Source organism: Stenotrophomonas sp. LC732 (genome assembly GCF_052446685.1).
GTDB classification, from domain to species: domain Bacteria; phylum Pseudomonadota; class Gammaproteobacteria; order Xanthomonadales; family Xanthomonadaceae; genus Stenotrophomonas; species Stenotrophomonas muris.
Map to the genome: position 1 here is coordinate 3,529,190 of NZ_CP199214.1, position 115,343 is coordinate 3,644,532.

At 66.8% G+C, this 115,343-nt stretch carries 95 protein-coding genes, 1 tRNA gene, 1 other RNA gene and 2 pseudogenes (2 of these 99 running past the window's edge); 39 read left to right on the plus strand and 60 right to left on the minus strand.

The features are described 5' to 3' along the window. The 7 genes and pseudogenes from ACT6SE_RS16830 to ACT6SE_RS16860 all read right to left on the minus strand — a co-directional run. Positions 1-356, minus strand: the 5' end (the start) of a protein-coding gene (locus tag ACT6SE_RS16830) for an alanine/glycine:cation symporter family protein (RefSeq protein WP_046432261.1). Its footprint begins 1,153 nt before the window's first position; only the first 356 of its 1,509 coding nucleotides appear in the window; it begins with the start codon at positions 354-356; the stop codon falls past the left edge of the window. A gap of 179 nt (positions 357-535) precedes the next feature. Continuing rightward, positions 536-1,139 (minus strand): annotated as a pseudogene (locus ACT6SE_RS16835) (GNAT family N-acetyltransferase). Then, positions 1,132-4,257: an efflux RND transporter permease subunit gene (locus tag ACT6SE_RS16840; RefSeq protein ID WP_014648225.1), complete on the minus strand. Its 3,126-nt coding sequence runs from the start codon at positions 4,255-4,257 to the stop codon at positions 1,132-1,134. Before ACT6SE_RS16840 ends, ACT6SE_RS16835 begins: the two are co-directional and overlap by 8 nt. Further along, positions 4,254-5,360: an efflux RND transporter periplasmic adaptor subunit gene (locus ACT6SE_RS16845; protein WP_046432263.1), complete on the minus strand. Its 1,107-nt coding sequence runs from the start codon at positions 5,358-5,360 to the stop codon at positions 4,254-4,256. Before ACT6SE_RS16845 ends, ACT6SE_RS16840 begins: the two co-directional genes overlap by 4 nt. Before the next feature lie 273 nt (positions 5,361-5,633). Beyond that, entirely contained in the window at positions 5,634-7,697 is a 2,064-nt protein-coding gene (locus ACT6SE_RS16850; protein ID WP_046432265.1) for a TonB-dependent copper receptor, read from the minus strand. Positions 7,698-7,769: 72 nt separating this feature from the next. Next, positions 7,770-8,189 (minus strand): DUF2946 domain-containing protein, encoded by a 420-nt coding sequence (locus ACT6SE_RS16855; protein WP_014648228.1) that lies wholly within the window; start codon positions 8,187-8,189, stop codon positions 7,770-7,772. Between the two features lie 621 nt (positions 8,190-8,810). Next, positions 8,811-9,794: a LysR family transcriptional regulator gene (locus tag ACT6SE_RS16860; protein WP_010481448.1), complete on the minus strand. Its 984-nt coding sequence runs from the start codon at positions 9,792-9,794 to the stop codon at positions 8,811-8,813. A 208-nt stretch (positions 9,795-10,002) separates the two neighbouring features. On the opposite strand from ACT6SE_RS16860, the gene cysK reads away from it, so the two are divergent. Continuing rightward, on the plus strand, positions 10,003-10,962 hold the full coding sequence (cysK, locus tag ACT6SE_RS16865; protein WP_046432270.1) for a cysteine synthase A: 960 nt from the start codon (positions 10,003-10,005) through the stop codon (positions 10,960-10,962). Positions 10,963-11,235: 273 nt separating this feature from the next. Beyond that, positions 11,236-11,835, plus strand: coding sequence for an O-acetyl-ADP-ribose deacetylase (locus tag ACT6SE_RS16870; RefSeq protein ID WP_014648231.1), 600 nt, complete (start codon positions 11,236-11,238; stop codon positions 11,833-11,835). Positions 11,836-11,927: 92 nt separating this feature from the next. On the opposite strand, the gene ACT6SE_RS16875 is transcribed toward ACT6SE_RS16870, so the two are convergent. The 5 genes from ACT6SE_RS16875 to ACT6SE_RS16895 all read right to left on the minus strand — a co-directional run bounded on the left by ACT6SE_RS16875 (position 11,928) and on the right by ACT6SE_RS16895 (position 17,927). Continuing rightward, positions 11,928-13,067, minus strand: a complete 1,140-nt coding sequence (locus ACT6SE_RS16875; RefSeq protein ID WP_046432272.1) for a hypothetical protein — start codon at positions 13,065-13,067, stop codon at positions 11,928-11,930. Positions 13,068-13,196: 129 nt separating this feature from the next. Continuing rightward, the gene (locus tag ACT6SE_RS16880; protein WP_014648233.1) at positions 13,197-14,201 is read right to left on the minus strand and encodes a class I fructose-bisphosphate aldolase; all 1,005 of its coding nucleotides are present in this window, start codon (positions 14,199-14,201) and stop codon (positions 13,197-13,199) included. 223 nt (positions 14,202-14,424) lie between these two features. Next, complete coding sequence (gene pyk, locus ACT6SE_RS16885) at positions 14,425-15,891, minus strand: pyruvate kinase (protein ID WP_032959168.1); 1,467 nt, start codon at positions 15,889-15,891, stop codon at positions 14,425-14,427. A 210-nt stretch (positions 15,892-16,101) separates the two neighbouring features. Next, positions 16,102-16,755: an HAD hydrolase-like protein gene (locus ACT6SE_RS16890; RefSeq protein WP_014648235.1), complete on the minus strand. Its 654-nt coding sequence runs from the start codon at positions 16,753-16,755 to the stop codon at positions 16,102-16,104. Continuing rightward, the gene (locus ACT6SE_RS16895) at positions 16,752-17,927 is read right to left on the minus strand and encodes a phosphoglycerate kinase (protein WP_014648236.1); all 1,176 of its coding nucleotides are present in this window, start codon (positions 17,925-17,927) and stop codon (positions 16,752-16,754) included. The genes ACT6SE_RS16890 and ACT6SE_RS16895 overlap by 4 nt, the downstream gene beginning before the upstream one ends. Before the next feature lie 285 nt (positions 17,928-18,212). Between ACT6SE_RS16895 and ACT6SE_RS16900 the strand changes: the two genes are divergently transcribed. Together ACT6SE_RS16900 and ACT6SE_RS16905 are read left to right on the plus strand one after the other, a co-directional pair. Next, positions 18,213-18,506: a transposase gene (locus ACT6SE_RS16900; protein WP_006388655.1), complete on the plus strand. Its 294-nt coding sequence runs from the start codon at positions 18,213-18,215 to the stop codon at positions 18,504-18,506. After that, positions 18,503-19,363: an IS3 family transposase gene (locus ACT6SE_RS16905; RefSeq protein ID WP_046429951.1), complete on the plus strand. Its 861-nt coding sequence runs from the start codon at positions 18,503-18,505 to the stop codon at positions 19,361-19,363. The genes ACT6SE_RS16900 and ACT6SE_RS16905 overlap by 4 nt, the downstream gene beginning before the upstream one ends. Positions 19,364-19,714: 351 nt before the next feature. On the opposite strand, the gene ACT6SE_RS16910 is transcribed toward ACT6SE_RS16905, so the two are convergent. The 5 genes from ACT6SE_RS16910 to gap all read right to left on the minus strand — a co-directional run bounded on the left by ACT6SE_RS16910 (position 19,715) and on the right by gap (position 26,244). Then, on the minus strand, positions 19,715-20,575 hold the full coding sequence (locus tag ACT6SE_RS16910) for an IS3 family transposase (protein WP_046429951.1): 861 nt from the start codon (positions 20,573-20,575) through the stop codon (positions 19,715-19,717). Further along, positions 20,572-20,865 (minus strand): transposase, encoded by a 294-nt coding sequence (locus ACT6SE_RS16915; protein ID WP_006388655.1) that lies wholly within the window; start codon positions 20,863-20,865, stop codon positions 20,572-20,574. Before ACT6SE_RS16915 ends, ACT6SE_RS16910 begins: the two co-directional genes overlap by 4 nt. Positions 20,866-21,062: 197 nt before the next feature. Then, the gene (locus tag ACT6SE_RS16920) at positions 21,063-22,439 is read right to left on the minus strand and encodes a DUF3999 domain-containing protein (RefSeq protein ID WP_046432279.1); all 1,377 of its coding nucleotides are present in this window, start codon (positions 22,437-22,439) and stop codon (positions 21,063-21,065) included. Further along, a complete protein-coding gene (locus ACT6SE_RS16925) occupies positions 22,436-25,114 on the minus strand; it encodes a DUF2339 domain-containing protein (protein ID WP_046432281.1) in 2,679 nt (892 codons plus the stop codon). The genes ACT6SE_RS16920 and ACT6SE_RS16925 overlap by 4 nt, the downstream gene beginning before the upstream one ends. A gap of 125 nt (positions 25,115-25,239) precedes the next feature. Next, entirely contained in the window at positions 25,240-26,244 is a 1,005-nt protein-coding gene (gap, locus tag ACT6SE_RS16930; RefSeq protein WP_005414333.1) for a type I glyceraldehyde-3-phosphate dehydrogenase, read from the minus strand. A 192-nt stretch (positions 26,245-26,436) separates the two neighbouring features. Between gap and ACT6SE_RS16935 the strand changes: the two genes are divergently transcribed. From ACT6SE_RS16935 to ACT6SE_RS16945, 3 genes are all read left to right on the plus strand, one after another. Then, the gene (locus ACT6SE_RS16935; protein WP_014648239.1) at positions 26,437-27,066 is read left to right on the plus strand and encodes an OmpW/AlkL family protein; all 630 of its coding nucleotides are present in this window, start codon (positions 26,437-26,439) and stop codon (positions 27,064-27,066) included. Positions 27,067-27,625: 559 nt separating this feature from the next. Then, a complete protein-coding gene (locus ACT6SE_RS16940; RefSeq protein ID WP_014648240.1) occupies positions 27,626-28,444 on the plus strand; it encodes a S1/P1 nuclease in 819 nt (272 codons plus the stop codon). A gap of 11 nt (positions 28,445-28,455) precedes the next feature. After that, the gene (locus ACT6SE_RS16945) at positions 28,456-29,256 is read left to right on the plus strand and encodes an MBL fold metallo-hydrolase (RefSeq protein WP_014648241.1); all 801 of its coding nucleotides are present in this window, start codon (positions 28,456-28,458) and stop codon (positions 29,254-29,256) included. Between the two features lie 53 nt (positions 29,257-29,309). Here ACT6SE_RS16945 and ACT6SE_RS16950 read toward each other — a convergent pair whose 3' ends face one another. From ACT6SE_RS16950 to ACT6SE_RS16960, 3 genes are read right to left on the minus strand one after another with little or no spacing between them, the layout of a single operon-like run. After that, positions 29,310-29,873, minus strand: a complete 564-nt coding sequence (locus tag ACT6SE_RS16950; protein ID WP_014648242.1) for a hypothetical protein — start codon at positions 29,871-29,873, stop codon at positions 29,310-29,312. Then, positions 29,870-31,111, minus strand: a complete 1,242-nt coding sequence (locus tag ACT6SE_RS16955; RefSeq protein ID WP_046432283.1) for a M56 family metallopeptidase — start codon at positions 31,109-31,111, stop codon at positions 29,870-29,872. Before ACT6SE_RS16955 ends, ACT6SE_RS16950 begins: the two co-directional genes overlap by 4 nt. Beyond that, positions 31,104-31,469 carry a BlaI/MecI/CopY family transcriptional regulator gene (locus ACT6SE_RS16960; RefSeq protein WP_046432285.1) on the minus strand — a complete coding sequence of 122 codons (366 nt, stop codon included), beginning with the start codon at positions 31,467-31,469 and terminating at the stop codon, positions 31,104-31,106. Before ACT6SE_RS16960 ends, ACT6SE_RS16955 begins: the two co-directional genes overlap by 8 nt. Positions 31,470-31,587: 118 nt before the next feature. Here ACT6SE_RS16960 and ACT6SE_RS16965 point away from each other — a divergent pair, with 118 nt between their 5' ends. Both ACT6SE_RS16965 and ACT6SE_RS16970 read left to right on the plus strand, forming a co-directional pair. Then, positions 31,588-32,145: a flavin reductase family protein gene (locus tag ACT6SE_RS16965; RefSeq protein ID WP_014648245.1), complete on the plus strand. Its 558-nt coding sequence runs from the start codon at positions 31,588-31,590 to the stop codon at positions 32,143-32,145. Positions 32,146-32,178: 33 nt separating this feature from the next. Continuing rightward, positions 32,179-34,131 carry an acetyl-CoA hydrolase/transferase C-terminal domain-containing protein gene (locus ACT6SE_RS16970; RefSeq protein WP_014648246.1) on the plus strand — a complete coding sequence of 651 codons (1,953 nt, stop codon included), beginning with the start codon at positions 32,179-32,181 and terminating at the stop codon, positions 34,129-34,131. A 125-nt stretch (positions 34,132-34,256) separates the two neighbouring features. Here ACT6SE_RS16970 and tkt read toward each other — a convergent pair whose 3' ends face one another. The 13 genes from tkt to ACT6SE_RS17035 all read right to left on the minus strand — a co-directional run bounded on the left by tkt (position 34,257) and on the right by ACT6SE_RS17035 (position 50,101). Then, the gene (gene tkt, locus ACT6SE_RS16975) at positions 34,257-36,254 is read right to left on the minus strand and encodes a transketolase (protein WP_046432287.1); all 1,998 of its coding nucleotides are present in this window, start codon (positions 36,252-36,254) and stop codon (positions 34,257-34,259) included. A 214-nt stretch (positions 36,255-36,468) separates the two neighbouring features. Further along, positions 36,469-37,788 carry a dicarboxylate/amino acid:cation symporter gene (locus ACT6SE_RS16980; RefSeq protein ID WP_014648249.1) on the minus strand — a complete coding sequence of 440 codons (1,320 nt, stop codon included), beginning with the start codon at positions 37,786-37,788 and terminating at the stop codon, positions 36,469-36,471. Between the two features lie 57 nt (positions 37,789-37,845). Beyond that, complete coding sequence (locus ACT6SE_RS16985) at positions 37,846-39,555, minus strand: BatD family protein (RefSeq protein WP_046432290.1); 1,710 nt, start codon at positions 39,553-39,555, stop codon at positions 37,846-37,848. Continuing rightward, positions 39,552-41,390, minus strand: coding sequence for a VWA domain-containing protein (locus ACT6SE_RS16990; protein ID WP_046432292.1), 1,839 nt, complete (start codon positions 41,388-41,390; stop codon positions 39,552-39,554). The genes ACT6SE_RS16985 and ACT6SE_RS16990 overlap by 4 nt, the downstream gene beginning before the upstream one ends. Then, complete coding sequence (locus ACT6SE_RS16995; protein ID WP_014648252.1) at positions 41,387-42,391, minus strand: vWA domain-containing protein; 1,005 nt, start codon at positions 42,389-42,391, stop codon at positions 41,387-41,389. The genes ACT6SE_RS16990 and ACT6SE_RS16995 overlap by 4 nt, the downstream gene beginning before the upstream one ends. Beyond that, entirely contained in the window at positions 42,388-42,837 is a 450-nt protein-coding gene (locus tag ACT6SE_RS17000) for a DUF4381 family protein (RefSeq protein ID WP_014648253.1), read from the minus strand. Before ACT6SE_RS17000 ends, ACT6SE_RS16995 begins: the two co-directional genes overlap by 4 nt. Continuing rightward, positions 42,834-43,763, minus strand: a complete 930-nt coding sequence (locus tag ACT6SE_RS17005) for a DUF58 domain-containing protein (protein ID WP_046432294.1) — start codon at positions 43,761-43,763, stop codon at positions 42,834-42,836. The genes ACT6SE_RS17000 and ACT6SE_RS17005 overlap by 4 nt, the downstream gene beginning before the upstream one ends. 8 nt (positions 43,764-43,771) lie before the next feature. Further along, positions 43,772-44,797, minus strand: a complete 1,026-nt coding sequence (locus tag ACT6SE_RS17010) for an AAA family ATPase (RefSeq protein WP_014648255.1) — start codon at positions 44,795-44,797, stop codon at positions 43,772-43,774. Positions 44,798-44,983: 186 nt separating this feature from the next. Beyond that, positions 44,984-46,954 carry a type IV pilus secretin PilQ gene (locus tag ACT6SE_RS17015; protein ID WP_046432296.1) on the minus strand — a complete coding sequence of 657 codons (1,971 nt, stop codon included), beginning with the start codon at positions 46,952-46,954 and terminating at the stop codon, positions 44,984-44,986. Positions 46,955-46,975: 21 nt separating this feature from the next. Then, positions 46,976-47,509, minus strand: a complete 534-nt coding sequence (locus tag ACT6SE_RS17020) for a pilus assembly protein PilP (RefSeq protein WP_005418914.1) — start codon at positions 47,507-47,509, stop codon at positions 46,976-46,978. After that, on the minus strand, positions 47,509-48,165 hold the full coding sequence (locus ACT6SE_RS17025) for a type 4a pilus biogenesis protein PilO (protein ID WP_005418916.1): 657 nt from the start codon (positions 48,163-48,165) through the stop codon (positions 47,509-47,511). Before ACT6SE_RS17025 ends, ACT6SE_RS17020 begins: the two co-directional genes overlap by 1 nt. After that, positions 48,162-49,043, minus strand: coding sequence for a PilN domain-containing protein (locus ACT6SE_RS17030; protein WP_014648259.1), 882 nt, complete (start codon positions 49,041-49,043; stop codon positions 48,162-48,164). The genes ACT6SE_RS17025 and ACT6SE_RS17030 overlap by 4 nt, the downstream gene beginning before the upstream one ends. Further along, the gene (locus tag ACT6SE_RS17035) at positions 49,043-50,101 is read right to left on the minus strand and encodes a pilus assembly protein PilM (RefSeq protein ID WP_046432299.1); all 1,059 of its coding nucleotides are present in this window, start codon (positions 50,099-50,101) and stop codon (positions 49,043-49,045) included. The genes ACT6SE_RS17030 and ACT6SE_RS17035 overlap by 1 nt, the downstream gene beginning before the upstream one ends. A gap of 219 nt (positions 50,102-50,320) precedes the next feature. Here ACT6SE_RS17035 and ACT6SE_RS17040 point away from each other — a divergent pair, with 219 nt between their 5' ends. Together ACT6SE_RS17040 and ACT6SE_RS17045 are read left to right on the plus strand one after the other, a co-directional pair. Further along, positions 50,321-52,741 (plus strand): penicillin-binding protein 1A, encoded by a 2,421-nt coding sequence (locus ACT6SE_RS17040; protein WP_046432301.1) that lies wholly within the window; start codon positions 50,321-50,323, stop codon positions 52,739-52,741. A 212-nt stretch (positions 52,742-52,953) separates the two neighbouring features. Then, a complete protein-coding gene (locus ACT6SE_RS17045) occupies positions 52,954-53,598 on the plus strand; it encodes a hypothetical protein (protein ID WP_043034094.1) in 645 nt (214 codons plus the stop codon). Positions 53,599-53,713: 115 nt separating this feature from the next. On the opposite strand, the gene ACT6SE_RS17050 is transcribed toward ACT6SE_RS17045, so the two are convergent. From ACT6SE_RS17050 to gmk, 15 genes are all read right to left on the minus strand, one after another. Beyond that, positions 53,714-54,460 (minus strand): membrane protein, encoded by a 747-nt coding sequence (locus ACT6SE_RS17050; protein WP_032962173.1) that lies wholly within the window; start codon positions 54,458-54,460, stop codon positions 53,714-53,716. Between the two features lie 69 nt (positions 54,461-54,529). Then, the gene (locus tag ACT6SE_RS17055; RefSeq protein WP_046432305.1) at positions 54,530-59,269 is read right to left on the minus strand and encodes an ESPR-type extended signal peptide-containing protein; all 4,740 of its coding nucleotides are present in this window, start codon (positions 59,267-59,269) and stop codon (positions 54,530-54,532) included. Between the two features lie 62 nt (positions 59,270-59,331). Continuing rightward, positions 59,332-60,039 (minus strand): pilus assembly protein, encoded by a 708-nt coding sequence (locus tag ACT6SE_RS17060; RefSeq protein ID WP_046432306.1) that lies wholly within the window; start codon positions 60,037-60,039, stop codon positions 59,332-59,334. A 17-nt stretch (positions 60,040-60,056) separates the two neighbouring features. Continuing rightward, entirely contained in the window at positions 60,057-61,196 is a 1,140-nt protein-coding gene (locus ACT6SE_RS17065; RefSeq protein ID WP_046432308.1) for a CfaE/CblD family pilus tip adhesin, read from the minus strand. Then, entirely contained in the window at positions 61,193-63,922 is a 2,730-nt protein-coding gene (locus tag ACT6SE_RS17070) for a TcfC E-set like domain-containing protein (protein WP_046432310.1), read from the minus strand. The genes ACT6SE_RS17065 and ACT6SE_RS17070 overlap by 4 nt, the downstream gene beginning before the upstream one ends. Before the next feature lie 60 nt (positions 63,923-63,982). Then, entirely contained in the window at positions 63,983-64,480 is a 498-nt protein-coding gene (locus tag ACT6SE_RS17075; protein WP_046432313.1) for a CS1 type fimbrial major subunit, read from the minus strand. A gap of 460 nt (positions 64,481-64,940) precedes the next feature. Then, on the minus strand, positions 64,941-66,005 hold the full coding sequence (locus ACT6SE_RS17080) for a membrane protein (protein ID WP_046432315.1): 1,065 nt from the start codon (positions 66,003-66,005) through the stop codon (positions 64,941-64,943). A 413-nt stretch (positions 66,006-66,418) separates the two neighbouring features. Beyond that, positions 66,419-67,696: a citrate synthase gene (locus tag ACT6SE_RS17085; RefSeq protein WP_014648268.1), complete on the minus strand. Its 1,278-nt coding sequence runs from the start codon at positions 67,694-67,696 to the stop codon at positions 66,419-66,421. Positions 67,697-67,992: 296 nt separating this feature from the next. Continuing rightward, complete coding sequence (locus ACT6SE_RS17090; protein ID WP_010484049.1) at positions 67,993-68,235, minus strand: type B 50S ribosomal protein L31; 243 nt, start codon at positions 68,233-68,235, stop codon at positions 67,993-67,995. A gap of 88 nt (positions 68,236-68,323) precedes the next feature. Then, positions 68,324-69,262, minus strand: coding sequence for a nucleoside hydrolase (locus ACT6SE_RS17095; protein ID WP_032956077.1), 939 nt, complete (start codon positions 69,260-69,262; stop codon positions 68,324-68,326). A gap of 321 nt (positions 69,263-69,583) precedes the next feature. Further along, positions 69,584-71,695: an ATP-dependent DNA helicase RecG gene (recG, locus tag ACT6SE_RS17100; protein WP_046432316.1), complete on the minus strand. Its 2,112-nt coding sequence runs from the start codon at positions 71,693-71,695 to the stop codon at positions 69,584-69,586. A gap of 7 nt (positions 71,696-71,702) precedes the next feature. After that, positions 71,703-72,089 (minus strand): RidA family protein, encoded by a 387-nt coding sequence (locus tag ACT6SE_RS17105; protein ID WP_005418954.1) that lies wholly within the window; start codon positions 72,087-72,089, stop codon positions 71,703-71,705. A 149-nt stretch (positions 72,090-72,238) separates the two neighbouring features. Then, positions 72,239-74,401: a RelA/SpoT family protein gene (locus tag ACT6SE_RS17110; RefSeq protein WP_005418955.1), complete on the minus strand. Its 2,163-nt coding sequence runs from the start codon at positions 74,399-74,401 to the stop codon at positions 72,239-72,241. 106 nt (positions 74,402-74,507) lie between these two features. Continuing rightward, positions 74,508-74,807, minus strand: coding sequence for a DNA-directed RNA polymerase subunit omega (gene rpoZ / locus ACT6SE_RS17115; protein ID WP_005410877.1), 300 nt, complete (start codon positions 74,805-74,807; stop codon positions 74,508-74,510). Positions 74,808-74,917: 110 nt separating this feature from the next. Continuing rightward, complete coding sequence (gene gmk / locus ACT6SE_RS17120) at positions 74,918-75,583, minus strand: guanylate kinase (RefSeq protein WP_014648271.1); 666 nt, start codon at positions 75,581-75,583, stop codon at positions 74,918-74,920. Positions 75,584-75,873: 290 nt separating this feature from the next. Between gmk and fdnG the strand changes: the two genes are divergently transcribed. From fdnG to selD, 8 genes are all read left to right on the plus strand, one after another. Beyond that, the gene (fdnG, locus tag ACT6SE_RS17125) at positions 75,874-78,942 is read left to right on the plus strand and encodes a formate dehydrogenase-N subunit alpha (protein ID WP_141098652.1); all 3,069 of its coding nucleotides are present in this window, start codon (positions 75,874-75,876) and stop codon (positions 78,940-78,942) included. Positions 78,943-78,952: 10 nt separating this feature from the next. Further along, a complete protein-coding gene (gene fdxH / locus ACT6SE_RS17130) occupies positions 78,953-79,870 on the plus strand; it encodes a formate dehydrogenase subunit beta (protein WP_005410881.1) in 918 nt (305 codons plus the stop codon). Further along, positions 79,867-80,514, plus strand: coding sequence for a formate dehydrogenase subunit gamma (locus ACT6SE_RS17135; RefSeq protein WP_046432321.1), 648 nt, complete (start codon positions 79,867-79,869; stop codon positions 80,512-80,514). Before fdxH ends, ACT6SE_RS17135 begins: the two co-directional genes overlap by 4 nt. Before the next feature lie 231 nt (positions 80,515-80,745). Beyond that, entirely contained in the window at positions 80,746-81,729 is a 984-nt protein-coding gene (gene fdhE, locus ACT6SE_RS17140) for a formate dehydrogenase accessory protein FdhE (protein WP_046432324.1), read from the plus strand. 4 nt (positions 81,730-81,733) lie between these two features. Next, positions 81,734-83,158 (plus strand): L-seryl-tRNA(Sec) selenium transferase, encoded by a 1,425-nt coding sequence (selA, locus tag ACT6SE_RS17145; protein WP_046432326.1) that lies wholly within the window; start codon positions 81,734-81,736, stop codon positions 83,156-83,158. Continuing rightward, positions 83,155-85,086 carry a selenocysteine-specific translation elongation factor gene (selB, locus tag ACT6SE_RS17150; protein ID WP_153643419.1) on the plus strand — a complete coding sequence of 644 codons (1,932 nt, stop codon included), beginning with the start codon at positions 83,155-83,157 and terminating at the stop codon, positions 85,084-85,086. The genes selA and selB overlap by 4 nt, the downstream gene beginning before the upstream one ends. A 24-nt stretch (positions 85,087-85,110) precedes the next feature. Further along, a tRNA-Sec gene (locus ACT6SE_RS17155) sits at positions 85,111-85,206 on the plus strand. A 26-nt stretch (positions 85,207-85,232) separates the two neighbouring features. Then, positions 85,233-86,312 carry a selenide, water dikinase SelD gene (selD, locus tag ACT6SE_RS17160; protein ID WP_046432328.1) on the plus strand — a complete coding sequence of 360 codons (1,080 nt, stop codon included), beginning with the start codon at positions 85,233-85,235 and terminating at the stop codon, positions 86,310-86,312. Between the two features lie 57 nt (positions 86,313-86,369). Here the strand turns inward: selD and ACT6SE_RS17165 are convergent, their stop codons facing one another. Then, entirely contained in the window at positions 86,370-87,230 is an 861-nt protein-coding gene (locus ACT6SE_RS17165; protein WP_005410888.1) for a YicC/YloC family endoribonuclease, read from the minus strand. A gap of 124 nt (positions 87,231-87,354) precedes the next feature. Between ACT6SE_RS17165 and rph the strand changes: the two genes are divergently transcribed. From rph to pepQ, 7 genes are all read left to right on the plus strand, one after another. Continuing rightward, on the plus strand, positions 87,355-88,080 hold the full coding sequence (gene rph, locus ACT6SE_RS17170; RefSeq protein WP_046432330.1) for a ribonuclease PH: 726 nt from the start codon (positions 87,355-87,357) through the stop codon (positions 88,078-88,080). Then, the gene (locus tag ACT6SE_RS17175) at positions 88,077-88,466 is read left to right on the plus strand and encodes a VOC family protein (protein ID WP_032956062.1); all 390 of its coding nucleotides are present in this window, start codon (positions 88,077-88,079) and stop codon (positions 88,464-88,466) included. The genes rph and ACT6SE_RS17175 overlap by 4 nt, the downstream gene beginning before the upstream one ends. Next, positions 88,463-89,059 carry an RdgB/HAM1 family non-canonical purine NTP pyrophosphatase gene (rdgB, locus tag ACT6SE_RS17180; protein WP_032956061.1) on the plus strand — a complete coding sequence of 199 codons (597 nt, stop codon included), beginning with the start codon at positions 88,463-88,465 and terminating at the stop codon, positions 89,057-89,059. Before ACT6SE_RS17175 ends, rdgB begins: the two co-directional genes overlap by 4 nt. Before the next feature lie 58 nt (positions 89,060-89,117). Further along, complete coding sequence (hemW, locus tag ACT6SE_RS17185; RefSeq protein WP_046432384.1) at positions 89,118-90,344, plus strand: radical SAM family heme chaperone HemW; 1,227 nt, start codon at positions 89,118-89,120, stop codon at positions 90,342-90,344. 201 nt (positions 90,345-90,545) lie between these two features. After that, positions 90,546-92,825: a DUF1631 family protein gene (locus ACT6SE_RS17190; protein WP_046432332.1), complete on the plus strand. Its 2,280-nt coding sequence runs from the start codon at positions 90,546-90,548 to the stop codon at positions 92,823-92,825. Next, positions 92,822-93,196, plus strand: coding sequence for a PilZ domain-containing protein (locus ACT6SE_RS17195; RefSeq protein ID WP_014648285.1), 375 nt, complete (start codon positions 92,822-92,824; stop codon positions 93,194-93,196). The genes ACT6SE_RS17190 and ACT6SE_RS17195 overlap by 4 nt, the downstream gene beginning before the upstream one ends. A 75-nt stretch (positions 93,197-93,271) precedes the next feature. Continuing rightward, positions 93,272-94,603: a Xaa-Pro dipeptidase gene (gene pepQ, locus ACT6SE_RS17200; protein WP_046432334.1), complete on the plus strand. Its 1,332-nt coding sequence runs from the start codon at positions 93,272-93,274 to the stop codon at positions 94,601-94,603. A 503-nt stretch (positions 94,604-95,106) separates the two neighbouring features. Here the strand turns inward: pepQ and ACT6SE_RS17205 are convergent. Then, positions 95,107-96,429, minus strand: coding sequence for an aminopeptidase P N-terminal domain-containing protein (locus ACT6SE_RS17205; RefSeq protein ID WP_087786593.1), 1,323 nt, complete (start codon positions 96,427-96,429; stop codon positions 95,107-95,109). A gap of 5 nt (positions 96,430-96,434) precedes the next feature. Beyond that, a complete protein-coding gene (locus ACT6SE_RS17210; protein WP_014648288.1) occupies positions 96,435-96,983 on the minus strand; it encodes a YecA/YgfB family protein in 549 nt (182 codons plus the stop codon). Positions 96,984-97,137: 154 nt separating this feature from the next. On the opposite strand from ACT6SE_RS17210, the gene ACT6SE_RS17215 reads away from it, so the two are divergent. The 8 genes from ACT6SE_RS17215 to ACT6SE_RS17250 all read left to right on the plus strand — a co-directional run bounded on the left by ACT6SE_RS17215 (position 97,138) and on the right by ACT6SE_RS17250 (position 101,286). Next, positions 97,138-97,359 (plus strand): TIGR02449 family protein, encoded by a 222-nt coding sequence (locus ACT6SE_RS17215; protein ID WP_005410898.1) that lies wholly within the window; start codon positions 97,138-97,140, stop codon positions 97,357-97,359. Further along, positions 97,356-97,652, plus strand: a complete 297-nt coding sequence (locus ACT6SE_RS17220; RefSeq protein ID WP_005410899.1) for a cell division protein ZapA — start codon at positions 97,356-97,358, stop codon at positions 97,650-97,652. Before ACT6SE_RS17215 ends, ACT6SE_RS17220 begins: the two co-directional genes overlap by 4 nt. A gap of 153 nt (positions 97,653-97,805) precedes the next feature. Then, a non-coding RNA gene (ssrS, locus tag ACT6SE_RS17225) (6S RNA) lies at positions 97,806-97,991 on the plus strand. A gap of 83 nt (positions 97,992-98,074) precedes the next feature. After that, on the plus strand, positions 98,075-98,668 hold the full coding sequence (locus ACT6SE_RS17230; protein WP_032956052.1) for a 5-formyltetrahydrofolate cyclo-ligase: 594 nt from the start codon (positions 98,075-98,077) through the stop codon (positions 98,666-98,668). Further along, positions 98,665-99,144 (plus strand): EVE domain-containing protein, encoded by a 480-nt coding sequence (locus ACT6SE_RS17235; RefSeq protein ID WP_046432339.1) that lies wholly within the window; start codon positions 98,665-98,667, stop codon positions 99,142-99,144. The genes ACT6SE_RS17230 and ACT6SE_RS17235 overlap by 4 nt, the downstream gene beginning before the upstream one ends. A 22-nt stretch (positions 99,145-99,166) precedes the next feature. Then, entirely contained in the window at positions 99,167-99,814 is a 648-nt protein-coding gene (rpiA, locus tag ACT6SE_RS17240; RefSeq protein WP_014648291.1) for a ribose-5-phosphate isomerase RpiA, read from the plus strand. Between the two features lie 21 nt (positions 99,815-99,835). Next, positions 99,836-100,282, plus strand: coding sequence for a DUF192 domain-containing protein (locus ACT6SE_RS17245; protein WP_014648292.1), 447 nt, complete (start codon positions 99,836-99,838; stop codon positions 100,280-100,282). Between the two features lie 158 nt (positions 100,283-100,440). Beyond that, positions 100,441-101,286 carry a SirB1 family protein gene (locus ACT6SE_RS17250; RefSeq protein WP_024957828.1) on the plus strand — a complete coding sequence of 282 codons (846 nt, stop codon included), beginning with the start codon at positions 100,441-100,443 and terminating at the stop codon, positions 101,284-101,286. 40 nt (positions 101,287-101,326) lie between these two features. Here ACT6SE_RS17250 and ACT6SE_RS17255 read toward each other — a convergent pair whose 3' ends face one another. Next, entirely contained in the window at positions 101,327-101,551 is a 225-nt protein-coding gene (locus tag ACT6SE_RS17255; RefSeq protein WP_075076014.1) for a rubredoxin, read from the minus strand. A gap of 34 nt (positions 101,552-101,585) precedes the next feature. On the opposite strand from ACT6SE_RS17255, the gene thiE reads away from it, so the two are divergent. Beyond that, positions 101,586-102,212, plus strand: a complete 627-nt coding sequence (gene thiE / locus ACT6SE_RS17260) for a thiamine phosphate synthase (protein WP_046432341.1) — start codon at positions 101,586-101,588, stop codon at positions 102,210-102,212. A gap of 16 nt (positions 102,213-102,228) precedes the next feature. Continuing rightward, positions 102,229-103,518, plus strand: coding sequence for a glutamate-1-semialdehyde 2,1-aminomutase (gene hemL / locus ACT6SE_RS17265; RefSeq protein WP_046432344.1), 1,290 nt, complete (start codon positions 102,229-102,231; stop codon positions 103,516-103,518). Positions 103,519-103,591: 73 nt separating this feature from the next. On the opposite strand, the gene azu is transcribed toward hemL, so the two are convergent. Then, on the minus strand, positions 103,592-104,041 hold the full coding sequence (gene azu / locus ACT6SE_RS17270) for an azurin (RefSeq protein ID WP_046432386.1): 450 nt from the start codon (positions 104,039-104,041) through the stop codon (positions 103,592-103,594). Positions 104,042-104,164: 123 nt separating this feature from the next. Between azu and ACT6SE_RS17275 the strand changes: the two genes are divergently transcribed. Continuing rightward, the gene (locus ACT6SE_RS17275; RefSeq protein ID WP_014648298.1) at positions 104,165-104,767 is read left to right on the plus strand and encodes an HAD-IA family hydrolase; all 603 of its coding nucleotides are present in this window, start codon (positions 104,165-104,167) and stop codon (positions 104,765-104,767) included. A 143-nt stretch (positions 104,768-104,910) separates the two neighbouring features. Here the strand turns inward: ACT6SE_RS17275 and ACT6SE_RS17280 are convergent, their stop codons facing one another. Continuing rightward, positions 104,911-106,137, minus strand: a complete 1,227-nt coding sequence (locus ACT6SE_RS17280; RefSeq protein ID WP_014648299.1) for an acetylornithine transaminase — start codon at positions 106,135-106,137, stop codon at positions 104,911-104,913. 63 nt (positions 106,138-106,200) lie between these two features. Between ACT6SE_RS17280 and ACT6SE_RS17285 the strand changes: the two genes are divergently transcribed. Further along, positions 106,201-107,073, plus strand: a complete 873-nt coding sequence (locus ACT6SE_RS17285) for an ion transporter (RefSeq protein WP_014648300.1) — start codon at positions 106,201-106,203, stop codon at positions 107,071-107,073. A 102-nt stretch (positions 107,074-107,175) separates the two neighbouring features. On the opposite strand, the pseudogene ACT6SE_RS17290 reads toward ACT6SE_RS17285, so the two are convergent. The 3 genes and pseudogenes from ACT6SE_RS17290 to ACT6SE_RS17300 form a co-directional block, all read right to left on the minus strand. Then, positions 107,176-108,117: pseudogene (locus ACT6SE_RS17290) on the minus strand (YiiG family protein). A 155-nt stretch (positions 108,118-108,272) separates the two neighbouring features. Next, positions 108,273-109,265: a YiiG family protein gene (locus ACT6SE_RS17295; RefSeq protein ID WP_046432348.1), complete on the minus strand. Its 993-nt coding sequence runs from the start codon at positions 109,263-109,265 to the stop codon at positions 108,273-108,275. A gap of 93 nt (positions 109,266-109,358) precedes the next feature. Next, positions 109,359-110,177, minus strand: a complete 819-nt coding sequence (locus ACT6SE_RS17300) for an SDR family oxidoreductase (protein ID WP_088375448.1) — start codon at positions 110,175-110,177, stop codon at positions 109,359-109,361. 108 nt (positions 110,178-110,285) lie between these two features. Here ACT6SE_RS17300 and ACT6SE_RS17305 point away from each other — a divergent pair, with 108 nt between their 5' ends. Beyond that, positions 110,286-110,969 (plus strand): hypothetical protein, encoded by a 684-nt coding sequence (locus tag ACT6SE_RS17305; protein ID WP_032956036.1) that lies wholly within the window; start codon positions 110,286-110,288, stop codon positions 110,967-110,969. Between the two features lie 155 nt (positions 110,970-111,124). Here ACT6SE_RS17305 and ACT6SE_RS17310 read toward each other — a convergent pair whose 3' ends face one another. From ACT6SE_RS17310 to ACT6SE_RS17320, 3 genes are all read right to left on the minus strand, one after another. Beyond that, a complete protein-coding gene (locus ACT6SE_RS17310; RefSeq protein WP_046432352.1) occupies positions 111,125-111,631 on the minus strand; it encodes a hypothetical protein in 507 nt (168 codons plus the stop codon). A gap of 525 nt (positions 111,632-112,156) precedes the next feature. After that, positions 112,157-112,642 (minus strand): RHS repeat-associated core domain-containing protein, encoded by a 486-nt coding sequence (locus ACT6SE_RS17315; protein WP_052728167.1) that lies wholly within the window; start codon positions 112,640-112,642, stop codon positions 112,157-112,159. Between the two features lie 7 nt (positions 112,643-112,649). Continuing rightward, positions 112,650-115,343, minus strand: the 3' portion of a protein-coding gene (locus ACT6SE_RS17320; protein WP_014648305.1) for an RHS repeat domain-containing protein. Its footprint extends 2,541 nt past the window's final position; the window shows 2,694 of its 5,235 coding nt (coding positions 2,542-5,235); the start codon falls outside the window, past its right edge; the stop codon is at positions 112,650-112,652.

Below are 115,343 nucleotides of genomic sequence, written 5' to 3' on the forward strand. Positions count from 1 at the left end.
TCCTTGGTCTTGTAGATCTGCGCCAGGGTGCATTCCACATACGACGTGGACGCGCCGAGGAAGCCCATCACCCACATCCAGAAGATCGCACCGGGGCCGCCGAAGGCGATGGCCGTAGCCACGCCGGCGATGTTGCCGATGCCCATGCGGCCGGCCATCGACATGGCCAGGGCCTGGAACGAGGACACGCCGGCGTCGGATTTCTCACCCTTGACGGTGAGGCGGCACATCTCGAAGAAGCCACGGATCTGCATGAAGCGCGTGCGCAGGCTGAAGAACAGGCCGGCGCCCAGGCACACGAAGATCAGTGCCTTGCTCCAGATGATGCTGTTGATGAAGTGTACGGTTGCTTCCACGCGCGCTCTCTCCAGTCGGCGGGTTGTAAGGACGTCCCGTCGGCTGGAAGGGACCGGTCGATTCTCCCTGATCGCAGGCCGCTGCGGTAGCGCTGTTTGTAGAGCCGAGCCCATGCTCGGCTTGGGCCCCCGAGGGCAGCCGAGCATGGGCTCGGCTCTACAGCGGCCAGCCCGCGTGTTCAGGGCAGCTGGGTGCGTACCCGGGCGAAACGGCGAAGGTCGTGCAGCACGCCGCGCTTGTAGACCGCGCAGCGCTCCACGCCCTCCTCCTGGAAGCCGTTCTTCTCCAGCACCCGCGCCGAGCCGAGGTTGAAGTCGACGACCGTGGCCTGCAGCCTGAACAGGCGCAGCTCGTCCATCACCCACGGTGCGAACAGCCCGACCACACGGGTCATCACGCCCTGCCCCCAATAGGCCTGGCCCAGCCAGTAGCCCAGTTCGGCGGTGTGCCCACGCTCGGCCATGCCCTGCTGGGCAGCGACGCTGCCGCAGGGCATGGCCGTCGATCTCGATGGCCAGATTCAGGGTTCCGGGGGCCAGCACGCGGCCGGCGAGGAAGGCCTCGCCATCGGTGCGCGTGTACGGGTACGGGAAACGGTCGCGCAGGCCGCGCGACACCTCGGGATCGTTGGCGTGGCGCAGCAGCGATTCCAGATCATCCGGGCGCCAGGGGCGCAGCTGGAAGCCGTCGCCTCGAAGTGGCGTCAGAGCCCTTTCCCTTTGGGAAAGGGGTCCGACCCCGTCAGCGAGGGCCCCGATCCCGTCGGTGTGCCGGTCAGGCATGGCCGCCCACCGACGGCGATTCCGCTTCCTGCTTCTCCAGCTCGCGCTTCACCGCTTCCGGCGAACGGGTGTACGGGGCAAGCCGCGCGTAGAACGCCGGCACCACGAACAGCGACAGGAAGGTCGAGAGGGTCACGCCGAAGATGATCACGATGCCGATCGTGCCACGGCTGGCCGAACCGGGACCACCGGCCACCACCAGCGGAATGGCGCCGACCACGGTGGCGATCGAGGTCATCAGGATCGGGCGCAGGCGCACCATCGCCGATTCAATGATCGCCTCGCGCACGCTGCGCCCATCGTCGCGCAGCTGGTTGGCGAATTCGACGATGAGGATGCCGTTCTTCGCGGCCAGGCCAACCAGCATCACGATGCCGATCTGGCTGAAGAGGTTCACCGTACCGCCACTCACCCACAACCCGACCAGCGCGCCGAGCACGCCCAGCGGCACGGTCAGCATGATGGTGAGCGGGTGGATGAAGCTCTCGAACTGCGCGGCCAGCACCAGGTAGACCACCAGCAGGGCCATGGCGAAAGTGAGCAGCACGGCGCCACCGGCGCTCTGGTACTCGCGCGATTCACCCTTCCAGTTCACCTGCGCGTACTGCGGCAGCTCTTCCTGGGCCACGTTCTGCGCCCAGGCAATGGCCTCGCCCAGCGGATAGCCCGGCGCCAGGCCGGCACTGATGGTGATCGAGCGCAGGCGGTTGAAGCGGTTCAGGGTGCCGGCCTCGGCCACTTCGCTCAACGTGACCAGGTTGGACAGCGGCACCAGTTCGCCAGAGGTGGCGCGCACGCGGATCGCGGCCAGGTCGGCCGGGCTGGCGCGACCGTCACGTCCGGCCTGCACCAGCACGTCGTACTCCTCGCCGTTGTCGACGAAGGTGGTGACGCGGCGCGAGCCCATCATGGTTTCCAGCGCCGAACCGATCGCGGTGACCGGCACGCCGAGATCGGCCGCACGCTGGCGGTCGATGTTGACCCGCATCTGCGGCCGGGTTTCCTTGTAGTCCGAGTCGGGGCCGACCAGGCCGGGGTTGTCGGCCATGCGCAGCAGGATGCGGTCGCGCCACTGCGCGATCTCCGCGTATTCCGGCCCACCCAGCACGATCTGGAACGGCTGCCCGCCGCTGCGCACCAGGCCGCCACCGACCTGGGTACGCACACGCACGCCACGGATGGTGTCCAGTTCCTTCTGCAGTTCGTTGGCCACGTCCGGCGTGGCCTCGCTGCGCTGGCGCCACGGCTGCAGGAAGATGCTGACGCGCCCGGTGTGCATTTCCTCGCTGGCACCGAAGCCACCGGGCACGCGCGGGTTGGCACGCACGATCGGCTTGTCCGGGCCGACATGCGGGGCCAGCAGCGCCTCCACCTGCTGCACCTGCTGCACGGTGTAGTCGTAGCCGGCACCTTCCGGGCCGTCGATCATGATCTGGAACGAACCGCGGTCTTCGGCCGGCGCCAGTTCCGAGGGCAGCAGCTTGAGCAGGCCCCAGCTGGCGACCAGCGCGGCCACCATCACCAGCAGGTAGATCCAGGTGCGGTCGACATGGTGATCGAGCACCCGCCCATAGGCACCCGCGAGGCGTTCCAGGTTGCGGTTGATGAAGCCGTGCAGGCCACGTGGCGCCTGCCCGGTGTGCGGCTTGAGCAGCTTGGAGGCCATCATCGGCGTCAGTGTGAGCGCCACGAACGCGGACAACGCCACGGCGGCGGCCAGCGCCACTGCCAGCTCGCGGAACAGGCGCCCGGTGTTGCCTTCCAGGAAGCCGACCGGCAGGAACACTGCCACCAGCACGGCGGTGGTGGCGATCACCGCGAAGGCGACCTGCGCGGTGCCGCGCTTGGAGGCCACCAGCGGGGGTTCGCCCAGGTCGATGCGGCGCTGCACGTTCTCCACCACCACGATCGCATCGTCCACCACCAGGCCGATGCACAGCACCAGCGCCAGCAGGGTCAGCAGGTTGATCGAGAAATCGAACGCATACAGTGCGATGAACGCCGCGACCAGGCAGACCGGTACCGTCACCGCCGGGATCAACGCGGCGCGGAAACTGCCGAGGAACAGCCAGATCACCGCCAGCACCAGGATCATCGCCTCCACCAGCGTGGCGTAGACGCGGTCCACCGCCGCTTCGATGAAGGTGGTGTTGTCGAAGGCGACGAAGATCTGCGTGCCCTTGGGCAGGGTCAGCGCCACCCGCTCGGCTTCAGCGCGCGCGGTACGCGCCACGTCCAGCGAGTTGGCGGTGGAGGTCTTGACGATGCCCAGACCGATGCCGGGCTCGCCATTGCTGCGGTAGTACGCGCGGCGTTCGGCCGAGGCCAGCTCGATCTTCGCCACGTCGCCCATGCGCACCACGTAACCGTCGCGGCCCTTGCCCAGCGGGATGGTCGCGAAATCTTCGGGCTTGATGTAGTTGCGCTCCACGCGCAGGGTGAAATCACGGTCGGTCGACTCGATGCGGCCGGCCGGCAGCTCCACGTTCTCGTTGCGCAGCGCGGTTTCCACGTCGCCGGTGGTCAGCCCGCGTGCGGCCAGCTGGTCCCGGTCCAGCCAGATCCGCATCGCATAGCGCTGGCGGCCGCCGATGCGGACCTGGGCCACGCCATCGAGGCTGGAAAAGCGATCGACCACGTAACGGTCGGCGTAGTCGCTCAGCTCCAGCGTGTCCATGGTCGAGGAGACCATGTTGAACCAGATGATGGGGTCGGCATCGCTTTCGACCTTGGCGATCTCCGGTGGCCGCGCCTCTTCCGGCATGCGGTCGGCCACGCGGCTGACCGCATCGCGCACGTCGTTGGCCGCCGCTTCGATATCGCGGTTGGAGGTGAACTCGATGCTGACCTGCGAGCGGCCGTTGGTGCTGCGCGCGTTGATCGTATCGATGCCTTCGATGCCGGCCAGCGCATCTTCCAGCACCTGGGTGATGCGGCTTTCAATGACCGCCGCCGAGGCGCCGGTGTAGTCCACCGAGACCGAGACGATCGGCGGGTCGATGGCCGGCAGTTCGCGCAGGGTCAGGCGGGTGAAGGACATCACGCCCAGCACCAGCAGCAACAGGCTCATCACCACGGCGAACACCGGCCGCTGGATGGAGATGTCGGACAGCTTCATCCGCCGTGGCCCTCGGCCGCGGCCGGCGCAGCGTCTTCAGCGGGCTTTGCACCACTGGCGGGCGCTGCGTCCTTGGCGGCAACCTTCAGGCCCGGACGCAGCTTGCCGGTGCCATCGACCACGATGCGCTGGCCCGCTTCCAGACCCTGCCTGATCTCGACCACGCCGGCACGGCGCGCGCCGGTCACCACGTCCACACGCTCGACGCTGTCGTCAACCTTGATGCGGTACACGAAGGTATCGCGACCGACCTGCACCACGGCGATTTCCGGAATCACCAGCGCCGGGCGCTCGGGGCGGAACAGGCGCACGTCCAGCAGCATGCCAGGACGCAGCGCATGGTCGCCGTTGGCAAAGTCGGCGCGCACGGTCACGGCACGGGTGGCCGGGTCGATGCGCGCATCGATGGTGCTGACCACGCCCTCGAAGGTGCGGCCCGGCCAGGCCACGCTGGTGGCGCTGACCTTGTCACCGACGCCCAGCGCAGCCAGTTCCACTTCAGGCACCTGGAAATCGATGTGCATGTGCTCGATATCGTCGAGCGTGGCGATGACCGTGGTCGGGGTCACCAGCGAGCCAGGGCTGACCTGGCGGATGCCGAGCACGCCGGCGAACGGCGCGCGCACACGGCGATCACCGATGTCTGCCTGCATCTGCATCACGCGCGCTTCGGCGGCATCGCGGATCGACTTCTGCGTATCCAGCGTGGCGCTGGACACCAGCCGCTGGGCGGCCAGCTCGCGCTGGCGCTTGTACAGCTGATCGGCTTCATGGAAGGTCGCCTGCGCCTGCACCAGTGCGGCCTCCTGGGCCTGCCCACGCAGGGTCACGATCGGCGCACCGGCCGCAATGTGCTGGCCGCTTTCGAAATGCACTTTCTCGACGATCTCGCTGACCTTGGCGGTCACGCTGATCGATTCGCGCGCCTTGGCCGTGCCAAGCGCCTGCAGGGTGTCGCTCCACTGACGGGACTGCACGACCTGCGCAGTGACCGGCACCGCTTCTCCCTGCCGACGCGCGGCGGCCTCCTGTTTGCCTGCGCACCCGGCCAGCACGGCCAGGCTGAGGCCAAGGGCCAGGGTCGAAGCGATACGAGCCAACATGAACGGTCCAAATTGATCCACGGCCGCCGAGTGTAGGCAAGTGCCCCTGAAAGCGGTATGTGCCAAGCGTTTACCAGCGTGGAACCAGGGCTGCGATAGCGCCTTGAACCCATTCCGTGCAAGGCTGCCATGGGCAGTGTCGGCGTGTATCGGGGTGTATCCCGTCGTGCACCACCGGGTCAGTCATCGTAGAGTCGAAGCTGCCCGACGGAGGGCGTCGGGCGGGGACGGATCCTGGCGGGGATCCGGCCCCGTTTTTTTACATCCGGCGGATCAATACCGGTAGTTCAGCTTCATCCACACGCTGCGCCCCGGCTCGTTGATGCGCACCGGGTCGGCCGGGAAGCCGAAGTCGGCGCTGCCGGCCAGGTTCAGGTGCTCGCTGTAGGCGCGGTCGAACAGGTTGTCGACGCCTGCGCTGAGCTGCAGCTGCGAACCGAAACGGTACGCCGCGTTGAGCGCGAAGGTGGCAAAGCCCGCGCTCGGCCCGAGATCCTGTGCGACCACGTTGCCCTGGCCATCTGCGACACGGTGCTGGTGGGTCACCGCGCGCAGCAGCGCACCGGCGCTCCAGCGCTGGCCTTCCCAGTTCGCACTCAGGCGCGCTTCCAGCGGCGGCATCTGCGGCAGCGGACGCTGCTGGTCGCGGTTCTCGCCCCAGGCATAGGCCAGCGTGCCACCCAGCTTCCACTGTTCGGCCACGCTCACTTCCAGCCCCGCCTCGGCACCGGCGATGCGCGCATCGACGTTGCTGGCCTGGCTCATCCCCATCGCGCCGCTGCGGTGGTAGGTGAACAGAATGTAGTCCTGGATCTGCCCGGCGTACGCCGAGACCCAGGCCTGCACGCGCGGTCCCTTGTACTGCAGGCCAGCGTCGAGCTGGGTGGTGCGCTCGGGCTGGATGCCGGCAAACGCGTTCACCGCATCGGCCGGGCCGTGGTCGGGCGAGAACAGCTCCCAGTAGTCGGGCATGCGTTCACTGTGGCCGAGGCCGGCGTACCAGGTCAGGCCGTCGGCCAGATCCTGCTCGTAGCGCAGGAAGCCACTGCCGAGCCATTCCTTGCGACGCTGGCCCGCAGTCGGATTGGGCATGTTGCCCATCATTCTGCGGAGCGACTGCCGCTCGTCGCGCACGCTGGCGCGATCGATGCGCAGGCCGCTGATCCAACGCTGATCGGTGCCGGCGCCGAGGGTCAACTCGGTGAACACGCCATAGCGGCGGAAGTGGGCATCGGTCTCCCACGCCACCTGGCGATAGGTGCCGCGGCCCATGCCCATGCGCCCACGATGGCGGCTGTCTTCGCCGTCCACGCCCGCCACCAGCTGCACGTCCTGCCAGCGCCACTCGGAACTGACCCGGCCGCCCTGGGTACGGCGATCCACGTTCGAAGCCATCGGCATCGGCATCATGCTGTTCGGGTTCGGCGCACGCAGCGTATAGTTGTCCATCACGTGATCGGCCTCGTTGTAGTACACGTTGGCCTGCACCGTGTCCCACGCACCCGGCAGGTTGCGCTTCTCGAAGCGCGCGGCATAGCTGGTACGTTCGAACGCGGCCCCGTCCATGCCGCGTCCCGCATAGCGTGCGATCGCATCTCCGGCACCGGCAGAAATTTCCAGCAGCGTGTCGGCATCCGGCGTCCAGCCGATCGCCACGTCACCGTTCCACTTGCGCCACTTCGATGGCACCACATCGCCGTGGCCGTCCTTGTAGTCATCGGCTTCGGAACGGTTGCCACTGGCGCGCACATAGCCGGTCGGGTTGCCCAGGGTCAGGTCGAGCACCTGGTCGTTGCGGTTGCGCGAACCGACCAGCGCACTGGCATCGGCACGCAGGCCCGGCTCTTCGAAGCGCGGTGTATCGCGCTCGAAGCGTACGGTGCCAGCCGAGGCACCTGCGCCCCAGCGCACGCTCTGCGGGCCCTTGATGATGGTCAGCCGGTCGAAGCTTTCCGGCGCGATGTAGGACAGCGGATTGTCCATGCGCGACGGGCAGGCACCGATCAGGTTGCCGTCATTGCTGAGGATGTTCAGGCGCGAACCGAACATGCCGCGCAGCACCGGGTCACCGTTGGTGCCGCCGTTGCGGATGGCGGAGAAACCGGGAACGGTCTTCAGGTAATCGGCGCCATCACTGGCGGGTACCGGCTGCCGCGGCAGGCGTGGGTCGGTCACCCAGTGCAGTGGCGAGGACGGTGCGGCAGCGGTGACCACCAGGGTGTCGAGGGTACGCGCCTCTTCGGCGGGCGCGGCATGGGCGAGCGTTGCAGCTACGGCCAGGCCAAGGGCAACCGGCAGACGCGCACAGGCGCCCGCGGGGCGGGAAGTCATTTTCATCGGAACAGCTCCAAGGTACGCACGCGCGCACGGCGCCCGGTCAGGCGTCGTGCGGCAGATTCGACAGGGACATCAGCGAACGATGGAGAAAGGCGGCGGCCCACGCGCGGCATGCGCCGGCCAGCACAGCGCGGGCAGCACCTGCCGCGACCAGGGGAACACCAGCCGCGGCCGCCACAACAGCGGCAACAGCAGCACCAGCACGGCCAGCCACGGCAGCAGGCGCATCGCCAGCACGCAGTATTCGCAGGCTTCGCCGTGCATGGCGTGGGGATCGGCCGGTGGGGTCGGATCCGTGTGCGCGGGCAAGGGGCTCTGGCCCGCTACGGCACCATCATGCTGCATGTGCGCGTGGTCCATGCCGGCCATCGCAGCGTGGTCCATCGGCTGCGCATGCAGCGCGCGGCTGACCAGCGGCGCAAGCACCATCAGCAGCGTCGCCAGGACGGCAAGCTGGAGCAGAAGGCGCTGCGGGCGGGACAGCCGGGTCATCCCGCTAGTGTAGAGCCGGGTCCAGGGTTGCCCGTGCGACGAACCGTCGCAGGAGGGGTTTATCGGCAGGGCTGCGCCCTGCACCTGCAAAGGCCACGTCCACGGCAAGAGCCGAAGCAACAGCAAAAGCGGGTTCCTGTGGGTAGGCGGGGTGGGTCCGGTTGCGGGAGACGCCGTAAACCCATCCATGGGGGCTTGGCCGCGGCATCCATGCCGCGGACACTCCCGCAACCGGACCCACCCCGCCTTCGACAGTTTCCTGCGGTCTGTTGGAACGGCTTTGGGGTCAGATCCGTTTTCCGAAGGAAAACGGATCTGACCCCAGATGTATTTCGATATCTGACAGCTTTCATCCACGCATGGCGTGGATCTACCGTGTCGACCAAGGTCGACACCTACCAACAGCCGCGAAGATCTGTCAGAGGTGGGGCGGTGTCGGAGTGCGGGGTGTCAGCCGCATGGATGCGGCTGCCAAGCTTACAGGGACGTACTTGCAGCGTCCCCGCACTCCGACACCGCCCCGCCAACCCACGGAATGCCGCTTCTGCTGTTGCTGTTGCTGTTGCTGTTGCTTGAATGCCGCGGCAGGTGCAGGGCTGCAAGCCCTGCTCGACCAACCCCTCACACCGTGATGGTCTGGGTCAGTGATTCCCAGGTCGGTGGCACCGGCCACGCGGCCGCCTGGTTGCCATCCAGCACCCGCCGCAGGTCGCGGGGATCGATCTGCGGTGCCAGCACATGCACCAGCTCCAGCGCGTAATCACGCAGCACGCGGTCGCGCGGCAGCACCGCCCAGGCGATGCACTCGCTGATCGGGTCCGGCGCCGGCCACGACCTCAGGTCTTCGTCGTTGGAACTGACCGCCATTTCGGCCAGCAGGCCCACGCCCAGGCCGGTACGCACATAGGTCTTGATCAGATCGGCATCCAGCGCGGTCAGCGCCAGATCCGGCACCAGCCCGTTGGCGGCAAACGCACGCTGCAGCGACGAATTCGGGCGGGTCGAGGATTCGTAGCTGATCAATGGTTGCCGGGCCAGCGCGGCCAGGTCCGGTGCACGCCCGGCGCGGTCCAGCGGGTGGCCCTTGGGCACCACCACCAGGCGTCGCCAGCGGAACAGTGGCACCGCGATGCCATCGGTGGGCTCTCCCCCAGCGGTGCTGATGATGGCGATATCCGCGTCACCCTGGTTCAAGCGATCCAGCGCGTCGGCTTCGCCGGCCTGCTGCAGGTGCACGCTGACCTGCGGGTAAGCCTGCTTGATCGCCGCCACCGCCGGCGGCAGCACGAAGCGCGCCTGGGTGTGGGTGGTGGTCAGGATCAGCTGGCCCTGGCTCTCGCGCCGCTGGTTGGCGGCGTAGGTGCGGATGTTGTTGGCCTCGGCCAGCACGGCGCGGGCGCGGGCGATCACCTCGGTCCCGGCCGGGGTGACCGACTCCAGGCTGCGGCCCTTGCGCACGAACAACAGGAAACCCAGCTCGTCCTCCAGCTGCTTGAGCTGCTTGGACAAGCCGGGCTGGGTGGCATGCACGCGCGAGGCGGCCAGCGTGATGTTCAGCTCGGCGTCGGCGATGGCAACCAGGTAGCGCAGCTGGGTCAGCGTCATGGGCAGGCAGGCGGCGTGGGGCGGAGGTCCACTCTAGGGTCAATTGCCGTCACCAGCTTATAACCAAAGGTTGTTTAAGAAAGGTATCTGGTCATTTCCGGGCGTCATATGCCGGCGCTACGGTCAGCCGGCAGCCGCTGGCCTGAACAGCCAGCCCTCCCCCTTCGCCCGCCGAAGCCCGGCGCGGCCCCGTCTCCGGAGCGCTTCCATGGCCCTGTACGACTCCATCCTCGACACCGTCGGCAACACCCCCATCGTCAAGCTGCAGCGTCTGGCACCGCCGCAGGTCAGCGTTTACGCCAAGGTCGAGTCGTTCAATCCGGGCGGCTCGGTCAAGGACCGCCTGGCTTTGGCGATCATCCTCGACGCTGAAGCGCGTGGCCTGCTCAAGCCGGGCGACACCATCGTGGAGGCCACCTCGGGCAATACCGGCGTGGCACTGGCGATGGTCGCCGCAGCGCGCGGCTACAAGTTCGTGGCGACCATGGTCGAGACCTTCTCGGTCGAGCGCCGCAAGCTGATGCGTGCCTATGGTGCCAAGGTGATCCTGACCCCGGCCGCCGAACGCGGCAGCGGCATGGTGCGCAAGGCAGCCGAACTGGCCGAACAGCACGGCTGGTTCCTGGCCAGCCAGTTCGCCAACCCGGCCAACCCGGCCTATCACCGCAACACCACCGCCGCGGAAATCCTGCGCGACTTCGCCGGCAAGCGGCTGGACTATTTCGTCAGCGGCTGGGGCACCGGCGGCACGCTCACTGGTGTGGGCGAAGTGCTGAAGGTCGCGCGCCCGCAGACCCGCATCATCGCCACCGAGCCGGCCGGCGCCGCCCTGCTCAAGGGCGATGACTGGAAGCCGCACAAGATCCAGGGTTGGACCCCGGACTTCGTGCCGGACGTGCTCAACCGCGATGTGGTGGACGAACTGGTCTCGGTCGAAGATGACCGCGCGATCGCCACCGCGCGCCGCCTGGCCGCCGAGGAAGGCATCTTCGTCGGCATCTCTGCCGGTGCCACCGTGGCCAGCGCGCTGGACGTGGCTGCCCGCGCCGAACCCGGCTCGGTGATCCTGGCGATGCTGCCGGACACTGGTGAACGCTATTTCTCCACACCGCTGTTCGCCGATGTCAACGAAGGCTCCGACGACGACTGGCTGGCCGGCCTGCCGTAAACCGCCCGGGGTCGGATCCCTTTGCCGCAGGGAAAGGGCTCTGACCCCACCCACGTGGATCAGCGACAGGGGTCAGAGCCTTTCCCATGCGGGAAAGGATCTGACCCCGTTCTGCTTCAGCCTGCGTGAAGGCGTCGCCCGCCATCGTGCGTGAAGGCCGTCGGATCGCACCGCGTGAGACGGTCATGACGCAGTATCGATGCCCTGTCCCCTACCGTGGGAACAGCCGGCGCAGATGCTGCGCGGATCACCTCACAGGCAGGAGACGGACGCATGAAGATCGAGGTTTGGCAGGGTGACATCACGACCCTGGCGGTGGATGCGATCGTCAACGCGGCCAACGAAACACTGCTCGGTGGCGGCGGTGTCGACGGCGCGATCCATCGCGCGGCCGGCCCCGCATTGCTGGCCGAGTGCGCGCAGTTGCCGGAGCTGCGCCCGGGCGTGCGTTGCCCGACGGGCGAAGTGCGCGCCACCAGCGCCCATGCGCTGCCGGCGCGCCATGTACTGCACACGGTGGGCCCGGTCTGGCATGACGGCCAGCGCGACGAACCGGCGCTGCTTGCCAACTGCTATTGGAAGTCGCTGCAGCTGGCCGAGTCGCTGGGCGTGCAGTCGATCGCGTTCCCGGCGATCAGCTGCGGCGTCTATGGCTATCCGCTGTACCAGGCGGCGCAGATCGCAGTGACCGAAACACTGGCGTGGCAGCGCAGCCATGCGCAACCGATGCGCATCGTGCTGGTGGCGTTCAATACCGCTACGGCCAAGGCCTACCAGCAGGCGTTGAGCGCCGCCGGGCAAAGCGCGGACAGCGAACCGCGCGGGTCGATGCTGCCGCCGCTGGGTGATGCGGGTTTTGCCGCCGCGCACTGAATCCCGGTGCGCGACGTAAAGAAAAAGGCCGGGCAGTACCCGGCCTTTTCCGTTGCACCGTTGTGCTCAGCCACGCATGGCGTGGGTCACGCTCAACGGCTGGCAGCTTCCACCGCGGCGTCATCGGCCACGGCGGCTGCGTCGGCTGCGGCGCGTGCCGCCGAGGCCGCAGCCCCATCGGCGCTGGCGCCATCCACCTGCACGCGCACTTCCACCATGCCCGCGCCATTGTTCAGGCTGGACACGTCGACCGTGTAATGACCGGCCGGCAGGGTCTCTTCCAGGCGCGAATTGGTGCCGTTGCCACCATCGTCGTCGGTCAGCTCGACGTCGCCACCGACCACGCGCAGCGCGGTATCAACCTGGCTGGAAATCGCATCCAGGCGCACATCGGCCGGGCGGTCCAGCGACAGCAGGAAGCGGCGACGGCCATCGTTGTCGAGCATCGTGTACACGCTGCCCGACTTCGGCAGTGCCGTGCCATCGCGCTCGACCAGATTGCCGGGCAGCTCGATGCGGTTGGCCGACAGGGTGAACATGCCGCTGACGCCGTCGCCGAGGCCGCGCGCGGTCAGGGTATACTTGCCCGGCTTCAGTGACAGGGTCAGACGCGAGTTGGTGCTGTCGCCGCCATCGTCATTCTCTGCATCCACGCCCTGGCCCGACAGCTTCAGCACCGGATCGAAGACATCCGACACCAGGCGGATCTCGTACAGGCCGGCCTTGTCCACCTGCAGGGTGTAGTCCTGGGAACCACCGGCCAGCATGTCGACGATCTCGCCGCTGCCCGCCAGCGGCTTGCCGTCGTACGGCACCAGCTTCTCGGCGCGCAGGCGGTAAGGACCGTAGTCGGTCGAGCCGTTGGCGTTGACCGCCACCTGGTAGGTGCCGCCACCGTTGGCACGGAAGGCCACCGAGACGTCGCCTTCGCGCTCGTAGCCGGTGTTGCTGCTGGCCACCAGGCTGCCGTTGTTGAACACGGCGATCGAGCCGCTCAGCGAACCGGTCAGCTTCAGCCCGACCAGCTGCTTGTCTTCCAGCTTGATCTGGTAGAGCTGGTGGTGGCTGCCGTCGTTGTAGTTGATGCCGCTGCGCGAGGTGATCTCGCCGGATACCGGCTTGTCGAAATCGAGTGACGCGGCCTTGCCCGCGTCCGCGCCGCCGCCGATGCGGTTGCAACCGCTGGCGACCAGGACCGTGGCAACGGCCAGTGTGATTGCTGCCAAACGCATGTTGTTTCTCCTTGGCCTTCCATGTGGTTCCCGCATACCGGCCAGGCACGCGGGGGCGGAAAAGATACCCGCAAAAGCAAACGCCGGCGTGATGCCGGCGCTGCCTTGTTCATCCGGCGATGGGACGGATCAACCGTTCCACTTGCCCAGCGCGGCCAGGCCGTTGTCCTTGGCGCGCTCGTACACCGTCTTCTGGGCAGCAGCGTAGTTGCCCTTCATGTCCTTGGCCCACAGCTTCAGCGCGGCCTGCTGCATGGCGCGGCCGTAGGAGAAGCTCAGCGGCCACGGCAGGTTGCCCAGCTGGTTCATCGCGTTCAGGTGCTCGGTGGACTGCTCGTCGCTCTGGCCACCGGACAGGAACACCACGCCCGGCAGGATCGCCGGCACGGTGCTCTTCAGGCACATCACGGTCGACTCGGCCACTTCCTCGACATCGGCCTGCTCTTCACAGTCCTTGCCGGAGATGACCATCGAGGCCTTCAGGATGGTGCCTTCCAGCAGCACGTTCTGCTGGTACAGCGCGTCGAACAGCGAGCGCAGGGTGGCTTCGGTGACTTCGTAGCAGGTTTCGATGTCGTGGTCGCCGTCCATGATCACTTCCGGCTCGACCATCGGCACCAGGCCGCATTCCTGGCACAGCGCTGCATAGCGGGCCAGCGCATGGGCATTGGACTCGATGCAGGTGCCCGACGGGATGCTCTCGCCGATGTTGATGACCGCACGCCACTTGGCGAAGCGCGCGCCCAGCTTGTAATACTCCTGCAGGCGCTCGCGCAGGCCGTCGAGGCCTTCGGTCACCAGCTCGCCCGGGCAGCCGGCCAGCGGGTGCGCACCCTTGTCCACCTTGATGCCCGGAATCATGCCGTGGTCGGCCATGTACTTGGCGAACGGCACGCCGTCCTTGGTCGACTGGCGGATGGTCTCGTCGTACAGGATGGCGCCGGAAATGTGCTCGTTGAGCTTCGGCGTGGTCAGCAGCAGCTCGCGGTAGGCGCGACGGTTCTCCTCGGTGTTCTCGATACCGACGCCGGCGAAACGCTTGGCGATGGTAGCGGTGGATTCGTCGATCGCGATGATGCCCTTGCCCGGGGCGACCATGGCCTGGGCGGTTTCAGCCAGCTGTTCGATGCTCATGTATTTCCTGTGGCGGGTGCGGGAAAAACCTAAGTATAGCCCTGCTGCCCGTTGCCTCGCCGTGGAGGACAGGATGGAAACGCTTCCACGTCTACGCAGGACAAAGGATGTCCTGCGGCATGGGGTCAGAGCCCTGAAGGGATCTGACCCCTGGTCAGTACGGGGTCAGATCCCCACATAGGCTCTGACCCCAGATCGGCAGCGCCGACCCGACCGTCAGGGCTTACAGATCGCCCAGGCCGATGGCGCGGCCATCCTCGCCCACTTCCAGCAGGCGCAGGGTGTTGGTGGCACCATGGGTTTCCATGTGCTCGCCGCTGGTGAACACAACGCGGTCACCGGCCTGCAGCAGTTCCGATTCGACCAGCAGGCGGATGCTGCCGCGCGCCGCTTCGCGCGGGGTCAGGCCGCGGCTGTCGAAGTTGATCGGGAACACATCGCGCATCAGCGCCATCTGGCGACGCGCGCCGTCGTGGCGGGTGACCGCGAACACCGGCGCCTTGGCGCGGAAACGCGACAGGTAACGCGCGGTGCCGCCGGATTCGGTCATGGCCACGATCGCGCGCACGCCCACATGCTGCGACAGGAACATGGTGGCCATGGCAATTGCCTGGTCGGCACGTTCCAGGTTGCGCGGCGAGGCGTTGAAATCGGTCTCGGTCTGGAACTGGCGCTCGGCACCCAGGCAGATGCGTGCCATCGCTTCCACCGCCTTGACCGGGTAGGCACCGGCGGCGGTTTCCGCCGACAGCATCACCGCGTCGGTACCGTCGATGACCGAGTTGGCCACGTCCAGCACTTCGGCGCGGGTCGGGATCGGGCTTTCCACCATCGACTGCAGCATCTGCGTGGCGGTGATCACCACCTTGTTCTGCGCCAGCGAGGCCTTGATGATCTTCTTCTGCAGGCCCGGCAGCTCGGCATCGCCGATTTCCACGCCAAGGTCGCCACGGGCAACCATCACCACGTCGCTGGCCTCGACGATTTCTTCCAGGTTCTCGATCGCCTCGGTGCGCTCGATCTTCGACACCAGGGCGGCATCACAGCCGTGCGAGCGGGCGATGTCGCGCGCGTCGTTCATGTCCTGCGCGTTGCGGCAGAACGACACGGCGATGAAGTCCACGCCGATCTTGGCAACGATGCCGATCAGTTCCTTGTCGCGCTCGGTCAGGGCACCCAGCGACAGGCCGCCGCCCTGCTTGTTCAGGCCCTTGCGGTCGGACAACACACCATCGTTGAGCACGGTGTTGACGATGCGCTCGCCCTGCACTTCCACCACCTGCAGCTGCATCAGGCCGTCGTCGAGCAGCAGCACATCACCCGGGCCCACGTCCTGCGGCAGGCCGAGGTAGCTCACGCCCACCTGGCTGGCGTTGCCCGGGCCGGCGTTCTCGCTGGCGATCAGGTCGAAGCGGTCACCCGCCTTCAGCTGCACCTTGCCTTCGGCGAAGCGCTCGATGCGGATCTTCGGGCCCGGCAGGTCGGCCAGGATGCCCACTTCCACGCCCACGCGGGCCGACGCGGCACGCACTTCGGCGGCGCGCTTGGCCTGGCCGGACGGATCGCCATGGCTGAAGTTCAGGCGCACCACATTGACGCCGGCGCGGAAAAGATCCTCCAGCACGCCCGGCGGATCAGTGGCCGGACCGAGGGTGGCAAGGATCTTGGTGCGACGCTGACGCTCGAACATGGTGGATGGGCCTCTCCCGTTAAAGAACGGAAATTAGCACATCCTTCACGCCGCATGTATACGGTTACAGCCTTGTGCTGCCTGACTCCGCAGGTCATGCAACGGACATTGTCCGGACATACGCTGGCGCAGGGCATTCCGTAGAGCCGAGCCCATGCCCGGCTGGCCACTCGCCGGAGCAGCCGGGCATCGGCTCGGCGCTACAGGAAGCTAGGCCAGCAGCGTTTCCAGCTGCGCCGGTTCGCGTGCCAGCTGGCCAGCGCCGGCCGCGGTGAGTTCCGCCTCACCGCCAAAGCCCCACAGCACACCCACGCTGCGCAGGCCGTGGTGACGCGCGCCTTCGATGTCCATGCGGCGGTCGCCGATCATCCAGCACTGTGCGGGCTGCACCTGCAGCCGGCGCAGAGCTTCCCCGACCAGCTCCGGCTTGTGGCTGCGCGAGCCATCCAGGGTCGAACCGATGATCTCCTCGAACAGCCCGCCAAACGGCAGGTGCGCAAGGATGCGGCGCGCATGCGGCTCGTTCTTGGCGGTGACCACCGCCAGGCGGTGGCCACGGCCATGCAGCGTGCGCAGCGTGTCTTCCACCTGCGGGTACACCGTGTGTTCACGCCAGCCTTCGACGTCGAAGCGCTCACGGTAGTAGCCCACCGCCTGTTCCACCCGTGCCGGTTCGACGAACAGCGGCGCGAAGGTGGTGCGCAGCGACGGACCGATCCAGCCCAGCAGCGTCTCCTGCGGCGGCACCGGATGGTCCATCTTCTGCAGCGCATAGGCGATGCAGGCGGTGATGCCCACCTGCGAATCGATCAGCGTGCCGTCGAGGTCGAAGAACAGGACATCCTTGCTACGGTCGGCACTCATGCGCCGCGCGCGTCGAGCGCGGCGACGGCCGGCAGGGTCTTGCCTTCCAGGAACTCCAGGAACGCACCACCGCCAGTGGAGATATAGCTGACCTGTCCGGCGATATCGAACTTGTCGACCGCCGCCAGGGTGTCGCCACCGCCCGCGATGGAGAATGCCGGCGAGCTGGCGATGGCGCGGGCCAGCGCTTCGGTGCCCTTGCTGAAGGCTTCGAACTCGAACACGCCGACCGGGCCGTTCCAGACCACGGTGCCGGCCTTTCCGATCAGCTGCGCGTACTGCGCAGCGGTCTGCGGGCCAATATCCAGGATCAGGTCGTCCTCGGCGACGGCGTCGACCGCCTTCACTTCGGCAACAGCGTCCGGCATGAACTGCTTGGCGGTGACCACGTCGACCGGCAGCGGGATGTCGGCGCCACGCGCCTTGGCATCGGCCACGATCTTCTTCGCGGTGTCCAGCAGGTCCGGCTCATACAGCGACTTGCCGACCTTGTAGCCGGCGGCAGCGATGAAGGTGTTGGCGATGCCACCACCAACGATCAGCTGGTCGACCTTGCCGACCAGGTTGGCCAGCAGTTCCAGCTTGGTGCTGACCTTGCTGCCGGCAACGATGGCCAGCAGCGGCTTGGCCGGTGCGTCCAGCGCCTGCGCCAGCGCGTCCAGCTCGGCCATCAGCAGCGGGCCACCGGCCGCGACCGGGGCGAAGCGGATGACGCCATGGGTCGAGGCCTGCGCGCGGTGTGCGGTACCAAAGGCATCCATCACGAACACGTCGCACAGGGCGGCGTACTTCTTCGACAGGGCCTCGTCGTCCTTGCCCTCGCCGACGTTCATGCGGCAGTTTTCCAGCAGCACCAGCTGGCCCGGCTGCACGTCGACGCCGTCGACCCAGTCACGCACCAGCGGAACCTCGCGGCCGAGCAGCTCGGACAGGCGCTGGGCGACCGGCGCCAGCGAGTCGGCCTCGCTCCACACGCCTTCCTTCGGGCGCCCCAGGTGCGAGGTGACCATCACTGCCGCGCCCTGCTCCAGCGCGCGCTTGAGCGTCGGCAGCGAAGCGGTGATGCGCTGTTCGGAAGTGATGCGGCCATTCTCGATCGGCACGTTCAGATCCTGGCGGATCAGCACGCGCTTGCCGGAGAGGTCGAGGTCGGTCATGCGGACGATGGACATGGGCAACTCTTTGGCTCAGGGACGGGATGCCGGGCTACGGCAGGCGGCCATTGTATCGGGTGGCGATGCCTGCGGCAGGCAGAGGCGTACGGCAACAGCGAACTGCAACAGCCAAAGCGCTGGCGCTTCTTGGTGCTGAGGGTGAGCCGGGGTGCTGTGGGGTGGCAGGGGACGCCGTAAACCCGTCCATGGGGGCTTGGTCGCCGCATCCATGCGGCTCACTGATCTGGCCCCCCGTCAGCGGACGCCAAGAAGCGATACTTTGATCGCACTTGGAGGTCCCTTATGTCCCGTATCACCCGTCGTAGCTATACCGATGAGTTCAAGCACCAAGCCGTGGAGCTGGCCGAGTCGCTCGGGCCGGCCGCAGCGGCCCGTCAGTTGGAGATGTCGGTCAAGACGCTGGCAAATTGGCTTGACGCGGTCCGTGCTGGCCGGTCGTTGACCTCTGAGGCTCGCAGGCCAGCCACCGACCTGGAAAGCGAGATCAGCCGCCTTCGGGCCGAGAACGCCAATCTGAAGATGGAGCGGGAAATCCTAAAAAAAGCGGCGGCGTTCTTTGCCAGAGAGTCCAAGTGAGGTACGCCTTCGTCGCCAGTCAAAGGACTCAGTACCCGACCAGGTTGTTGTGTCGGGTTCTTGGGGTTTCTGTCTCTGGATTCCATGACTACCTGCACCGGCAGTGTGCCCAAACGTGCGATGTCGATTTGGCCCTCCGTACCGAGCTTCGGGCCATTCATGTGACCAGCAGGCGCAGTTATGGGCGACGTCGGCTGGTCAGGGCCTTACGAGCCAGGAATCATCCAGTCGGCCACAAGCGCGTGGCACGGTTAATGGCCGAGGAGCGAATCCAGGGCAAGGCCAAAGGCCGATTCCGACCCAAGTCCTCTGGCGGCTCATCTCAGCTCGCCCCCAACCTGCTGGATCGGCAATTTGCCCCCGGAACCGGACCGACGGCGTGGGTCGGGGATATCACGTATGTCCCTACCCGCCAGGGATGGCTGCATCTGGCCGTGGTCATCAGCGTCCAGACCCGGCAGGTGCTGGGCTACAGCGTTTCCACGCGTCTGACTGAAGAGCTGGTGGTGAAAGCATTTGCCAATGCTTGGGCTCTGCATCCACAACGACCCGGCCTGATCTTCCATTCAGATCGTGGTGGGCAGTACTGGGGAAACGAGTTTCGCCAGCTGCTGCAGTCCCATGGCGTGGTCCAAAGCATGAGCCGGCCTGGCAATTGCTGGGACAACGCGGTGGCCGAGAGCTTCTTTGCGACGCTCAAGACAGAAGAGGCTGCCGAGCCTTACGCCAGTAGAGAACAAGCCAGCCAGTCCATCGCTGCTTACATCCACGGCTTCTACAATCCAGCCCGGCTACACTCGGCGCTGGGCTACCACTCGCCTAACAACTACGCCCGGCAGCTCCGGACTGCCGCCTGAAACGGCTTCATGGCGTCCGTTTTCAGGGGGCCAGATCACACACCCCTGCCACCCCACACCATCCCGGCCTTGACAGGTTCATGAGGCGGAGCGGATGGCAAAGGCAGGAGCAAGAGCGGTTTCTGATGTCGGAGAAACTAATGTAGAGCCGAGCCCATGCTCGGCTGGGTCTACCGCGAGCAGCAGCCGAGCGTGGGCTCGGCTCTACAAAGAGCGCCCAGCCAAGCAGCTTTTGCTCTTCTTTTTTTCTTTCCGTGGGTGGACGCACACGGAAACTGTCAGAGGCCGGGCGGGTGGGCTGGGCAGGGGTATCTGATCTGGCCCCCTGAAAACGGACGCCATGAAGCCGTTTCAGGCGGCAGTCCGGAGCTGCCGGGCGTAGTTGTTAGGCGAGTGGTAGCCCAGCGCCGAGTGTAGCCGGGCTGGATTGTAGAAGCCGTGGATGTAAGCAGCGATGGACTGGCTGGCTTGTTCTCTACTGGCGTAAGGCTCGGCAGCCTCTTCTGTCTTGAGCGTCGCAAAGAAGCTCTCGGCCACCGCGTTGTCCCAGCAATTGCCAGGCCGGCTCATGCTTTGGACCACGCCATGGGACTGCAGCAGCTGGCGAAACTCGTTTCCCCAGTACTGCCCACCACGATCTGAATGGAAGATCAGGCCGGGTCGTTGTGGATGCAGAGCCCAAGCATTGGCAAATGCTTTCACCACCAGCTCTTCAGTCAGACGCGTGGAAACGCTGTAGCCCAGCACCTGCCGGGTCTGGACGCTGATGACCACGGCCAGATGCAGCCATCCCTGGCGGGTAGGGACATACGTGATATCCCCGACCCACGCCGTCGGTCCGGTTCCGGGGGCAAATTGCCGATCCAGCAGGTTGGGGGCGAGCTGAGATGAGCCGCCAGAGGACTTGGGTCGGAATCGGCCTTTGGCCTTGCCCTGGATTCGCTCCTCGGCCATTAACCGTGCCACGCGCTTGTGGCCGACTGGATGATTCCTGGCTCGTAAGGCCCTGACCAGCCGACGTCGCCCATAACTGCGCCTGCTGGTCACATGAATGGCCCGAAGCTCGGTACGGAGGGCCAAATCGACATCGCACGTTTGGGCACACTGCCGGTGCAGGTAGTCATGGAATCCAGAGACAGAAACCCCAAGAACCCGACACAACAACCTGGTCGGGTACTGAGTCCTTTGACTGGCGACGAAGGCGTACCTCACTTGGACTCTCTGGCAAAGAACGCCGCCGCTTTTTTTAGGATTTCCCGCTCCATCTTCAGATTGGCGTTCTCGGCCCGAAGGCGGCTGATCTCGCTTTCCAGGTCGGTGGCTGGCCTGCGAGCCTCAGAGGTCAACGACCGGCCAGCACGGACCGCGTCAAGCCAATTTGCCAGCGTCTTGACCGACATCTCCAACTGACGGGCCGCTGCGGCCGGCCCGAGCGACTCGGCCAGCTCCACGGCTTGGTGCTTGAACTCATCGGTATAGCTACGACGGGTGATACGGGACATAAGGGACCTCCAAGTGCGATCAAAGTATCGCTTCTTGGCGTCCGCTGACGGGGGGCCAGATCAATCCGCGCCATGGATGGCGCGGCTAAGCCTCCAGGGACGGATTCACGGCGTCCCCTGCCCAGCCCACCCGCTCGGCCCATCCCCGGGATCGCGCTTTGCAGCCACCCACGAGGGGCTGCGCCGTTCGCCGGAACCTAAGCCGAAGGCGTCGGCTTCTGCCGAAGCAGGCTGAGCGCCAGGCCACCCACCACCAGCACGCCCAGACCCAGCAGCGCCCACAACAGCCACGACTTCCAGTCATGCTGCGGTTTCAGCGCCGCGTCACCCGCCAGCGGTTCCGGGCTGCCTTCCAGTCGCGCCAGCGTCGGCTGCCACGACGGATCGTTGCGCTGCCGAAGTTCCTCGATCAACACCCCGATCGGCGCGTCCGTGCGGCGCGCGGTCGCGCTGCCCACCGCCAGTGCGTAGGGCGCCGCACCCTGGCTCAGGAACACCAGCACTTCCGGTTGGTAGCCCAGGCGCAGCGTCGGCGCAGTGGCAGATTCCGCCGGATTCGCCACCAGCTTCCAGTAGCGGTCGCGGTGCACGCCGCCCAGCGGCTGCGCCGCCGACTGCTGGCGCTGGCCCTGCGTGCCCTGTTGCACCTGGTAGGCGATCCACGGCGCGCTGCGGCGCTGCCACTCGGCACTCTCATCATCACGACTGAACAGCGTCCATTGCACCAGGCTGTTGTCGGTGCTGGCCACATCGGCGCGCGCCACCGGGAACCGGCCATCCATCTCGAAGGTGTATTCGCCCTTGCCCTTCGACGTCGGCTCCAGCGACAGCCATTCCCACGGCAGCGTGGCCGGCGCTGGCGGCAGTTCCGCCAACACGCCGCGCAGGGTCGGCAGCCGCGAGTCGCCCTGCGCCAGGATGCGCAGGTAGCGTGCAGTGCCGTCCACCTGCAGGCGGCGCTGCAGCAGGCGCTTGCCGGCGCGCTGCAGATCCACCAGCGGCACGTCGCGACCGATCGATCGCCAGTGCTGCAGGTCATCACTGGCATCCAGCTGAACCTGCGCCTGCAGCGGCTGGCCGCTGTCGGCCCAGTCCAGCACCAGCGCCGCCAGCGGCTGCTGGTCGAGCATGCTGGCGTCGATCAGCCAGCCGCCCTGCCCGTTCGCCGTCGCCCCGCCACTCACCCGTGCTTCGACCCGGCGCACGCGCCCATCGGTATCACGCTCGGTCAGCAGCTGCAGATCGTTGCGCTGGGCATCGGCCAGCGGCGGCAGCACGAACCACGGCAGTTCACGCTGCACCGGCGGTTGCGCCAGCGGCTGGTCCGGCGCCAGCAGTGCCGACGGCAGCAGCTGGCTGGCTGCATTGAACACCTGCAGGTCGCTGAGGTCGGGGCTCACGGCACGGCGGTAGATCGCCGGCTCCAGCACGATGCGGTAGGCACCGGACTGCGCGCTGGACAATGTGAGCGGCCATTGCTCGGCATACTGCGTGCGGTAATCAGCCGCCTGCACCACGACGGCGGCCAGCATGCCGAACATCGCCGGCAGCAGCGCCCTGCTCCACTTCCTCATTGCTTTTCCTCCACGGTCGGCGCCACGCTCGGCGGAGCCGGTGCCAGATAACCCACGACCGTGCACAGCAGGCCGTAGGCGATGAACGATGCGATGCCCAGCAGGTTGCCCAGGTGCTGGCGATCGACAATAACCAGCTTGGCCAGTACCACGCCCATCAGCACGGCACCGACCATCCACAGCACACGCTGGCCACGACGCGAACCCCACACCCAGGCAATCACGCCCAGCACGCTCCACAACACGGTCAGGCTGGTCTGGGCCAGGCTGAAGCGCATCATCGACGCGTTCCACGCCAGCCCACCCCACTGGTGCACGCCATGCAGCACCAGGCTGGTCAGCGCGACGAAGGCCGCCAGTGCCAGCAGCGGCATGCGGATGTTCAGCAATGCCTGCGGGGCCTGCGATCCCTGATTGCTGTACAGCCAGCGCGCCAGCAGCAACAGGCTCAACCATTGGCCGATCTCGGCCGGATTCAGCACCGGCAGCCACAACAGCGGTGCGGCGTCGCCCGGCAGCAGCTGGCCCAACAGCCAGCTGATCGACAGCAGGCCGAACAGCACGCACTGCAGCGGGACGCGCACGCTGTCGAAGGCCTGTCCCAATGGCCAGCGCAGCGCATTCCAGCGCCACAGCGACAGTGCCGCCATCAGCAGCCATGGCAAGGTCACCAGCAGGGTCGTCCAGCCCTGCGCCAGATCGGCTTCGCCACCGCCCCACAGGGCCAGCAGCGAAAGCAGCGACGGCCACAGCAGCCACCACAGGAACTGCGCGATGCGGGCCACGGTATCGCCGCCCTGGCGCAGGCACAGCAGGGTCCGCACGCCCAGCACCGCGAACACCGCCCAGGCCAGCGCGCCATAACCGGCGAACGGCTGGTGGTGTGCATCGCTCTGCACCAGGGCCAGCGGGAAGCCCAGCGCGAGCATGGCCAGTGCGGTCACGCCCAGTGCACGCGCCGGCTGGCGACGCTGCACTTCGGCCACCAGCCAGGCAGTGACCGCGGCCAGCACCAGCAACGCGTCCACTTCGGTGCGGTACGGGAAGAAGCGCGTGATCTCATGGATCAGGCCGCCCAGCCACCACAGCAGGCCCCACAGGTAGTACACCAGTGCGACCTCATGACGTGGCCTGCGCTGGTAGCTCCACGCCGACGCGAAGCCGGCCAGGGCCAGCAACAGCGCGCCGATGGCGGTCGGGTTGATCAGGAAGCGCAGGTCTTCGTGCCAGTGGTCGCCACCGGCAACGAAGGCGAATGCGGCGCCGATCTGCAGCAACGCGCCGGATACCTGCGGCAGCCAGCGCTTCTGGCGCAGCCCCAACCAGGCCAGGCCTGCACCTTCCAGCGCAAACACGGCACCGGTGGCACGCGCCGACAAGGCCAGCGGCACCGCCAGCGTGGCGAAGCCCACCGCAAGCACGGCATGCGACTGCGCCAGCATGGTGTACGACGCACGTGCGATCAGCGCCCGTGCCAGTACCGCGTAGATCGCGGCCAGGCCCAGCGCGCATAGTGCCAGCGTCATCGGTTGTTCGTGCAGCATGCCTGCCTGCAACGAGAATGCGACCAGCGGCGCGCCGAACACCAGGCTGCCATCGATCAGATCGCGCCGGCCGGCCGGCTGGCGGCGCGCGTACAGCAGCGGGATCAGCAGGTAGAACACGAAGAACAACAGCAGGAACGGCTCAGTGCTGCTGAACTTGTCCGGTACGTACTGCAGCACGCCCCAGAAGGTGCCGATGCCGAAAGTGAAGGCGAAGCCCAGCAGGTTCAGCGCGCGCCAAGGGCGGAACCAGGCGATGGCGAAAATGCCCGCGTTGAGCACCGCGTAATAGCTGAACAGCCCCACGTGATTGCCGCTGCCGGTGGACAGCCACAGCGGTGCCATGAAGCCGGCCAGGATCCCCAGCACGGCCAGCGTGCGCGAGTTCTGCACCACCGCCAGCACGCACAGCCCGGCCACCAGGGCAATGGAGCTGGCGAAGGCGAAGCCCGGCGGAATCAGGTCGAAGCGCTTGAAGGCCGCGAAGATGGTCAGCAGCAGTACGCCGATGGCACCGCCCTGCAATGCCAGCGCAAACAGGCGCCGGCGCTCGCGCTGGTGCCAACCAAAGGCCAGCAGGCCCAGCGCCCCCACGGTGATGCCGGCCAGGCGCAGCTCGATCGGCAACACCAGCCAGCCCTGGTCGCTGACGTACTTCAGCAGCGCCGCGACACCGGCCAGCAGCACCAGCATGCCGATCTTGACCGGCACGTTGCCTTCGGTGAACCAGCGCTTGACCGCACTGATGCCGCGCTCGATGACGTTGGGCAGTGCCGGCTCGGAAGGCAGCGGCGGCTGCACCGGCACCGGTGGCACCGGCGGTGGCGCAGCAGGTCGGGGAACAGGCGCCTCGGTCGGCGCTGCTTCGCGCACCGTTGGCTGCGCGGGGTGCGGCGCAGCAGCGGCGACCGGCCGCAGGAACGGTGGATCGGCACTGGCCGTGGGCGTGGCCGCAGCCCGTTCGGGCGTGGGCGCGCTGGCGGCCGGCCTGGCGGTGGCAGGCGCGGCGGCCATCGCGCTTTCCAGCGCCGCGACGCGGCGGCGCAGGCCGGAGATCATCACCAGCGCCACCACCAGCAGCAGGGGGATGGCCAACAGGACCAATACGACCAGTGCGATCAGTGCTTCCATTGCGTGCTTCCATTGCGTTCCCGCGCCCCAGCGGCAGCGGTCGACCGCCCCATGCTACGACAGGGTGGGCCCCTTAAACGACGAACCCCGGCCAGGCCGGGGTTCGTCTGCGATCTACGCCGGCCTTACTTGGCGGCGATGACCTTGGCCATTTCCAGGCACTTGTTCGAGTAGCCCCACTCGTTGTCGTACCAGGTCACCAGCTTGACGAAGGTGCCGTCCAGGGCGATGCCGGCATCGGCGTCGAACACCGACGTGCAGGTTTCGCCGCGGAAATCGGTGGCCACCACCTTGTCTTCGGTGTAGCCCAGGATGCCCTTCAGCGGGCCTTCGCTCTGTGCCTTCACTTCGGCGCAGATCTCGGCGTAGGTGGCTTCCTTTTCCAGCTCGACGGTCAGGTCGACCACCGACACGTCCGAGGTCGGCACGCGGAAGCTCATGCCGGTCAGCTTCTTGTTCAGTTCCGGAATGACCACGCCGACGGCCTTGGCCGCACCGGTGGACGAGGGAATGATGTTTTCCAGGATGCCACGGCCGCCGCGCCAGTCCTTGTTGGACGGGCCATCGACGGTCTTCTGGGTGGCGGTGGCCGCATGCACGGTGGTCATCAGGCCGCGCTTGATGCCCCACTTGTCGTTGATGACCTTGGCCAGCGGGGCCAGGCAGTTGGTGGTGCACGAAGCGTTGGAGATGATCGCCTGGCCGGCGTAGGTCTTGTCGTTCACGCCGTACACGAACATCGGCGTGTCGTCCTTCGACGGGGCCGACATGATGACCTTCTTGGCGCCGGCATCGATGTGCTTCTGCGCGGTTTCCTTGGTCAGGAACAGGCCGGTGGCTTCCAGCACCACATCAGCGCCGACTTCATCCCACTTCAGGTTGGCCGGGTCGCGTTCCTGGGTCAGGCGGATCTTCTTGCCGTTGACCAGCAGGTCATTGCCCTGCACCGCCACGTCGGCCTTGAAGCGGCCGTGCACGGAGTCGTACTTGAGCATGTACGCCAGGTAGTCCGGCTCCAGCAGATCGTTGATGGCCACGATTTCGATGTCGTCGCCGAAGTTCAGCACCGCCGAGCGCAGGACGTTACGCCCGATGCGACCGAAACCGTTGATACCAACCTTGATTGCCATTTCTCAAGCTCCTGCGGCCGCGACAGGTGCGGCGGGATGGATAGGGCCCACAAGTCTAGCAAACCGCCGCCGGCCACCGTGGGCCAGCCGGGACCGCCGGCCGGCCCACGGACAGGATTTGATCCGGATCAAAGCGTTAGCGCGGCGTGAGGCCGAGACTGTCGCCATCCACCCAGCAACGAGAAGACCCCCATGCGCAAGACCTCCCCCCTGATCGTGGCCAGCCTGGCCGCCGCCCTGTCGCTCGCCGCCGCCCCGGCCATGGCGCAGTCCAAGGGCGACTGGACCGTCTCGGCCGGCGTGCACCAGGTGGCGCCGAAGTCGAACAACGGCTGGCTGGCCGGCGGCACCCTGAAGGTCGACGTCGACAATGACGTCAAGCCGACCATCACCGGCGAGTACTTCATCGCCGACAACCTGGGCATCGAAGTGCTGGCCGCGCTGCCGTTCAAGCACGACATCAACATCAACGGCCTGGGCCGCGTCGGCAGCACCAAGCAGCTGCCGCCGGTGGTCACCCTGCAGTACCACTTCAACAGCAAGGGCAAGGTGTCGCCGTTCGTCGGCGCCGGCCTGAACTACACCACCTTCTTCAGCGAAGACACTACGGGTGCGCTGGCCGGCAGCAAGCTGAAGCTGCAGGATTCGTGGGGCCTGGCCGCACACGCCGGCGTGGACTTTGCGATCGGCGAGAAGGGCGCCCTGCGCGTGGACATGCGCTGGATCGACATCGACAGCAAGGTGAAGTTGAACGGCGAGAAGATCGGCACGGTCAACATCGATCCGCTGGTCTACGGCGCTTCGTACGTCTTCAAGTTCTAAAGCGGTGTATTGGGCGCGGGGGGCTTCGCCCCCGCTCCCCCGCTACACGCAAAACCCTCGCAGCATGTTGCCCCGGTAATTGCCGGGGCTTTTTTGTGCCTGGGACTGAAGCGGTTCCGGAGCTGGGGCAAGGCAGGGAGCGGAGCCGGGACACGCCGTAAACCCATCCCTGGGGGCTCGATGGCGCCATCCATGGCGCCAACGGTCCCGGCTCCGCTCCCCGCCTTGCCCCTTCCCATCACCGCGTGCGTACCAGCTCAAGCAAAGGCAAGAGCAGAACCCGTGCATCCGTGGCGCAGTGATTGCCTGTAATTGCAGGAGGCCGATTTTGATCCTGCATTTGTTTTTGATGTTGCATTTGACGTTTGCATCCGCCTCCGCGGCCATGTTTGGAGGGGAGCGCAGAGGGAGGGGCGGCGGGACCGTTGGCGCCATGGATGGCGCCATCGAGCCTCCAAGGACGGATTTACGGCGTGTCCCGCCGCCCCTCCCTCTACGCTTCCACTTCGGAACAGGAACGCGCCGCTCTTCAATCCACCTACCCCGCTAGAATGGGCGCATGAAAGCCCTGCACTCCCTGTTCCTCGCCGCCGCCCTGGCGCCGGCCCTGCTGTCCGTCTCCGCCCCTGCCCATGCCTGGGGCGCGCAAGGCCACCGCCTTGTCGCCGAAGTCGCCGACGCCCGCCTCACCCCCGCCGCCCGCGCCGAAGTGGACCGCCTGCTGGCCACCGAACCGGACGCCACCCTGGCCAGCATCGCGCCCTGGGCCGACCAGCTGCGCGCCAAGGACCCGGGCCTGGGCCGTCGCTCGGCCGGCTGGCACTACGTCAACATTGCCGAAGACGACTGCCACTACGAAGCACCGAAGCACTGCAGGAACGGCAACTGCATCGTCGAAGCCCTCAAGGCGCAGAGCGCCATTCTGGGGGACCGCAGCCTGACTGACGGCGAGCGCCTGCAGGCGCTGAAGTTCGTCGTGCACCTGGTCGGCGACATCCACCAGCCGATGCACGCCGGCTACGCCCACGACAAGGGCGGCAACGATTTCCAGCTGCAGTTCGGCAACCGCGGTACCAACCTGCACTCGCTGTGGGACAGCGGCATGCTCAACACCCGCAAGCTGGACGATGCCGGCTACCTGCCGGTGCTGCAGAGCCAGCGCGCACCGAAGCTGGCGCGCCAGTCCAACCCGCAGCGCGACCCGCAGGTCTGGGCCGAGGCCAGCTGCCGCATCTCCATGCAACCTGGCGTTTATCCGGCCTCGCGTAAAATCGGTGACGAGTACACCGAGCGCTACCGGCCGCTGGCCGAAGCGCAGCTGCGGCTGGCCGGTGAAAACCTGGCGCAGTTGCTGAACCGCGTGCTCGGCACGCGCTGAGGAGAGCTCCAATGCCGGTCCAGGTGCAGTCGTTCTTCCACCGTGACAGCAACACCTTCAGCTACCTGGTCAGCGACCCGGCCAGCGGCGAGGCGGCGCTGATCGATCCGGTCCTGGACTACGACCCGGACACCGACGCCAGCAGCGAATCACCGCTGCGCGCGGCATTGCAGGCCATCGAACAACAGGGCCTGCAGCTGCGCTGGCTGCTGGAGACGCATGCCCACGCCGACCATGTGTCGGCCGGGCGCCGGCTCAAGCAGCGCTTTCCGCAGGCCACGCTGGCCATCGGTGAAGGCATCCGGGCGGTGCAGGCGACGTTTGCGCCACGCTATGGCCTGCAGCTTCCGGGCGCCGATGAGATCTTCGACCACCTGTTCAGCGACGGCGAGACCTTCACTTTGGGCGAACTGCGCTGCCAGGTGATCGCCGTGCCCGGCCACACCAGCGACAGCATCGCCTACCTGATCGACGATGCGCTGTTCACTGGCGACTCGCTGTTCATGCCCGACGGCGGCACTGCCCGCTGCGACTTTCCCGGCGGTGATGCCGCACAGCTGTACCGCTCGATCCAGCGCCTGCTGGCCCTGCCGGATGCCACCCGCGTGTTCGTCTGCCACGACTACGGCCCGGGCGGCCGCGACTTCGCCAACGAAACCACCATCGGTGAACAGCGCGCGCACAACATCCACGTGCACGACGGCGTGGCCGAGGCGGAGTTCGTCAGCGTGCGCCAGGCCCGCGATGCGACGTTGGAAGAACCGAAGCTGATGCAGCCTGCGGTAAAGGCCAATATCCAGGGCGGGGCCTGACGTACGCCGGGCAGAGCCCGGCGCCATCGGTTTCCATCGCGGACCGCGAGCGTTCATTTTCCCTGCATCCGCACCACGTGCTGGCCCTTCACGATCTCGAACGTGAAGGCGTACTGCAGGGTGACCGCTACCGGCTCGACGCGCTCGGCGCCCCGGCAGTCACCGCGGTCGGCAGGCACCTTGCCCGCCGCGAAGTGGCAGACCGCTGCGGACGAGTACTTCCACATCGCCACGGCTTCCTGGGCAGCCTGCAGCAGGGGCGCATTCTCGCCCGCAGCACCTGCCGCGCACTCCGGACGATCGGTCAATGGCAGGCTTCGCTCCACGGCGCCATTGGCATCAACCACCACCTGCAGGCAGATCGTGGTCGGCGCCAGTTCCGCGCGCGGGTCACGATCGCCAACCTCCGGGTCTGGTGCCGCGTACAGCTGGGGCATCCGGTAGCCTTCGGTCGCACCCAGCGAATACACCTGCGACTGTCCACCGCCGCTGCCCGCCTGCGGCTGCAGGCGCTGGTGGCCGACATTTTCGCTGCGGGTATCCACCGTGGTCAGGCGGTCCTGGCTCGCACACCCCACCAGCAGCGCTGCCGCCATGATCAGCGCAGCGGACTTCATTGGGTGTCCTCGGTGTTGTCCATGGCGAACGTGATCGGAATCTTCACCGCCGCTGCAACCGGCTTACCGTTCTTCATCGCCGGCCGATAGGTCCAGCTGCGTGCCGCAGCGATCGACACCGCATCGAACACGCCCGGATTGGTGGCACTGAGCACGCGGACATCGCTGGGACGCCCCTGCGCATCCACCTCCACGCGCAGGTTCACCACACCTACCTGGCGCTGCTCGAACGCGGATTTCGGATAGGACGGCGGTGGCATCCTGTCGATCTGGATCGGACGGTCCAGCCCAGCCTTGGCCGCACCTTCTTCCGCCGTTGCGTACGGCTCGACACCGATCCCCGGGCTCCCGGCCGCGCCGCCCTGGCTGGCCCATGCCACCGCGCCCATGCCCACACACAACCCGACCACCAGCACCTGCCCGGACACCCACGGCAATGCCTTCCGCTTGGACTGCTTCAACATGGCGATACGCTCCTTCAACACGGGTTGGCTGCGCCAATGGCAGACCGCGGGCGCAACCGGGTGGACCAGCTGCGCCTTCAGCAGCGTGCTGGCGTAGAGGCCGCGCAGCGCCGGCTGCGGAGCCATGGTGCGGGCATCGCAGGCCAGTTCCTGGTCGCGCAGGAAGCGGCCCGCAGCCCACGGCAGAAGCGGGTGGAACCAGAACACCGCGCGCACCAGCAGCAGCGCACCGTTGGCCCAGTGATCGCCATGACGGTGATGGCTGCGCTCGTGCTGCAGGATCAAGCTCTGTTCCTGTGCGGTGAACTGCAGGTCGAAGTCGGGACCAACCACGATGCGTGGGCGCCACAGGCCAACCAGCGCGGGCAAGCCGGGATCGCCGCTGGCCTGCCAGCTGCCATCGGTGCGCGGCGTCAGTGGCCCCATGCTCCGTTCGAAACGATGTTGTGCGTGCAGGTCGCGCAACAGGCGGATGCCCGCACCCAATGCCCACAGCGCGAACAACAGCCCGGCCCATGGCAACGAGGGCCCGCTCAGGGCATCGAGGGCACCGGGCATCACTTTCAGCGGCAGCGTGGGTACCTGCTGCAACACCGCAACCTGTGGCAATGGCAGCGTCAGGGCCACCAGCAGCAGCGGCAGCAGCCACCAGCTGCGGTAGGCCAGCCCAGCGCCCCCCAACCGCACCAGCAGCGGTCGCAGCACCGCCAGCAGGACCACACCCACGGCCAGCCACAAGCTGGCCCGCCACAGTCCTTCGAGCAGCTCAGTCATGGTCCAGCTCCTGGATCAGCTTCTTCAGTTCGGCGATGTCCTGCGCGCTCAGCTGGCCGCGTTCGCTGAAGTGCGCGACCAGCGGCGCCACGCGCCCTTCGAAGACACGGCCGATGAAGTCCTGGCTCTGCGCCTCCACCCACGCCTGTCGCTGCAGCAGCGGCCGGTACAGGTAACGCCGTCCATCGCGCTCGGCAGTGATCGCGCCCTTGGTCAGCAGGCGGTTGAGCAGGGTCTTGATGGTCGGCTCGGCCCAGTCGCGATGGGCCAGCGCGGCCACCACGTCATCGGCACTACGCGGTGCCTGCTGCCACAGCACCTCCATCACGACGGCTTCGGCTTCGCTGATCGGGGCCATGGTTTACATCCGTAATCGACATATTGATTACGCGCGTAATCGAACTGCCTGTCAAGCCCCTCGACTCCGGGTTCATCCCGGCTGCGCCAGCATCGGTTCCTCCCGCCCCTGGCCCCGGATGAAAGCACTGCCGAAGAAGGATTTCCCGGTCGAGCAGGCCCGCCGCTTCCTCGAACCCGGCCCGATCGTGCTGGTCAGCACGGCATGGCGCGGCCAGCGCAACCTGATGACGATGGGCTGGCACATGGTCATGGGCTTCTCGCCTTCACTGGTCGCCACCTACCTGTGGGACGCAAACCACAGCCACGCGTTGGCGCGCGGCAGCGGCGAGTGCGTGATCAACGTGCCCGGGGTGGAGCTGCTCGATACCGTGGTGGACATCGGCAACTGCAGCGGCCGCGAGGTCGACAAGTTCGCCCGTTTCGGGCTCGACGCACTGCCCGCGCGTGAGGTCGGCGCGCCACTGGTCGGCCAATGCCATTCGTGCTTCGAATGCCGCCTGTACGACGACAGCCAGGTGGCAGCGAGCAATCTGTTCATCTGGGAAATCGTGCACGCCCATGTTGCGCCCCGGCCGAAACTGCCGCGCACGGTGCATTACCGCGGCGATGGGCAGTTCATGGTGGCCGGCGCGGAAGTCTCGCGTCGACGGCGGTTCAAGCCCGACATGCTGTAATGCCCGCACTCCCCCGACGCAGGACCGCCGCGCATGACCGAACACCTCACCGACCTGGACGCCGCCGTCGACTGGTTGTTTGCGCGCGTGGACGGGCCGCTGCGGATCGGGGCACCGCTGGCACTGGGCAAGCCGCATCGGCTGCTCAATGCCCTCTACGCGCGCGTCGAGCATGATCCGTCGCGGCCGCTGCAGCTGTATACCGCGCTGTCGCTGAATCCGCCGAAGGCGCGGGGCAACGGCCTGGAAGCCCGCTTCCTGGCACCGTTCGCGCAGCGCCATTTCGGCGACGACTTCCCGCGCCTGGCCTATGCCGATGCGATCGCGCGCGACGCGTTGCCTGCACATGTGCAGGTGGAAGAGTTCTACATGCAGTCCGGCGCCCTGCTCGGGTCGCGCCAGGCGCAGTCCAGCTATACCAGCCTGAACTACACCCACGCCGCCGATGCGGTGGCGCAGCGCGCGCCACAGGTGATCGTGCAGAAAGTGGCGATGCGCCCGAACGACCGCCGGCTTTCCCTGTCGTGCAACAACGACATCACCCAGGACACGCTGGACGCGATGACCGCGCGTGGCCTGCCGCGTCCGCTGCTGATTGCCGAGATCGATCCCCAGTTGCCCTACCTGGGCGGCTCGGCCACGGTCGATGTCTCGTTCTTCGATCTGGTGATCACCCCACCGCCGCCGTACCCGGCGCTGTTCGGGCTGCCGCGGCAGCCGGTCGGCGATGTCGACTACGCCATCGGCCTGTACGCCAGCACGCTGGTGCGCGATGGCGGCACGCTGCAGATCGGCATCGGTACGCTGGCCGACGCGCTCAGCCATGCGCTGGTGCTGCGCCACACCGACAACGCGCGCTACCGCCGCGTGCTGCACGCGCTGGATCCGCAGCTGGCCAGCCACCCGCTGGTGCAGGAGATCGGCGGCGTGGACCCGTTCGAAGTGGGCCTGTACGGCTGCAGCGAGATGCTCAACGAAGGCTTCCGCAGGCTGGTGCAGACCGGGGTGATCAAGCGCAAGGTACACGATGACCTGGCGCTGATGCAGCGCATCGAGAACGGCAGCACGCTGTCGATCGACCACGCCACACTGGCGGCCGAAGGTGAGTACCTGCACGGCGCGTTCTACCTGGGCTCGCCGGAATTCTACGAGTGGCTGCGCACGCTGCCGGAGGACGAGTGCCGTGCGATCGGCATGCGCCGCATCAGCGAGATCAACCAGCTGTACGGCGGCAACGAAACGCTGGAACGCCTGCAGCGCCGCCATGCGCGCTTCTTCAACTCCTGCATGATGGCCACCGCGCTGGGCGCGGCGGTGTCCGACGCGCTGGACGATGGACGCGTGGTATCCGGTGTGGGCGGCCAGTACAACTTCGTGGCGATGGCACATGCCCTGCCGGAAGCCCGCAGCGTGCTGATGTTCCGCGCCGCGCGCGATGACAAGGGCCGACGCGAATCCAACGTGCGCTGGAACTACGGGCACACCACCATTCCGCGCCACCTGCGCGACATCTACCTCAACGAATACGGCATTGCCGACCTGCGCGGACTGACCGACGAGGACTGCGTGCATGCGATGACCGCAATCACCGAGGCCCCGTTCCAGGGCGGCCTGCTGCAGCAGGCGCACGCCTCGCGCAAACTGCTGGCGGTCGCGCAACCGGATCCGCAGCGGCAGCAGCGCAATACGCCGCAGGCGCTGACAGCGGCGCTGGCCCCGTTCCGCGCCGATGGCAGCCTGCCGGACTATCCGCTGGGCAGTGACTTCAACGAGATCGAGCAGGTGCTGGTGAAAGCGCTGGCGTGGCTGAAGGCCAATACGCAGACCCGCGGCGACAAGCTGCGTACCGTCTGGGCAGCACTACGGCAACCGGCCGGCGACGGCGATGCGGTGTACCTGCAACGCATGGGCCTGCAGGCACCGAAGGATTTCGTCGAACGCCTGGACGCGCGCCTGCTGCGGCTGGCACTGGCGCGCACCGCCTGAGAAAAGGGGACGGAGGGGATTAAGTCGTTTGTGCACAAACGACTTAATCCCCTCCGTCCCCTTTTTCCTGCGGCAAAGAAAAGGCCGGCGTGCGCCGGCCTTTCCTCATTACGTCGCGATGCTGCTTACAGCGCCTTGGCGGCTTCCACCACGTGCGCGGTGGTGATGCCGAAGTGCTTGTACAGCTGGTCGGCCGGGGCGGAGGCACCGAAGGTGTCGATACCGATCACGGCACCGTCCAGGCCGACGAACTGGCGCCAGAAGCCGGTGACGCCGGCTTCCACAGCCACGCGCTTGCGCACCGCGTTCGGCAGCACCGATTCACGGTAGGCCGCGTCCTGGCGCAGGAACACGTCGGTGGACGGCATCGAGACCACGCGGGTCTTGAGACCAGCCGCATCCAGCTGGGCCTTGGCTTCGGTGGCCAGCGAGACTTCCGAACCGGTGGCGATCAGGATCACATCCGGGGTACCGGCGGCATCGGCCAGCACGTAACCGCCGCGCTCGATCTGCGCGATCTGCTCGGCGCTGCGCGGCTGGTGCGGCAGGTTCTGGCGGCTGAACACCAGGCAGCTCGGGCCGTCCTGGCGGGTGATCGCGGCCTTCCAGCTCACCGCCGACTCGACCGCATCGCACGGACGCCACACGTCGTTGTTCGGGATGTAGCGCAGCGAGGCCAGGTGCTCCACCGGCTGGTGGGTCGGGCCGTCTTCGCCCAGGCCGATCGAGTCGTGGGTGTAGACGTGGATGGCGTGCGCCGGGATCAGCGCGCTCATGCGCACGCCGTTGCGGGCGTAGTCGCTGAACACCAGGAAGGTGGCGTCGAACGGAATGAAGCCACCGTGCAGGGCCAGGCCGTTGGCAATGGCGGTCATGCCGAACTCGCGCACGCCGTAATACACGTAGTTGGCGTTGGCGTCGTCGCTGGCAACCGACGTGCTGCCCTTCCACAGGGTCAGGTTGGAGTGCGCCAGGTCGGCCGAGCCGCCGACGATTTCCGGCAGCAGCGGGGCATAGGCTTCGATGGCCAGCTGCGACGCCTTGCGCGAGGCGATCGTCGGGCCTTCCGCGGCCACCTGGGCGATGTACGCATCGGCCTTGGCAACGAAGTCGGCCGGCAGTTCGCCATGCGAGCGGCGGGTCAGTTCGGCTGCTTCAGCCGGGTACTGGCTGGCGTACTTGTCGAACAGCTGTTCCCACTCGGCCTGACGCAGGGTGCCGGCGCCATTGGCGCGCCAGCCGTCGTAGATCGCCTGCGGGATCTCGAACGGACCGTATTCCCAGCCCAGCTGCTTGCGGGTGGCTTCCAGCTCGTCCTTGCCCAGCGGTGCGCCGTGGCTGGATTCCTTGCCCGCCTTGTTCGGCGAACCAAACCCGATGGTGGTGCGGCAGCAGATCAGGGTCGGCTTGTCGCTCTGCGACAGCGCGGCCTCGATGCCGGCCTTGATGCTGTCCGGGTCATGGCCATCGACGTCGCGGACCACGTTCCAGCCATAGGCCTCGAAACGCTCCGGGGTGTTGTCGGTGAACCAGCCCTCGACGTTGCCGTCGATGGAGATGTGGTTGTTGTCCCAGAAGCAGACCAGCTTGTGCAGGCCCCAGGTGCCGGCCAGCGAAGCGGCTTCATGCGACACGCCTTCCATCAGGCAGCCATCGCCCATGAACACCCAGGTGCGGTGGTCGACCACTTCCAGCTCCGGACGGTTGAAGCGCTGTGCCAGCAGCTTCTCGGCCAGGGCGAAGCCCACGGCGTTGGCGAAACCCTGGCCCAGCGGGCCGGTGGTGGTCTCCACGCCCGGGGTCTCGTGGCGTTCCGGGTGACCGGCGGTGTGGCTGCCCAGCTGGCGGAACAGCTTCAGCTGCTCGATCGGCAGGTCGTAGCCGCTCAGGTGCAGCAGCGCGTACTGCAGCATCGAACCGTGGCCGTTGGACAGCACGAAACGGTCGCGGTTGAACCAGTGCGGGTTGCTCGGGTTATGGCGGAGGTAGTCGTTCCAGAGGACTTCGGCGATGTCGGCCATGCCCATGGGCATGCCGGGGTGGCCGGACTTTGCGGTTTCAACCGCATCGGCGGCAAGGAAGCGGATGGCGTTGGCCAACTGGCGACGGGTAGGCTGCGTCATGGTTCTGTCGGAATCGGGAGGCGGCCGCGGACGTGCGGGCGGCCTATTGTCCCATAGTCGCCGGGCGGGGGGTCAGTTCACCTTGCCCGGTCGTGCCGGCCGCTGGCCCGCAAGGACGTGATCTCCGCCGGATTCCGCATGTGAAAGGGGCCGGAGCCCTTTCCCTGCGGAAAGGAATCCGACCCCGATCAGGTCGCCAGCAGTGGCGTTGGACTCAGTCCTGCTGCGGACCCAGGGCCGGGCCATCGTGCGACTCGCCCTTGGCCACCAGCGTGGTCAGGGCCAGGTCGCCGGTCACGTTCAGCGCGGTACGGCACATGTCCAGGAAGTGATTCACGCCCAGGATCAGGCCGATGCCCAGCGGATTCACACCGACCATCGCGCAGATCATCGCCACCACCGGCAGCGATCCCGACGGCACGCCGGCGGTACCGATGCCACCGAGGATGCAGACCGCCATCACCATGATCTGCTGGCCGATGCTCAGGTCAACGCCGAAGAACTGGGCCAGGAAGATCACCGTCACGCCCTCGAACAGCGCGGTGCCGTTCTGGTTGGCGGTGGCACCCACGGTCAGCACGAAGCGCGACACGCGCTGCGGCAGGCCCATCTGGTCGGCCACGCGCAGCGCGGTCGGCAGGGTGGCATTGCTGGAGGCGGTGGAGAACGCCATCACCGTTGCTTCCTGGGTATCGCGGAAGAACGACAGCGGCGAGCGGCCGGACAGCCACACCGCGGTACCGTAGGTCACGATCATGTGCAGGCCCAGCGCCAGCACCACCACGCCCACATAGGCACCCAGGCGGATGATCAGCTCGAAGCCGAACAGCGCGGCCAGGTTGAACATGAAGCAGGCCACCGCATAAGGGGCCAGGCGGATGACCAGGTTGATCAGGGTCATCGAGATTTCGAACACGCCTTCGATGGCGCGGCGCAGCGGGGCAACCTTTTCATTGTCGGTCAGCACCATGCCGATGCCGAACATCAGCGCGAAGAACATCAGCGACAGGATCGCGCCGTTGTCCGACGCGGCCTGCAGCACGTTGCTCGGCACGATCGACAGCAGCATGTCCATGCCCTTCGGCGTGCCGTGGATGCCAGCGACGATTTCCTTGCTGCGCTCGGCGTTCTCCGAGAGCATCAGTGCCGCAGTCTGCGGATCGACGCCCGCGCCCGGCTTGAGCAGGTTGACCAGCACCAGGCCGATGCCCACCGCGATGCCGGACAGCAGCACGGTGTAGGCCAGGGTCTTCCAGCCGATGCGGCCGAGGGCGCGGATGTCGCCCATCTCCGACACGCCCATGATCAGCGCCGAGAAGATCAGCGGCACGATCAGCATGAAGATCAGGTTGAGGAACAGGCCCGACGCCGGGGTGGTGACGTAGTCCATTACCCACTTGGCACCAGCCTGCAGACCATCGACGCTGCCGCCCAGGGCGTGCACGATCAGTCCCAGGACCAGGCCGATCGCAAAGCCGATGCCCATCTTCCAATGCAGGGGCAACTTCTTCTTGTCGGCAGCAGCTGCTGTCATACGCGGGTTTCCTCGAAAAATGAATGCACTCTAACAAAGCGCGCAAGCGGCGCCGGTTCAGGTTCGCCGCGGCGGATACAGCGGCGCCAGGTCAGTGTCGGCGGTGCCCGCAGCCGCCGACCAGTGCGGTCCGTCACGGAAGACCTCGCGCAGGCGCGTGCGCAGCGGCGCCAGATCCCCCTGCCCGCCCCACCGCGCCTGCTGCAGGTCCTGCAGCACTTGACGCTGGGCTGCATCCCCAAGCCGCGCGATGACCTGCTCGATGCGTTCCACACCAGCCATCGCACACAGCTGTGCTTCCACCTGGTCGAAGCCCTCGCCATCCAGCGCGCGGCGCAGTTCTGCCAGGCCGGCACGCCCGCCCGCCGCAGTCGGCACAGAGGGCTTGCCCGCTACAGGCGCCACTGCGCGCGGGCGCCGACCTCGCTGCCAGCCCCACAGGAGAGTCAGCAGCCACAGCAACGCCAGGCCGATGGCCGCCGCCATCCACGGCCACGGACGCTCGGACAGGCCGCTGGCACGCGGATCGGTCGCGGCGATGCGGCTGTCCTGGCCATCGGCGCCCGGCAGCGCGGCATCGGTGTCGATCGGCGGCAATGGCGCCGGTGAGGCAGTGCCGGTGCCGGCCGCGACGGCCAGCGTCAGGTCCGGCAGCTTCGCCTCCTGCGCCTTGCCGTTACGCACATCCCACCAGGGCAGGCGCGGCCCCGGCACCACCAGCGAACCCGGCTGGCGCGGCACGATCGAATAGCGGCGGGTGATCTTCAGGCGCGGCGTGCTGCCGTTGAAGGTCTCTTCGTACTGTGCCGGTTCGGCGAACACCTGCGCATTGGTGCCGACATCCGGCACCGGCAGGTCGGTGAACTGCGCGCGCGTCGCGCCTTCGGCAACCGCTTCGACCACCACGTTGGCGGCCTCACCGGTGCGGGCACTGGTCGGCGCACTGGTGTAGCGCAGCTGCAGGCTCTGCAGTGGCAGCCACGGCTGCGGGGCCTGCGCCGGCTGTGCCTGCACCTGCAGCGTGCGGTCTGCGCCGGTGGCATTCATGCGGCCATCGCCACCGCCGAAGAAGTCGTCGAAGAAGCCACCCGCACTGCGCCCACTGAAACGGGCACCGGCCAGGCGCAACGCGCCACTGCGCTCGGGGATCAGCAGGAAACGCCGTTCGACCACGTTGTAGCGGCGCCCGTTGACCTGGCGTACATCGGTGCGGTCGTCGCCCACACGCTGCAACGACGCGCCCGCCGGGGTATCCAGCACCAGCTCGCCGGAGGCCAGCTGCGAGGCGAAGTACAGCCGCACCACCACGCCCACGCTCTGCTGCACATACGGCGTATCGTCATCGACAACGGTTTCGATGAAGGCCATCGCATTGCTGTCGGGCCCCGCCACGGCGGCCGCATCGACCTGCAGCGTCAGCGGTGCGGTGCGCACACTGCCCACCTGCAGGCCCGGTACCACCAGCGCACCACTACGTCGTGGTGTCAGCGCCACGCCATACAGGTTGCGCTGCTGCATGCTGCCATTGCTCCATTCCACCTGGCGGCTGCTGGTCTGCCCGCTCAGGTCGAAGTCGGTGCGCAATGGCGTGAAGTCAGGGGCGCCCTGGTCGCTCTCGATATTGAGCGTGACCGTGTCGCCCATCGCGATGCGGTCGCGGTCCAGCCACGCGCGCGGCTGCGCCCAGGCCAGCAGCGGCAGCCACAACAGCAGCGCCGCCAGTACCTGTCGAGGCCAGTGCCCGTGCATGTTGATCGACCGCGTCATCGCCCTTCCCTCTTCCTGCGTTCGTTTTCCAGCTGGAACTTGGCCCGCAGCAATGCGCCCGGATCATCCGGCACACGCCGCATCCATGCCTCCACCGCCTGTTGCTCCTCGCGCTGGCGCGGCGTGCGGCCCTCACTGCCCGGTACCGGTTTGCCGTCCTTGCCGGCCTCACCCTCGCGTGCCTGCTGCATCGCCTGCTGCATGCGCTGGCGCTGCTGTTCATCGGCCTGCGCCTGCGCCTTGGCATCTTCCACCTGCGGCGGTGCCTGCTGGCCATCGCGGCCACGTTCGCCAGGCTGAGGCTCCGACTGCGCGTTGTTGTCACCCGCCTTGGGCTGGCCCTGCTGGCCCGACGGCGGCTGGCCCTGGCCGGGTTGCTGCTGGCCCTGCTTCGGCTGTCCCTGTGGGTTCTGTTGGCCCTGCGGGCCCTGCGGTTGCTTCTGCTGCCCGTTCTGCGGTGGCTTCTGTTGATCCTGGCCTTGGCCGCCCCCGGATGGCCTGCGCTTGCGTGCGGCATCGACCACGGCGCGGTTGGCCACTGCATCGGCCATGCCCGGATGCAGCGCCAGTGCGCGGTCGTAGGCGGCGATCGCTTCGTCGTAGTTGCCTTCGCGTGCAAGCGTGTTGGCCAGGTTGTACCAACCGGCATCGCTGTCGATGCCTTCGAACTGTCTGCGTGCAGTGGCGAAGTCGCCCTTGCGGTAGGCCTGAACCCCCTCGGCCAGGCGTTGATGCTGCAGCTGGTCGCTGCGCTTCCATAGCGTGCCCTGCGCCGGCTGCGAGACAGGCGTCGCAGGGGCCTGCGCCTGCGCGTCATTCATCCATGGCAGCAGACCCACCGCGAGCACCGCGGCCAGCACCGCGCGACGGCGGAAGGCCAGCAATGCCAGCAGCATCACCGGCGGCAGCAACCAGAAGCCTTCGTCACGCCACTGCTTGCCTTCGCCCGGCCGCTGCGCCGCCGTGCCGTCGCGCGCGTCGAGTACACCGAGCGCACGCAGATCGCCGTCATCGGCAGAGATGCGCGCATAGCGGCCGCCACCGGCAGTGGCGACTGCACGCAGGCTGCCCTCATCCAGCGCGGCCAGGCGGATCTGCCCATTGCCATCGCGGTAGGCCGCACCGGCAGGCGTGCCCAGGCCCAGCACCGACACCTGCAGGCCCAGGCTGCGTGCCTGCGCCGCCGCCAGTGCAGCTTCGCTGTCCGCCTGATCGCTGACCAGCAGGATCTGCCCCTGCAACGCGCCGATCTGCCGCATCAAGCGTGTCGCCCAGTCGATGCCGCGGTCGGCACGCTGGCCATCACGCGGCATCACGTCCGGCGACAGCGCATCCAGATACAACGCAACATTGCTGCCGTCGTCGGTCAGCGGCGCCACGGTGTAGGCATCATCGGCATACACCACCAGCCCCACCTGCCCGCCCTGGCGCGCGCGCAGCAGTTCGCCCACTTTCGCCCGCGCCTGCAGCAGGCGCGACGGCGGAAGATCGGTTGCCGTGATCCGGCTGGACAGGTCCAGCACCACCAGCAGCGGTGCGCTGGCCTGGAACATCGGTTGTGCCTGCTGGCGCCAGCTCGGCCCGGCCATGGCCAGCGATGCCAGTGTCCAGCCCAGCAGCAGCGCCCATGGCAGGCGCACTCGACGCTTCGCGCCCGCGGCCAGCAGGTGGGGCAACAGGTGTGCGTCCACCGCCTGCCGCCACGCATCACTGCGTCGCTGCCGGTACATCGCGAGCGCGAGGATCAGGGGCAACGCCAGCAGCGCCCACAACCACTCCGGTCGCAGGAAGTGCAATGCGCTCCAATCGGGGAGATTCGAAGCAAACGCGATCATCGGCGACGCTCCGGCCACAGCCAGGCCAGCACGCCCAGCAGCAACGCCAGCCCCAACGGCCAGGCATAGCGTTCTTCGCGCGGACGCAGGCTCGGCCCCTTCGCGGCGACCGGCTCCAGGCGATCGAGCTCGGCGTAGATCCCGGCCAGCTGCGCGGTGTCACGCGCGCGGAAGAACTGGCCACCGGTCATGCTGGCGATCTTCTTCAGGGTGGCCTCATCGACCGGATCCTGGTCGGTGGAAATCGGGATACCAAACAGGCGCATGCTGCCATCGCCGCCGAATGCAACCGTGTGGATGCGCACGCCTTCGGCGCGCGCGACTTCCGCGGCGCGCAGCGGCTCCAGCACACCGGCGTTGCTGACACCATCGGTCAACAGGATCAGCACGCGCTGTCCCTCCGGCTGGCTGCGCAGGCGCTTCACCGCCAGGCCGATGGCATCACCGATGGCGGTCTCGCGCCCGGCCAGGCCGACCACGCTGTCGCGCAGCTGATCGCGCACGCTGGCCAGGTCTGCGGTAAGCGGCGTAAGCGTGTAGGCGCGATCACCGAAAATCAGCAGGCCGACGCGGTCGCCGGCACGACGATCCAGGAAGTCGGCCAGCACGGCCTTGGCCGCGGTGAGGCGATCAACCGCCTGGGCTCCCAGCACCATGTCACCCTCGCCCATGCTGCCGGACACGTCCATCGCCAGCATCATCTGCCGGCCCTGCTGCGGCGGCGTGATGGCTTCGCCCAGCTGCTGCGGCCGTGCCAGCGCGATGCACAGCGCGCACCAGCCCAGCCATAGCAGCAGCGTGCGCAGCCACGACACGTCGACGCGGCCCCCACCGGACAGCGCTTCGAGCTCGGCGGCGGCGTAGGGCACACGCAGCGCGGCGCCCGGTTCTGCACGGCGCTTCCACCAGCGCATCAGCAACGGCAACGGCAGCGCGAGCAATGCCAGTGGCCATGCCAGCTGCAGGTCCGGCCATGGCCAATAGGTCGTCCAGAGGTTCATCGGCGGCGCTCCAGCAGCATCGCCAGATAGCGCTCGCGGGCCCAACTGCGCACGGCCGCCACGTCGCTGCTGTCGACGCGTGGGCGATACGCGCCTTCGGCTAGCAGGCTGCGACGCGCATCGGGCAACGTGCCCTGGGGGTCTACACGCTGCCACCAGGCATCATCGCGCAGCGATTCACTGCCCGGCTTTGCACGGCGTGCGGCACGGCGCAGCAATCCGGCAATGGCCGCCAGTTCGGCCGCAGCGTCGGTGGTGGCTGCCAGTTCGCTATCGAACAGCTGCAACCAACGCTGGCGGCGACGGCGACGCCGCCACATCAGCACGGCGATCACCAACAGCACCAGCACCACCGCCGCGCCGACCATCAGGTAACCGGGGGCAGGCGGCCACCATGAAGGTGCCGGTGGCAACTGCACATCGCGCAGCGGCAGCGCGGCGCTCACGCCGGCACCTCGGTCGGTGATGGCGCCAGCCACGCGTCGCTGGGCGCATCGGTGGACAGCACCTGCACATCGACACGGCGTGCGCCGAGCTGGCGCCGCAGTTCCTGCAGCGGTTCGACGAAGTGTGCCTGCCAATGCGCCTGCACTTCACTGCGGCGCAGGTCGAGGCCGATGCGCTGCTGTGCGGTCTGGAACTGCAGCGCCGCCGAGGGGGGATGCAGTTCCAGCGGATCAACCAGCAGCACCAGGCTGAGATCGTGATGCTGGGCCAGCGCGCTCCAGCGCGCGGGCGGAATGCGGATGGCCTGCTGCGGATCGGCCAGCACCAGCATGCGTGCCCCCGGGCGCAGCACGCGACCGGCATGATCCAGTGCACGCGCCAGGCCCAGATCGTCGACCGGCGGCTGTGCATACCAGCGGGTCAGCGCGTCGAGCACGCGCAGCACGCCGCGTGGCCCGCCCGCAGGGGCAATCGGCGCTTCGCGGTCACTGCCGCGCAGCGCACCCACGCGGTCGCCGCGGCGCTGCGCCGACCACGCGGCAACCGCACCGGCACGGGCGGCCTGTACCGATTTGAAGCGCACGCGCGTGCCGAAGTACAGCGCCGGCGACGTATCGGCCACGATCAGGCTGACCCGCTCGCGCTCGGCCTGGAACAATTTGGTATGGGCGCGGCCTGTGCGCGCAGTCACGCGCCAATCGATGTGGCGCGCGTCATCGCCAGCTACATATTCGCGCGACTCGGCGTATTCCATGCCGCGGCCGCGCAGTTGGGACGGTGCCTGGCCCGCGTTGCCGGTGCGGCCACGGCGCGGCGGCGGCGGACGCTGTGCCAGCCGCCGTAGCGCGACCAGTTCGGCCAGCTGCGGGCGCAGCCCGTCACCTTCGAGCGCGGACGGTGCCTGTTCCAGGGATGGATCGGTCATGCGCAGGCTCAGGGTGCCGGCACCCGGGCCAGCAGCTCCTGCACCAGGCGCTCGCCGTCCCAGCCCTCGGCGGTGGCTTCATAGCTGGGCAGCACGCGATGGCGCAGCACGTCGGCGGCGACTGCACGCACGTCGTCGGGCGTGACAAAGTCACGGCCGGCCAGCCACGCCCGCGCACGGGCACAGCGCTCCAGTGCGATGGAACCGCGCGGGCTTGCCCCCCAGGCGATGCGGCGGCCGAGGCCGGCGTCGTAGCGCGCGGGATCGCGCGAGGCCAGCACCAGTTCGATCAGGTAGCGCTCCAGTGCCGGTGCCATGTGCAGGTCCAGCACTTCGCGGCGGGCGTCGAACACGTCCTGCATCGGCATCTTGTCCGGCGCCGGCGCAGCCTCGCCCAATGCACCACGGGCACGCTCACGGGCCAGCCGCAGGATTTCCGATTCGGCGGCCTGGTCCGGGTAACCGATGCGCACATGCATCAGGAAACGGTCCAGCTGCGCTTCCGGCAGCGGAAAGGTGCCCTCCTGCTCGATCGGGTTCTGCGTGGCCATCACCAGGAACAGCGGCGGCAGCGCATAGGTATGGCGGCCAACCGTGACTTGGCGCTCGCCCATGGCCTCCAGCAGCGCCGACTGCACTTTGGCTGGTGCCCGGTTGATCTCGTCGGCCAGCAGGATCGGGTGGAAGATCGGGCCGGGCACGAACTCGAAGCGGCCCTCCTGCGGGCGCCAGATCTCGGTGCCGGTGAGGTCGGCCGGCAGCAGGTCGGGGGTGAACTGCACGCGGGCAAAGTCTGCTTCCAGGCGCGAGGCCAGTGCACGGATCGCCGTGGTCTTGGCCAGGCCCGGCGCGCCCTCCACCAGCAGATGGCCGTCGGCCAACAATGCAATCAGCAGGCGTTCGACCAGTGCCGCCTGGCCGACGATCTCGGCCGACAGCGCGTCGCGCAGCTGGGTGAACGCCGCATGCAGGCGGGAGGTGGCCGGCGCGGGCGGCGGCGAGACGGTTTCGGGCATCGGCGGTGGCAGGTTCATGGGGGCCTTTGACCGGCGCAGGACGGCACGGGTTCCCGACATCATCGCAGGGTGCCCTGCGATTGGCATCAAGAACCGCTGAACAGCCGTCCACGCTGGGCATGGATCTGCTTCGTGCATGCCGCCAGCCCAAACGAAGAAGGGCCGCACGGGGCGGCCCTTCTTCGTTTCGCGGGAGGCGCGGGCTCAGTTTTGCTTGGCCACGCGCAGCACCTTCGGGGTGACGAACACGAGCAGCTCGGCCTTGTCCTTGTTGCGACCGCGCTTCTTGAACAGGTTGCCCAGGAACGGCACGTCGCCCAGGAACGGCACCTTGCTGATGCTGTTGCGATCGGTGAACTCGTAGACGCCACCGATCACCACGGTCTGCCCATCCTCGACCAGCACCGCGGTGTTGACTTCGCGTCGGTTGATCGACGGCACGGTGCCGTAGCCCTCCAGCTGGATCAGCTGGTCGACTTCGTCCTTCTTCACCTGCATGTTGAGGAACACGCGGTTGTCGTTGGTGATGGTCGGGGTGACCTTCAGCTCCAGCACCACTTCCTTGAACTGGACGTTCGGGGTCGCCACGCCGCCAGCGGTACCACCGCTGATGGTGACGTAGCCGATTTCCTTGCCCTGCTTGATCATCGCTTCGCGCTGGTTGGTGGTGACCACGCGCGGGTTGGAGATCACCTCGCCTCGCGACTCCTCCTGCATGGCCGACAGCTCCACGTCCAGCAGGTAACCCGCATTGAGGATGGACAGTGCCAGCGAACCCGGGTTGCTGGCGGCGGCCACCGGCAGGTTCCAGTTCAGGCCGCGGGTGATCGCCGAGCCGGACTTCACCGGCGGCGGGCCGACCCGGCCACCGGCTTCCCAGTCACGCTCGGCCTTGGCATTGGCCAGGTCGGTTGCGACCTGCGACTTGCGGGTCTCGGCATTGGCATCCAGGCTGCCACTGAAGTACACGTTGTCACGGCTGCCGCTGACACCGAACTTCGCACCCAGTTCGCGGGCGAAGGTATCGGTGGCGATGACGATGCGGCTTTCGATCAGCACCTGGTCGACCGGGCGGTCGATCACGTTGATCAGCTCGCGCATGCGCGCGATCTTCTTCGGGATGTCGCTGATCATCAGCGTGTTGGTGCGCTCGTCGGCCACGATGCGGCCGCGCGAGGACAGGAAGCCACTGTCTTCCTGCGAGGAGCTGCCCGAACCACCACCACTGCCACCACCACCGCTGCCGCCGATGCCCTTGGCCTCGGTCAGCGCTTTGAAGATCTGCGTGGCGCTGTGGTAGTTGATCTGGATGTAGTCGGTCTGCAGGTCTTCGCGGTTCTCGATGGCGATGCGCGCGTCTTCCTTTTCCTGTTCGAACTTGGCCAGTTCGGCCTGCGGCGCCACCCAGATCACGCTGCCGTCGCGACGCTTGTCCAGGCCCTTGGCGCGCAGGACGATGTCCAGCGCCTGGTCCCACGGCACATTGACCAGGCGCAGGGTCACGTTGCCCTGCACCGAGTCGGACGCCACCACGTTCAGGTTGGACTCCTCGGCGATCAACTGCAGCACGGTGCGCACCGGCACGTCCTGGAAGTTGAAGGTCACCGGCTTGCCGGTGAAGCCGCGCTGGCCGACGGCCTTGGCCGCCTGGGTGACGCTGCCGGCGGTGACCGCACCCACGGCGGCCTGGGCCTGGCGCGGGCTGATCTCGACCACGTATTCGTTGCCGCTCTGGTAGGCCAGCGACTCCACCGCGCCACCGGTGCTCAGCACCAGTTGGGTGCCGGCGCCCGACGGCTTGGCGTCGATGCGTTGTACCGGCGTGGCGAAGTCGGTGACGTTCATCGGCTTCTGCAGGTTGGCCGGCAGTCGGGCATTGCCGACGTCGACCACCACGCTGTTGCCCTGCGTGCGCAGGTCAGGGATCGCGCCCTGCCCGTCGAACTGCACGATCAGGCGCCCGGCGCCGTCATCGCCACGCTTGAAATCGATCTTGGCCACCGACAGGCCCGCCGGCGCGGCGGCCGGTGCCACGGTGGCGCCCACCGGCTTTTCCGCCGGTGCGGCAGCCAGCGCCGGAGCGCAGGCCAGCATCAGCGCGACTCCCAGCGCGCTGACACGGTTCAAGGTAGAGCGCCGGATGGGACGCAGCCCCTTGGCTTGGTGAAAGGTCATCGTGCTATCCCCAGTAAACGATCATTGATCTTCAAGCGAGAGCGTTGCCGGCCGTTCCAGCCAGCCACCCGCGCCATCCGGCACCAGTTCGATCAGCTCCACGCGGTCTTCGAAGACCGCCGTGACCCGCCCGTCGCTCTGCCCCAGGTAACCGCCCGGGCGAACCCGGTAGGTGACCTTGTCCGGCCCCATCACCAGCGCCACGGTACCTGCGCCGGTACCGATGGTGCCGACCATGTCCAGCGCATCCAGCGGGAAGCCTTCCAGCGGCTCCTTGCGCCGGTTCGGGTCCGGTCGCAATCCGCCGTTCCCCTGCTGCGGATTGGTCCAGGCATCGGTGAACGGATCGCGCATGCCCTGCGCGGAGTATTCGAAGGTCTCGAACTGCTGCATCACCGGCAGCGGCTCCAGCGGTTGCGCCGGTCGCGCGCGCTCGCCTTCCACCCACTTCTCAAGGTTCGGTGCGTCGCCGGGCGTGCTGGTCACGCCACGACCGCAACCAGCCAGCAGCAGCACAGCCAGCACCATCGCACCACGTACGGTCTGCGCGCGCATCACTTCTTGCCCTCCTTGCCAGCGTCGGCCGCCTGCTGCGCCTGCACCTCGGTCTCGTCCAGGTAGCGGTAGGTCTTGACCGTACCGGACAGTTCCAGTGCACCGCTGCGGACGTTGCCGCCGGTCTTTTCCTTGGGCTTGAGGTTGATGTCATGCATGGTCAGGATCACCACCCGCGGCAGCGAGGCCACGCCACTGACGAACGCGCCGAACTGGTGGTAACTGCCCACCATGCGCAGCTTGATCGGCTTCTCGGCGTAGAACTCCTTGATCTGCTCCTGCTCCGGCTCGAACAGCTCGTTGGTCAGGCCGCTGGACAGCGCGGTCTGCGAGATGTCGATGATCAGGTCGGGCATTTCGGTCTTGCTCGGCAGCTGCCGCAGCATCTGCTGCAGCACCTGCTCCATCTGCGCCAACTGCTGCTTCAGCGGCCCCAGGTTCACCGCGCGTTCCTGCTGCTTGGTGAACTCGGTGCGCAGCTCGACTTCCTTCGATTCCAGGCCGGCCAGTTCTTCGCGCTTGCCGCTGATCAGCAGCATCCACGCCACGAACATGATGACCAGCGCCAGCAACGAGCAGAAGACGATCTTGGCCTTCTGCGGCCAGTTGCCGATGTCGTTGAAATCCAGGTTCTTGATGTCGATCTTCTGGCTCATGCGCGGTCCCCCTGCAGCAGCGCATTGAAGGCCTGCGGCGGCTGCGCCAGGCGGCTGCCCTCAGGCTTCGGGGCAGGTGCCGGGGCCGGCGCGGCGGCCGGAGCGGCCGGTTGGTTCGGCTTGGCCGGCGTGGCCGGTGCAGTGGCCGGTGCGGCGGGAGCTGCTGCCGGCTGGCCCGCTGCCGGGGCCGCAGGCGTCGCGGCATCCGGACCTGCGGCCAACGGTGCCACCGGTGCCGGGGCAGCCGTCGCCACCGAGCCATCGGCGTTCAGGCCCGGCGTCGCCGACACCTCTTCGCTCTGTGCCGGCAGTTTCACCTTGACCACGAACACGTAGGGCAGCGCCTTGATGTCGGCCAGCGGGCCGGCCTTGCCGTCCTTGTCCTTCTCCGGGTCACGCGCTTCGATGATCGACAGCTCCGGGTTGGTCATCCAGCCGGAGGTCTCCAAGTTGCGCATGTAGGCCGAAACGCGGGCGTTGGACTGGGTGCGGCCTTCCAGCGTCAGTACATCCCCTTCCTGCTTCAGCGCGGTCAGCACCACACCGTCGGGAATGGTGCGCACCAGCGCGTCGAACAGGTGGACCATCTGCGAGCGCTTGGCCTGCAGCTCCTCGATCACCTTCTTGCGCGCCAGCAGGCGTTCCTTCTGCGCGTCGAGGCGGTCGATCTCCTTGTTCTGTTCCTTGACCTTCTCGATCTCGGCTTCCAGATAGGCATTGCGGTCCATCTGGCCGCTCACCTGACGGTCGTAGTAGAACCAGATCATCAGCGACAGCAGCAGGCCACCGACGGCGGCCATGCCCAGCATTGCGTAGAACTCGCGCTGGCGTTGCTTGCGCCGCTCGGCGCGCCAGGGCAATAGATTGATGCGTGCCATCAGTCAAAGCTCCTCAGCGCCAGACCGGTCGCGATCATCAGCGCGGGGGCATCCTGGGCCAACGCATGCGCGTTCACCTTCGGCCCCAGGGTCATCTGCGCCAGCGGGTTGGCGACCACGGTCGGCACGCCCAGCTGTTCCTCGACCATCTCCGGCAGGCCACCGAGCACGGCGCAGCCGCCGGCCAGCACGATGTGATCGACGCGGTTGAATTCGCTGCCTGCGTAGAAGAACTGCAGCAGGCGGCTGATCTGCTGGACCGTGGCTTCCTTGAACGGCTCCAGCACTTCCATCTCGTAGCTTTCCGGCAGGCCGCCCTGGCGCTTGGCCAGCCCGGCTTCCTCGTAGCTCAGCCCGTAGCGGCGCATGATCTCATCGGTCAGCTGCTTGCCACCGAACACCTGCTCGCGGCTGTAGAGGCTGCGGCCGCCGCGCAGGACATTGAGGGTGGTCATGGTGGCGCCGATGTCGACCAGCGCGACCACGCCATCGATGGATACCGGCAGCTCGCTGGCGACCAGGGCGTAGGCGTTCTCGACCGCGAAGGCCTCCACGTCCATCACCTTGGCCTGCAGGCCACCGAGTTCCAGCGCGGACTGGCGCAGCTCGACATTCTCCGAACGCGACGCGGCCAGCAGCACCTGGACCATCTCCGGGTTGTTCGGGATCGACCCGATCACCTCGAAATCCAGGTTCACTTCCTCGATCGGATACGGAATGTAGTTGACCGCTTCCAGCTCGATCTGGGCTTCCATGTCGTTTTCGTCGAGATCGGCCGGCATCGGGATCACCTTGGTGATCACTGCCGACCCCGCGACGGCGGCAGCGGCCACTTTGGCCTTGCTGCCTGAACGGTTCATCGCCCGACGGATGGCCTCACCCACGGCCTCCACTTCAACGATGTTCTTCTCCACCACCGCATTGGGCGGCAGAGGTTCCACAGCGTAATGTTCCACGCGGAAACGATTGCCGCTGCGGGACAGCTGCAAAAGCTTTACCGCAGTCGAACTGATGTCGACGCCTACGAGCGGCGACTGACTTTTTGGGATGAGCCCCACGGTTTCTCCCCTGCCGACGGGCACTTGGACGCAAGACCTGCGCCCAAGCATTAATAACGTATTCTTAGCAAATGGCAACGGCCCTGCTGTGAATTCCTTCACGGATTCACCATGCAGCCCCTGACTGTTCCCCTTGCGCTCCCCGGTGCCGACCCCAGCCGGCACCTTGCGTAATCTATACTCTGCGACCACGAAATTCGCAATCGGAATCTGAACCCGATGACTCGACTCCGCCGCTGGCTGCGCTGGATCTTCCTGATTGTCCTGGTCCTGGCGCTGATCGGCGCGGCCGCCGTGGGCGGTCTGTACTACGCCGTTTCCTCCAAGCTTCCCGACGTGCAGACCCTGCGCGACGTGGAAATGCAGGAGCCGATGTACGTCTATGCTGCCGATGGCAAGCTGATGGCGGTGTTCGGCGAGACCCGGCGGACCCCGATCACCATGAAGGACGTGCCGGAGAAGCTGAAGCAGGCCTTCCTGGCCACCGAGGACGCCCGCTTCTACGAGCACGGCGGCGTGGACTACATGGGCATCGGCCGGGCGGTCTGGCTGCTGGCCACCACCAGCGACAAGCGCGTGCCGGGTGGCTCCACCATCACCCAGCAGGTGGCCCGCCAGTTCTTCCTCAGCTCCGAGTACAGCTACACCCGCAAGCTGGCCGAGATCCTGCTGGCGCGGAAGATCGAGTCCGAGCTGAGCAAGGACGAGATCTTCGAGCTGTACCTGAACAAGAGTTTCTTCGGCAACCGCGCCTACGGCGTGGCCGCTGCCGCCGAGTTCTATTACGGCAAGAAGCTGAACGAGCTGGACCTGGACGAGATGGCCTCGCTGGCCGGCATCCCCAAGTTCCCCTCGTCTGGCAACCCGATCTCCAACCCGGAACGTGCCCGCCAGCGCCGCGACAACTACGTGCTGCAGCGCATGGCCGACCTGAAGTTCGTCAGCCAGGCCGAGGCCGACGCGGCCAAGGCCGTGCCGATGCACGCCACCGCGCATGAGCCGCCGGTGCAGGTCGATGCCCCGTACGTGGCCGAGCTGGTGCGCCAGGAGATGATCGCCCGCTTCGGCGGCGACGTGGTCAACAAGGGCTATCACGTCACCACTACCATCGACTCCACCCTGCAGACCGCCGCGAACCAGTCGGTGCGCGACGGCCTGCTGCTGTACGACCACCGCCACGGCTGGCACGGCGTGGAGAAACAGGTGCAGGTGGGTGCCGGCGAAGACGCCGCCGCCCTGGCCGAGCACCTGCGCGGCATGTACGGCCAGGCCGGCCTGCTGCCGGCGATCGTCGCCAGCACCGGCGCCGACGGCAGCGCCACCGTGGTGCTCGCCAACCGCAGCGAGATCGTGCTGCCGGCCGGTGCCGCCAAGTGGACCAACAAGACCCCGGGCAAGCTGGTGCAGCGCGGCGACATCGTGCGCGTGCGCGCCGGTGCCAAGGAGGGCGAGTGGCTGCTGGACCAGATCCCGCGCGGCCAGTCCGCGCTGGTCTCGCTGGATGCCCACAGCGGCGCGCTGAAGGCGCTGGTGGGTGGCTTCAGCTTCTCCGGCAACAAGTTCAACCGCGCCACCCAGGCCCGCCGCCAGCCGGGTTCGAGCTTCAAGCCATTCGTCTACGCAGCCGCCTTCGACAAGGGCTACAACCCGGCCTCGATCGTGCTCGACGCCCCGGTCGTGTTCCGCGACCGCCGCGGCAAGACCTGGGCCCCGCAGAACGACGGCGGCGGCTTCCGCGGCCCGATGCGTCTGCGCGAAGCGCTGGTGCAGTCACGCAACCTGGTGTCGGTGCGCCTGCTCGATGGCATGGGCGTGGACTACGCACGCAAGTACATCAGCGAGTTTGGCTTTGCCGAATCGGAGCTGCCGCCGAACCTGTCGATGTCGCTGGGCACCGCCTCGCTGACCCCGCTGTCGGTGGCGCGCGGCTACGCCGTGTTCGCCAACGGCGGCTCGCGCGTGGACACCTGGCTGATCGACCAGGTCAATGACCGCGACGGCAACCTGGTGTTCAAGGAAAACCCGGCGCTGGCCTGCCGCGACTGCGCCGGCAGCAGTGACCAGCCGGTCAACCAGGTGGTGGACGGCTTCAACTTCGGCGCTCCGGCCCCGAAGGTGGACCCGGCCGCCGCCAAGGCCGAAGCCAAGGTCGAAACCCCGGCGGCACCGGCCAACCCGGATGCCCGCACAGCCCCGCGCGCGATCGACGCCCGCACCGCCTACCAGCTGGTATCGATGATGCGCGACGTGGTCCAGCGCGGTACCGGCGTCCAGGCCAAGGTGCTCGGCCGCGAGGACGTGGGCGGCAAGACCGGCTCCACCAACGACCACCGCGACGCCTGGTTCTCCGGCTTCGGTGGCCCGTACGTGACCACCGTGTGGGTGGGCCGCGACGACTTCCGTTCGCTGGGTTACCGCGAGTACGGCGGCAAGGCGGCCCTGCCGATCTGGATCGACTACATGCGCACCGCGCTGAAGGACACCCCGATCGCGCAGAACGACCCGCCCAGCGGCATGGTCCAGGCCACCCTCAACGGCGCGACCGAGTGGGTGAAGGTGGAAGACATGGACCGCCTGACCGACTACGACCTGAACCTCAATACGCCGCAGGCCGACGCCGCCGCGTTCGATATCTTCTGAGGAAGGTTCTGGTGGGTGCCAACGGTGAGTTGGCACCCATGCGGCTGTAGAGCCGAGCCCATGCTCGGCTCCGGGCGCCTGCGGTAGAGCAGCCGAGCATGGGCTCGGCTCTACAGGATCAACGGCACCCACTTGCTCGCCTCCATGAAATACCCACGCGGATGTCACATCCGTGCGCTAGTCTGTAGCCAGGTCGCAACAGGAGTCATCGCATGCATCGCGCCCGTCAGCATGCTGCCAGCCAGACCCGCGAGCGGCGCCACCGCCTCGCCCACGAAGCCGCCCGCCTGATGGCCGAAGGCGGCATCCGCGACTACCACCAGGCCAAGTTGAAGGCCGCCAGCCGTCTCGGCATCCACGACGATGCCTCCCTGCCCCGCAATACCGAGATCGAAGACGCCCTGCGCGAGTACCAGCGGCTGTTCTCCGGGCCCCAGCATGGCAATGAGCTGCAGCGCCGCCGCGAGGCTGCCATGCGTGCGCTGGAGTTCCTGCACGGCTTCGCCCCTCGCCTGGCCGGCCCGGTGCTGGAGGGCACCGCCGATGCCAACAGCCCCGTGCAGCTGCACCTGCACAGTGACGACCCGGAAGCCGTGCACCGCTTCCTGGACGAGCACGGCATTCCCGCCGAGTCGCGGACGCGCCGACTGCGGATGGACCGCGAACGGAGCCTGGACGTGCCGGTGTGGGTGTTCAGCGCCGAAGAGCTGACCTTCGACCTGGCCGTGCTGCCGTATGACGCCCTGCGCCAGGCGCCCTTGTCGCCGGTGGATGAGAAGCCGATGCGACGCGCGTCTGTCGCACAGTTGCGGCAGCTGCTGGCCGAGGCGGAGATCACCGCGTATATCGGCGGGTAGCGGTAGCTCCGGCCTTGGTGGGTGCGGACCGTTGGTCCGCACTGTGCCTCAGGCATCCGGACACCTGGCCCAAGAGCAGCCGAGCATGGCTCGGCTCTACAGAAGGCGCGCTGACCTACCAGACATCATGGTGCTGCTCCTCCGGCTCATCGCCAAGCAGGCGCATCAGCCACGGTGCTCCCACCCGCTGCGGGTACGCCATCATCATCCGCGCGTGCATGTTCTGCAGATCGCCAAGCAACCAAGTCTGGTTGTAGACATCGCCGAACGGGTCCGACCACGCCGTCTGTATCCGCGCGCGCTCACCGCCGTTGAGGTTGGGCATCCTATCCAACGGCACCTCCAGCACCGGCTCCAGCCCCCGGTTGATGGCCGCGTTCTCCGCCTCCGCCGCACGCATGAGCTCCAGCCGGTGGCTCACCTGCCAGCATGGGAAGGGGAAGCAGCTGCCCGTGGCTTCGATGTATGCCGCCATGTCGGCCAGCATGTGGGCTTTCAGCTGCCACACCCTCTCACTGTCCAGCAGTTGTCGCACCCGCAGGGTGCGCAGCGTTCCCGCGCGGACGTCTTCCGGCGTGGTGAACGGCTCGCCCGGTGTCGGGCCGCCATGCCGCACCAGCACGATGCGATGGATCGCCTCCTGGGTGATGTTCTCCACGCGCACCGCGGCGGCCTCCGGATGCACGCGCGGTGGCGGCACGCTCGCCACCCGCCAGTGGTACCAGAGCACCAGCACCATGCCCACCAGGCACAACAAGGTGAACTGCACCCAGCGATCCAGATTGCGGGTGTAGTAGTAGAAACGCGCCCGCCACAGATAGAACGTGCGGTAGCTGATGAATCGGCTTACCCATCGATACATTGCCATCTCCTCGGCAAGGACCCCGGCGCGGCGGGGTTCATTACGCGCACCACGCCGGGACTGCACGGCTTACCAGCCGATGCCCACGCCGACACCCATGCTGCGCTCACCGCTGTTGGTGAACGCACCATTGAGGCTGAAGGTGGCCGAACCCTTCTCGTTCAGCACGCGCTGGTAGCCCACCGCCATCGCCGACTCACCCTCGCTGTAACCCACGCCCGCACCCAGGCGGTTGTAGGTGGCCAGGCCGGCGGTATTCATCGCCATCGCACTCTGTGCGCTGCTCATCGCCGCCATGCGGTTGAAGCGCTTGTCCATCTTGTCCAGGCGGCGTTCGAAGGTGCTGATCGCACCATCGGTGTACTCGTTGGCACGGGCCAGCATCTTCTCCAGGTCGGCGGTGTCGACCTGCGGCTTGGGCGTGTCGTCCTGCTTCGGCTTCGGCTGCGGGGCCGGCTTGCCACCTTCACCGGTTGAGGCGATCTGCGGCGAGCCGCTGGTTTCCGGCGCCGGCGCGGTCTCTTCGGTGGACGGCGAAGGCGTGGCCGCCGTCGACATGGCGCGGGCCTGCGGATGATCGTCGATACGCTGCTCCAGCCCATCCATGCGGCCGTTGATCTGCTGCTGCATCGAATGCAGCTGGCCACCATTGACCGCATCGCGGCTGCCGGCCGCGATCAGGCCGTTGGCCACGTTGGAGATGACCATACCGTTGGCACCGGCCAGGGTGAGCTGGTGGGTGCCGTCTGCACGGGCCGAGGGGGTTTCCTGGAACACGGAGCGGAGCTGGGATTCGACCTGGTTCACGCGCGAGGTGGTGCTGACGACGGCGCCGTCGAGCGCTTCCAATGCACCATTGAGCGTGGATTGGGACTGGCCCTGCACGTTGAAGCTGGGGCCGACGATGTTGCCATTGGTATCGACTTCGCCGCCGAGGGCGGAGAGTGCACCGCGCAGCTGGCCGACGGTGGCGGCGTTGTGGTTGGCGGTGCCGTTGGCGATGTTTACAAGGCGGCGCTTCATCTCACCATTACCGAACGATGCAACTCCTACCTCGGTCGCATACGAGCCGAACCCAAGCGCCATCGAACCGTCGGCACCATTCCGAACCCTCGCACCGATGCCGAGAGCGATCCCACCAACTGCGGTTCCACCATCATACGTTCCGACTTCCGCGCCCGTCCCAATGGCAATGCTGAAATCGGAACCATTGAAGACGGTCGATCCCCGCCCAAGTGCCACCGAGTTCACCCCCAACGCAAGAGAGCGTGACCCAATCGCAGTTCCTCCTTCGGTGCCCGCCTTTGCAAGGATGCCAAGCGCGACCCCGGCTCGGCCGGCCTCCGCGCGGCCAGTCGTGGGACCTGTACCCACACTGAGAAACTGACCAGCATCTTCCAGTGCATCGAGTCGACCATTGGTCTCATAGAGCTGACTTCCGCGCACAACGTCCGAGCTATCAGCCGACAACTTCGCCTCCGCCACGCCAGTCAAACGCGCACCGCCGAAATCGATCGGACCGCTCGCATCCAATCCACGCATGGCCTGCTCGCCCATCTCCCGCTCCTTGCGCATCGTCTCCAAATCGTTCCGATTTTGCGAGATCTTCTGCTCTGCGGCGTACAACTGACTGCCGGTTACGGCATCGCGGCTTCCTGGCGCCACTCGGCCGTCAGCCAGGTTGGTCAGCACCATGCCATTCACGCCATTCAGCGCGATCTGGTTCATGCCGTCGGCGCGGGTCGGAGGTGAGTCCTGGAAGATCGAGCTGAGCTGGCCTTCCACCTTGTCCGCGCGACGGTCTGCGGTGATGACAGCGCCATCGAGCGCCATCAGCGCGTCCTCGACGCTGCTCTGCGTTCCACTCTGCACTGCATAAGTAGGGGCAATGATGTTGCCGTTCGCATCCATGCCTGCGCCGCCGCCGAGGGTGGCGAGGGAGTCCTTAAGCTGGGAGACGGTAGTGGCATCGTGTTCACCGAGACCTCGGGAAATGTTCACTATCCTGCGCTCTGTGCCAACACTGCCAAAGGATGCAGTTCCCGCCTCAGTAGCTTCCGATCCCGCGCCCAGTGCCAGTGCCCCCTCCGCGCCGGCATGGACCCTTGAACTTGCACCAACCGCAACTCCATCACTCGAAGCCACACTAGCGCCAGCTCCCAACGCGAATCCATTCAAAGCGGCCGCTGACACAGTGGCGCCTCGTCCAACTGCAACCGAATTAACGCCAACGGCAGAAGATAGCGCACCGATAGCGGTTGCTCCCTCTTCTAGTGCCCTCGCGGAATCTCCGATTGCAACTCCCATCAGACCAGCCTCAGCACGCTGACTAAACGAATCCACACCAATACCCACATACTGAGCTAGACCTTCCAGATCTGAAATCCGGCCATTGGTAGCGTGTAGCTGCCGACCCGACACAGCTTCACTGCTGCTGGCACCGACAGCCCCATCCGCCACACCGCTGATCTTCCGGTTGGCATTGGCGCTGTTGCGTACGTCCAACGTCGTACCGCTGTTCTCCTCACCCAACCGCACGGCTCCCGCTGCAGAAACCTGCGCCACCAGCCCGCCCAGAACCGCTGTTTCGGCCAACGCCTTGGCCGCATCCACCTTTGCCAGGGTCGCGTCCGCAGCCGCAGAGGTGGCCATGCCTTCCACAGCTACCACCTTCTCATTGGTGGCATTGAGCTGCCTGCCATTCACGGCTTCGTAGCTGCTGGCGCTGACCACGCCATCGGCCACGCCGGCCAGCTTACGGTTCGCATTTGCGCTATTGCGCACATCCACTACGGCGCCGCTGTTCTTTTCACCCAGGCGGACAATCCCCGTGGCCGAAACCTGCCCGACCAGACCACCCAATTCGGTGGCCTCAGCCAAGGCCTTGGTGGCATCAACCTGTGCGGCGTTGGCAGTGGCCTGCGCGCCATTCGCGGCATTCTGTGCAGTCGTTACCCGGCCGTTGGTTTCATTCAACTGCTTGCCCGTAACGGCCTCGGTACTGCTGCTGCTGACAGCGCCATCCGCCAGGTTGACGATCTTGCGCTTGATACTGGAGCTGCCGACCGAGACCTGATTGATGCCGGTGGTCTGCGAGGCGTTGCCCAGAGCGACACTTCCCGTGTGCGATGCCAGGGCGCGGTCGCCCAACGCAATGGCACTTTCGGCACCCGCCTTTGCAAGATTGCCAAGCGCCGTCGAATACAAACCCGATGCGGCGGCCTCCCGGCCAATGGCGACGGCCTGATTGCCGCTCGCATCTGCCTTGTAGCCCAGCGCGGCGGCATGGGCCGCCGCGGCCGTTGCATCATTGCCTACGGCCACGGCGCGATCACCCACTGCCGAAGCACGCAGGCCAGCCGCCACCGCGCCGTTGCCACTACGCGTTGCAGCACCGAGAGCAACTGCACCGGTGGCAGCGCTCTTGTCGCCGTTGGCGTCGACACCGGCCCGAGCATCTGCACCAACTGCGATGCTGTTGGTGTTGTAGGCCTTCGCCGAGCGCCCCATCGCTACGCTGGCGGTGCTTCCGCTCCCTTCCGCCTCTGCCGCCAGCCCGATAGCCGGGGCGGATGCGTTCAGGCGCGCGGCTGCCGCGTCTGCGACGCGCTGTGCATCTGCCAGCTTGGTGTTGGTGGCATTCAACTGCTTCCCTGACACAGCATCGGTGCTGGACGTACTCAGCGTGGCATCCGCCACGCCCGTGATCTTGCGATTGGCGCTGGCACTGTTGCGGACGTCCAGTACAGAGCCGCTATTGCTTGCACCTATGAGGATATTTCCCGAAGGAGACTTCTCTTTCAAAAGGCCTGAGAGCCCATCGGCCTTTGCCAGCGCACTGTCAGCATTGGTCTTGGCAGAGTCCGCGACCGAACGCGCGGCCGCTACATTGCTGTTGGTGGCGTGGAGCTGCTTTCCGGTAACGGCATCCGTGCTGCTGGTGCTCAATCGCGCATCGTCCACATTGGTCACTCGCCGCTTCGTCGATGAGCTGCCAACGGACACCGAATTGCTTTCCGTTGCCTCGGAATATGCTCCGATGGCTATCGAGCCATGGGCGCTCGCCTTGGCATGATGCCCCAGCGCAACTCCACTGTACTCGGCACGTGCGTTCCCTCCCAACGCGATGGCACCTGAATATCCCGCCGTTCCAGCGAAGGCGTTCCCGCCAATAGCAATACGGGAAACACCTGCGGAACTCTCCACCGTCCTGGCACCGCTGCCCACCGCAATGGAGTTGCTCGCGTATGCCCTGGCGTCATGCCCCAGTGCGGTTGCACCAATTCCTGATGCGATCGAGCTGGCGCCTACGACTGTCGAGTATCCGCTCTTGGCCTCAGACCCGTATCCAACGACGACGTTCCTGTCGCCGCGTGCAATCGATGAATTCCCCACAAGCACACTTCCCAACCCCGACAACGATGATTCGGTGCCGTAGACCACCGATCCCCAGCCACTGATGCTCGACCGTGAACCCAGGATCATCTGCATATCACCGCTGATCGTGGCATTCCGATATTGGCTGTCATTTACCAGAGCCAGCTGGGTGTAACCCGCATTTACCTGGTTCGAGAATGACGAAAAGCGCCACGGAGAGGGCAACAGGAGTTGAGTGGAGTCGGTCCCTTCACGCTCGCCCTCAGCCACTTCCTCCGAGTGCTCGTGCGCTGCGGCAGGGAGGCCCACCAGTGCCGCCACCAGCAATAGTGCCCTGCCTCCAGCGGACTTGCCGCGCGGACTGCTCAACTCACTGCCAACCACCCAGCACTGCTTGGCGGCACTCCAGATACGACGATAGATGTGGTTCATGCTCTCTCCCTTAACAGGACATCGGAAATGAGGCCCCGCGAACAGCGCGGGGCCAGGAACGATCAGGCGCTTGGCGCCAGGGTGGTTGTGTGCTCGCGGTAGCCGTCCTTGGACAGGCGGTAATGCAGCTGCACGGTGTTGCCCGGCTGAGGCTGGAACGGCAGCTTCAGCTCCGCGTCCGGGTACAGGCTTTTGGCAAAGTCGTGGGTCGTGCAGGCACCACTGGCGCTGCACTCGGCCAGTCCGGTGATGCCGACCCGCAAGGTCCCCACGTTGCGCAGGGTGTCGCCCTGCAGTTGCAGATCCACGCTGCCGTTGGCGGGCAGCACGTTCACCAGCGCGCCCCAGACCAGGCTGACACCGACGTTGGCCTGTGCCGCCTGCTCGTCACCCTCGAGCAGGGTCCCGTCCGGTCCCCTGACGCCCTCGAAGTAGACGCGGTAGGCCACTTCCTTCTCCACGCTGCGCAGTGGAATGACCCGGATCAGGCGATTGCCTCCGCCACTGAGTGCGAACTTCCCAGGGGTGATGGCGACCGCGGCGTCGGCCGCCTCCATGTCCACCTCTTCCTCGCCAACCTGCGCAGGATTCGCGATGCGCAACAGGCGTGCCTGCACGTACTGCGGCTGGGTGGAGTGCGAGTAGACGCGGATCTGCGTACCGCGCTTGCCATCGACGGCCGCGCGCATCGGATGGATCGAGAGGTTGGCATGTACCGGCGGCGCCAGCAGCGCGCTCAACGGCAGCAGACAGAACAGCAGCTTCTTCATGATGAGGCTCCGTGGGATCAGGGTTTGGCGGTCGGCACGCGCAGCTCTACCGTCAGCTCGCCGTCGTAAAGACCGGGCCGCTTGCTGGCGATGGGGGTAGGCGGCGTTTCCAGCACCAGCGGCGTGGGCACGCAGTACACGGGTTGATTGATGCCCGGCAGCATCACCAGGCGCAGCTGCGCGCTGTCGATGCCGCGCAGCAGCTGTTCCTCGCCGTGTTTCATGGCCAGCAGGTTTCCGCCGTATTTCAGGCCGACCTGGTAGTCGAGGCGTTGGGTGTCGTCACTGCCGCCATCTCCGTGCCAGACCGCGTAGTCCCGCCCAGGCGGGGGCCGTGGCCCGCTGTCGCGCACGGTGACGCCGAGGAACTCGCTCTGCGAGCCCACGCCGTCGTACAGGCACATGTCCACTTCCTTGTAGCCGCCGACCATCTTGCGGATGGGGTCGTAGCGCAGGTCCATGTTGACCAGCGGCGCGATGCCATCGAAGCCGGGAAAGTAGATCGAGATCGCGTCGTAGTCGGTGACGGTGAAGTCGAAGTTGAAGGTGGTTGTGGCGACGGGTGGTGCGGTTGGATCGGCCTTGATGTTCAGGCGCATCGTGGCCTTCCAGTGGCCTGCGACGAGTCTGGAGAGTTCGGCTGCGGTGAGGTTGAGCTCCACACCAGTTCCAAGAGGAAACTCTATGCCGGGAGAGCATTCGAACCAGTACGCGGCGTTGAGCCATCTCTTGTTCTTATCCCAGAAGTCGGCGGAGCAGACGCGACCAGAGAAGATCCTGCGAACATGCCCAACTGCTCGGATATCAGTGCGGAGCCCGGTCCGTTGCTCAACCATTCGAATCCACACTTCCGACTCACCAAGAACGATGTTCAACCGTCCTTCTGTTTCGCATCTCCCAAATTCAGCGTCAGAAGCAGACCCACAAACCACATGGATCTGCCCATACTTGAACGCCAGGTCATGACTGAACCCCAGCACCGTCCGCGGCGCCCACAGCTCCACATCACCCGGCACCGCCGAGCGATCCCAGCTCAGCACGATGTCCCGGCTCTGGTCCGTCGGATGCGTCTCCGGCGGCCATTGCGCCCACGCCTGTGGCATCACCAGCACCAGCGCACACACCAGCATCAACACACACATCCAACGCCGGCTCATGGCGTACCTCCTGCAGCAGCGGTCTGGGGCGTGGCGGCGATCAACGCGCGTTCCTGCAGCAGGCGGGTCACGCGGGCCTGCTGGCGGATCTCGGGGGGCAGCTGGGCCACGGCCAGCGGCTCGCAGTGCACGGCGCCGACCAGCAGCACCACCTGGCGGCGCTCGCGCACCTGCAACGGGCAGTGCAGCAGGCGGTCGTCCTGCAGCAGGTACAGCGTTGTTTCGCGGCGCGGGAAATCGGCAACGAAGCTGCCGTTGGCGCTGGTGCCGGGCACCGGCGCGTTGAGGATGCGGGCGCCGCCCAGCGGCGACCCCGCAAGGTCCTTGGCATTGCCAATGAAGGTGTAGGTCACTTCGATCGGCACTGGCATGCGCATCAGCTTGCCGGGGGTGAGGAACATCGGCCGTGCTCCGCCCACGCCGGTCACGCGGATCGCGGCGATGCTGTCCAGCGTGCTGGCGTCCTGCACTTCGGCGCGCTGCGACTGATAGGCCTGCAGCGGCAGCAGCCGGCGCTCGCCGATCTGCAGACGCTGTCGGCGCAGTCCCCCCACCTGCAATTCCGCGGCCACGCCATGCAGGTCGGCATCGTCGAAACCGTCCACCTGCACGGCCAGGCCGGCCTCGGCACCGTTGGCACCGCTCCAGTAGAAACCACGACGGCCCAGTGCGAAGCCGGAGCTGTGGCTGCCGCTGTAGCCGGTCTCGCCACGCCCGCGCTGCTGATAGTGCGCGATGCTGGCGGCGGTGTTGCCGATGCCGTTCTGCAGCTGGCCACTCAGTGACGCGCTGTAGCGATCGTTGTTGTTGGCGCGCAATTCGGCGTTCAGCTCCCGATAGTGCGTGTCCCGGTCCTGGCGCAGGCTCTGGCCCACGCTGTAGTCGATGGCCGGGCGCTGATGCTGCGGCTGGCGCACGTCCACCGCGTAGCGGCGCTGGCCGCTGCTGTCATGGTTACGCTGCAGGCGGGTCAGGCTGAGGTTGAAGTAGATGCCACGGTCACGCTCGTTGCTGCCGCGCACGCTGTCGGTGCTGCGCTGCTGCCATAGCCCCACGCGCGTGGACACGCTGAAGTCCTGCCAGCGGTGGCTGCGGCTGAAGCTGGCCTGCCAGGTCCGGCTGAGCACGGGCTCGCGGCGCGGCTCCAGCGGACCGGGCGGCAGCAAGGGATCCAGCCCGAACAACGGGTCCTGCTCGAATTCAGGCCGATGCCAGCCGGTGCGCCAGGTCTGGCGCCGGGTGTAGCCCACGTAGACGTTGCCGCCGGCCAGCGGCAGCGATACCGAGCCGCTGAGTGAGTTGGTGCAGCCCAGCTGGTCGCGTGCATCGGCCTCGAACTGGCAGGCCTTGCCGCGCATGCGCTGCTGGTAAAGATTCCACGACGCCTTGCGCCGGTATGACAGCTGGTGCTGCTGACCATTGCTGCCATCGCTTCCACGCATGCCGCTGAGCGAGGCGCGCATTTCCTGGGTGGCCAGCACGCGGCGCAGGTCCAGGCGCAGCTCGCCGTAGCTGTGGCCGCCGAGGTTGGCGGCGCCCGCGGTAAGTGCGGCATCGCGGCCCAGCGGCACGCGCACGCCGGCCATTGCCACGCTTTCTCCATCGAAACGGTCGCTACGGCGCTCGTTGCGACGGCCGCCCTGCACGAACCACTGCCACTGGCTGTTGGTCCAGTCGCCGCCCTTGTCAAACGGTGCCTCCTCGGTGCGCGCCAGTACACCATCTTCGTAGATGCGCATGCGCACCAGGTAGTTGCCGAAGGGGAAATTGCGGGTGTCGATCTGGTTGATGCCGGCCTGCAGGTAGAAGGTCTGCAGCAGCCGCTCGCCGTCGAACACGTCGACGCGTGCATCGCGCGCCAGCAGCACGGTCAGCGGCGTGGCCTGCACGGCCGCGTCGGTGTCCACATAGGCCTGGGTGGTGCCCACGCGTGCGCCCTGGAAACGGTCCAGCGGCAGCATGCTGAAACTGAAGGTGCCGCCCTGCGGGCTGGACAGGTTGCGGCGGTCCATGCGCCCGGCCTGCAGGTAATGCGCTTGGCCCAGGTCATGGCGGTAATAGACGTTGTCGAACTGGAAGTCGTCGTTGCTGCCACGGCTGCGGTAGCGCTGCTGGGTGTAGTACCAGTCGGCGGACAGGTGGCCGCGATCAAACAGGCCCAGCGTGCCCACGCCGCGCGCGGACAGTGCCTGATAATCGCGACCACCGCTCACATTGAGCGTCTGCTGGTGCAGGAAGGCGTTCTCGGCGTTGGCCGTGACCGTGTGGTAACGCTCCGCTGCCGGCTCGCCGGGAATCCACTGACGCGCCACGAACAGGCGCACCGCGCCCTCGCCTTCGTCGTACAGCGCGCGCGCCGCGGTGGGCTCTTCGGGCGGGTCCAGATAGCCGCACCCCGCCGTGGCGCCACCAAAACAGCAGGCCAGGTGGCTGTTGCGCGGCAACGGTTGCGACAGCGCCGGTAGCAACGCAGCCTGTGCTTCGGCAGGCAGGTCCAGCGCCTGCAGCACGCGCGCGGGGTCTTCCAGCTGCACGTGCTCCAGGGTCACGCGTACTGGCGACAGCCCGGCCGAGCGGCCGAACAGCTGGATGTCGAGTTGTTCGGTCTGGCCTTCGACCAGATCCTCGAAGCCGGCGGGGACGCCGTGGGCCGCTACCGAGGGAGCAGCCAGTGCCAGGGCGAGCGCGACCGCCAGCCGTGTAACGGCGGGGGCATGTGGGGTCATGGGGGGTACCGCTGGAGTAGCGGCCGGCCCGGAGTGCGGGCCGGCGCGGGAAGCCGTGGATCAGGGCTTCTGGTTCATGACGATGTAGACCATGCCTTCGTAGCGGCCGTTGACCGTAAGCGGGCCGCCTGCACCCGCCTGGGCGATGGTCAGGGGCATCGAGATGGAGGCACCCGGCGTCGAGCTGGCGCCGTTGAACAGGTCAGCCGCCTTGAACTCGGTGACCGCGGTGGTCAGCGCGTCGGTGTTCAGGCTGACGGCCAGCGGCACGCGCGTGGCGCCATTGAGCAGCACCGGATCGTGGCCGAGGCGCACCTCGATGTCCGCGGTTTCGTCATTGGAATGGATGCGCACCTGCTGCGTCGACGGCAGCAGGCCACGCAGCGGATCGTGGGTCAGCTGCACGGTGTCCGGCAGCGGGGTGCCATCGTCGCGCAGCAGCGCCAGGGTCGGGTCGACGTCGGCGTAGACGGTGATCTTGGTTTCCAGCGCGTGCGCGGACAGCGAAGCAGTAGCCAGCGCTGCAGCGAGCGCGGCCTTCTTGATAATGGCGTGCATGGTTGTCTCTCTCGGACAAGGGGGAATTTGAAAGCTCCCCTCCCCAAGGAGAAAAGGGAGGGAAGCGCCGCCCGCGGGGATGGGTGCGGGCGACGGAGAGAATGTTAGAAATCCATTGCCATGCAGGCCATTCAAGCATTCCTAAAACGTTGAACGTTAAGGAGAATTTTTGAAGGCGCTCTATGTTTGAGGGTTATGCAATTTCCCTCACTGTTTGAATGCAATAAACCTCATTGCATTGCGTTTGTAGAGTCGGGCATGGCTCGACTCTACTGTGGGGCATCCACGCGTGGCGTGGATCTGCGGGATGGCATCAGGCCGCCTTTCGGCGGCCTGATGACACGGCGCGGTGGTGCGCGATCAGAAGAAGATCGCGTACAGGATCAGCAGCGGAATCGGCACGCCCAGCAACCAGAGCAGAATCATCTTCATGGCAGGTCTCCTTGCATGGAAGGGTGGATTACAGGTCGCGGCGGCGGCCGCCCCAGGTGGCGCTGAGGCTGGCGAAGAACGCGCCGATCAGCAGGGTGATGAAGAGCCACAATGCGGCGTAGGCGGTCGCCTTCCGCGCATCGTCGGCAGCCTGCTTGGCGGTATTCCTGGCCTTCTCCAGCGCTGCACGCATGCGCGTCTGCACATCGGTCACGCGGGCCTGCGCTTCAGCCGGGCTCATCCCGGTATCGCGCGCGATCAGCTGTGACAGGTACTGGGTATCGGCCGGATCCAAGCCTTCCCCCTGCAGGCTGTTGACGATGATGCGGTTCACTTCGGCACGCACTTCGCGGCGATCGCCGATCGGACCGTTGCCCGGCGCCGGTCGCGGCGGCGGGGCCATGCGCGCGTCGCGCGGACCGGCGCCCGCTGCCGGCGGTGGCGCGGCATCCGGGTCCATCGGTGCGCCCGGCGGCGGCGCTGCGGGATCGGCCGGCCCTGCGTGGGTCGTGCTGCGGAACAGCGCATCCACCCAATAGTCGAGGTCGCCTTCCGGTGCAGCCGCCACAGCGCCGCTGGCACCGGCTGCAGCCACGCCGACGGTGGACGCAGCGGCACCGGCAGTGGCGCCGGCCACCTTTGCGCCCGCACCCAGCACGCCACCGATGGCCGACGTCAGCAGGCCCGCGGTCAGCAGCGTGGCCACCGCCCACGACACGAAGCCGTGCGCGGTGTCGCGGAAGTAGGTTTCGTCGCCGTGGATCTGCGTCCACTTGGTACGCAGGCGACCCGCCAGATAGCCACCCAGGCCGGAAGCGGCCAGCGCGGTGAAGGTGAGCCAGGCGATGCTGGACCAGCCGAAGGTTTCCTTGCTGACGCCTTCGAACGACCAGGGCGACACCGACGACAACCCCAGGCCCACGCCGAGGATCAGCAGGATGAGAGAGAGCGCAGCGGCGGCGGCGGCGCCAGCGAAGATGGCTCCCCACGACACCGCGCTTTCGCTGGCGGGCGGAACGATGGGGGCAGTGACGACAGCGGCGACGTCAGCGCCGAGCGGGCCGCGCTCGGGTGGGTCGAATCGGGTACTCATCGGGATGGACGCTCCATTTCAGGTGCTGCGAATGCAGCTGGCGTCCTGAGGCTGCGCGAGCGCTTGTGAAGCTGGTGAGACCCCTGAATCACGCGGTCTTGGCGCGTTGAAGAGCGTGCCAACCAAGGTTGGCACCTACCAAAGGCGGGAACGCGGTAAATCCATGCCACGCGTGGATGGGGGAGCGTGCCAACCAAGGTTGGCACCTACCAAAGGCGGGGACGCGGTAAATCCATGCCACGCGTGGATGGGGAGCGTGCCAACCAGGGGCGGGAACAAGTGGATCCACGCCATGCGTGGATGGTTTTCCGCGAATGTCGAAAGCGTGCCAACCCAAGTTGGCACCCACCAGGGCGACAGAAAAAAAACGCCCCGCGGATGCGGGGCGCTCTCGGCACAACCTACGCGGGCGATCAGCCCTGGTAGTCGCGCACGTCGCTGCCGGTGTAGACCTGACGCGGACGGCCGATCTTCATTTCCGGATCGACCTGCTGTTCCAGCCAATGCGAGACCCAGCCGGAGGTACGGCCCAGGGCGAACATGACGGTGAACATTTCGGTCGGGATCTGCAGCGCCTTGTAGATGATGCCGCTGTAGAAATCGACGTTCGGGTACAGCTTGCGCGCGACGAAGTACTCGTCCTGCAGCGCGGCCTGTTCCAGCTTCACGGCCACGTCCAGCAGCGGATCCTGCACGCCCAGCTGCTTGAGCACCTTGCTGGTCATCTCGCCGATGACCTTGGCGCGCGGATCGAAGTTCTTGTAGACGCGGTGGCCGAAGCCCATCAGGCGGAAGCCGGAGGTCTTGTCCTTGGCCTTGACCACGGCGGACTCGACGTTGTCGGCGCTGCCGATCTCTTCCAGCATCTTCAGCACGGCTTCGTTGGCACCGCCGTGGGCCGGACCCCACAGCGCGGTGACGCCCGCGGCGACCGACGCGTACGGGTTGGCACCGGTCGAACCGACCAGGCGCACGGTCGAGGTCGAGGCGTTCTGCTCGTGGTCGGCGTGCAGGATGAACAGCAGGTCCAGCGCCTTGACCACATCCGGGTTCAGATCGTACTGGCCGTCAGCCGACTCGAAGGTCTGCTTCAGGAAGCGGCTGACGTAGTCCAGCGACGTGTCCGGCTTGTTGGCCGGCAGGCCCTTGCCATGGCGGTAGATCAGCGCCGACAGGGTCGGCACCTTGGCGATCAGGCGCACGGCGGCCTGGCGGCGCTGTTCGGCGTCGGACAGGTCCAGCGCGTCGTGGTAGATGGCCGACAGCTGCGCGATCGCAGCAGCCAGGATGGCCATCGGGTGGGCGTCCTTGGCGAAGCTGCCGATCAGGGTGTTGATCGAGTCGTCGACATTGGCTTCGGCAGTCAGCTCATCGGTGAAGGCCTTCAGCTGCTCGGCGCTCGGGCGCTCGCCGTTGATCAGCAGGTAGGCCACTTCGACGTAGCTCGACTTTTCCGACAGCTGCTCGATCGGGTAGCCGCGGTACAGCAGCACGCCCTTGTCGCCGTCGATGTAAGTGATGGCGGACTTGCAGCTGGCCGTCGCGGTGAAGCCGGAATCGTAGGTGAAAAACCCCGTTTCCTTGGTCAGCTTCGCGATGTCGACGCAGTCGTTGCCAAGGGTGGGTTTGATGACGGGCAGAACGACGGACTTATCGCCGGCGTTGAGCGTGACCTGATCAAGATCGGACACTGTGTGCGCTCCTTCATGGGAAGGCGCCTGCCCAAGCGCATTGGTCAGGCACGTGAATGACGTCCTCGGCCTGTGCCGGGGATCATGCCATTATCGCACAGCAGCATTTGCCCGGCGCTAGACAGAAGTCGTAGACGGCAGGCGGCCAGAACCCGGCCAGCAAGCGGCCCGGATCGGCAAAAGCGTTGTCACACGAACGCAGTGTTCTGTCCATCCAAACGCCCGTTGGGTAGGCGTTGGGGAAAAACAAACGGCCGCGCAGAGCGCGGCCGTCGGTTCGAAGCTGGATCGACAGATCAGCGCGCGTAGCGCTTCTGGAACTTGTCGATACGGCCCGAGGTGTCGATGACCTTGTGCTTGCCCGTGTAGAACGGGTGCGAAGCCGAGGAAATTTCAACCTTCACCAGCGGGTAGTCGTTGCCGTCTTCCCACTTGATGGTTTCCTTCGTCGCCATGGTCGAGCGGGTCAGGATCTTGAAATCGGAGGTGACGTCATGGAAGACGACGTCGCGGTAGTTCGGATGGATATCGGCCTTCATGGGCTCACACCGTAAATGGGCTGGTGGTCAAGAGCGGCATTATAAGCACCGGTTGCCGCCCGGGGCAACCGGTGCCGGTCAATCGGCTTCAGTCCGCGCCCAGGGCCTGGCGTACCAGGGTCTCGAAACGCTGCTGGTCGTAGGCCATCAGCAGATCGCAGTTGTCCGGCTGGCCGGTCTGGCGGTTCCAGTCGACGATGGTGGCGCCGCGGCTGAACGTACCATTCAGCTCCACGTTCAGCGGACGCGACTCGACCCGCAGCTGCCCTTCCGGGTTCAGTGCCCAGGCCATGGCAACCGCGTCGGCGGTGTACCAGCGGCCGCCCTTGCTGTCTTCGGACAGCCCACGGGTCTTGCGCGAGATCAGCTCGTAGAAGCGGGCACGATCGGAGTCGGCCTGCAGCCACTTCTCGGCTTCCTCCAGCGGCAGGCCATGGGCGACGGTGGCCTCCCAGTCCGACACCAGCAGGTGCTTGAACGAGGTGAACACCACATGCGCGGCTTCCGGATCGAAGGCGATGTTGAATTCGGCCGCCGGGGTGATGTTACCGTGGCAGGTGACCGCGCCGCCCATCACCACGATGCGCTTGATGCGCTGGGGCAGGGTCGGGTCCAGCTTCAGTGCCAGCGCGAGGTTGGTCAGCGGGCCCAACATCACCAGCATCAGTTCGCCGGCATGCGCGTGCGACAGGCGCAGGATGGCCAGCGCAGCATGCTCGGCTTCGGCCTGGCGGCTCGGCGGCGGCAGGTCCACGTCGCCATAGCCATCACGGCCATGCACGTGGGCAGCGTCTACGGAAGGATGCAGCAGCGGATCCGGGCTGCCGGCAAACACCGGCACGTCGGTGCGGCCGACGATGTCGCAGAGCTTGAGGGCGTTGCGGACGGTGTACTGCAGGCCGACATTGCCGGCGGCGATGGTCAGGGCGACCACGTCATGCCGTTCATCGGCAAAGGCCATCAGCAGGGCCAGGGCGTCGTCCACACCGGGGTCGGTGTCGATCAACAGGGGGATCTTGTGGGTCATCGTTGCCGTCTTCAGATCGGCAACGAAGTGTGGACCGGGATGATGACCGTTGCAAGTATGGGGGGCGGCAGGGCTGCGACCTGCACCCGCGGTAGTGCCGGCCGCTGGCCGACAACTTCAACAGCAACGCCGAAAACGGGTTTCCCGCGGATGGCAGGGAAGAGCTCTCTGTAGAGTCGAGCCATGCTCGACTCACGCGCGCAGCGCGAACGGCAGCCGAGCATGGGTTCGGCTCTACAGTAGATCCACGCCATGCGGGGATGAGCGTCCCGGGGATGGGGTCAGAGCCCTTTGCTGTGCAAAGGGGCCTGACCCCGCCACTTACGCCGAGGCGTAGCGCACGGCGGTGCCGATCCAGCGCTGCACCACGCGATCGGCCAACGCGGGCTGCTGGGCCAGCAGCCGCTCGGCCAGGTCATGCACGCCGGGCAGCAGGCCGGCATCGCGGGCCAGGTCTGCAATGCGGAAACCGGCCAGGCCGGTCTGGCGGGTGCCCAGCAGTTCGCCGGGGCCGCGCAGTTCCAGATCCTTCTCGGCGATGACGAAACCATCGTTGGTTTCGCGCATGGTCTGCAGACGCTCGCGCGCCATCTGCGAAAGCGGAGCCTGGTACAGCAGCACGCAGCGCGATACCGCCGAACCACGCCCCACGCGGCCGCGCAGCTGGTGCAGCTGGGCCAGGCCGAGGCGTTCGGCGTTCTCGATCACCATCAACGAAGCATTGGGTACGTCCACGCCCACTTCGATGACCGTGGTCGCGACCAGCAGGTCGATCTCGCCGGTCTTGAACGCCACCATCGTCGCCAGCTTTTCGGCGGCTTTCAGGCGTCCGTGCACCAGCCCCACGCGAACGCCGGGCAGCAGTGCCTGCAGCGATTCGTAGGTGGCCTGCGCCGGGGTGGCATCCAGTTCTTCGCTTTCCTCGATGAGCGTGCACACCCAGTACACCTGCCGCCCTTCCTCGCAGGCCAGCGCGATGCGCTCGATCAGTTCCGGGCGACGGTCATTGTTGAGGGCGACGGTCTGCACCGGCGTGCGTCCCGGTGGCAGTTCATCGATGGCCGACACATCCAGGTCCGCGTACTCGGACATCGCCAGCGTGCGCGGAATCGGCGTGGCGGTCATCACCAGCTGGTGCGGCACGCTGTTGCCGCCCGCGCCCTTGTCGCGCAGCGCCAAGCGCTGGTGCACGCCGAAGCGGTGCTGTTCGTCGACGATGGCCAAGGCCAGATCCTGGAACACCACCGCCTCCTGCATCAGCGCGTGGGTACCGACCACCACCTGCGCTTCGCCACTGGCGACCTGCTCCATCACCTTGGCGCGCGCCTTGCCGGTGACCTTGCCGGCCAGCCAGGCGATACGCACACCGAGCGGCTCCAGCCAGCCGCGCAGGTTGTTGAGATGCTGTTCGGCCAGCAGTTCGGTGGGCGCTGCCAATGCGACCTGCTTGCCCTGCTCCACCGCCAGCATCGCCGCCAGTGCGGCCACCACGGTCTTGCCGGAACCGACGTCGCCCTGCACCAGCCGCAGCATCGGGCTGGGGCGCGCGAGGTCTTCACGGATCTGCTTGAACACGCGCGCCTGCGCGCCGGTGAGCGCGAACGGCAGCTGCTTCAGCAGCGCCTTGGCCAGCTTGCCAGGACCAGCCAGCGGCGGCGCATGGTGTGCCTGCAAGGCAATGCGCTGGCGACGCAGGCTGAGGTGGTGGGCCAGCAGTTCTTCCATCGCCAGGCGGCGCTGCGCCGGGTGGGTGCCGGCGGCCAGCGCGGCGAGGTCGGCATCCGGCGGTGGCCGGTGCACGGTCAGCAGCGCGCTGCGCAGCGACGGCAGGCCCAGGCCATCGAGCCAACCGCTGGGCAGCAGTTCCAGCGTGCTCTCCTCGGGCAGGCGATCCAGGGCCTGGCCGATCAGCTTGCGCATCGTCATCGGGCCCACGCCTTCGACGGTGGGATACACCGGGTCGAGGCGGTCGCCGAGTTCGGGATCATCGTTGCGGCCCAGCACCTGGTAGCTGGGATGGACGATTTCCAGGCCGAGGTGGCCGGGCTTGGGCGTGCCGAAGCAGCGCAGCCGGTTGCCGACCGCGAACTGGCCGACCTGCTGCTGGCGGAAATGGAAGAAGCGCAGCACCAGGGTGCCCTGCCCTTCGTCCTCCACCGCGACCTTCAGCATCGGTCGATAGCGCATGCCGCGCTCGACCGCGACCACCCGCCCTTCCACCTGCGCCGGCACGCCGTTGCGCAGGTCTTCGATGCGGGTCAGCCGGGTCCGGTCTTCATAGCGCAGGGGCAGGTGAAGCCAGAGATCCTGCAGGGTGGCCAGGCCACGCGCCTGCAGTTTGGCGGCCACGGCCGGACCGACGCCGGCGAGCATCGCCAGGGATGCTTCGCCGGACGGTGACAGGACCGGGGTGACCGCCGCCTTGCGTGCCACGTGGTGGTCAGTCGATGACCATCACCGCGTCGACCTCGAAGCTGGCGCCCTTCGGCAGGCCGGAGACTTCGATGGTGGAACGGGCCGGGTACGGGGCCTGGAAGTAGTCCTGCATGACCGCGTTGACCTTGGCGAACTCGCCCAGGTCGGTCAGGTACAGGCCCAGACGCACGACCTTGTCCAGCGAGCCGCCGGCGGCTTCGGCCACGGCCTTGAGGTTGTCGAAGGCGCGACGGGCCTGCGCTTCGACGTCGCCAGCGCCGACGATGTCGCCGGTGGCCGGGTCAAGCGGGATCTGGCCGGAGAAGTACACGGTGTTGCCGGCGCGCACGGCCTGCGAGTACGGGCCGATGGCGGCGGGGGCCTTTTCGGTGTTGATGATCTGGCGGGACATGGGTCGCTCCGGTGCTTTGGGGGAAAACAGAGCGGTGATTGTACCGGGTGGGCGCGGCATCGGCTGGGGGTCGGATCCGTTTCCCGGCGGGAAACGGATCCGACCCCGTACGTCGTGTGCGCGGAACGTCATCCACGCATGGCGTGGACCTACTGGCGGCGTACCGACTGCACGACCGACAGGCGGCGCAGGCGGCGCATCACTTCGGCCAGGTGGTTGCGGTCGCGCACCTGGATGTTGAACGCCAGCACGGCGGCGTTGAAATCGCGATCCAGGTAGTCCACGCGCTCGATGTTGGAGTGGCTCTGCGCGATGGCAGCGGCCAGCTGTGCCAGCACGCCGGTGCCGTTCTCCACTTCCACCACCAGCGAGGTGTCGTAGTCACCGGAGACGGTGGTGTCCCAGCCGATCGGCACCCAGCGCTCGGGCGACTTGCGCAGCTCGGCCAGGTTCGGGCAGTCCATGCGGTGCACCACGATGCCCTTGCCGGCGGTGTGGTAGCCCATGATCTCGTCGCCGGGAATCGGCTGGCAGCAGCCGGCGAAGGTGACCACGCCACGCTCGCTGCCGTTGATCAGGATCTTTTCCTGCGAGTGGTGGCGCGAATGCGGGCCGCCACGCAGTTCGGCGTAGGCCATCAGCGCCTGCGCGGCCTGGGTCGGCATCCAGTTGCCCAGTGCGACCTCGGCCAGCAGGGCTTCCAGGCGCGGGAAGCGGTGTTCGGCCAGGAACGCATCCAGGCGCCCCTTCGGCAGCCGCTCCAGCGACGAATCCATCGCTTCCAGCGCACGGTCGAGCATGCGGTGGCCCAGCTGCACGGCATCCTCGTGCTCCAGCTGCTTGAGCTGGTGGCGGATGGCAGTGCGCGCCTTGCTGGTAACCACGAATTCCAGCCACTGCGGTTTCGGCGTGGCCGAGCGTGCGGTGATGATCTCCACCGACTGCCCCGACACCAGCTTGGTGCGCAACGGCACCAGTTTCTTGTCCACGCGCGAGGCCACCGCCATGTTGCCGACGTCGGTATGCACGGCGTAGGCGAAATCGAGCGCGGTGGAGTTGCGCGGCAGGGCCAGGATCTTGCCCTTTGGCGTGAACAGGTAGACCTCGTCCGGGAACAGGTCGACCTTGACGTTGTCCAGGAACTCCAGCGAGGAACCGGCGGCACGCTGCGAGTCGATCAGCTCGACGATCCACGCGTGGGCACGGCTCTGTGCGCTGTTGGGCGAATCGCCGCCGAACTTGTAGGTCCAGTGCGCGGCCACGCCGCGTTCGGCGATCAGGTCCATTTCCTCGGTACGGATCTGCACTTCGATCGGCGAGCCATACGGCCCGAACAGCACCGTGTGCAGCGACTGGTAACCGTTGGCCTTGGGAATGGCGATGAAGTCGCGGAAACGGCCATCCAGCGGCTTGAAGGTGGCATGCACCGAACCCAGCGCGTGGTAGCAGCTGGGCACGCTGCGCACGACCAGGCGGAAGCCGAACACATCCATCACCTGGTCGAAGGATTTGTTCTCGTCGCGCATCTTGTTGTAGATGCTCCACGGGGTCTTGATGCGGCTGATCAGCCGATGCTCGATCCCCTCCTTGGCCAGGCGCTGCGACAGCTGCACTTCCACTTGCGCCATCGCTTCGCGGCGCACCACCGGCTGGCTGCGGATGTGCTTCTCGATGATGGCGTGGCGCCACGGGTACAGCGCCTTGAAACCGAGGTTCTGCAGCTCGCTCTTGACCAGGCTCATGCCCAGGCGCTGGGCGATGGGCGCGTAGATCTCCAGCGTCTCGCGGGCGATGCGGCCGCGCGCTTCGCGGCTCTGCGCACCCAGCGTGCGCATGTTGTGCAGGCGGTCGGCCAGCTTGATCATGATCACGCGCAGGTCGCGCGACATCGCCAGCAGCATCTTGCGGAAGCTCTCGGCGGCCGCCTCCTGGCGGTCGCGGAACTTCAGCTTGTCCAGCTTGGTGACGCCGTCGACCAGTTCGGCCACGGCTTCGCCGAACTCGGCGGCCAGCGCCTCGCGGGTCAGCGGCGTGTCTTCGATGGTGTCGTGCAGGATCGCGGCGATCAGCGCTTCCACGTCCAGGCCGAGCTCGGCCAGCACCTGGGCCACCGCCACCGGGTGGGTGATATAGGGCTCACCCGACTTGCGCGTCTGCCCAGCGTGCGCGGAGGCTCCGACTTCCCAGGCACGGCGCAACAGCGGCAGCTGTTCCGGCGGCAGGTAATGGGCGGCGCGTTCAAGCTGGAGGACGTAGTCGGGTACGGCGGCAGTGGGGGCTGCGGCGACCTTGGCAGTGGGGCCTGGGTTCATGCCCGCAGCCTATTCCAGCGCGACGTTTACGGCAAATCCTGAATGCGAAACAGCCCGCACGGGGCGGGCTGTTCGGTGTATCCAACAATTACGTTGATCGATGCGATCAATCGTCGTTCTTGGACATGTCTTCGTCAGCGACCACTTCGGCGGCAGCCCACTCCAGCGCTTCGCGCTCGGCGCGCTCACGCTCGGCCTTCTCGACTTCGTCGATCAGCGCGTTGTCGATCTTGCGGGCGGCGATTTCGCGCAGCGCCAGCACGGTCGGCTTGTCCTCGGTCTCGCTGTTGTCCAGCGTGGCCTGCACGCCGTTGGCGAGCTGGCGGGCACGCTTGGATGCCATCATGACCAGTTCGAAACGGTTGTTAACGACTTCCAGGCAATCTTCTACGGTGATGCGGGCCATACGGGCTCCCGGCGACCGGTCGGCCGCTCAGTCGAATGAGGGAAAGGGGACGGAGTGTACTGGCAGGGGCTGGACAAAATCAAGCCAACCCCTACCCGATTCTTTTGGAATCAGTCAGTTGCGCCCGGATCGGGAGTCAGCAGGGCCTGGATCAGGCCGGCGTGGCGGACCTTCTGGGCCTCCCGGCGCAGGCGGCTGGCGGTGAAGATGGCGCACAACTCGTCCACGGCGGTGTCGAACACCTCGTTGACGATGACGTAGTCGAACTCGTTGAAGTGCAGCATTTCATCGCGCGCCGCGCCCAGGCGCTGGGCGATGACCGCCTCGCTGTCCTGGCCGCGCTTGCGCATGCGATCCTGCAGGGCCTGCCTGGACGGCGGCAGGATGAACACGGTGACCGTGCCCGGCACCAGCTGGCGCACCTGCTGCGCGCCCTGCCAGTCGATTTCCAGCAGCACGTCCTGGCCGGCGGCCAGCTGCGGCTCCACCGACTGCCGGGCCGTGCCCTTCCAGTCGCCGTGCACCCACGCATGCTCGAAGAAGTCGCCGGCGGCGATCATTTCCTCGAACCTTTCCGCAGAGACGAAATGGTAGTGCTGGCCGTTCACTTCCCCCGGGCGCATCGCGCGCGAGGTGAAGGAGATCGACAGCGCGATCTGCGGGTCACGCGCCAGGGTGGCATTGACGATGCTGCTCTTGCCGGCGCCGGAGGGGGCGGCAACGATGTACAGCGTGCCGCGCGCAACGGCGTCCGACGGCTTCGACGGGGCGCTCATGCGCGGAACCCAACTGGTTGATTTCGCAAAATTTTTCCTCGGTGTTCCAGATCCGGCGCGGAGGATCGCGCCAGGACGGCGGGGGCTGCGCGGAACATCCTGGAACCAGGCCCGGCAGACGCTTCCCCGGGGGGCGGGCACGCAACTTTACCAGAGCGGCCCCGTTGCGCGCCCGCCCCGCCGGCGCCGGGCCTTGTGCCACATGGGCGTGCGGGGGCCTGTGCTATAACCGGGCCGTACCCAACGACAGCCCGGAGGCCCGTGCCTCCTCGCCATCCCAGGAGAACGGCATGCCATCGATGAGCCGCCGCCAGTTCCTGAAAGTGACCGGGACAACCCTGGTCGGCTCCAGCCTGGCATTGATGGGCTTCGCGCCCGGCATCGCGCTCGCGGAGGTCAGGCAGTACAAGCTGACCCGCGCGACCGAGACCCGCAACACCTGTACCTACTGTTCGGTGGCCTGCGGCATCCTGATGTACAGCCTCGGCGACGGCGCCAAGAACGCCGAGGCGAGCATCTTCCATATCGAGGGTGACCCGGACCATCCGGTCAACCGCGGCACGCTGTGCCCGAAGGGCGCCGGCCTGGCCGACATCATCCACAGCAAGTCGCGCCTGCTCTACCCCGAGTACCGGGCACCGGGCTCCAACGAGTGGAAGCGGCTGAGCTGGGACGATGCGCTGGACCGCATCGCGCGGCTGATGAAGGAAGACCGCGATGCCAACTTCGTGCAGAAGAACGAAGCCGGGCAGACGGTCAACCGCTGGCTGACCACCGGCATGCTGGCGGCCTCGGCCACCAGCAATGAAACCGCGGTGCTGACCCACAAGGTCGTCCGCTCCCTTGGCATGCTGGCATTCGACAACCAGGCACGTGTCTGACACGGCCCGACGGTGGCAGGTCTTGCCCCGACGCTAGGCCGTGGTGCGATGACGAACCACTGGGTCGACATCAAGAATGCCGACCTGATCCTGATCATGGGTGGCAATGCCGCCGAGGCACACCCGTGCGGATTCAAATGGGTGACCGAGGCCAAGGCACACAACAAGGCCCGGCTGATCGTGGTCGATCCGCGCTTCAACCGCTCGGCCGCGGTGGCCGACGTGTACGCGCCGATCCGCACCGGTACCGATATCGTGTTCCTGGGCGGCCTGATCAACTACCTGCTGACCGAGGACCGCATCCAGCACGAGTACGTGCTGAACTACACCGACATGCCGTTCCTGGTGAAGGACGAATTCGCCTTCAAGGACGGCCTGTATTCGGGTTACAACGAAGAAAAGCGCAGCTACGACCGTTCCAGCTGGGACTACGCCTACGGTGACGACGGCTACGTACGCAGCGACCCGACGCTGAAGGACCCGCGCTGCGTCTACAACCTGCTGAAACAACACTACGCGCGCTACACCGTGGAGATGGTCGAGCGCATCTGCGGCACGCCGGCCGACAGCATCCGCCAGATCTGGGACATGATCGCGTCCACCGCCGGCAAGGACAAGGCGATGACCATCCTGTACGCGCTGGGATGGACGCAGCACTCGATCGGCGCACAGAACGTGCGTGCCGGCACCATGGTGCAGCTGCTGCTGGGCAACATCGGCGTGGCCGGTGGCGGCATGAACGCGCTGCGCGGGCATTCCAACATCCAGGGCCTGACCGACATCGGCCTGATGTCCGACCTGCTGCCCGGCTACCTGACGCTGCCGAGGCAGGACGAGCAGGACTACGACGCCTACATCGCCAAGCGCACGCAGAAGCCGCTGCGCGCCAACCAGATGTCGTTCTGGCAGAACTATCCGAAGTTCCACGTCAGCCTGATGAAGTCGTGGTGGGGCGATGCCGCCACCGCCGACAACAACTGGTGCTTCGATTACCTGCCAAAGCTCGACAAGCCGTACGACATGCTGCAGGCGTACGAGCTGATGAACGAGGGCAAGATCCACGGCTACATCTGCCAGGGTTTCAACCCGCTGGCCTCGGCGCCTAACAAGGGCAAGCTGATCAGCGCGTTCTCCAAGCTGAAGTTCATGGTCAGCATGGACCCGCTGGAAACCGAGACCATCGCCTTCTGGCAGAACCACGGCGCGTTGAACGACGTCGACCCGAGCACGATCCAGACTGAAGTATTCCGCCTGCCCACCACGTCCTTCGCCGAGGAGAACGGCGCGGTGGTCAATTCCTCGCGCTGGCTGCAGTGGCACTGGAAGGGCGCCAATCCGCCGGGTGAAGCGCGCAGCGACATCGAGATCATGTCCGAGCTGTTCCATCGCATCAAGGCGATGTACGAGAAGGACGGCGGTGCGTGGTGGGAGCCGGTGCGCGACCTGGCCTGGAAGTATTCCAACCCGGAGCTGCCGACGCCGGAAGAGCTTGCGATGGAATACAACGGCAAGGCGCTGGCCGACGTGTTCGATCCCAAGGACCCGACCAAGCTGGTGCGCAAGGCCGGCGAGCAGTTGGCCGCATTCGGCGACCTGCGCGACGATGGCAGCACCTCCTCCGGCTGCTGGATCTACATCGGTGCCTGGGGCCCGACCGGCAACATGATGGCGCGGCGTGACAACAGCGACCCCACCGGCATCGGCAACACGCTGGGCTGGGCCTGGGCGTGGCCGGCCAATCGCCGCGTGATGTACAACCGCGCGTCGTGCGACGTGGCCGGCCAGCCGTTCGACCCGCGCCGCACGCTGCTGGCCTGGAACGGCAAGAACTGGGGCAGCGTGGACGTACCGGACTTCAAGGCCGACGAAGATCCCGCCGGCGGGATGGGCCCGTTCATCATGAACCCGGAAGGCATCGCCCGCTTCTTCGCCAAGGCCGGCATGGCCGAAGGGCCGTTCCCGGAGCACTACGAGCCATTCGACACGCCACTGCGCAGCAATCCGCTCAGCCCCGGCCAGGCACTGACGCTGAACAACCCGGCCGCCCGCGTATTCGCCAGCGATCGCGCACAGATCGGTTCGCCGGACGAGTTCCCGCATGTGGCCACCACCTACCGCCTGACCGAGCACTTCCACTTCTGGACCAAGCACGGCAAGTTGAACGCCATCATCCAGCCCGAGCAGTTCGTCGAGATCGGCGCGGCCTTGGCCGACGAGCTGGGCATCAGCAACGGCAGCCGCGTGCGGGTCAGTTCCAAGCGTGGACACATCGAAGCGGTGGCGATGGTGACCAAGCGCATCAAGGCCCTGCAGATCGATGGCCGGACCGTGCACCAGGTGGGCGTGCCGATCCACTGGGGCTTCCTCGGTGCGGCCAAGCCCGGATACATCGCCAATACGCTGACCAACGCCATCGGTGACGGCAACTCGCAGACGCCCGAATCGAAGTGCATCCTGGTCAAGGTCGAGAAGGTGTAGGAGACACGCCATGTCACTGCAATCGCTGGACATCATCCGCCGCTCGGCCACCACCACGCCCTCGCCGGAAGCGCGCGGTGCGCACACCGGCCAGGTCGCCAAGCTGATCGATGTGAGCAAATGCATCGGCTGCAAGGCCTGCCAGGTCGCCTGCATGGAATGGAACGACCTGCGCGACGAGGTCGGCAGCTGCGTTGGCAGCTATGACAACCCGCCCGACCTGAGCGACCAGTCGTGGACGGTGATGAAGTTCCGCGAGTACGAGGACGAGAAGGGCAAGCTGGAGTGGCTGATCCGCAAGGAGGGCTGCATGCACTGCAGCGACCCGGGCTGCCTGAAGGCCTGCCCGTCGCCGGGCGCGATCATCCAGTACGCCAACGGCATCGTCGACTTCCAGGAAGAGAACTGCATCGGCTGCGGCTACTGCGTGACCGGTTGCCCGTTCGACGTGCCGCGCATTTCCAAGAAGGACCACAAGGCCTACAAGTGCACGCTGTGTTCGGACCGGGTGGCGGTGGGCCAGGAACCGGCCTGCGTGAAGACCTGCCCGACCGGGGCGATCACCTTCGGCAGCAAGCAGGCGATGACCGAGCACGCGGCCGGCCGCGTGGAAGACCTGAAATCGCGCGGCTACGAGAACGCCGGCCTGTACGACCCGCAGGGCGTGGGTGGCACCCACGTGATGTACGTGCTGCAGCATGTGGACAAGCCGGAGCTGTACGCCGACCTGCCCAAGGACCCGCGGATCAGCCCGATGGTGGAAGTCTGGAAGGGCGTGGCCAAGCCGCTGGGCGTGCTGGCGATCGCCGCCACCGCCTTCGCCGGCTTCCTGCATTACATCGGCATCGGCCGCAACACGGTCAATGACGAGGAAGAAGAGGAAGCCGAACACGAGGCGAAGAAGATCGAAGAGGAGCAGCGGCCATGAAGTACGCCCCGCACCCGCGGCAGATCATCCGCTACCGCGCGCCGACCCGCATCAATCACTGGATCGTGGCGATCTGCTTCGTGCTGACGGCGCTGTCCGGGCTGGCACTGTTCCATCCCGCCCTGTTCCCGCTGACCCAGCTGTTCGGTGGCGGCCCGTGGACGCGCATCCTGCATCCATTCGTCGGGCTGGCCATGGTGGTCGGCTTTGCGTTTCTGGCGTTCCGCATGTGGCGCGACAATCTGCCGACGGCCGACGATCGCGCATGGATGCGCGGCATGCGCGATGTGCTGCGCAACGAGGATGAGAGGCTGCCGCCGGTGGGCCGCTTCAATGCCGGCCAGAAGCTCCTGTTCTGGGCGATCATTGGTTGCCTGTCGGCACTGCTGCTGACCGGCTTCGTGATCTGGCGGCAATACTTCAGCCATCTCTTCCCGATCGGGCTGATCCGCTTCTCGGTGCTGGCCCATGCGTTGTTCGGTTGGGTGCTGGTGTGCGCGATCGTGGTGCACATCTATGCGGCGCTCTGGATCAAGGGCTCGGTGCGGGCGATGACCCAGGGCAAGGTGACCTATGGGTGGGCGTACAAGCACCACCGGCAGTGGTTCCGGGACATCCTGCGCGGACGTCGGGAAGAGGGGTAACGGCAGGGCCTGCGGCCCTGCACCTGCAGAGGCGCCTTCGACAGTTCCCCGGTGCTTTTGGCAGGTGTCGACCTTGGTCGACACGATGAACACGGCAACAACCGATGGGGTCAGATCCGTTTTCCTGTGGAAAACGGATCTGACTCCGACCATTTCAAATGGCCTACAGTGCGCTGGACGCCAGCGCCGACAACGGCGAGGATGGAGGCTGGTTCTTCTGGCTGGCCCTGCATGGCGCAACGCATCCTTGAACCCGGTGAGATCGAGACGCTCGCCTCGCGCGACGTGCCGCGCATCATCCTGCCTGATACCGGGTCGCTGTTCGCCACACGCGCGGCGCGCCTGCGCAGCCTGGCCGCGCACAGCGCCATCGGCGGTTACCTGCAGCTGCTGGCGGCATTGGCCGATGCACAGCAGGCGCTGCTGGAGGAATTGACACCCCAGCAACGCGAGGCGCTGCAGGACCACGCGCGCGCGCAGCAGTCCAGCGCGGCCGCCAGTGCCGGCATGCCGTTGCGGCCCGCCAACACGCTTCATCTGGACGGGCGTTGGCGCGACTGGCTGCGCACGCTGTGCCGGCACTGCGCCGACGAAGCGGGGCTACCGGCGGAAACACGGCAGGAATTGCTGCGCGTCGCCGCCGCCGACGACACCTGGCTGGATGCGCAGGCCCACGCCGTGCTGGAACGCGCTGACGCGCCCCCGGTCGACGCGGTCGCTGCGCTGCTGGTGATGAATGCGTTGCAGGTGTATTGGGCAGTACTGGCGGCCAGCTGCCGCCCCAGCGACCTGAAGCCGCTGGCCGATGCGCCAGGGCTGTGCCCGCTGTGCGGCACCCTGCCGGTGGCCAGCGTGGTGCAGGCCCGCCCGCCCTATGCCTCCTACCGCTACCTGTCGTGCTCGTTGTGCGCCTGCCAGTGGCACTACGTGCGCGTGCAGTGCAGCCAGTGTGGCGCCGCTGGCAAGGACATCGCCTATCGCGCCCTGGCTGATGCCGACGGCGATGCCGGCCAGGCGGTGCGCGAGAGCGCGGTACGTGCAGAAACCTGCGACCACTGCCACAGCTACCGCAAGATCCTGTATCTGGAAAAAGATCCGTCGCTGGAACCGGTGGCTGATGACCTTGGCACGCTGGCGCTGGACCTGCTGCTGGGCGAGGAAGGCTATGCACGCGCCAGCCAGAATCCGCTGCTGTGGCAATCCGACGGCGAGTGAGGCGATGACAGCCACGCCCCCCACCCCGGCATCGGCTTCCGCGCTGCCCTCGCTGGACCGGTTGCTGCGCCTGCCTGCCTTGGCAACACTGATCGAGGGCCACGGCCGCAGCCGCATCACCCAGTTGCTGCGCGTACATCTGCAGGCGCTGCGTGAGCGCATCAGTGCCACGCAGCTCTCGGCCGAGCAGTTGCATCAGGCCATTGAAGGCCCGGCACTGGTCGCGGCGCTCGATGCCGCACTCATCGCCGATGCACGGCTGAACCTGCAGCCGATGTTCAACCTGACCGGCACCGTGCTGCATACCAACCTGGGTCGCGCCCTGCTGCCCGAGTCCGCGGTGCAGGCCGTCACCCGCGCGATGGCCGCACCGGTTGACCTGGAATTCGACATCACCCGCGGCCGCCGCGGCGACCGCGATGCACGGGTGCAGGCGCTGGTCTGCGAGCTGACCGGCGCCGAAGCCGCCACCGTGGTCAACAACAATGCGGCGGCGGTCCTGCTGCTGCTCAACAGCCTGGCCAACCGCCGCGAGGTGGTGGTGTCGCGCGGCGAACTGGTGGAAATCGGCGGTGCCTTCCGCATTCCCGATGTGATGCGCAGTGCCGGCGCGCGGCTGCTGGAAGTGGGCACCACCAACCGCACCCACCCGGCCGACTTCGCCCATGCCATCGGCGCGCGCACCGCACTGCTGATGGAGGTGCACGCCAGCAACTACGCGATCACCGGCTTCACCGCCAAGGTCGACACCGCGGCGATGGCAGCGATCGCGCACGACCATGGCCTGCCGTTGGTGGTGGACCTGGGCAGCGGCAGCCTGTGCGACCTGGCGGCCTTCGGCCTGCCACACGAGCCGACCGTGCAGGAAACACTGGCGGCCGGTGCCGACCTGGTCTCGTTCAGTGGCGACAAGCTGCTGGGTGGGCCGCAGGCCGGCATCATCGCCGGCCGCGCCGACCTGATCGCGCGGATCAACCGCAACCCGCTCAAGCGTGCGCTGCGCATGGACAAGATGGGCCTGGCCGCGCTGGAGGCGGTACTGGCGCTGTACCGCGAGCCGGAGCTGCTGGCGCAACGGCTGCCGACACTGCGTACGCTCTCGCGCCCGCAGCAGGACATGGATGCGCAGGCCCAGCGCCTGCTGCCGCCGCTGCGCTCGGCGCTGCCGACCGGCTACATGCTTGAACAGGCACGGATGCACAGCCAGATCGGCAGTGGTGCGCAGCCACAGGCGCAGCTCGGCAGTGCCGGCCTGCGCATCACCACTGCGCAACGTGGCGGTCTGGACCGCCTGGCCAAGCGCCTGCGCCAGCTGCCGCGACCGGTGCTGGGCCGCATCGGCGAGGACGCATTGTGGCTGGACCTGCGTTGCCTGGAACCGGCCGACGAAGCGGACTTCCTCGCCCAATGGAGCACGCTGCAACCATGATCGTCGGCACCGCCGGGCATATCGACCATGGCAAGACGCGCCTGGTGCGGGCACTGACCGGCATCGAAACCGATCGCCTGCAGGAAGAACGCACGCGCGGCATCTCCATTGAACTGGGCTATGCCTATGTCCCGGTGGAAAGCGCGAACGGCACGGGCCCCGCCGCAACGCTGGGTTTCGTCGATGTGCCGGGTCATGAGCGCTTCGTCCACACGATGGTGGCCGGCGCCACCGGTATCGATGTCACCCTGCTGGTCGTCGCCGCCGACGACGGCGTGATGCCGCAGACCCGCGAGCATCTGGCGATCCTGCAGCTGCTGGGCGTGGATCGCGGCGCGGTGGCGCTGACCAAGATCGACCGCGTGGACGCCGCGCGCATCGCCCGGGTCGAGATCGAGATTGCCGCTTTGCTGGCCGGAACGCCGCTGCAGGGTTCCCCCGTGTTCGCCTGTAACAGCACGTCCCCCGATGACGCAGGCATCAACGCCTTGCGCGCCCACCTGCACGCATGGGCCGCCGGCGAGGCCAACGCGCGCCAGGCCGCGCTGCGCAGCGAGCTGTTCCGCATGCCGGTGGACCGCGTGTTCTCGCTGGCCGGCCACGGCACATTGGTGACCGGCGCGGTACATGGCGGCGGCGTCACGGTGGGCGAGCACCTGCAACTGATGCCCGCCGCCACCGATGTGCGCATACGCAGCATCCACGCGCAGAACCAGGCCAGTGACCACGCCATGGCCGGACAGCGCTGCGCGTTGAACCTGGCCGCCATCGCCCGCGACGAGATTCATCGTGGCGACTGGATTGCCGACCCGCGCGCGCTGCTGGCCACCACCCGCGTCGATGTGCGCCTGCGCCTGTCCGCACGGGCAGCACCACTGCGTGACTGGGCACCCCTGCACATCCACTGGGGCACGATGCACCGGCAGGCCCATGTGGTGCTGCTGGAGGACCGTGACCAAGGTGATGGGCAGTTGGTGCAGCTGGTGTTCGATGCACCGGTCTGTGCGATGTGTGGTGAACGCTTCATCGCCCGCGATTCCGCCGCGACCCACACGCTGGGCGGTGGCGTCGTGCTCGACCCGGACCCGCCACAGCGGCGCCGGCGCAGCCCGGCACGGCTCGCCTGGCTGGGCGCACTGGAGCAGCTGGCCACAGGTGCGGGAATCGGCCCGCTGTTGCAGCAGGCGCCCTTCGGCATTGCCATGGCCGCGCTGCAACGCTACTGCCGGCGCGCGGCCGACCGGATCGATCTTCCTCCAGACGCACAGCGCATCATCACCCGCGAGGACACGGTGGTCATCCTTGCCTCGCACTGGCAGGTGCTGCGCGAGCAGGTGATCACATCGCTGCATAGCTGGCATGAGCGACGCCCGGACGAACCCGGTGTCGACAGCGGGCGCCTGCAACGCAGCACCCTGCCCGCGCTTGCGACGGGGCTCTGGAATGCGCTGCTGCAGGACCTGCTGGACGACGGCAGCGTGCAACGCGTGGGCGCCTGGTGGCGCCTGCCCGGCCATGACCATGCGCCACCGGAACGCGAGCGCCTGCTGCTGGAACGCGTGCTGCCGCAACTGCACGCCGGTGGCTTCGATCCGCCGTGGGTGCGTACTCTGGCCGCCGACTTCGGACTGACCGAAGACGATGTCCGCGCCGTCCTGCGCCGCGCCGCCGCACGTGGCGAACTGTTCCAGGTGGTGCCGGACCTGTTTTATGCACCCGCGCGCATTGCGGAACTCGCCGCGATCGTCGCGCAGCTGTCACAGGCCAGCGGCGCGGTGGATGCGGCGGCCTTCCGCGATGCCATCGGCCTGGGCCGCAAACGCAGCATCCAGATCTTGGAGTTCTTCAATCGCGTTGGCTACACTCGACGCGTCGGTGACCAGCATCGGCCGCGCGGCGACTTGCAGTGGAACGCAGCCCGCGACTGAGCCCACCGGTACCGCCGTACTTTCGGAAGGCATGCGCATCCGGGCATGTGGCTGGGCTTCAAACCCAGTAGGGGGCGTCGATCGTTCCCTGGTAGGTTCGACTCCTGCTGCCTTCCGCCATTCGTGTTTCCGCAGGAGATGTCGGCATGGCCACGCACGCGCAGTCACCCGCCCCATCAACGGCCGATGCCCCGCAACGACTGACCTCTCTCGCGCATGGCGGCGGCTGCGGCTGCAAGATCGCGCCGGGCGTGCTGAGCGAACTGCTGCGCGGCGTTCCAGCACTTCCCGCACCGGCCGAACTGCTGGTGGGCCGCGAGACCAGCGACGACGCCGCGGTGTACCGCCTCGATGATCGCCAGGCAATCGTCGCCACCACCGATTTCTTCATGCCCATTGTCGACGACCCGTTCGACTTCGGCCGCATCGCCGCCACCAACGCGTTGTCGGACCTGTACGCGATGGGCGCGCGGCCGCTGTTCGCGCTGGCCATCGTCGGCATGCCGATCAACACCCTGCCGCAGGACACCATCCGCGGCATCCTGCAGGGCGGCGAGCGTGCCTGCGCCGACGCCGGCATCTTGGTGGCCGGCGGCCACAGCATCGATTCGGTGGAACCGATCTACGGCCTGGCCGCGATCGGCGTGCTCGATCCTCAGCGGCTCAAGCGCAATGCCGATGCCCGCGCCGGCGATGTGCTGGTGCTGGGCAAGCCGTTGGGCGTGGGCGTGTACTCGTCGGCGCTGAAGAAAGAAGTGCTGGATGCAGAGGGCTACCGGCAGATGATCGCGTCGACTACCCGCCTGAACAGCGTGGGCGTGCCGCTGGCCGCGCTGGACGGCGTGCACGCGATGACCGACGTCACCGGCTTCGGCCTGCTCGGCCACCTGCTGGAAGTGTGCCGCGCCAGCGGCGTCGCTGCCGAAGTGGACAGTGCACAGGTGCCGCTGCTGCCGCAGGCGCTGGAGCTGCTGCAGCGCGGCTGCGTGACCGGCGCCTCCGCCCGCAACTGGGCCTCGTATGGCGCCGAAGTGCGCTTCGCCGAACGCTTGGCCGGCCACTGGCAGCCACTGCTGACCGATCCGCAGACCAGTGGCGGGCTGTTGGTGTCCTGCGCCCCGGAGGCAGTGAATGCGGTGCTGGCCTGCTTCCACGACGCAGGGTTCGGCCAGGCGGCCGTGGTCGGGCGATTGGGTGAAGGGGCGCCGGGCGTCAGCGTGCGCTGATGCGCTGGAACGACAAGGGCGCCCGAAGGCGCCCCTGCTGTATCGCTGCACGCAACATCATTCGATGTTCTGCACCTGCTCGCGGATCTGGTCGATCAGCACCTTCAGCTCCACCGCGGCATTGGACGTGCGGCTGTCCACCGACTTCGAGCCCAGCGTATTGGCTTCGCGGTTGAACTCCTGCAGCAGGAAGTCCAGGCGGCGGCCGACCGGCTCGCGCTGCTTGAGCACGCGGCGGATCTCGACGATATGGCTGCCGAGCCGGTCCAGCTCTTCATCCACGTCCAGCTTCTGCAGCCACAGGACCAGCTCCTGCTCCGCACGGCCCGGGTCGACCGGGTGCGGCAGGTCAGCCAGACGGGCGGCCAGCTTGGCGCGCTGGCCGTCGCGAATGGCCGGAATCAAGGTGCGCACTTCGGTGGCGATGCGTTCGATGCCGTCCACGCGTTCGCTGATGGCCGCAGCCAGCTTGCCGCCTTCGCGCTCACGCGCTTCGACGAAGCCGTCCAGCACCTGGTCCAGCAGGGCCAGCGCCTCGACCTGCAGGGCGGCGGCATCCGTGGCCTCGCCGCGGGTCACGCCCGGCAGCTGCAGCAGATCGGTGAAGCTGACCTGCAGGTTCGGGAAATCGGAGGTCAGGCGGTGGGCCAGGCGGCCCAGCTGGCCCAGCAGGGCCTCGTCCACCTGCAGGTTGGCAGCCGCCTCCGGCGCGCGCAGGCGCATCACCAGATCCAGCTTGCCGCGGCTCAGGCGCGCGGCGATACGCTCGCGCAGCTGCGGTTCGAGCGCCCGCAGTTCCTCGGGCAGGCGGGTGCCGACCTCCAGGAAGCGGTGGTTGACCGAGCGCAGCTCGCAGCCCAGCGTGCCCCACGGGGTGACCCGCTCGCCGCCGGCATAGGCGGTCATGCTTCGAATCATGGAATGTGTCCGGTGCGTGCAAAGGGGGAATGGTACCCTAGCGCCCTCACCAGAGCCCCCTTGCCCGCCCCGTGAAGGCCGCGGGCGTGGCGGCGTACTCCCTCGCCATTACGGAACCCGCACCATGTCCGATTCCCGCCCCAGCGGCCGCCAGCCCGACCAGCTCCGCCCGGTCGTCATCCAACGCGGCTTCACCCGCCACGCCGAAGGTTCGGTGCTGGTGTGCTTCGGTGAAACCCGCGTGCTGTGCACCGCCAGCGTCGAGAACCGCGTGCCGGGCTTCCTGCGCGGCAAGGGCGAAGGCTGGGTCACCGCCGAGTACGGCATGCTGCCGCGCGCCACCCATACCCGCAGCGACCGCGAAGCGGCCCGTGGCAAGCAGGGCGGTCGCACGCTGGAGATCCAGCGCCTGATCGGCCGCAGCCTGCGTGCCTGCGTGGACCGCAATGCGCTGGGCGAACGCACCATCACCCTCGACTGCGACGTGCTGCAGGCCGACGGTGGCACCCGCACCGCCGCCATCACCGGCGCCTATGTGGCCCTGGTCGATGCGGTGAGCGTGCTGATGAAGCGTGGCGACATCAAGCGCAACCCGGTCCTGGGCGCAGTTGCAGCAGTGTCGGTGGGCGTGTACCGCGGCACCCCGGTGCTGGACCTGGACTACGCCGAAGACAGCGACTGCGACACCGACATGAACGTGGTGATGAACGACGGTGGCGGCTTCATCGAGCTGCAGGGCACCGCCGAAGGCCACGCCTTCCGTCGCGATGAACTGGACGCGCTGCTGGGCCTGGCCGAGAAGGGCGTGGCCGAGTTGCTGGCCGCGCAGCAGGCGGCGCTGTCGGCATGAACCGGCGCATCGCCCTGACCACCCTGGTGGTGGCCGACTATGACGAAGCCATTGCCTGGTACACCGGCAAGCTCGGCTTCGCATTGCTCGAAGACATCGACCAGGGGCACAAGCGCTGGGTGGTGGTCGGCCCGACCGACGGCAGCGCCGCCGCCCTGCTGCTGGCCCGTGCCAGCGACGAGGAACAGCGCAGCCGCATCGGCAACCAGACCGGTGGCCGCGTTGCCTTCTTCCTCAACACCGACGACTTCCACCGCGACCACGCGGCGATGCTGGCCGCCGGCGTCGAGTTCCTGGAAGCACCGCGCGAAGAACCCTATGCAACGGTCGCGGTATTCCGCGACCTGTATGGCAACACCTGGGACCTGTTGGAGCCCCGTCAATGAAGAAACTGGTATTGGCCAGCCACAATGCCGGCAAGCTGGTGGAGATGCAGGAGATCCTCGCCGACCTGCCGCTGCAGATCACCTCGGCCGCCGAGCTGGGCCTGGGCGACGTGGAAGAGACCGGCCTGACCTTCGTCGAGAACGCGCTGCTGAAGGCACGCGCCGCCTGCGAAGCGACCGGCCTGCCGGCGCTGGCCGATGATTCCGGCCTGATCGTCGATGCCCTGGGTGGTGCACCGGGCCTGTACAGCGCGCGCTATGCCGGCCACCCGACCAACGCCGCTGCCAACAACGCCAAGCTGCTGGACGCGATGGCCGGTGTTCCCGATGGCCAGCGCAGTGCCCGCTTCTATGCGGTGATCGTGCTGCTGCGCCACGCCACCGACCCGCAGCCGCTGATCTGCGAAGGCCGCTGGGAAGGGCAGATCATCCGTGAGCTGCGTGGCACGAATGGTTTCGGCTACAACCCGGTGTTCCTGGACACCACCCACGGCCTGACCGCCGCGGAAATGGAGCCGGCGCTGAAGAACGCCATCAGCCACCGTGCCGTTGCCCTGCAGCAGCTCAAGCAGCAGCTGGCGACGCTGTACTGACGCCCGACCTGATCGAACCAGGGAAGCCGGCCAACGGCCGGCACTACCGATGAAGCCCATGCCGCACGCCCACGACCACTGCAACCACCTGCCCGGCGAAGCCTGCTCCGCTGACCACGACAGCGCACCGCGGCTGGTGCCGCCACCGCTGTCGCTGTACGTGCACCTGCCGTGGTGCGTGCGCAAATGCCCGTACTGCGATTTCAATTCGCACCAGGCCAAGGGCGAGTTGCCGTTCGAGGCCTACATCGATGCACTGCTGCGCGACCTGGACCAGGACCTGCCGCTGGTCTGGGGCCGGGTGGTGCACAGCGTGTTCTTCGGTGGCGGCACGCCCAGCCTGTTCCCGCCGGAAGCGATCGACCGCTTCCTGCAGCAGGCCAGCGCGCGCCTGCGCTTTGCCCCCAACGCCGAAATCACCCTGGAAACCAACCCGGGCACCGCCGAGCATGGCCGTTTCGACCGCTACCGCGCGGCCGGCGTGAACCGCCTGAGCTTCGGCATCCAGAGTTTCGACGACGCCATGCTCAAGCGCCTGGGCCGCATCCACGACGGTGGCGAAGCCGAGCGCGCGGTGAAGATGGCGCAGGACGCGGGCTACGACAATTTCAACATCGACCTGATGTATGCGCTGCCGGAACAGACCCTGGCCGGCGCCGAGGCCGACCTGGAGCGTGCATTTGCACTGCAACCGGCGCACATCTCGCACTACCAGCTGACCCTGGAACCGAACACGGTGTTCTTCGCGCGGCCGCCGCAGGGCATTCCCGATGAAGACAACGCCTGGGACATGCAGGAACACTGCCAGACATTGCTGGCACAGGCTGGTTTCGGCCAGTACGAGGTCAGCGCCTATGCGCGCCCCGGCCGGCAAAGCGCGCACAACCTGAACTACTGGCGTTTCGGCGATTACCTGGGCATCGGTGCCGGTGCGCACGGCAAGATCAGCTCGGGCGCCGAAGAACACGTGCTGCGCCGCTGGAAGCTGAAGCATCCGCAGGCCTACCTGGACAGCGCTGGCACGCCGGCCTCTTTCGGGGGTGACGATGTGATCGCAGCCGAGCGCCTGCCGTTCGAGTACATGCTCAACCTGCTGCGCCTGCACGAAGGGTTCGGCCTTCGCGATTTCGAGTCGCGCACCGGGCTGCCGCGCGGCGTGCTGGACGCTCCGTTGGCCGAGGCCGTCCAGCGCGGCTGGCTGGAGGTGGCGGAGGGTCATGTGCAGCCGACCGAGCTGGGCCGCCGGTTCACCAACGATGTGGTGAGCCTGTTCCTGGAGGAATAAGCCTTCCGCCATACCGGGTAGTGCCGGCCGCTGGCCGGCACTCTGGTAAAGACAGCGCTGCCGGCCAGCGGCAGGCACTACCGTTCATCCGTCGGCCCTGCCCGATGAACGTGAGACACGTTCAGCCTAAAGTAGCGCCGACTGCGGCCGACACGGTAGATTCACAGGATCGATCCGCGGGAATCCGGGTACCGCTCGCCGATGTCAGCTGTCTTTTCCATCACCTCTGCCGACAAAGCACGCCTGGCCGCCAGCGACCTGCCATCGCGGGTGCGTGAACTGCTGGGTGCGTTGATCGGCCTGTGCCGGCAAACGCTGGCCGCGCCCCTGATCCTGACCGTCGAAGCGCTGGAGCAGACGCTGCTGCACGACGCCGACCGTGCACGCAATCCGATGCAGCAGGCGGACCTGATGGCCCAGCGTGGCCAGCTGCACGCCTTCGCCGGCCATTTCGCCGACCGCATGCTCGATGCCGTGGCCGAAGCGCTGGCGGGCCTGCGCGAGCCGTCCATCGCCGCTGCGGCCCCTGCTTCGCCGCCGCCGCTACCGGGCGCGCTCGGCCTGTCGCTGGTCGATGAGCACGAGGTGGATCGCGACCTGCTGCTGACCGAAATGATCCGGCGCGAGACCCTGCGTTCAACCAATACGTTGAACCTGCTGGGACAGCGCCTGGGCGTGCTCGCGGCGGCGCCGGCGTTCGAGGCCGACACCCTGCCACTGGCACCGCAGGCCCTGTGCGCGATGGTGCGCCGGATCGCCGAACAGGACGCCCTTGGCGTGGAGGTGCAGCTTGCGCTGTACCGCAGCTTCGAGCGGCAGGTGCTGGAACGCCTGGGCGATGTGCTGGACCGCGCCAATGCGCTGCTGGCCCAGCATGGCGTGCTGCCGGGCCTGGTCTACACCCCGTACCTGGCACGCTCGTCGAGCACCCGGCGGATCATCACCCAGTCGGTGGGCGGCGGCCGCACAACCCAGCCTGCCAAGCGTTCCGCCGCGCCGTTGACCGGCTGGAACGGCTCCGCTCCGGCCGGTTCCTGGTCGAACCTGGTGCAGGACGCATTCAACGACGCGGGTACGCCGGGCGCAGCCACCGCTGGCGTGACCACGTCCACCGGCAGTGCGCTGCATGAATTGCTGCAGCAGGCCCGCCATGCCACTGCCCCTCCTGCGGACACCGCTGCCGTGCCCAGTGCGGCCGTCGATGCGGTCCTCGCGCGGCTGCAGGCCCAGTCCAGCGCGGCCACCGGCGTCGCCGACCTGCAGGCCGCGGTGGTCGCCCAGCTGCGCAGCGAGCACGGCGCGCAGGCCCAGCTGGGCAGCCACGACCGCGACAACCTCGACCTGCTGCGCCTGCTGATGCAGCAGGTGCAGCAACAGCAGCGCCCCGACCCGGTGCCGGCCGCCCTGCTGGCGCGCCTGCAGGTACCACTGGCGCGTGCGGCGATGGCCGACCCCGGCTTCTTCGTGCGCGATGAACACCCTGCACGCGAACTGCTCAACCAGATTGCCGAAGTCGGCGCCAACTGGCTGGGCGACGATGACGTGGACCCCCAGCTGCTGCAGCGCATGGCGCAGAGCGTGCAGGGTCTGCTCGGCCAGGATGCACGCTCGCCCGAGGCCTTCGCCGCCGCCAACGAAGACGTACAGCAGCATCAGCGCGCGGCGGCCCATCGCGCCGAACTGGCCGAGCGCCGCCACGTCGAGGCCGCGCGTGGCAAGGAACGGCTGGAACTGGCGCGTCGCCAGGCCAATGCGCAGATCGACCAGTGCTGCGACACACAGGCGCCGCCGCGCTTCGTGCAGACCCTGCTGCGCCAGGCCTGGGCCGATGCACTCACCCTCACCCGCCTGCGCCATGGCGAAGATTCGCCGCAGTGGCAGGAACGCCTGCTACAGACCGAGCGCATCGCCGCGGTGACCGCGCAGGCCGTCGATGCCAACGGTGGCACCGATGCAGTGCTGGCCAACGAGGTGGAATCGGCGCTCGTGCAGGTCGGCTATCACGCCGAGGAAGCCGCCGCCGTTGCGCGCCGCCTGGCCACGCCAGGAGGCGAGGATGAAAGCACCTCGCGCACCGAGCTCAGTGCGCGCCTGAAGGCACGTGCACGACTGGGCGAACATGCTGCCAGCGGCAGCGCCGACGCCCCGCGCACGCCGCGCAGCAGCGCCGAAGAGGCGGCCTACCAGCAGCTCGTGACCCTGCCCTTTGGCAGCTGGTTCGACATCGACAACGGTGACGGCACCCTGCGCCGCCAGCGCCTGTCCTGGTACAGCCTGCTGACCGGCCACGCCCTGTTCGTCAATCCGCGCGGGCAGAAGATCGCCGATACCGACCTTGATACGCTGGCCCGGCAGCTCAGCGCCGGACGCGCGCAGCTGGTCACCGAAGACAAGGGGCGGCTGGTCGATCGCGCATGGCAGGCCAGCCTCGGTGCGCTGCGTGCGCTGGCCGGCGGCCGTTACAGGGAGGCGTCCGTTTGAACGTGCAACCGCCGCAGGACACCCGCCGCGCGCCGCGTCGCCAGGTCTCGGACCTGGTACCGGTCACCGACCAGATGCGCGAATGCGTGGTGGGCCGGCTCGGCAATGTCTCCGAGACTGGCATGTTGATGCTGGCCAGCACCCCGCTGCGCGAGGACGCGCTGTACCAGTTCCGCTTCCCGTTGCCGATCGGTGACGGCCGCCACGAGGCCATTGACGTGGGCGTGCACCTGCTGTGGAGCGAGCCGGCGCATGTGCCCGGCCAGAGCTGGACCGGTTTCCGCTTCCTCACCCTGTCACGCGAACATCGGCAGCTGCTGCGCCAGTGGATAGGCGAAGACAGCGACGAGGCACCGGTTTCGACGGCCTGAGTGCCGGTTCCAGCACAGCGGTTTTTCCCGGTATGCGGCAGAATCTAGGGCCGTTTTCCGTGTCGAGCCACCGCAATGATCCAGCAAGACCCCGGCGCCCTGTACCCCGACCACCTGGCCGTGCTGTGCCGACGTGCCGAACAGGCGTTGGCCCGCGGCGGCTTCGACCATCTGGTCGTGCCCAGCGGCACCCTGCACTACCAGGTGTTCGACGATCGCGACTACCCGTACGCGGTCAATCCGCAGTTCAAGGCCTGGCTGCCGCTGACCCGGGTGCCCAACAGCTGGATCGTGTTCACCCCGGGCAAGCGCCCGGCGGTGATCTTCCACCAGCCCTTCGATTACTGGCACGTGGTACCGGACGCACCGAGTGGCTGGTGGGTGGAGCACTTCGACATCCACATCATCCGCAAGCCCGAAGAGGCGCTGGCCCTGCTGCCGGCCGACCCGTCGCGCTGCGCGATCCTCGGCGAGCCGCAGAGCGCGCTGGGCAGGTACGTGCCGAACAACCCGGCACCGGTGGTGAACTACCTGGAATGGCACCGCGGCAGCAAGACGCCGTATGAGATCGCGCTGATGCGCCAGGCGCAGGTGCTGGGCGTGCGCGGCCACCGCGCCGCCGAAGCCGCGTTCCGCAACGGCGCCGACGAATTCAGCATCCACATGGCGTACTGCCAGGCAGTGGGCCAGGATGCCAACGAGCTGCCCTACGGCAACATCGTGGCGCTCAATGAACATGCCGCCGTGCTGCATTACACCGAGCTGGGCCGCAAGGCGCCGCAGCCGCTGCGCAGCTTCCTGATCGATGCAGGCGCCAGCGCGCACGGCTACGCCAGCGACATCACCCGTACCTACGCCGCGCAGGGCCACGACGAATTCGCTGCGATGATTGCTGCCGTCGACGCCGCCCAGCAGCAGATGTGCGCAGCGGTGCGCCCGGGCTTCGACTACAGGCAGCTGCACGTGGACGCACATCTTTCGCTGATGGGCGTGCTGAAGGACTTCGGCGTGATCAAGGTCTCGCCGCAGACCGCGCTGGAGACCGGCGTCAGCGCCGCGTTCTTCCCGCATGGCATCGGCCACCTGATCGGCCTGCAGGTCCACGACGTGGCCGGTTTCGCGGCCAGCGACGAGGGCGGCCGCATCGAGCGCCCGGCGGGCCACCCGTACCTGCGCCTGACCCGCGTACTGGAACCGGGCATGGTGGTGACCATTGAACCGGGCCTGTACTTCATCGACATGCTGTTGAACGAAGTGAAGGATGCCGGCCATGGTGATGCGATCAACTGGGACCGCGTGGATTTCTTCCGTCCGTATGGTGGCATCCGCATTGAAGACGAAGTGCTGTGCACCGAGGGCGAGGCGGACAACCTGACGCGGCCGGCGTTTGCGGCGGCGAACGGCTGAGCCCCTCGTGGTTGGGCGCTGATATCAAAGGCCGCGCTTGGCCGGGCGGGGTGGGTTTGCAGGACACGCCGTAAACCCATCCATGGGGGCTCGATGGCGCCATCCATGGCGCCAACGGTCCTGCAAACCCACCCCGCCCGTCCTTTGACAGTTTCCTGCTGCGTCCAACCACGGAAAAAGAAGAAAGAAAAGCAGAAGCGGGTCGCTCGCTGCGCTCGCTCCGTGTCGACCAAGGTCGACACCTACCAACAGCCGCGCGTGCCAATAACCGCAGTTGCCAACAGCCGCGTGAACCTGTCGAAGGCGGGGTACTGTGGGTTTGCGGGGTGTGAGCGGCATGGATGCCGCGACCAAGCCCCCATGGATGGGTTCACGGCGTCCCCGCACACCCACAGTGCCCCGCCATCCCACGGAATGCGCGCTGTTGCTGTTGCTGTTGCTGTTGCTGTTGCTCTTGCTGTTGCCTCTGCGGGTGCAGGGCTGCAAGCCCTGCAGAACACCCCTTACCCCGCCATCACCGCTTCAATCTCGTCGGCGCTGCGCGCCAGACCTTCGGTCAGCACGCGATGACCGTCGTCGGTGATCAGCACATCATCCTCGGTACGGATGCCGATGCCGCGCCAGCGCGGTTCCACCGTCGTATCGTCCACGCCGATGTACAGCCCCGGCTCGATGGTGAATGCCATGCCCGGCTCCAGCAGCCGCGAATCGCCCGCCAGGCGGTAATCGCCCACATCGTGCACGTCCAGCCCGATCCAGTGCCCGGTCTTGTGCCGGTAGAAACGCTGGTACAGGCCTTCGGACAGGTTCTTTTCCAGCGTCCCCTTCAGCAGGCCCAGCCGCAGCAGGCCCTCGGTCAGGGTCTGCACCGCGGCCAGGTGACCGGCCTCGTACGGCACGCCCGGCCTGGCCTGGGCCAGCGCTGCGGCCTGCGCATCGCCGACCAGGTCGTGCAGTGCACGCTGCTCGGCGCTGAAGCGGCCATTCACCGGGAACGTGCGGGTGATGTCGCTGGCGTAGCCACGGTACTCGGCACCGGCGTCGATCAGCACCAGCTCGCCGTCGCGCGAACGCGCGTTGTTGTCCCGGTAATGCAGGATGCAACCGTTGCGGCCCGCACCGACGATGCTGCAATACGCCGGCACTGCATCGCTGGCGCGGAACACGCGTTCCAGCTCGGCCTGCAGCTCGTATTCGTGGATGCCGGCCCTGGCAGCCTTCATCGCCGCCAGATGCGCACGCACGCTGATCTGCGCGGCGTGGTGCATCAATGCAACTTCCGCACCGGACTTGAACAGGCGCTGCTCGTGCAGCAGATGGCCCAGTTCAAGGAATTCATGCGGCGGCTGCGCGCCGTGGCGCACCTGCGAACGCACGCGGTTGACCCAGCCGATCAGCTTCAGGTCGAAATCGGCGTCGCGACCGAAGTGGTAGTAGACGCGCGAACGGCCTTCCAACAGGCCCGGCAGGATGTCGTCCAGATCATCGATCGGGTACGCATCGTCCATGCCGTACTGCGCCACCGCGCCTTCCTGGCCGGCACGGCTGCCGTCCCAGGCTTCGCGCTCGGCATCACGTTCGCGGCAGAACAGGATGGCCTCGCCGTGGCGCCGGCCCGGGATCAGCACCAATACCGCCTCCGGCTCCGGGAAACCGCTCAGGTACTGGAAGTCCGAGTCCTGGCGGAACGGGTAATGGGTATCGAGGCTGCGCACCTTCTCGGCCGCGGCCGGCAGCACCAGGATCGCGTCCTCGCCGGCCATGTCCATCAGCTGGCGGCGCCGACGCTTGTATTCGCCGGCCGCGATGCCGGTGCGCTGCTTGATGTCCATCAGTTCAGGCGCTGCCGATGGCGCGAGGCCAGCACCACGTCACCGTGCAGCAGCAGTACCGCCACGCGGATGAACTCCTCGATCTCCGACAGGGCTTCGTCGTCATCATCGCCACCCGCTTCGAAATCCTCGCTGGAGGCGCGTGCCAGGCTGGCCATGTCGGTCAGCGCTTCTTCACCCTCTTCGGACAAGGTCGGGCGACGGCCGCCGCTGCCCAGGCCGAACCCCCCCAGGAACGAGCGGGTCCAGCTGAACATGGCATCGGCCTGCGCGGACACGTCGTCGCCGTCTGTCAGCAGCAGTTCGAAGGCGAAGTCGCGGTCTTCCAGCTGCTTGATGGTCGCCTGCAGCAGCTGCCCCAGCACGCTGTCGGCGGCCACCGGCGGCAGGTTGTCGTCGGCCAGCACCCGTGCCGGCCAGTCGTTGCCGGGGGCGCCACCGGCGGCCAGCCAGCCACACAGCGCACCGTGCAGCTCGGCAGCGGTAGCGCCCAGGCCCAGTTCCTGGCTGGCGCGGGTAACGTCGTCGACGGAGGGAAGTTCGGTCATCGTGCGGCTCGTTCGGAGAAGGAAACCCGGGGCGCGCACGCGCGCGCCCGTGAGACCCCGTAGTGTAGCAACCCGGCGGCGTCCTCTCTGCGGCCGCCAGGCCTTGCTGCGACAACGCTTGACCGCCCTTGCCCGGCTTGCCTATCGTGCCCGCATGGAACCCGCCGATCCCCTTGCCCAGCTGCAGGACTTCGCCGCCCGCGTGGAAGCGTTGCTCGAACGCAACCAGCGCCTGGCCGAGGAGAACCGCAGCCTGCGCCACCAGCAGGAACAGCTGGTGGCCGAGCGTTCCACGCTGCTGGCCAAGAACGAGCAGGCACGCTCGCGGGTGGAAGCAATGATCAGCCGGCTCAAATCCCTGGAGCAGCACACATGAGCGCCGAACCGGTCAGTGTCCGCATCCTCGATCGTGAATACACGGTGGGTGTCGGCGGCGATGAACGCGACAGCCTGATGGCCGCCGCGCGCCTGCTCGATGCGCGCATGCGCGAAATCCGCGGCAGCAACCGCATGGCCGCCGTCGACCGCGTCGCCGTGCTGGCCGCACTGAACCTGGCCCACGAACTGCAGCTGCTGCGCGACGAGAACGCCCGCCAGGCCGTGGCCCTGCAGCAGACGCTGGCCGACCTGAACAGGCGCCTCGACCGCGCGATCGACGGCACCCCCTAGAAAAAGGGGACGGAGGGGATTAAGGCGCATTCGCCCCATCCGTGCCGGAAACGTCTTAATCCCCTCCGTCCCCTTTTCGCATATCTGAATTGGCACGGACTGTTGCCGACGAACGGCCTATCCAGATCCTGCACGCTGGCTATAATGGCCACGCGTTCTCTGCGGTACTCGACGGCATGTGCAAACATTCGCCTTGTCCCTTAAGAACGACACCGGGAGCGCGACAGCGCCGGGAGTGCAGGTCCGCCTTGTAGCGGGAAGCCCGATGGTTCTCCAGCGTTCCCACTTGAGCCCCCGGGTTCAAGGTCGTTTCGCATGCATCGACATTGCGGAGAATGCAATATTCCAGCAAGGGCGGCGTCTTCGGGCGTCGCCCTTGTTCTTTCCGGCACAATGGCGGCTGATCCTTGCCGCACGCTGCCATGACCGACCCGCGCCAGGCCCTGCGCCACGACCTGCGGCAACGCCGCCGCGACCTTTCCGCCGGTGAGCGCATTGCTGCCGCCGAATCCCTTGCCGATGCCCTGCTCGCCCTGCCGTTCGCCCCACGCGAAGGCGCCGTGGCCGGCTACTGGGCGCTGGATGGCGAAATCGCCCTGCACCGCTGGCAGCTGCAACTGCCCGAAGGGCTCACCTACTGCCTGCCGGTGCTGGCCGGCGAGGTGCTGCGCTTCGCGCCGTGGCGGCCGGGGCAGGCGCTGACCAGCAACCGCTACGGCATTCCCGAACCGGACGTAGCGCTGGACGATACGCTGGAACCGGCGCAGATGGCGCTGGTGGTGGCCCCGCTGGTGGGCTTCGACGCACAGTGCCGGCGGCTGGGCATGGGGGGCGGCTGGTATGATCGCAGCTTCGCCTTCCGCCATGACCGGCCGGCGCCGCCCTGGCTGGTCGGTGCTGCGTTCGCGGTGCAGCAGGTCGAGTCCTTGCCGGTGGCGTCGTGGGACGTGCCGGTGGATGCGATCTGCACCGAAGACGGCACCCTGTTCCCCTCCGCTGCCCCCGTGAACGCATGACCGCCCGCAAGCGCTACTGGCTGATGAAGTCCGAACCGGACGCCTTCTCCATCGATGACCTGGCCAAGGTCAAGGTCGAACCCTGGAACGGGGTGCGCAACTACCAGGCGCGCAACTTCATGCGCGATGGCATGCAGGTGGGCGACGGCATCCTGTTCTACCACTCCAATACCAAGGTGCCGGGCATCGTCGGCCTGGCCACGGTGGCCAGCACCGCCTATCCGGACGACACCCAGTTCGATCCAAAATCCGACTACTACGACCCCAGGAGCACGCGCGAGAACCCGCGCTGGATGCTGGTGGACGTGGCCTTCGACCGCAAGCTGAAGCAGGTGATCGCGCTGGACGAGATCAAGCTGCACGCCGAGGAACTGGGCGAAGGCTTCCCGCTGGTTGCCAAGGGCAACCGCCTGTCGGTGTTCCCGGTGACCGCCGCGCAGTGGAAGCTGCTGCTGTCGCTGGAAAAGAAATCCTGATTCCCTGCCTGAGAGTTCTCCCATGTCCGAAGCCAAGCGCCTGGCCGCCGAGAAAGCCATCGAATACGTCGAAGACGGCATGATCGTCGGTGTCGGCACCGGTTCCACCGTGGCCTATTTCATCGATGCCCTGGCCCGCATCCAGCACCGCATCAAGGGCGCCGTGTCCAGCTCCGAGCAGAGCACCGCGCGCCTGAAGCAGCACGGCATCGAAGTGATCGAGCTGAACCACAGCGGCAACCTGTCGCTGTACGTGGACGGCGCCGATGAGTGCGATCCGAACAAGTGCCTGATCAAGGGCGGCGGCGCCGCACTGACCCGCGAGAAGATCATCGCCGAGGCCAGCGAGCGCTTCATCTGCATCGTCGACCCGAGCAAGCAGGTGCCGGTGCTGGGCAGGTTCCCGCTGCCGGTGGAAGTGATCCCGATGGCGCGCAGCCTGGTCGCCCGGCAGATCCGCGACATGACCGGCGGCCAGCCGACCTGGCGCGAAGGCGTGGTCACCGACAATGGCAACCAGATCCTGGACATCCACAACCTGCAGATCACCGATCCGGAAAAGCTGGAGCGCGAGCTCAACCAACTGCCGGGCGTGGTCTGCGTGGGCCTGTTCGCGCGCCGTCGCGCCGACGTGGTGATCGTCGGCGGCGAGCCGCCGGTCGTGCTCTGACCCTTCCGAAGGATCCTGACCATGTCGCTGTTGCGTTCGCTGCTGATGCTTCCGCTGCTGGCCCTGGCCGGCTGTGCCACCGACGCGGCCCGCCATTGGGTCGAGCTGGATGGCGCCCGCTACCAGGTGGAGCTGGCCACCAACGATGAAACCCGCGCGCGCGGGCTGATGTTCCGCGACCAGATGGCGGCCGACCACGGCATGCTGTTCATCCACGACCGCGAAGAAATGCAGGCGTACTGGATGAAGAACACCAGGATCGCGCTGGACATCCTGTACTTCGACAGCCAGCGCAGGCTGGTCAGCCAGCAGCGCGACGTACCGCCGTGCTCGGCCGGCGACATGTGCCCGCCCTACCCCAGCGGTGGCCCGGCGCGCTACGTGCTGGAACTCAACGCCGGCCAGGCCGAGAAGCTGCAGTTGAAGGACGGCACGGAGCTGAAATTCGGCCCGGGCATCGAAAAGTAAGGTACGGCCGGGCTGCGCCCGGCACCCGCAGTAGTGCCGGCCGCTGGCCGGCAACCCTGCAGGGGTCAGATCCCCTTCGCACGCGAAAGGGATCTGACCCCTGCATTTTTCACGCGGCACCGCTTGAAACGGCCTGCGAATGACGCCAGTCTGTGGCCATGCAGGACCGGATCACACTCCCCGACTGGGATGCACTGGCCGACCTCGAAGACGAGGCGCTGCCACTGTTGCCGACCGCGCTGCTGATCGCGCGCGATGAATACCCCGATCTGCAGCCGTCGACCTACGATGCGCTGATCCAGAGCCACGTCGACCACCTCCGCTCGGAAGTGGAGAGCATCGACAACAGTCCATTGAAGATGGCGGCGATCAACCGCCACCTGTTCGACGAGCTGGGCTACAGCGGCGACCACGACGAGTATTACGACCCGCGCAACAGCTACCTCAACCAGGTATTCGAGCGCCGGCTGGGCAACCCGATCTCGCTGGCGCTGGTGCAGATGGAAGTCGCGCGGCGGCTGGGCATTCCGCTCGACGGCGTGTCCTTCCCCGGCCACTTCCTGGTGCGCCTGCCGGTGGACGACGGCGTGCTGGTGATGGACCCGTTCAATGGTGGTCGCCCGCTGGACGTGGACGAACTGCGCGAACGCGCCAAGTCACACCTGGGCGGGCAGATGCCCGACGACCAGGTGCTGGCGCAGATTCTGGACCCGGCGCCGGCGCGCGCGATCCTGATGCGCATGCTGCGCAACCTGCACGGCGTGTATGCCGAGGCCGGCGAATGGGACCGCGCCGCGCGCAGTGCCGACCGCCTGCTGAAGCTCGCCCCGGAGCAGGACGATGCGCTGCGTGACCGCGGCCTGGCCTACCTGCAACTGGAGTACCTGGCCGGTGCCCGCCACGACCTGGGGCAGTACCTGAAGCGCAACCCGGAAGCCAGTGATGCGCAGTGGCTGCGCGAGAAGCTGATCGACCTCGGCGGACCGATGCCGCGGCTGCATTGAGGGTGCCGGGGTGTGGACCAACAGTCCACACCTACCCTCATCAATCGACCTCGACCATCTCGAAATCGGCCTTGGTGACCCCGCAGTCCGGGCAGGTCCAGGTCTCCGGAATGTCCTCCCAGCGCGTCCCCGGCGCGATGCCCTCCTCCGGCAGGCCCTCCGCTTCGTTGTACAGGAAGCCGCAGACCACGCACATCCAGGTGCGCAAGGTGGTGGGGGTGGCATCGCTCATCGGATAATCAGGGCTGGATTCACGGGCCGCCATTGTCCCATCGCGGTCCACTCACCGGTAGCCATCGATGACTTCTGCTTCCCCGGCGCCCCGCGGCGTCTACCTGATCACCCCGGACGAGCCCGATACCGCACGCCTGCTGGCCCGTACCGCGCCGCTGCTGGCCGCTGGCGCCACCTGGCTGCAGTACCGCAACAAGACCGCCAGTGACGCGCTGCGGCGGGAGCAGGCCACCGCCCTGCAGGCGCTGTGCGCGGAACACGGCGTGCCGCTGATCGTCAACGACGACCCGGCGCTGGCCAAAGCCGTTGGCGCGGCGGGGGTGCACCTCGGCGGCACCGACGGTGACATCCCCAGCGCACGCGCCCTGCTCGGTGCCGAGGCCATCATCGGCGCCTCCTGCTACGACCAGCTGGCCAATGCAGAGAAGGCCGTGGCCGCCGGCGCCAGCTACGTGGCCTTCGGCGCGTTCTTCCCGACCACGACCAAGGTCACCAGCAGCCGCGCGCATACCGACCTGCTGCGGCAAAGCGCCGCACTGGGCGTGCCGCGGGTGGCGATCGGCGGCCTGACGCCGGACAATGTCGGTCCCATCATCGACGCCGGCGCCGATCTGGTCGCCGTGGTCAGCAGCGTGTTCGCCGCCGAAGACCCGGTCGCGACCCAGCGCGCCTACCTCGCCCAGTTCGCGTAACGCCCAGGAAAGCCCCATGAACCACGACCAGTCCCACGCCCTGTTCTCCCGCGCCCAGCAACTGCTGCCGGGCGGCGTCAATTCGCCGGTACGCGCGTTCAAATCGGTCGGTGGCGAACCGTTCTTCGTCGAGCGCGCCGACGGCGCCTACCTGTACGACGTCGACGGCAACCGCTACATCGACTACGTCGGTTCCTGGGGCCCGATGATCGTCGGCCACAACCACCCGGCCGTGCGCCAGGCGGTGAAGAAGGCGATCGACAACGGCCTGTCCTTCGGCGCGCCGTGCGCAGCCGAAGTGACCATGGCCGAGACCATCACCCGCCTGGTGCCGTCGTGCGAGATGGTGCGCATGGTCAACTCCGGCACCGAGGCCACGCTGTCGGCGATCCGCCTGGCGCGTGGTGCGACCGGCCGCAACCGCATCGTGAAGTTCGAAGGCTGCTATCACGGCCATGGCGACTCGTTCCTGGTCAAGGCCGGCAGCGGCATGCTGACGCTGGGCGTGCCGACCTCGCCGGGCGTCCCGGCCGGGCTGAGCGAACTGACCCTGACCCTGCCCTACAACGATTTCGAAGCGGCCACTGCGCTGTTCGCGCAGCAGGGTGGCGACATTGCCGGCCTGATCATCGAGCCGGTGGTCGGCAACGCCAACTGCATCCCGCCGCGCGAGGGCTACCTGCAGCACCTGCGCGAACTGTGCACGAAGCATGGCGCGCTGCTGATCTTCGACGAGGTGATGACCGGCTTCCGCGTCGCCCTCGGCGGCGCACAGGCGCACTACGGCATCACCCCGGACCTGACCACCTTCGGCAAGATCATTGGCGGCGGCATGCCGGTCGGGGCCTACGGCGGCCGCCGCGAGCTGATGCAGCAGATCGCCCCGGCCGGCCCGATCTACCAGGCAGGTACGCTGAGCGGCAACCCGGTGGCGATGGCCGCCGGTCTGGCGATGCTGGAACTGATCCAGCAGCCGGGCTTCCACGCCGACCTGGCCGAGCGCACCGCGCGCCTGTGTGCCGGCCTGGAAGCGGCCGCCGCCGAAGCCGGCGTGGCCGTGACCACCACCCGCGTGGGCGCGATGTTCGGGCTGTTCTTCACCAGCGAGAAGGTGGAGACCTATGCGCAGGCCACTGCCTGTGACATCCCGGCGTTCAACCGCTTCTTCCATGCGATGCTGGACCAGGGCGTGTTCCTGGCGCCGTCGGCGTACGAAGCCGGTTTCCTGTCCAGCGCGCACGACGATGCGGTGATCGAGGCCACCCTCGCCGCTGCACGCGTGGCGTTCAAGGCCACCAAGGGCTGATCGCAAAAAGGGGACGGAGGGGATTAAGTCGTTTGTGCACAAACGACTTAATCCCCTCCGTCCCCTTTTTTTTCTAACCGAAGAGGAACTTGCCCTTCATCATCGCGAAGTGGCCGGGGAACGAACAGAAGAAGGTGTAGTCGCCACCTTTCTGCAGGCCCTGGGTAGAGAAACGCACGCGCGCGGTCTCGCCGCCACCGATCACCTTGGTGTGCGCCAGCACGCGCTTGTCGGCCTTCGGCAGGTAGCTGTCAGCCAGGGTCATGCGCATGCCCGCCATCGCCACTGGCTGGTAATCAGCGCTGCGGGTCAGCACCCAGTTGTGGCCCATCGCGGTGACCGCCAGCTTGCCGGTATGGCGCAGGGTCAGGTCCACGGCGGTGCAATCAGCGGCAACCTTGATCTCGCGGCTGCTGAAGCTCATCTGGTCGGTGCTGTCGATGCTCACCGCACACACCCGCGCCATCGCCGACGGCGCCAGCATCAGCGCACCCAGTCCCACTGCCACCCTCCAAGCCTTCATCATTGCATCTCCTGCGGATTCAAGCGCCATTCTAGGCAGCCCCCTGCGGCGCCGTCTGCGACCGTCTGTCGCATGCCAGCTCCAGGGTTTCCCGCGCACTCATCGCAATGGCATGCTCAGCCGATGCGGATCGACCTGTTGCTGCTGGATGTGGATGGCGTGCTGGTGCAGTACCAGCGCGGGCAACGCGTGCTGCATCTGGCCCGGACACTGCAGGTTCCGACGCACGCCGTACAGGCCGCGCTGTACGACAGCGGGCTGGAAGCAGCGCATGACAATGGCACGCTGGATGGCCCGGCCTATCTGGCGCAGCTGGGAGAGCTTCTGGGCACGACTGTCGATGTGGCTGCATGGACCGCGGCGCGACGGGCCGCCAGCCATCCTCAGGCGGCCGTGTTGCAACGATTGCAGGCCCTGCAACTGCCAATCGCGGTGCTGACCAACAACGGCGCGCTGATGCAGCAGGCATTGCCCACCCTGCTGCCGGAACTGTTTCCTGCCCTGCAGGCGCGCGTGTTCTGCAGTGCGGATTTCGGCCTGCGCAAACCGGCGCCGGCGGTGTTTCTGCGCACGCTGGAAGCGCTGGGCGTGGCACCTTCGCGCACGCTGTTCGTCGATGACCTGTTCGCCAATGTGCGTGGCGCGCGCGCTGCCGGCCTGCACGCGGAAACCGTGCGCGATGGCCGGGGATTGGGCAAGGTGTTGAAGCGTTACCGGATTGCGTGAACCACTGTAGAGCCGAGCCCATGCTCGGCTGCTGTGGCCTGGCATCGCGATGAACCGAGCATGGGCTCGGCTCTACGGGCATTCCTCAGCAACGGGTCAGAGCCCTCTCCGCAGGAGAGGGATCCGACCCCGGCACGATGGCCTCAGCGCGCGGCGATGAACGCGGCAATCGCCGCGCGCAGGCGCTTCAGGCCTTCGGCCACTTCTTCGTCGGTGATGTTCAGCGACGGCACGAAGCGCAGCACGTCCGGGCCGGCCTGCAGGGTCAGCAGGCCGTGCTCGGCGGCGTGGTCGAGGATCGCACCGGCCTGGCCGGCGAAGTCCTTGCTCAGCACCGCGCCCAGCATCAGGCCACGACCACGCACGTCGCTGAACACACCGAACTCGTCGTTGATGCGGGCGAAGCCATCGCGCAGCGCCTTGGACTGGCGACTGACGTTGGCGGCGATCTCCGCCGAGGCCAGCTTGCGCAGCGCCACGCGGGCCACCGCAGCAGCCAGCGGGTTGCCACCAAAGGTGGTGCCGTGCGCGCCGAACTGCATGGTCTCGGCCACCTTCGGGCCGGCCAGCATCGCGCCGATCGGGAAGCCGCCACCGAGTGCCTTGGCCAGGGTAACCATGTCCGGCACCACGTCGTCCTGCCAGTGCGCGAACAGCGTGCCGGTGCGGCCCATGCCGGCCTGGATCTCGTCCAGCACCAGCAGTGCGTTGTGCTGGTCGCACAGTTCGCGCACGCGCTTGAGGAAACCGGACTTGGCCGGCATCACGCCGCCCTCGCCCTGGATCGGCTCCAGCATCACCGCCGCCACGTCGCCGGCGGCCATCGCGGTTTCCAGCTGTACTTCATCGTTGAAATCGATGTAGCGGAAGCCGCCGGGCAGCGGCTCGTAGCCTTCCTGGTACTTCGGCTGGGCAGTGGCGGTCACCGCGCCCAGGGTGCGGCCGTGGAAACTGCCACGGAAGGTGATGATCACCCGCTTGTCGGCCGGGCGGCCCTGGCTGGAGGCCCACTTGCGGACCATCTTGATCGCCACTTCGTTGGCTTCGGCGCCGGAGTTGCACAGGAACACGCGCTCGGCGAAGCGGCTGGCCTTCACCAGCTCCTCGGCCAGGTGCAGCGGCGGCGCACTGTAGAACACGTTGCTGGTGTGCCAGAGCTTGCCGGCCTGCTCGACCAGTGCGGCCACCAGGTCCGGATCGTTGTGGCCCAGCCCGCACACGGCGATGCCGGCGGCCAGGTCGATGAACTCACGGCCCTGGCTGTCCCACACGCGGGCGCCCTGGCCTCGCTCCAGTACCACCTGACGGGGCTTGTAGACCGGCAGGTAATAGTGCGAAAGGGAGATCAGCGGATCGGTAGCGGCGGTCATGGCAGTCGGCAGGGTTCAGGAATCCCCATTCTCGCGCCGGAACCCCTGCGGCACAATGCGCCCATGCGACCGTTTTCTGCCCCCCAGCTGAACCCCGCCACCGAGACCGGCTGGCGCCGCCGGTGGTTCGACATCATCTACCGCCACGACTCGCGGCCCTCGCGCAATTTCGACCTGATCCTGGTGGTGGCGATCGTCGCCAGCATCCTGGTGGTGATGATCGACAGCGTGCAGCACCTGCATGCCGAATGGTCCACCGGCCTGTACATCCTGGAATGGGCCTTCACGATCATCTTCACCGCCGAGTACCTGCTGCGGCTGGCCGTGGTCAAGCGCCCGCTGCGTTACGCGGTGAGCATCTGGGGCATCATCGACCTGCTGTCGATCCTGCCCGCCTACCTGTCGATGTTCATTCCTGGCGCGCAGAGCCTGCTGGTGGTACGCGCGCTGCGCATCCTGCGCGTGTTCCGCATCCTCAAGCTGACCCGCTACATCGAGGAAAGCGGCGTGCTGATGACGTCGCTGTGGCGCAGCAGGCGCAAGGTGCTGGTGTTCCTGTTCACGGTGATCACCATCACCATCATCGCCGGCGCGCTGATGTACGTGATCGAGGGCCCCGAACACGGCTTCACCAACATCCCGGCCAGCATGTACTGGGCGGTGGTGACCATGGCCACGGTCGGCTTCGGCGACATCGTGCCGCAGACCGTGCTTGGCCGCTTCGTCACGTCGGTGCTGATCCTGATCGGCTACAGCATCATCGCCGTGCCCACCGGCATCTACACCGCGGAGCTGGCCAGCACCATGCGTGAAGCCGAGCTGGCCGCGCGCCGCGATGCGCGTGGCTGCCCGCACTGCGGGCTGGAAGGCCACGAGCCGGATGCACGGCATTGCCGCAAGTGCGGGGGTGAACTACCGGATGCATTCAGCCATTGAGGCACATGCCGGCCAGCGGCCGGCACTACCAAACCCGCAGGGTGCGTGCCGGGCGTGACCCGGCACTACCCTCGGTAGCTCCACGCCATGCGTGGATCCTCCTCAACGCATGCGGTTGCTGGTGGTCACCAGGTCGTTGTAGGCATCCAGGATCGTCGACTGCGCGCCCTCAGGATCGGTGGTGAGCCAGCTGCCCGACGCCTTGCGCTCGGCGGCCAACGCATCGGCGGTGATCGGCTTGCCCTGCTCCAGACGCTCGACACCGCGACCGGCGGTACGCACCAGCTTGTCGGCCGAACGCTGCACATGACCCCACATCGGGTCGTCCTTGCCGACACCACTGTTCTGGATTTCCGTCACCAGCGCCTGATAGTCGGCCAGCTGGCCGCGCAACGCCGCAACGTCCGGTGCGTCGCTCTGGAACGCCATCGCCAGCTGCTTGCCATCGCCGACAAGGCGCAGGTGGTAATAGGCCAGCGAGCGGCCTTCGCTTTCCTCGATCTGCTTCAGCTGGGCGGCGCGGCGATCGTTCTCGTTCTTTTCCAGCGCAGCATCCATCGCTTCGCTGGCCTTGAAGAAATCAGCATAGGCCTGCATCAGCGGGGTATGCTGGCTGCGCATCCCTTCGCCACCATCGCGACGATAGTCCTCGCGGGTGAAGTACCCATCGGCACGCTCGATCAGGGTGTTCAGTGCCTGGAATGCCCGCTGGTACTATCGCGCTGGTGCATCCAGCGGCGTGGCAGGGGTCTTTGCCAGCGCATCGGTCAGCGGCTGGCCGCAATGGTCGACCCGGTGCGACAACAGCTTGCCGGGTGAACGCGGCTGCGCTTCCTTGCCGGTCGGGCCGGCCTCGGGATCCTTCATCCAGCCCGTATAGGTCTGGAAACCCTCGCGGATGGGCTGTTCGACGCCGTTGTAACACTCGATGTAGGCGTTCACCTTCCCCAGCCCGGGGTCGGCGACCGCCAGCCCCGCCGGGTTGTTGCAGCCGGCCAGCGCGCCAAGCAGGAGAACGGGAATCAGGCGTGTGGATGCGTTCAAATCAGTTCCTTGCACCAGTGAAAACTGCAGGCATCTTCATGCATGGCGCGGGCGCGCGCTCCAGCACCTCGGGAAGGTGCTGGCATTCGGGGCTGCGGGGCGCGTCATGTCGCAATCATCCTGCTCGATCGCGACAAAAATAACGTTGAGCTTCGCTACTGGCGGTTGCTCTGGAAAACCAGCGAGTTGTATTCCTGCATCAGCTTGTTGGCGGAGCCACGCGGCGCCATCGAGGGCGAATCCAGCATGCGTCGTTCGAAATCGCTGTAAGGCTTTTTCTCGCTGACGCGCTGCAGCCGCTCCTTGCCTTCGCGACGGAAGTTCTCGGCTTCACGCTCGAAGCTGTTCCAGTCCAGCTTGCCCGGCTCCTGATCAGCCACCTTCGCATGCGCTTCGTCGGAAATGCGGTTGAACGCATCCAGGCGCTCGCGCGCCTTGGCCTGATCGAAGTCATCCTCACTCATCAGATCCATGATGGCCTTGGCTTCCAGCATCATTGCCAGACGGTAGTACTCGCGCGTGCGTCCCTCGGCCTGTTCCAATACCTTGAGCTGCTCGCGCTGGGCGGCGTCGTTCTGGCGCTCCAGCTCGGCGTTGAACGTTTCGCTGGCAGTCACGAACTCCTTGAAGGCGGCCATCAAGGGCGCGTGCAGCTGCTTTCCCTTGGCGAACTGGTCGTCTTCGTAGTCCTGGCGATCGTAATAGTCGTGCGCGTCCTTGCTGAGCGGCACCAGTGCCTTCAGCGCCTGCTGGTAATGGCCAGCAGCGGCATCGAGCTCAGCCAGCGCCGGCTTGGCAGCCATTGCCTCGGTCACGGGGCCATCGCACTGCTTCATGTCGTAATCGCTGATCTCGAACGGACCGTACACCTGGGTCTCGCGCCCGCTCGGGCCGGCCTCGACGTCCTTGATCCAGCGCGTATAGGACTCGATGCTGCCGTGGGTCTTCGAATCAAGCGTGTTGAAGCAGCCGATGTAGGCGTTGAGCTTGGCGGTCAACTGCTGCTGTGCGTCGGACGGCGCCGCGCTGGCGTCGGGCGTGCTGGAAGGGCCGGCGTCGCCAGTGGTTGCGGGTGCCTTGCCGCCGCAGGCAGCCAGGACAATCGACAGCGAAGCGGCCAGCGCCGCGACGGAAAGAGTGCGTGACATGGGTTCACGTCCTTGTTGAAAACGATTACAGCCGCGCATTCTAGCGCAGCAGGCCGAAGGTCGCAGCCCTCGGCCTCTGCCGGCGACGCGCGATCACTCCAGGAACAGATCCGGCAACAACGGACGCGATGGATCCACCGCATAGCCGGACAGATCGGTGATACCCGCCTGTGCCAGCACGTCATCGTCGATCAGGAACTGGCCGTGGAAACCCGCCGCCTCGCGCACCAGCACCGCGTGCGCAGCATCGGCCATGATCTGCGGCGTGCGGCAGCCGGCCGCATCGACGCCCGGAATCATGTTGATCGCATCGGTGGCGATCACCGTGCGCGGCCACAGCGCGTTCACCGCCACACCCTGCGGGCCGAATTCCGCGGCCAGGCCGAGCGTGACGAAGCTCATGCCCATCTTCGCCAGCGTGTAGCCGGTATGCGCGCCCCACCACTGCGGTTCCAGGCTTGGCGGCGGCGCGAGAGTGAGGATGTGCGGGTTCGGCGCCTGCAGCAGGTACGGCAGGCAGGCCTGCGCGCACAGGAAGCTGCCGCGCGAATTGACCTGCTGCATCAGGTCGAAGCGCTTCATCGGCGTATCCAGCGTGCCACGCAGCCAGATCGCGCTGGCATTGTTGACCAGGATGTCGATGCCACCGAAGGTATCGACCGTGGCCGCAACCGCCGCGTGCACCTGCTCTTCCTCGCGGATGTCGCACTTCAGGGCCAGGCCCTGCCCGCCTGCCGCCGTCACCGCTTCGGCCGCGGTGTGGATGGTGCCCGGCAGCTTCGGATTCGGCACCGACGACTTGGCCGCAATGGCCACGTTGGCGCCGTCGCGCGCAGCGCGCAGTGCGATGGCCAGGCCGATGCCACGCGAGGCACCGGTGATGAAAAGCGTTTTGCCCTGCAGACTGCCCACGTCCCACACTCCAGCGTATGCAATGAGCCGCTAGTATGCCGCGCCGACGTGGAGTTCACCCGGCCTTGACGATACTTGGGCCTCCAGACAACGCACGAGGTCCACGCCATGCGCCGTTCCCGCCTGTTGCTGCCTGCCCTGGGGCTTGCCCTGCTGACCGCCTGCCAGGGCCGTTCGCCGGAACCGGGCAAGGAGCCACCTGCCGGTGACACGCCCAGCGCGGAGAAGGCCGCCGCCGACGGCAAGCTGCGCTGGAGCGAGGCCGTGGTGTGGGATGGCGACCTCAACGCCTGCCGCCAGGGTGAGAACGCCGCCACGCGTGATTGCCTGCGCGATGCGATGCGCGCCGGCGGCGCCAGCGCCGACGCGATCACCGCCGCCGAACAGCTGTCCACCGGGGGCGAGCTGGCCTACGTGACGGCCTGGCACGAGAACGAAGGCCTGGGCATTGCGACGGTCGAGTATCCGTTCCGCGCCAACACCAACGAGGGCACCCGCCTGGTCGACGCCACCGGCAAGCGCATCGATGTGGATGCCGTGCAGCTGGACGACACCCTGCGTGCCGACCCCGCCGTGCAGGCCCTGCTGAAGGACCACCCGCAGGCCACGCCGTTCGCACCGGCGCAGTCGGCCGGGGCCACGCCGCTGGAGAACGGTGGCGTCCGCCTGCTGTACCGCACGCCGCTGCGCGACTGCCACGCCTGCCCGGATGTGGGCCAGCTGCAGATCGCGTACGACTTCGACGCCAAGCGCAACTTCATTGGCCAGCAGGTGGTGCCGGCGACGCCGTAAGGCATTAAGCGTTAGCGTTAAGCGCCGAGATGCTCTGTGGACCGGGCCATGCCCGGCGACATCGACCGCGCGAAGCATACATATCGGCTTTGCCCTGACCACAAAGCCGAACGACGACCGCAGCAGCAGTTTCTCGCATCTCGCGACAGAGAGAATCAACGGGATCGCTGATAGAAGGAGTCAGTCGTCAGCCGACTTTCAATTACCGATCGAACATAGGCAGCCCGCGCCTTGCGGGACTGCGAGTATTCGGCAAAAATCGTCATTGCTTCGGACCTCATCTCAGTGCCGCCGGTGGTCGTAAATACGAAAAATGAAGGCTCAAGATAACCAACAGTCTCTCGCATAAACAGCTTGCACTCATCAAGCGGAAAATCTGCGGCGTAGTCCGCCCAATCGATATAGCGCCTCCAGAAAGCAGGCGCCCCCCATTCCCCGCATCTCTCATCAACAAAGAGCTTCAACTCAGAGAGCATGTCGGCGCATGCATCTACAGTTTCATCATCTAAATCCAGCGAAGCAACGCGACCGGGATCAACCGCCTGCCAACAAAAAACCATAAAATCCGCAACAAAGCTCTCTTCACAGCCCTCGAAGAAATTACTCTTGTACCAGGCAAGAGTTTTCGCCACATCAGTCAATTCATCAGAATCAATCATCATCTTACCTTTCCGGCGGCATTAACGCCTGCGTTGACTATCTCACCATTCCGCACATGAACCCAAACCTGCGCCCCTCCCCTCATCGTCTGAGTGTACGTACTGACACCGGCAGAGGCTGCATCTTGCGTCATTAGCCGCGCGGCAACCGCATCCACCCTTAGGTTCGCCGGGTTTGAGCTGACACGCTGGAAAAGACCAACAAATCTCATTTGTGAAGCAACCGTAGTGGGATTCACATGCCCTGCGGCGCTTCTAAATACATGCTCTGCTCGTACCGCAAAATTGAATCGAGCAAGCATTGGAATTGCAGCAGGAACAGAAGCCAGCCCTCCGCCGCCCCGCGAGTACATTGCGGGTATCGCGATATCATGAAAAAGGGCACCGACGTCAAAGATGTTTCCATTCTTTGTCAAATCTCCCGACAAGCCAAGACGCGACTTTATCTCTTGCCAGTTGGAGTTTGATTCTCCGCCAGATGCCACGCTCGGAGATGAGCCAGAGGATGGCGCCCTCGGAATCGCGGAGTCATGATGTCGGCCCAGTGGCCGTCGTGTTCCCACCGGTACTCTTACAAGTACCGTCACTATTCGTGATTCTAGAGCCAGTGCAGCGGCCATCTGGATCAACGAAAGTATAGGGGTTCAGTGCCGAATACATGTATCGATTAAATAGGGCTCCGTTGTCCAAGCCCACGTCGACCGGATCTGTCGATAGGAATATCCCGACCAACGGATCGTAGTACCGCTGCTGCATGTACGTCAGACCCGTCGCCGAGTCCGACACATGCCCGGTGAATCCCGGGCGATCCCCCTTCGCATCACCTACGGTCGCACCATAGGGCTCATAAACGGTGCGCTCGACGATCGCGCCGTTGGCATCAGAGATGGCAACCGGGGAACCCAGCGCGTCGGTATGCACATACTGGACGATCTCCTGCGCCGAAACACTCACCGTGCCCAGCAACAGTCCCAACAGAACAGCGACACCAACCAGAATTTTCTTGATCTTCATTTTCAGGTCACCGAGGGTTGGTCAGGTCGCCGTAATCCACAACGCTCTGCGGATACGGGTTGGACCAGGCTGAACAACCGCTGGCATTGCAGGCGCGCACAATCTGTACTTCCGCGCAGTAGACCGCGCCCTGAGCTTCGATTGAGCTCTCCGGACCGGAATACTCGAGCCTTCCGCCGTAGGCCATCATCTCGTAGTTGGTTGCACCCGGCATGCTGGTCCACTTCACCTCGCAGGAGATTTTGGTGGCGCGCCCTTCCTTCCATTGCGACTTGATGGAATGAATGAACTGCGGCGTACCCGGGGGCGGATTGGAAGCGACGACCACCGTGTTGGAGAAGTCACTGCAGCCAGAGATGTTGCATGCCCTTACGCGATAGGCGTAGTTGCCGAACACCAGACCATTGCGCTGCGACTGGGTCGAACCGTCGTTCTGGACCGCCGTCCAGGTTCCGCCATTGACACTCTCATCCAGCAGGTAGCTGGCCGCCATGGCAACGCCCGTCCAATTCAACGTGACACTGCCCGACGAGGTTCCTGCGGGCGCACTCAGGCTGGGCGGTGCCGGTGGCCGGATCACTGAAACAACACTCGTCGCCGAGTACACGCCCCACCCCGCATCGTTGCCGGCCCGGACGCGGTAGGCATAGTTGCCGGTCCCCTTGCCACCGAATGCCTGACTGGTGCTGGCCAGTGAGGCAACCTGTGCCCATGCACCATTGTTGAAGCTCTCCTCCAGTGCATAGCGCAATGCGCCGTCGACGCTGCTCCACGCAATCGTATAGTTGCCATCGAGACTCTGCCCCGGCACGTTGAGCGAAGGTGCCGCTGCAGGCGGATAGATCACCTGGGTCCGGGCAACATCTGATTCAGGACCACAGCCCGCTGGGTTACAGCCAAAGACCCGGTACCCATACGTCCCGGCCGGCTTGCCGGAGACCGCGAGACTGCGCGCCGCGCTCTCCTGCACCGTCTGCCAGGCGCCCGCTCCCACCTGCTCCTGCAGGCGATAGGTTGCCGCGCCCGCCGCTTCCGTCCAAGTAATGCTGTAGCTGCCATTGAATGCCGTTGCGGGCGCGCTTACAGCAGCCTTTGCCGCAGGAGGACGCTGCACCACGACACTGGCCGTCGCCGACCAGCCACTGCAGCTGTCCTGTTGGCAAGCGCGGACAGCATAGCCAAACGTTCCTTCCGCCTTCGCGGACGTGTTCCAGCTACGTTCGGCGCCGTTGTAGATCGTGGCCCAAGCTCCGCCAGCTGCCTGCTCTCGCAGTTCATAACGGCTGGCGTAAGACACCGCCGTCCACTGCAGTGCATAGGCACCGTTGTTGCTGAACGCGGGCGCGGTCAGGACCGGCGTAACCGGCGCGACGACCTGGATGGCCTGCGCCACCAGGCTGCCATTGAGGTGGATGTACTCGGTATTGCGGCCCTCCCGGGCATTTTCCTGCCGGCGCAGCACACCGTCGTTGCCGTACAGCGATCGAATGGTGGCACCGTCATTGGCGCCCGCCGACAGGATGCGCCGGCCATGTGCGTCGTATCGGTATCGCTCCGCGCTGGCCACACTGCGCAGGCGATTGCCGAAGTCGAAGCTGTAGCCGACGCCGTTGCGGCTGGAGAGGTTGCCCTGTGCGTCGTAGCTCAAGCCCAGAGTGGTGGCGCCTCCACTGTTCTGTACGTTGGTAAGCCGGTTATGGGTGTCGTACCAATAGACGTGATCCTTGACACCGGTCAGCGCGGCCGAACGCAGGTTGTCCACAGCATCGTAGGTGTAGCGGTACACGCCATCTCCGCCAAACGAAGGCGAGGTGGCCTGAATCAGACGATCCAGTCCGTCGTAGGCCATGGTGCGCGTGCGCTGCCCGTCCAGATTGTCGACGATACGCGCGACGTTGCCATTGGCGTCGTACTCATAGGTCGTGTCCAGCGCTCCGGCACTGTCGACCACCCGGGTAGGCAACTGGCGCTGGTTCTGCGCCATCGTGTGCACGATGCCATTGCCATAGGTGAATTGCTTCATGCCCCCATTGGCGTAGTAAGTCACCCCTGAGGCGTAGCCTCCGGCCTTGGTCGGCTGGCCCAGCGCGTTGGGCGCATAGTCAACGAAGCGCCCACTCGGATAGGTCAGGCCTGAAAGTGCGCCATTGGCGTTGTAGGCATATCCCAGCGACTGGATGCCGAGGGTGCTGTCACTGGAGGTTTCGGCCGTCAACAACCCACGCTTGTTGTAGGTATAGGTGTTGATCGCCTGCGTCGTCCCCGCATCGTTTGCCGTGGTCACCGTGGCCGGCTTGCCGTCCCTTGTATACGTCCAGCCCTGGTTGCCATTCCCATCCGGGAACGCAAGTGTCGACAGCCGATTGCGCGCATCGTAGCCACGAACGATCCTGCGGGCCGCAACCGGTCCAGCATCAGCGTCGCATGCCGTGGTGCTGGAAAGGTCCAGGCCAGCTGCGCTCCAGGCAAGATTGCCCGCTGCGTCGTAACCCATCAGCGTTGCGCCGGTCTCCGGCTCCACACTCTTGCAGAGCTGCTGATGACCGTCATACACATAATTGCGGGCAATCCGGGCGCTGCCGTCCTGGTTGCGGCGCACGATCGAGCGCGGCTTGCCGAAGATGTCGCGATCGATATCGGTGAACGCGCCCGCCGGGTGAATGATCGACACCGGGGATTCCGTCGACGGCGCACCGAACGC

Bases quoted from the DNA above. Each gene is read 5' to 3' on its own strand.
- ACT6SE_RS16840 (WP_014648225.1), bottom strand. From the start codon at position 4,257: ATGAAGCTGTCCGACATCTCCATCCAGCGGCCGGTGTTCGCCGTGGTG.
- ACT6SE_RS16845 (WP_046432263.1), bottom strand. From the start codon at position 5,360: ATGTTGGCTCGTATCGCTTCGACCCTGGCCCTTGGCCTCAGCCTGGCC.
- ACT6SE_RS16850 (WP_046432265.1), bottom strand. From the start codon at position 7,697: ATGAAAATGACTTCCCGCCCCGCGGGCGCCTGTGCGCGTCTGCCGGTT.
- ACT6SE_RS16855 (WP_014648228.1), bottom strand. From the start codon at position 8,189: ATGACCCGGCTGTCCCGCCCGCAGCGCCTTCTGCTCCAGCTTGCCGTC.
- ACT6SE_RS16860 (WP_010481448.1), bottom strand. From the start codon at position 9,794: ATGACGCTGACCCAGCTGCGCTACCTGGTTGCCATCGCCGACGCCGAG.
- cysK (WP_046432270.1), top strand. From the start codon at position 10,003: ATGGCCCTGTACGACTCCATCCTCGACACCGTCGGCAACACCCCCATC.
- ACT6SE_RS16870 (WP_014648231.1), top strand. From the start codon at position 11,236: ATGAAGATCGAGGTTTGGCAGGGTGACATCACGACCCTGGCGGTGGAT.
- ACT6SE_RS16875 (WP_046432272.1), bottom strand. From the start codon at position 13,067: ATGCGTTTGGCAGCAATCACACTGGCCGTTGCCACGGTCCTGGTCGCC.
- ACT6SE_RS16880 (WP_014648233.1), bottom strand. From the start codon at position 14,201: ATGAGCATCGAACAGCTGGCTGAAACCGCCCAGGCCATGGTCGCCCCG.
- pyk (WP_032959168.1), bottom strand. From the start codon at position 15,891: ATGTTCGAGCGTCAGCGTCGCACCAAGATCCTTGCCACCCTCGGTCCG.
- ACT6SE_RS16890 (WP_014648235.1), bottom strand. From the start codon at position 16,755: ATGAGTGCCGACCGTAGCAAGGATGTCCTGTTCTTCGACCTCGACGGC.
- ACT6SE_RS16895 (WP_014648236.1), bottom strand. From the start codon at position 17,927: ATGTCCATCGTCCGCATGACCGACCTCGACCTCTCCGGCAAGCGCGTG.
- ACT6SE_RS16900 (WP_006388655.1), top strand. From the start codon at position 18,213: ATGTCCCGTATCACCCGTCGTAGCTATACCGATGAGTTCAAGCACCAA.
- ACT6SE_RS16915 (WP_006388655.1), bottom strand. From the start codon at position 20,865: ATGTCCCGTATCACCCGTCGTAGCTATACCGATGAGTTCAAGCACCAA.
- ACT6SE_RS16920 (WP_046432279.1), bottom strand. From the start codon at position 22,439: ATGAGGAAGTGGAGCAGGGCGCTGCTGCCGGCGATGTTCGGCATGCTG.
- ACT6SE_RS16925 (WP_046432281.1), bottom strand. From the start codon at position 25,114: ATGGAAGCACTGATCGCACTGGTCGTATTGGTCCTGTTGGCCATCCCC.
- gap (WP_005414333.1), bottom strand. From the start codon at position 26,244: ATGGCAATCAAGGTTGGTATCAACGGTTTCGGTCGCATCGGGCGTAAC.
- ACT6SE_RS16935 (WP_014648239.1), top strand. From the start codon at position 26,437: ATGCGCAAGACCTCCCCCCTGATCGTGGCCAGCCTGGCCGCCGCCCTG.
- ACT6SE_RS16940 (WP_014648240.1), top strand. From the start codon at position 27,626: ATGAAAGCCCTGCACTCCCTGTTCCTCGCCGCCGCCCTGGCGCCGGCC.
- ACT6SE_RS16945 (WP_014648241.1), top strand. From the start codon at position 28,456: ATGCCGGTCCAGGTGCAGTCGTTCTTCCACCGTGACAGCAACACCTTC.
- ACT6SE_RS16950 (WP_014648242.1), bottom strand. From the start codon at position 29,873: ATGAAGTCCGCTGCGCTGATCATGGCGGCAGCGCTGCTGGTGGGGTGT.
- ACT6SE_RS16955 (WP_046432283.1), bottom strand. From the start codon at position 31,111: ATGACTGAGCTGCTCGAAGGACTGTGGCGGGCCAGCTTGTGGCTGGCC.
- ACT6SE_RS16960 (WP_046432285.1), bottom strand. From the start codon at position 31,469: ATGGCCCCGATCAGCGAAGCCGAAGCCGTCGTGATGGAGGTGCTGTGG.
- ACT6SE_RS16965 (WP_014648245.1), top strand. From the start codon at position 31,588: ATGAAAGCACTGCCGAAGAAGGATTTCCCGGTCGAGCAGGCCCGCCGC.
- ACT6SE_RS16970 (WP_014648246.1), top strand. From the start codon at position 32,179: ATGACCGAACACCTCACCGACCTGGACGCCGCCGTCGACTGGTTGTTT.
- tkt (WP_046432287.1), bottom strand. From the start codon at position 36,254: ATGACGCAGCCTACCCGTCGCCAGTTGGCCAACGCCATCCGCTTCCTT.
- ACT6SE_RS16980 (WP_014648249.1), bottom strand. From the start codon at position 37,788: ATGACAGCAGCTGCTGCCGACAAGAAGAAGTTGCCCCTGCATTGGAAG.
- ACT6SE_RS16985 (WP_046432290.1), bottom strand. From the start codon at position 39,555: ATGACGCGGTCGATCAACATGCACGGGCACTGGCCTCGACAGGTACTG.
- ACT6SE_RS16990 (WP_046432292.1), bottom strand. From the start codon at position 41,390: ATGATCGCGTTTGCTTCGAATCTCCCCGATTGGAGCGCATTGCACTTC.
- ACT6SE_RS16995 (WP_014648252.1), bottom strand. From the start codon at position 42,391: ATGAACCTCTGGACGACCTATTGGCCATGGCCGGACCTGCAGCTGGCA.
- ACT6SE_RS17005 (WP_046432294.1), bottom strand. From the start codon at position 43,763: ATGACCGATCCATCCCTGGAACAGGCACCGTCCGCGCTCGAAGGTGAC.
- ACT6SE_RS17010 (WP_014648255.1), bottom strand. From the start codon at position 44,797: ATGAACCTGCCACCGCCGATGCCCGAAACCGTCTCGCCGCCGCCCGCG.
- ACT6SE_RS17015 (WP_046432296.1), bottom strand. From the start codon at position 46,954: ATGACCTTTCACCAAGCCAAGGGGCTGCGTCCCATCCGGCGCTCTACC.
- ACT6SE_RS17020 (WP_005418914.1), bottom strand. From the start codon at position 47,509: ATGCGCGCGCAGACCGTACGTGGTGCGATGGTGCTGGCTGTGCTGCTG.
- ACT6SE_RS17025 (WP_005418916.1), bottom strand. From the start codon at position 48,165: ATGAGCCAGAAGATCGACATCAAGAACCTGGATTTCAACGACATCGGC.
- ACT6SE_RS17030 (WP_014648259.1), bottom strand. From the start codon at position 49,043: ATGGCACGCATCAATCTATTGCCCTGGCGCGCCGAGCGGCGCAAGCAA.
- ACT6SE_RS17040 (WP_046432301.1), top strand. From the start codon at position 50,321: ATGACTCGACTCCGCCGCTGGCTGCGCTGGATCTTCCTGATTGTCCTG.
- ACT6SE_RS17045 (WP_043034094.1), top strand. From the start codon at position 52,954: ATGCATCGCGCCCGTCAGCATGCTGCCAGCCAGACCCGCGAGCGGCGC.
- ACT6SE_RS17050 (WP_032962173.1), bottom strand. From the start codon at position 54,460: ATGTATCGATGGGTAAGCCGATTCATCAGCTACCGCACGTTCTATCTG.
- ACT6SE_RS17055 (WP_046432305.1), bottom strand. From the start codon at position 59,269: ATGAACCACATCTATCGTCGTATCTGGAGTGCCGCCAAGCAGTGCTGG.
- ACT6SE_RS17060 (WP_046432306.1), bottom strand. From the start codon at position 60,039: ATGAAGAAGCTGCTGTTCTGTCTGCTGCCGTTGAGCGCGCTGCTGGCG.
- ACT6SE_RS17065 (WP_046432308.1), bottom strand. From the start codon at position 61,196: ATGAGCCGGCGTTGGATGTGTGTGTTGATGCTGGTGTGTGCGCTGGTG.
- ACT6SE_RS17070 (WP_046432310.1), bottom strand. From the start codon at position 63,922: ATGACCCCACATGCCCCCGCCGTTACACGGCTGGCGGTCGCGCTCGCC.
- ACT6SE_RS17075 (WP_046432313.1), bottom strand. From the start codon at position 64,480: ATGCACGCCATTATCAAGAAGGCCGCGCTCGCTGCAGCGCTGGCTACT.
- ACT6SE_RS17080 (WP_046432315.1), bottom strand. From the start codon at position 66,005: ATGAGTACCCGATTCGACCCACCCGAGCGCGGCCCGCTCGGCGCTGAC.
- ACT6SE_RS17090 (WP_010484049.1), bottom strand. From the start codon at position 68,235: ATGAAGGCCGATATCCATCCGAACTACCGCGACGTCGTCTTCCATGAC.
- ACT6SE_RS17095 (WP_032956077.1), bottom strand. From the start codon at position 69,262: ATGACCCACAAGATCCCCCTGTTGATCGACACCGACCCCGGTGTGGAC.
- ACT6SE_RS17105 (WP_005418954.1), bottom strand. From the start codon at position 72,089: ATGTCCCGCCAGATCATCAACACCGAAAAGGCCCCCGCCGCCATCGGC.
- ACT6SE_RS17110 (WP_005418955.1), bottom strand. From the start codon at position 74,401: ATGAACCCAGGCCCCACTGCCAAGGTCGCCGCAGCCCCCACTGCCGCC.
- rpoZ (WP_005410877.1), bottom strand. From the start codon at position 74,807: ATGGCCCGCATCACCGTAGAAGATTGCCTGGAAGTCGTTAACAACCGT.
- gmk (WP_014648271.1), bottom strand. From the start codon at position 75,583: ATGAGCGCCCCGTCGAAGCCGTCGGACGCCGTTGCGCGCGGCACGCTG.
- fdxH (WP_005410881.1), top strand. From the start codon at position 78,953: ATGTCACTGCAATCGCTGGACATCATCCGCCGCTCGGCCACCACCACG.
- ACT6SE_RS17135 (WP_046432321.1), top strand. From the start codon at position 79,867: ATGAAGTACGCCCCGCACCCGCGGCAGATCATCCGCTACCGCGCGCCG.
- fdhE (WP_046432324.1), top strand. From the start codon at position 80,746: ATGGCGCAACGCATCCTTGAACCCGGTGAGATCGAGACGCTCGCCTCG.
- selA (WP_046432326.1), top strand. From the start codon at position 81,734: ATGACAGCCACGCCCCCCACCCCGGCATCGGCTTCCGCGCTGCCCTCG.
- selB (WP_153643419.1), top strand. From the start codon at position 83,155: ATGATCGTCGGCACCGCCGGGCATATCGACCATGGCAAGACGCGCCTG.
- selD (WP_046432328.1), top strand. From the start codon at position 85,233: ATGGCCACGCACGCGCAGTCACCCGCCCCATCAACGGCCGATGCCCCG.
- ACT6SE_RS17165 (WP_005410888.1), bottom strand. From the start codon at position 87,230: ATGATTCGAAGCATGACCGCCTATGCCGGCGGCGAGCGGGTCACCCCG.
- rph (WP_046432330.1), top strand. From the start codon at position 87,355: ATGTCCGATTCCCGCCCCAGCGGCCGCCAGCCCGACCAGCTCCGCCCG.
- ACT6SE_RS17175 (WP_032956062.1), top strand. From the start codon at position 88,077: ATGAACCGGCGCATCGCCCTGACCACCCTGGTGGTGGCCGACTATGAC.
- rdgB (WP_032956061.1), top strand. From the start codon at position 88,463: ATGAAGAAACTGGTATTGGCCAGCCACAATGCCGGCAAGCTGGTGGAG.
- hemW (WP_046432384.1), top strand. From the start codon at position 89,118: ATGCCGCACGCCCACGACCACTGCAACCACCTGCCCGGCGAAGCCTGC.
- ACT6SE_RS17190 (WP_046432332.1), top strand. From the start codon at position 90,546: ATGTCAGCTGTCTTTTCCATCACCTCTGCCGACAAAGCACGCCTGGCC.
- pepQ (WP_046432334.1), top strand. From the start codon at position 93,272: ATGATCCAGCAAGACCCCGGCGCCCTGTACCCCGACCACCTGGCCGTG.
- ACT6SE_RS17210 (WP_014648288.1), bottom strand. From the start codon at position 96,983: ATGACCGAACTTCCCTCCGTCGACGACGTTACCCGCGCCAGCCAGGAA.
- ACT6SE_RS17215 (WP_005410898.1), top strand. From the start codon at position 97,138: ATGGAACCCGCCGATCCCCTTGCCCAGCTGCAGGACTTCGCCGCCCGC.
- ACT6SE_RS17220 (WP_005410899.1), top strand. From the start codon at position 97,356: ATGAGCGCCGAACCGGTCAGTGTCCGCATCCTCGATCGTGAATACACG.
- ACT6SE_RS17230 (WP_032956052.1), top strand. From the start codon at position 98,075: ATGACCGACCCGCGCCAGGCCCTGCGCCACGACCTGCGGCAACGCCGC.
- ACT6SE_RS17235 (WP_046432339.1), top strand. From the start codon at position 98,665: ATGACCGCCCGCAAGCGCTACTGGCTGATGAAGTCCGAACCGGACGCC.
- rpiA (WP_014648291.1), top strand. From the start codon at position 99,167: ATGTCCGAAGCCAAGCGCCTGGCCGCCGAGAAAGCCATCGAATACGTC.
- ACT6SE_RS17245 (WP_014648292.1), top strand. From the start codon at position 99,836: ATGTCGCTGTTGCGTTCGCTGCTGATGCTTCCGCTGCTGGCCCTGGCC.
- ACT6SE_RS17250 (WP_024957828.1), top strand. From the start codon at position 100,441: ATGCAGGACCGGATCACACTCCCCGACTGGGATGCACTGGCCGACCTC.
- ACT6SE_RS17255 (WP_075076014.1), bottom strand. From the start codon at position 101,551: ATGGCGGCCCGTGAATCCAGCCCTGATTATCCGATGAGCGATGCCACC.
- thiE (WP_046432341.1), top strand. From the start codon at position 101,586: ATGACTTCTGCTTCCCCGGCGCCCCGCGGCGTCTACCTGATCACCCCG.
- hemL (WP_046432344.1), top strand. From the start codon at position 102,229: ATGAACCACGACCAGTCCCACGCCCTGTTCTCCCGCGCCCAGCAACTG.
- azu (WP_046432386.1), bottom strand. From the start codon at position 104,041: ATGAAGGCTTGGAGGGTGGCAGTGGGACTGGGTGCGCTGATGCTGGCG.
- ACT6SE_RS17275 (WP_014648298.1), top strand. From the start codon at position 104,165: ATGCGGATCGACCTGTTGCTGCTGGATGTGGATGGCGTGCTGGTGCAG.
- ACT6SE_RS17280 (WP_014648299.1), bottom strand. From the start codon at position 106,137: ATGACCGCCGCTACCGATCCGCTGATCTCCCTTTCGCACTATTACCTG.
- ACT6SE_RS17285 (WP_014648300.1), top strand. From the start codon at position 106,201: ATGCGACCGTTTTCTGCCCCCCAGCTGAACCCCGCCACCGAGACCGGC.
- ACT6SE_RS17295 (WP_046432348.1), bottom strand. From the start codon at position 109,265: ATGTCACGCACTCTTTCCGTCGCGGCGCTGGCCGCTTCGCTGTCGATT.
- ACT6SE_RS17305 (WP_032956036.1), top strand. From the start codon at position 110,286: ATGCGCCGTTCCCGCCTGTTGCTGCCTGCCCTGGGGCTTGCCCTGCTG.
- ACT6SE_RS17310 (WP_046432352.1), bottom strand. From the start codon at position 111,631: ATGATGATTGATTCTGATGAATTGACTGATGTGGCGAAAACTCTTGCC.
- ACT6SE_RS17315 (WP_052728167.1), bottom strand. From the start codon at position 112,642: ATGAAGATCAAGAAAATTCTGGTTGGTGTCGCTGTTCTGTTGGGACTG.